The 114792-nt window shown below is 69.4% G+C and carries 99 protein-coding genes (2 of these 99 running past the window's edge); 57 read left to right on the top strand and 42 right to left on the bottom strand.

Annotated features, from left to right (window positions below; genetic code table 11):
• The 4 genes in view from GON06_RS15795 to GON06_RS15780 are tightly spaced (at most 42 nt apart) and all read right to left on the bottom strand, a layout consistent with a single transcriptional unit that may run on beyond the window.
• Positions 1–468 carry the 5' portion of a carbohydrate ABC transporter permease gene (locus GON06_RS15795; protein ID WP_157313284.1) on the bottom strand. Its footprint begins 420 nt before the window's first position, so the window shows 468 of its 888 coding nt (coding positions 1–468); the start codon lies at positions 466–468; the stop codon falls past the left edge of the window.
• Positions 465–1424: a carbohydrate ABC transporter permease gene (locus tag GON06_RS15790; protein WP_157313283.1), complete on the bottom strand. Its 960-nt coding sequence runs from the start codon at positions 1422–1424 to the stop codon at positions 465–467. The genes GON06_RS15795 and GON06_RS15790 overlap by 4 nt, the downstream gene beginning before the upstream one ends.
• A gap of 3 nt (positions 1425–1427) precedes the next feature.
• Positions 1428–2735, bottom strand: a complete 1308-nt coding sequence (locus GON06_RS15785; protein ID WP_157313282.1) for an ABC transporter substrate-binding protein — start codon at positions 2733–2735, stop codon at positions 1428–1430.
• Positions 2736–2777: 42 nt separating this feature from the next.
• On the bottom strand, positions 2778–4013 hold the full coding sequence (locus GON06_RS15780; RefSeq protein ID WP_157313281.1) for an aminotransferase class V-fold PLP-dependent enzyme: 1236 nt from the start codon (positions 4011–4013) through the stop codon (positions 2778–2780).
• A 161-nt stretch (positions 4014–4174) separates the two neighbouring features.
• On the opposite strand from GON06_RS15780, the gene GON06_RS15775 reads away from it, so the two are divergent.
• A complete protein-coding gene (locus GON06_RS15775; protein ID WP_157313280.1) occupies positions 4175–4876 on the top strand; it encodes a FadR/GntR family transcriptional regulator in 702 nt (233 codons plus the stop codon).
• Between the two features lie 147 nt (positions 4877–5023).
• Here the strand turns inward: GON06_RS15775 and GON06_RS15770 are convergent, their stop codons facing one another.
• Complete coding sequence (locus tag GON06_RS15770; protein WP_157313279.1) at positions 5024–5533, bottom strand: glycine cleavage system protein R; 510 nt, start codon at positions 5531–5533, stop codon at positions 5024–5026.
• 16 nt (positions 5534–5549) lie between these two features.
• Positions 5550–6602: a PLP-dependent cysteine synthase family protein gene (locus GON06_RS15765; protein WP_157313278.1), complete on the bottom strand. Its 1053-nt coding sequence runs from the start codon at positions 6600–6602 to the stop codon at positions 5550–5552.
• Between the two features lie 113 nt (positions 6603–6715).
• On the opposite strand from GON06_RS15765, the gene GON06_RS15760 reads away from it, so the two are divergent.
• From GON06_RS15760 to GON06_RS15735, 6 genes are all read left to right on the top strand, one after another.
• Positions 6716–7105 carry a LysR family transcriptional regulator gene (locus GON06_RS15760; protein ID WP_157313276.1) on the top strand — a complete coding sequence of 130 codons (390 nt, stop codon included), beginning with the start codon at positions 6716–6718 and terminating at the stop codon, positions 7103–7105.
• A gap of 209 nt (positions 7106–7314) precedes the next feature.
• Positions 7315–8388: an ABC transporter substrate-binding protein gene (locus GON06_RS15755; protein ID WP_157313274.1), complete on the top strand. Its 1074-nt coding sequence runs from the start codon at positions 7315–7317 to the stop codon at positions 8386–8388.
• A gap of 2 nt (positions 8389–8390) precedes the next feature.
• Complete coding sequence (locus GON06_RS15750) at positions 8391–9272, top strand: ABC transporter permease (RefSeq protein ID WP_157313272.1); 882 nt, start codon at positions 8391–8393, stop codon at positions 9270–9272.
• Positions 9248–10006 carry an ABC transporter ATP-binding protein gene (locus GON06_RS15745; RefSeq protein ID WP_157313270.1) on the top strand — a complete coding sequence of 253 codons (759 nt, stop codon included), beginning with the start codon at positions 9248–9250 and terminating at the stop codon, positions 10004–10006. The genes GON06_RS15750 and GON06_RS15745 overlap by 25 nt, the downstream gene beginning before the upstream one ends.
• A complete protein-coding gene (locus GON06_RS15740) occupies positions 10003–11340 on the top strand; it encodes an LLM class flavin-dependent oxidoreductase (RefSeq protein WP_157313268.1) in 1338 nt (445 codons plus the stop codon). The genes GON06_RS15745 and GON06_RS15740 overlap by 4 nt, the downstream gene beginning before the upstream one ends.
• 103 nt (positions 11341–11443) lie before the next feature.
• Entirely contained in the window at positions 11444–11806 is a 363-nt protein-coding gene (locus GON06_RS15735; RefSeq protein ID WP_157313266.1) for a VOC family protein, read from the top strand.
• A gap of 7 nt (positions 11807–11813) precedes the next feature.
• On the opposite strand, the gene GON06_RS15730 is transcribed toward GON06_RS15735, so the two are convergent.
• Positions 11814–12494, bottom strand: a complete 681-nt coding sequence (locus tag GON06_RS15730; RefSeq protein ID WP_157313264.1) for a FadR/GntR family transcriptional regulator — start codon at positions 12492–12494, stop codon at positions 11814–11816.
• 57 nt (positions 12495–12551) lie between these two features.
• On the opposite strand from GON06_RS15730, the gene GON06_RS15725 reads away from it, so the two are divergent.
• Positions 12552–13433, top strand: a complete 882-nt coding sequence (locus tag GON06_RS15725) for an amidohydrolase family protein (protein WP_157313262.1) — start codon at positions 12552–12554, stop codon at positions 13431–13433.
• A 26-nt stretch (positions 13434–13459) separates the two neighbouring features.
• The gene (locus tag GON06_RS15720) at positions 13460–14977 is read left to right on the top strand and encodes an arylsulfatase (RefSeq protein ID WP_157313260.1); all 1518 of its coding nucleotides are present in this window, start codon (positions 13460–13462) and stop codon (positions 14975–14977) included.
• Positions 14978–15376: 399 nt separating this feature from the next.
• Here GON06_RS15720 and GON06_RS15715 read toward each other — a convergent pair whose 3' ends face one another.
• The 3 genes from GON06_RS15715 to GON06_RS15705 form a co-directional block, all read right to left on the bottom strand.
• Entirely contained in the window at positions 15377–16216 is an 840-nt protein-coding gene (locus tag GON06_RS15715; RefSeq protein WP_157313258.1) for a hypothetical protein, read from the bottom strand.
• A gap of 617 nt (positions 16217–16833) precedes the next feature.
• Positions 16834–17601, bottom strand: coding sequence for an SDR family NAD(P)-dependent oxidoreductase (locus GON06_RS15710; protein ID WP_157313256.1), 768 nt, complete (start codon positions 17599–17601; stop codon positions 16834–16836).
• Entirely contained in the window at positions 17583–18443 is an 861-nt protein-coding gene (locus tag GON06_RS15705; protein ID WP_157313255.1) for a fumarylacetoacetate hydrolase family protein, read from the bottom strand. The genes GON06_RS15710 and GON06_RS15705 overlap by 19 nt, the downstream gene beginning before the upstream one ends.
• Positions 18444–18531: 88 nt before the next feature.
• Here GON06_RS15705 and GON06_RS15700 point away from each other — a divergent pair, with 88 nt between their 5' ends.
• Genes GON06_RS15700 through GON06_RS15690 form a run of 3 tightly spaced genes read left to right on the top strand, consistent with a single transcriptional unit; the run spans position 18532 to position 21214 of the window.
• Entirely contained in the window at positions 18532–19818 is a 1287-nt protein-coding gene (locus GON06_RS15700) for an L-fuconate dehydratase (protein ID WP_332837627.1), read from the top strand.
• On the top strand, positions 19808–20770 hold the full coding sequence (locus tag GON06_RS15695; protein ID WP_157313253.1) for an aldo/keto reductase: 963 nt from the start codon (positions 19808–19810) through the stop codon (positions 20768–20770). The genes GON06_RS15700 and GON06_RS15695 overlap by 11 nt, the downstream gene beginning before the upstream one ends.
• 24 nt (positions 20771–20794) lie before the next feature.
• Positions 20795–21214 (top strand): RbsD/FucU family protein, encoded by a 420-nt coding sequence (locus tag GON06_RS15690; RefSeq protein ID WP_157313251.1) that lies wholly within the window; start codon positions 20795–20797, stop codon positions 21212–21214.
• Between the two features lie 3 nt (positions 21215–21217).
• On the opposite strand, the gene GON06_RS15685 is transcribed toward GON06_RS15690, so the two are convergent.
• The gene (locus tag GON06_RS15685; protein WP_157313249.1) at positions 21218–22195 is read right to left on the bottom strand and encodes an acetylxylan esterase; all 978 of its coding nucleotides are present in this window, start codon (positions 22193–22195) and stop codon (positions 21218–21220) included.
• Positions 22196–22293: 98 nt separating this feature from the next.
• On the opposite strand from GON06_RS15685, the gene GON06_RS15680 reads away from it, so the two are divergent.
• The gene (locus GON06_RS15680; protein WP_157313246.1) at positions 22294–23082 is read left to right on the top strand and encodes a DeoR/GlpR family DNA-binding transcription regulator; all 789 of its coding nucleotides are present in this window, start codon (positions 22294–22296) and stop codon (positions 23080–23082) included.
• Positions 23083–23105: 23 nt separating this feature from the next.
• On the opposite strand, the gene GON06_RS15675 is transcribed toward GON06_RS15680, so the two are convergent.
• The 6 genes from GON06_RS15675 to GON06_RS15650 all read right to left on the bottom strand — a co-directional run bounded on the left by GON06_RS15675 (position 23106) and on the right by GON06_RS15650 (position 30948).
• A complete protein-coding gene (locus GON06_RS15675; RefSeq protein WP_332837624.1) occupies positions 23106–24011 on the bottom strand; it encodes a LacI family DNA-binding transcriptional regulator in 906 nt (301 codons plus the stop codon).
• A 68-nt stretch (positions 24012–24079) separates the two neighbouring features.
• Positions 24080–26332 (bottom strand): FAD-dependent oxidoreductase, encoded by a 2253-nt coding sequence (locus GON06_RS15670; protein WP_157313243.1) that lies wholly within the window; start codon positions 26330–26332, stop codon positions 24080–24082.
• Between the two features lie 67 nt (positions 26333–26399).
• Positions 26400–27800 carry a BNR-4 repeat-containing protein gene (locus GON06_RS15665; RefSeq protein ID WP_157313240.1) on the bottom strand — a complete coding sequence of 467 codons (1401 nt, stop codon included), beginning with the start codon at positions 27798–27800 and terminating at the stop codon, positions 26400–26402.
• On the bottom strand, positions 27800–29125 hold the full coding sequence (locus tag GON06_RS15660) for an ABC transporter substrate-binding protein (protein WP_157313237.1): 1326 nt from the start codon (positions 29123–29125) through the stop codon (positions 27800–27802). Before GON06_RS15660 ends, GON06_RS15665 begins: the two co-directional genes overlap by 1 nt.
• A gap of 57 nt (positions 29126–29182) precedes the next feature.
• Positions 29183–30097: a carbohydrate ABC transporter permease gene (locus tag GON06_RS15655; RefSeq protein WP_378735033.1), complete on the bottom strand. Its 915-nt coding sequence runs from the start codon at positions 30095–30097 to the stop codon at positions 29183–29185.
• Positions 30094–30948 (bottom strand): carbohydrate ABC transporter permease, encoded by an 855-nt coding sequence (locus GON06_RS15650; protein ID WP_198346728.1) that lies wholly within the window; start codon positions 30946–30948, stop codon positions 30094–30096. Before GON06_RS15650 ends, GON06_RS15655 begins: the two co-directional genes overlap by 4 nt.
• A 351-nt stretch (positions 30949–31299) precedes the next feature.
• Here GON06_RS15650 and GON06_RS15645 point away from each other — a divergent pair, with 351 nt between their 5' ends.
• The 3 genes from GON06_RS15645 to GON06_RS15635 are packed head-to-tail and all read left to right on the top strand — an operon-like array spanning position 31300 to position 36655.
• Complete coding sequence (locus GON06_RS15645) at positions 31300–35337, top strand: Ig-like domain-containing protein (RefSeq protein ID WP_157313233.1); 4038 nt, start codon at positions 31300–31302, stop codon at positions 35335–35337.
• A gap of 10 nt (positions 35338–35347) precedes the next feature.
• On the top strand, positions 35348–35965 hold the full coding sequence (locus GON06_RS15640; RefSeq protein ID WP_157313231.1) for an SGNH/GDSL hydrolase family protein: 618 nt from the start codon (positions 35348–35350) through the stop codon (positions 35963–35965).
• An 18-nt stretch (positions 35966–35983) separates the two neighbouring features.
• Positions 35984–36655, top strand: a complete 672-nt coding sequence (locus GON06_RS15635; protein WP_157313230.1) for a GntR family transcriptional regulator — start codon at positions 35984–35986, stop codon at positions 36653–36655.
• 81 nt (positions 36656–36736) lie between these two features.
• On the opposite strand, the gene GON06_RS15630 is transcribed toward GON06_RS15635, so the two are convergent.
• The 8 genes from GON06_RS15630 to GON06_RS15595 all read right to left on the bottom strand — a co-directional run bounded on the left by GON06_RS15630 (position 36737) and on the right by GON06_RS15595 (position 44815).
• Positions 36737–37042, bottom strand: a complete 306-nt coding sequence (locus GON06_RS15630) for a GIY-YIG nuclease family protein (RefSeq protein WP_157313229.1) — start codon at positions 37040–37042, stop codon at positions 36737–36739.
• Positions 37043–37239: 197 nt separating this feature from the next.
• Entirely contained in the window at positions 37240–38028 is a 789-nt protein-coding gene (locus GON06_RS15625) for an amidohydrolase family protein (protein WP_157313228.1), read from the bottom strand.
• Positions 38028–38975, bottom strand: coding sequence for an aldo/keto reductase (locus tag GON06_RS15620; RefSeq protein WP_157313227.1), 948 nt, complete (start codon positions 38973–38975; stop codon positions 38028–38030). Before GON06_RS15620 ends, GON06_RS15625 begins: the two co-directional genes overlap by 1 nt.
• The gene (locus GON06_RS15615; protein ID WP_157313226.1) at positions 38945–39745 is read right to left on the bottom strand and encodes a ribonuclease activity regulator RraA; all 801 of its coding nucleotides are present in this window, start codon (positions 39743–39745) and stop codon (positions 38945–38947) included. The genes GON06_RS15620 and GON06_RS15615 overlap by 31 nt, the downstream gene beginning before the upstream one ends.
• Positions 39742–41664 carry a hypothetical protein gene (locus GON06_RS15610; RefSeq protein ID WP_332837623.1) on the bottom strand — a complete coding sequence of 641 codons (1923 nt, stop codon included), beginning with the start codon at positions 41662–41664 and terminating at the stop codon, positions 39742–39744. The genes GON06_RS15615 and GON06_RS15610 overlap by 4 nt, the downstream gene beginning before the upstream one ends.
• Positions 41665–41668: 4 nt before the next feature.
• Positions 41669–42523, bottom strand: a complete 855-nt coding sequence (locus tag GON06_RS15605; protein WP_157313224.1) for a carbohydrate ABC transporter permease — start codon at positions 42521–42523, stop codon at positions 41669–41671.
• Positions 42523–43437, bottom strand: a complete 915-nt coding sequence (locus GON06_RS15600) for a carbohydrate ABC transporter permease (RefSeq protein WP_116241148.1) — start codon at positions 43435–43437, stop codon at positions 42523–42525. The genes GON06_RS15605 and GON06_RS15600 overlap by 1 nt, the downstream gene beginning before the upstream one ends.
• A 106-nt stretch (positions 43438–43543) precedes the next feature.
• Positions 43544–44815 carry an ABC transporter substrate-binding protein gene (locus tag GON06_RS15595; RefSeq protein WP_157313223.1) on the bottom strand — a complete coding sequence of 424 codons (1272 nt, stop codon included), beginning with the start codon at positions 44813–44815 and terminating at the stop codon, positions 43544–43546.
• A gap of 113 nt (positions 44816–44928) precedes the next feature.
• Here GON06_RS15595 and GON06_RS15590 point away from each other — a divergent pair, with 113 nt between their 5' ends.
• Positions 44929–45894 carry an EamA family transporter gene (locus tag GON06_RS15590; protein WP_332837622.1) on the top strand — a complete coding sequence of 322 codons (966 nt, stop codon included), beginning with the start codon at positions 44929–44931 and terminating at the stop codon, positions 45892–45894.
• Between the two features lie 3 nt (positions 45895–45897).
• Here GON06_RS15590 and GON06_RS15585 read toward each other — a convergent pair whose 3' ends face one another.
• On the bottom strand, positions 45898–47046 hold the full coding sequence (locus tag GON06_RS15585; protein ID WP_157313222.1) for an epoxide hydrolase family protein: 1149 nt from the start codon (positions 47044–47046) through the stop codon (positions 45898–45900).
• A 61-nt stretch (positions 47047–47107) separates the two neighbouring features.
• Between GON06_RS15585 and GON06_RS15580 the strand changes: the two genes are divergently transcribed.
• The 4 genes from GON06_RS15580 (at position 47108) to prpB (ending at position 51195) form a co-directional block, all read left to right on the top strand.
• A complete protein-coding gene (locus GON06_RS15580; protein WP_157313221.1) occupies positions 47108–48064 on the top strand; it encodes a helix-turn-helix transcriptional regulator in 957 nt (318 codons plus the stop codon).
• A gap of 70 nt (positions 48065–48134) precedes the next feature.
• On the top strand, positions 48135–48773 hold the full coding sequence (locus GON06_RS15575) for a GntR family transcriptional regulator (protein WP_157313220.1): 639 nt from the start codon (positions 48135–48137) through the stop codon (positions 48771–48773).
• On the top strand, positions 48770–50296 hold the full coding sequence (locus GON06_RS15570) for an MmgE/PrpD family protein (protein ID WP_157313219.1): 1527 nt from the start codon (positions 48770–48772) through the stop codon (positions 50294–50296). Before GON06_RS15575 ends, GON06_RS15570 begins: the two co-directional genes overlap by 4 nt.
• On the top strand, positions 50296–51195 hold the full coding sequence (prpB, locus tag GON06_RS15565) for a methylisocitrate lyase (protein ID WP_157313218.1): 900 nt from the start codon (positions 50296–50298) through the stop codon (positions 51193–51195). Before GON06_RS15570 ends, prpB begins: the two co-directional genes overlap by 1 nt.
• A 171-nt stretch (positions 51196–51366) precedes the next feature.
• On the opposite strand, the gene xylB is transcribed toward prpB, so the two are convergent.
• The 3 genes from xylB to GON06_RS15550 all read right to left on the bottom strand — a co-directional run bounded on the left by xylB (position 51367) and on the right by GON06_RS15550 (position 55159).
• Positions 51367–52761, bottom strand: coding sequence for a xylulokinase (gene xylB, locus GON06_RS15560; protein WP_157313217.1), 1395 nt, complete (start codon positions 52759–52761; stop codon positions 51367–51369).
• 132 nt (positions 52762–52893) lie between these two features.
• Positions 52894–54084, bottom strand: coding sequence for a xylose isomerase (gene xylA, locus GON06_RS15555; RefSeq protein WP_157313216.1), 1191 nt, complete (start codon positions 54082–54084; stop codon positions 52894–52896).
• A gap of 76 nt (positions 54085–54160) precedes the next feature.
• On the bottom strand, positions 54161–55159 hold the full coding sequence (locus GON06_RS15550) for a LacI family DNA-binding transcriptional regulator (protein ID WP_157313215.1): 999 nt from the start codon (positions 55157–55159) through the stop codon (positions 54161–54163).
• Positions 55160–55305: 146 nt separating this feature from the next.
• Here GON06_RS15550 and GON06_RS15545 point away from each other — a divergent pair, with 146 nt between their 5' ends.
• The 6 genes from GON06_RS15545 to GON06_RS15520 are packed head-to-tail and all read left to right on the top strand — an operon-like array spanning position 55306 to position 63412.
• A complete protein-coding gene (locus tag GON06_RS15545) occupies positions 55306–56598 on the top strand; it encodes an ABC transporter substrate-binding protein (protein WP_157313214.1) in 1293 nt (430 codons plus the stop codon).
• Positions 56599–56607: 9 nt separating this feature from the next.
• Positions 56608–57621 (top strand): carbohydrate ABC transporter permease, encoded by a 1014-nt coding sequence (locus tag GON06_RS15540; protein WP_157313213.1) that lies wholly within the window; start codon positions 56608–56610, stop codon positions 57619–57621.
• Positions 57618–58505 (top strand): carbohydrate ABC transporter permease, encoded by an 888-nt coding sequence (locus GON06_RS15535; protein ID WP_157313212.1) that lies wholly within the window; start codon positions 57618–57620, stop codon positions 58503–58505. The genes GON06_RS15540 and GON06_RS15535 overlap by 4 nt, the downstream gene beginning before the upstream one ends.
• A 35-nt stretch (positions 58506–58540) precedes the next feature.
• Positions 58541–60928, top strand: coding sequence for a glycoside hydrolase family 3 N-terminal domain-containing protein (locus GON06_RS15530; protein WP_232528511.1), 2388 nt, complete (start codon positions 58541–58543; stop codon positions 60926–60928).
• Positions 60929–60980: 52 nt separating this feature from the next.
• On the top strand, positions 60981–62135 hold the full coding sequence (locus GON06_RS15525; protein ID WP_157313210.1) for an ROK family transcriptional regulator: 1155 nt from the start codon (positions 60981–60983) through the stop codon (positions 62133–62135).
• Positions 62136–62164: 29 nt separating this feature from the next.
• Entirely contained in the window at positions 62165–63412 is a 1248-nt protein-coding gene (locus GON06_RS15520; RefSeq protein ID WP_157313209.1) for a D-arabinono-1,4-lactone oxidase, read from the top strand.
• A gap of 167 nt (positions 63413–63579) precedes the next feature.
• Here GON06_RS15520 and GON06_RS15515 read toward each other — a convergent pair whose 3' ends face one another.
• From GON06_RS15515 to GON06_RS15495, 5 genes are all read right to left on the bottom strand, one after another.
• Complete coding sequence (locus GON06_RS15515; protein ID WP_157313208.1) at positions 63580–64392, bottom strand: HpcH/HpaI aldolase/citrate lyase family protein; 813 nt, start codon at positions 64390–64392, stop codon at positions 63580–63582.
• Entirely contained in the window at positions 64389–64856 is a 468-nt protein-coding gene (locus GON06_RS15510) for a MaoC family dehydratase (protein ID WP_116241221.1), read from the bottom strand. The genes GON06_RS15515 and GON06_RS15510 overlap by 4 nt, the downstream gene beginning before the upstream one ends.
• 5 nt (positions 64857–64861) lie before the next feature.
• Entirely contained in the window at positions 64862–66010 is a 1149-nt protein-coding gene (locus GON06_RS15505) for an acyl-CoA dehydrogenase family protein (protein WP_157313207.1), read from the bottom strand.
• A gap of 18 nt (positions 66011–66028) precedes the next feature.
• A complete protein-coding gene (locus GON06_RS15500; protein ID WP_332837620.1) occupies positions 66029–67999 on the bottom strand; it encodes an ATP-binding protein in 1971 nt (656 codons plus the stop codon).
• A gap of 155 nt (positions 68000–68154) precedes the next feature.
• Positions 68155–69717, bottom strand: coding sequence for a carboxyl transferase domain-containing protein (locus tag GON06_RS15495; RefSeq protein ID WP_157313206.1), 1563 nt, complete (start codon positions 69715–69717; stop codon positions 68155–68157).
• Positions 69718–69809: 92 nt separating this feature from the next.
• Here GON06_RS15495 and GON06_RS15490 point away from each other — a divergent pair, with 92 nt between their 5' ends.
• From GON06_RS15490 to GON06_RS15410, 17 genes are all read left to right on the top strand, one after another.
• Positions 69810–70598 carry a thioesterase family protein gene (locus GON06_RS15490; protein WP_157313205.1) on the top strand — a complete coding sequence of 263 codons (789 nt, stop codon included), beginning with the start codon at positions 69810–69812 and terminating at the stop codon, positions 70596–70598.
• A gap of 283 nt (positions 70599–70881) precedes the next feature.
• A complete protein-coding gene (locus GON06_RS15485; protein ID WP_157313204.1) occupies positions 70882–72009 on the top strand; it encodes a bifunctional 2-methylcitrate synthase/citrate synthase in 1128 nt (375 codons plus the stop codon).
• 211 nt (positions 72010–72220) lie between these two features.
• Positions 72221–73228, top strand: a complete 1008-nt coding sequence (locus GON06_RS15480) for a LacI family DNA-binding transcriptional regulator (protein WP_332837619.1) — start codon at positions 72221–72223, stop codon at positions 73226–73228.
• A 177-nt stretch (positions 73229–73405) separates the two neighbouring features.
• A complete protein-coding gene (locus GON06_RS15475) occupies positions 73406–74734 on the top strand; it encodes an ABC transporter substrate-binding protein (RefSeq protein ID WP_157313203.1) in 1329 nt (442 codons plus the stop codon).
• Between the two features lie 79 nt (positions 74735–74813).
• A complete protein-coding gene (locus GON06_RS15470; protein ID WP_157313202.1) occupies positions 74814–75725 on the top strand; it encodes a carbohydrate ABC transporter permease in 912 nt (303 codons plus the stop codon).
• A 7-nt stretch (positions 75726–75732) separates the two neighbouring features.
• Positions 75733–76692: a carbohydrate ABC transporter permease gene (locus GON06_RS15465; RefSeq protein ID WP_232528510.1), complete on the top strand. Its 960-nt coding sequence runs from the start codon at positions 75733–75735 to the stop codon at positions 76690–76692.
• Positions 76693–76695: 3 nt separating this feature from the next.
• The gene (locus GON06_RS15460) at positions 76696–78006 is read left to right on the top strand and encodes an arabinan endo-1,5-alpha-L-arabinosidase (RefSeq protein WP_157313201.1); all 1311 of its coding nucleotides are present in this window, start codon (positions 76696–76698) and stop codon (positions 78004–78006) included.
• Positions 78003–78662 (top strand): DUF624 domain-containing protein, encoded by a 660-nt coding sequence (locus tag GON06_RS15455; protein WP_157313200.1) that lies wholly within the window; start codon positions 78003–78005, stop codon positions 78660–78662. Before GON06_RS15460 ends, GON06_RS15455 begins: the two co-directional genes overlap by 4 nt.
• An 81-nt stretch (positions 78663–78743) precedes the next feature.
• The gene (arfA, locus tag GON06_RS15450; RefSeq protein ID WP_332837618.1) at positions 78744–80243 is read left to right on the top strand and encodes an arabinosylfuranosidase ArfA; all 1500 of its coding nucleotides are present in this window, start codon (positions 78744–78746) and stop codon (positions 80241–80243) included.
• Positions 80240–81283, top strand: coding sequence for an arabinan endo-1,5-alpha-L-arabinosidase (locus GON06_RS15445; RefSeq protein WP_157313199.1), 1044 nt, complete (start codon positions 80240–80242; stop codon positions 81281–81283). Before arfA (GON06_RS15450) ends, GON06_RS15445 begins: the two co-directional genes overlap by 4 nt.
• A gap of 152 nt (positions 81284–81435) precedes the next feature.
• Positions 81436–82380 carry an ABC transporter permease gene (locus GON06_RS15440; RefSeq protein ID WP_157313198.1) on the top strand — a complete coding sequence of 315 codons (945 nt, stop codon included), beginning with the start codon at positions 81436–81438 and terminating at the stop codon, positions 82378–82380.
• Complete coding sequence (locus GON06_RS15435) at positions 82367–83377, top strand: carbohydrate ABC transporter permease (protein WP_198346726.1); 1011 nt, start codon at positions 82367–82369, stop codon at positions 83375–83377. Before GON06_RS15440 ends, GON06_RS15435 begins: the two co-directional genes overlap by 14 nt.
• A 75-nt stretch (positions 83378–83452) precedes the next feature.
• Positions 83453–85003, top strand: a complete 1551-nt coding sequence (locus GON06_RS15430; RefSeq protein ID WP_157313197.1) for an ABC transporter substrate-binding protein — start codon at positions 83453–83455, stop codon at positions 85001–85003.
• 70 nt (positions 85004–85073) lie between these two features.
• Positions 85074–85712, top strand: a complete 639-nt coding sequence (locus tag GON06_RS15425; RefSeq protein WP_157313196.1) for a YesL family protein — start codon at positions 85074–85076, stop codon at positions 85710–85712.
• Complete coding sequence (locus GON06_RS15420) at positions 85709–88093, top strand: glycoside hydrolase family 2 TIM barrel-domain containing protein (RefSeq protein WP_157313195.1); 2385 nt, start codon at positions 85709–85711, stop codon at positions 88091–88093. Before GON06_RS15425 ends, GON06_RS15420 begins: the two co-directional genes overlap by 4 nt.
• Positions 88090–89328, top strand: coding sequence for an ROK family transcriptional regulator (locus tag GON06_RS15415; protein WP_157313194.1), 1239 nt, complete (start codon positions 88090–88092; stop codon positions 89326–89328). The genes GON06_RS15420 and GON06_RS15415 overlap by 4 nt, the downstream gene beginning before the upstream one ends.
• Before the next feature lie 78 nt (positions 89329–89406).
• Positions 89407–90399, top strand: coding sequence for an LLM class F420-dependent oxidoreductase (locus GON06_RS15410; protein WP_157313193.1), 993 nt, complete (start codon positions 89407–89409; stop codon positions 90397–90399).
• A gap of 172 nt (positions 90400–90571) precedes the next feature.
• Here GON06_RS15410 and arfA (GON06_RS15405) read toward each other — a convergent pair whose 3' ends face one another.
• The 7 genes from arfA (GON06_RS15405) to GON06_RS15375 all read right to left on the bottom strand — a co-directional run bounded on the left by arfA (GON06_RS15405) (position 90572) and on the right by GON06_RS15375 (position 98043).
• Entirely contained in the window at positions 90572–92107 is a 1536-nt protein-coding gene (arfA, locus tag GON06_RS15405) for an arabinosylfuranosidase ArfA (RefSeq protein ID WP_157313192.1), read from the bottom strand.
• Positions 92108–92153: 46 nt separating this feature from the next.
• Positions 92154–93050 (bottom strand): carbohydrate ABC transporter permease, encoded by an 897-nt coding sequence (locus GON06_RS15400; protein WP_157313191.1) that lies wholly within the window; start codon positions 93048–93050, stop codon positions 92154–92156.
• Positions 93047–93991, bottom strand: a complete 945-nt coding sequence (locus GON06_RS15395; protein WP_157313190.1) for a carbohydrate ABC transporter permease — start codon at positions 93989–93991, stop codon at positions 93047–93049. The genes GON06_RS15400 and GON06_RS15395 overlap by 4 nt, the downstream gene beginning before the upstream one ends.
• On the bottom strand, positions 93988–95319 hold the full coding sequence (locus GON06_RS15390; protein ID WP_157313189.1) for a substrate-binding domain-containing protein: 1332 nt from the start codon (positions 95317–95319) through the stop codon (positions 93988–93990). The genes GON06_RS15395 and GON06_RS15390 overlap by 4 nt, the downstream gene beginning before the upstream one ends.
• A 95-nt stretch (positions 95320–95414) precedes the next feature.
• Entirely contained in the window at positions 95415–96458 is a 1044-nt protein-coding gene (locus tag GON06_RS15385) for a LacI family DNA-binding transcriptional regulator (RefSeq protein ID WP_198346725.1), read from the bottom strand.
• Positions 96459–96483: 25 nt separating this feature from the next.
• Positions 96484–97347, bottom strand: a complete 864-nt coding sequence (locus GON06_RS15380; RefSeq protein ID WP_157313188.1) for an NAD-dependent epimerase/dehydratase family protein — start codon at positions 97345–97347, stop codon at positions 96484–96486.
• 78 nt (positions 97348–97425) lie between these two features.
• Positions 97426–98043, bottom strand: coding sequence for a cyanamide hydratase (locus tag GON06_RS15375; RefSeq protein WP_157313187.1), 618 nt, complete (start codon positions 98041–98043; stop codon positions 97426–97428).
• A gap of 156 nt (positions 98044–98199) precedes the next feature.
• On the opposite strand from GON06_RS15375, the gene GON06_RS15370 reads away from it, so the two are divergent.
• From GON06_RS15370 to GON06_RS15345, 6 genes are all read left to right on the top strand, one after another.
• Positions 98200–99213, top strand: coding sequence for a LacI family DNA-binding transcriptional regulator (locus GON06_RS15370; protein WP_157313186.1), 1014 nt, complete (start codon positions 98200–98202; stop codon positions 99211–99213).
• Between the two features lie 160 nt (positions 99214–99373).
• Positions 99374–100081 (top strand): L-ribulose-5-phosphate 4-epimerase, encoded by a 708-nt coding sequence (locus tag GON06_RS15365; protein ID WP_157313185.1) that lies wholly within the window; start codon positions 99374–99376, stop codon positions 100079–100081.
• On the top strand, positions 100078–101658 hold the full coding sequence (locus tag GON06_RS15360; RefSeq protein WP_157313184.1) for a xylulokinase: 1581 nt from the start codon (positions 100078–100080) through the stop codon (positions 101656–101658). The genes GON06_RS15365 and GON06_RS15360 overlap by 4 nt, the downstream gene beginning before the upstream one ends.
• Before the next feature lie 14 nt (positions 101659–101672).
• The gene (gene araA / locus GON06_RS15355) at positions 101673–103196 is read left to right on the top strand and encodes an L-arabinose isomerase (RefSeq protein WP_157313183.1); all 1524 of its coding nucleotides are present in this window, start codon (positions 101673–101675) and stop codon (positions 103194–103196) included.
• Positions 103193–104125 carry an aldose 1-epimerase family protein gene (locus GON06_RS15350; protein ID WP_378734988.1) on the top strand — a complete coding sequence of 311 codons (933 nt, stop codon included), beginning with the start codon at positions 103193–103195 and terminating at the stop codon, positions 104123–104125. Before araA ends, GON06_RS15350 begins: the two co-directional genes overlap by 4 nt.
• Entirely contained in the window at positions 104122–105441 is a 1320-nt protein-coding gene (locus GON06_RS15345) for a glycoside hydrolase family 27 protein (RefSeq protein ID WP_232528509.1), read from the top strand. The genes GON06_RS15350 and GON06_RS15345 overlap by 4 nt, the downstream gene beginning before the upstream one ends.
• A gap of 83 nt (positions 105442–105524) precedes the next feature.
• On the opposite strand, the gene GON06_RS15340 is transcribed toward GON06_RS15345, so the two are convergent.
• A complete protein-coding gene (locus GON06_RS15340; RefSeq protein ID WP_157313182.1) occupies positions 105525–106340 on the bottom strand; it encodes an aldo/keto reductase in 816 nt (271 codons plus the stop codon).
• 51 nt (positions 106341–106391) lie between these two features.
• Between GON06_RS15340 and GON06_RS15335 the strand changes: the two genes are divergently transcribed.
• From GON06_RS15335 to GON06_RS15305, 7 genes are all read left to right on the top strand, one after another.
• Entirely contained in the window at positions 106392–107570 is a 1179-nt protein-coding gene (locus GON06_RS15335; RefSeq protein WP_157313181.1) for a thiolase family protein, read from the top strand.
• 348 nt (positions 107571–107918) lie between these two features.
• On the top strand, positions 107919–109016 hold the full coding sequence (locus tag GON06_RS15330) for a ScyD/ScyE family protein (RefSeq protein WP_157313180.1): 1098 nt from the start codon (positions 107919–107921) through the stop codon (positions 109014–109016).
• Positions 109017–109145: 129 nt separating this feature from the next.
• Positions 109146–110165 (top strand): MerR family transcriptional regulator, encoded by a 1020-nt coding sequence (locus GON06_RS15325; RefSeq protein ID WP_198346724.1) that lies wholly within the window; start codon positions 109146–109148, stop codon positions 110163–110165.
• Positions 110166–110440: 275 nt separating this feature from the next.
• Entirely contained in the window at positions 110441–111946 is a 1506-nt protein-coding gene (locus tag GON06_RS15320; protein ID WP_157313178.1) for a CoA-acylating methylmalonate-semialdehyde dehydrogenase, read from the top strand.
• A 2-nt stretch (positions 111947–111948) separates the two neighbouring features.
• Positions 111949–113118 (top strand): acyl-CoA dehydrogenase family protein, encoded by a 1170-nt coding sequence (locus GON06_RS15315; protein WP_378735383.1) that lies wholly within the window; start codon positions 111949–111951, stop codon positions 113116–113118.
• Positions 113115–113999 carry a 3-hydroxyisobutyrate dehydrogenase gene (gene mmsB / locus GON06_RS15310; RefSeq protein ID WP_157313176.1) on the top strand — a complete coding sequence of 295 codons (885 nt, stop codon included), beginning with the start codon at positions 113115–113117 and terminating at the stop codon, positions 113997–113999. Before GON06_RS15315 ends, mmsB begins: the two co-directional genes overlap by 4 nt.
• Before the next feature lie 188 nt (positions 114000–114187).
• Positions 114188–114792, top strand: the 5' portion of a protein-coding gene (locus GON06_RS15305; protein WP_157313175.1) for an enoyl-CoA hydratase-related protein. Its footprint extends 172 nt past the window's final position; the window shows 605 of its 777 coding nt (coding positions 1–605); it begins with the start codon at positions 114188–114190; the stop codon falls past the right edge of the window.

The following is a 114792-nucleotide window of genomic DNA, read 5'->3' as shown; positions in this document are numbered from 1 at the left end:
GGTGTCGACCAGCCCCAGGTCGGTCATCATCGAGTACAGCGGCCCCAGGGCGATGAAGGCCGGGATCATCTGCGTGAGCAGGAACGCCACGAGCACCGCACCCTTGCCGCGGAACTCGAACCGTGCCAGCACATAGGCGCTGAGCAGCGCGATCAGCGTCGCGACGGCGCCCGCCGTCAGCGCGACGATCGCCGAGTTCATCAGGAAGACACCGAAGGTGCTCTTCTCGAACAGGCTCGCGTAGTTCTGCAGCGACGGCTCGCTCGGCCAGTACTCGATCGGGAACCGGTTGATCGTGGACGGCGACTTGAACGAGGTCAGCGCGATCCAGTACAGCGGGAACAGGGTGATGATCAGCCAGAGACCCAGCCCGGTGAACCGCACCACACCGCCGACGGTGACCTTCCGCGGGCCGCGGGTCTCGCGCTTCTTCACTCCGGCCGTCGTGAGGGCCATGGTCGCGCTCATCGCTGCATCCTCCGCATCGCCATCAGGTAGAACCCGCAGAACACGAGCAGGAACGCGACGACGATCAGGCCGATGGCGCTCGCGATGCCGTAGTTGCCCTGCTGGGTGAAGTCGATCATCCAGGTCGTGACGATGTCGGTCTGGTTGGCGGGTCCGCCGCCGGTCATCGCCCAGATGATGTCGGGGAAGTTGAAGATCCAGATCACGCGCAGCAGCACCGTCAGCAGCAGCGTCATCGAGATGTACGGGATGACGATCGAGAACAGCTGACGCACCTTGCCGGCGCCGTCGATGCTCGCGGCCTCCAGCACCTCGTCTGGCACCGACTGCAGCGCGGCGAGGATCATGATCGCGAAGAAGGTGACCCCGTACCAGATGTTCGCGACGATCACGGCGGTCATCGCCAGCTTCGGGTCCGCGAGCCAGGGCAGCGGCTGCGAGATGATCCCCGCCTTCATCAGCAGGTCGTTGATCACACCGAACTCCGCGTTGAACATCCAGCGGAAGAGCATCCCGATCAGGAAGCCCGAGACCGCCCACGGGAAGAACACCAGCGCCTGATAGACGCCGCGGAACCGGAACCTCTTGCGCAGCGCCAGGGCGATCAGGAAGCCGATCACGAGCTGCGGCACGAGCGAGCCGACCACCCAGAGCACCGAGTTCCACGCGACCTTCGGGAACACCGGGTCGGTGAACACGGTGACGAAGTTGTCGAACCCGACGAACGGCGTCGAGGTGAGGTCCCACAGGTTCCAGTCGTGGAACGCCATCCTCGCGCCCTGCAGCATCGGCACGTAGGTGAACCAGCACACGAACACGATGGCGGGGGCGAGGAACGCCAGCAGCGTCAGGGCGTGCTTGGCGCGGAAGGTGCGGTGGCCGGGCGCGGGACGCCGGGGACGGGAGGCCCCGCCGGCAGTGCCGACGGAGCCCCTCTCGATGGTCTGAGCGGACAACGGTCAGCCCTTCTCCGCGGCGTACTTCTCCGTCCAGTACTCGTCCCAGGACTTCAGCAGCTCCTCGGTGGACATGTCGCCCAGCAGGACCTTCTGCACGTCCTGGTCGGACTTCTGGATCCACTCGGTCCACCAGCTCACGCCGCGCGGCTGGATGACGTTGACGTAGGTGTCGGGGTTCTCGGTCATCGTGACGTAGCTGGTCCACGGGCCGGTCTTGTAGAACTCGTCATCGGCCGCAGCGGCGATGATGGGCACCAGGCTGTTCTTCTGCGCGAAGGTCGTCGCCGGCTCCGCGGAGGACAGGTACTCGACGAGCTTGACCGCCGCGTCCTTGTGGTCGCTGGCCTGCGCCACTCCCCAGCCCGCGGTGGCGAGCGGCTGCGCGGCCTTGCCCGTCGGGCCGGTCAGCAGCGGCGCGGTGTCCCACTGGTCCTCCTTCAGCGAGGACTCCTGCACGGTCGCGATGACCTCGGGGTCCTGCAGCAGGAAGGCGGTGGAGCCGTTGGTGAAGCCGGCGACCATCTCGGGGTAGCCCCACGAGACGGCGGACGGCGGCGAGGCCTCCTTGAACAGGTCGAAGTAGGTGTCGACGGCGTCCTGCGCCTCCGGGGCGGCGAAGATCGTGGAGCCGTCCTTCATGAGGAATGCGTCGTCGGTGTTCAGGTCGTCGATGACGTACGCCTCGATCGCCGCGACGACGTTGCTGTTCGCGTTCTGGCCGCCGCGGAAGGCGTACCCGTAGACGTTCTTCGACGGATCCTGGATGGCGGAGGCCTGCTCGAGCAGGTCGTCCCAGCTCTTCGGAGGACCGTCGAATCCGGCATCCTTCACCAGGTCGGTGCGGTAGAACAGCGACAGCCCGTAGAAGCCGTACGGCACGAAGTAGTTCTTGCCGTCGGTGTCGGCGGCGGACTTCGCGTTGTCGGTGAGGGCGTCCCAGCCGTCCCAGCTCGACAGATCCTTCTTCATGTCGTAGAGCCACTTGTTGTTCGAGAACGGCCCGACGGTGAGGTCGCGGACCTCGAGCACGTCGACGCCCTTGCCGGACTGCAGCATCTGCTGGATCTTCTGGTCGGCCTGCTCGGTGGGCGGCGAGACCAGCTTGACCGTGATGTCGGGGTTCTCCTTCTCGAAGTCGTCGAGAAGACCGCGGATCAGCTCGGTGCGCGCGGGGTTGGTCAGACTCTCGACCATCTGCAGGGTGACCTTGCCGTCGGCGGACTCGCCGCCGCCGGCCGAGCAGCCGGTCAGGGCGAGGACGGCGACGGTGCCGATCCCCGCGGCCGTCGTCAGAAGCCGGTGCTTCATGATGTGCCTCTTCTCTCTCAGGGTGGTGTTTCAGGGTGCGGTTCAGGGCAGGTGCACGGGGGCTGCGGAGCGGATGCCGGCCCGCTGCAGGATCTCCGGCACGCAGCGCTCCACGAAGGCCTCGAAGTCGGACGCCTCGGTGTACAGGTGCGCGGAGAGGCGGAAGTAGCCGACGCCCTCGAAGCTGGTGAACGCCGTCTCGACGCCGACGGCGTCGATCAGTTGCATCCGCAGGTCGTCGGCCTGCTCGCGGCTGCGGCCGAGGGCGTCCGGCAGGCGGATGAGGCGCATCGAGGCGACCGGCGTCGGCAGCGGGGCGAGCGCCTCGGCGTCGGTGTACGGCTGCAACGCGTCGGCGATGAGACGGGCGCCGTGGTCGGCCATCTTCGAGATCGCGTCCCTCGCAGCGTCCCAGCCGATCTGGTCCTCGATGAAGTCGATGGATGCCGGGGTGCTGAGGTACGTGGTGGCGTCGATCGTGCCCTGCGTGTCGAAGCGGGCGGGGTAGGGCTCGGGTGCTCCCCACGAGTCGATCAGCGGCCAGAGGTCCTGACGATCGGATGCCGTGGTCACGAGCAGCGCGGATCCGCGCGGTGCGCACGGCCACTTGTGCATGTTGCCGAACCACCAGTCGCCGCCGCCCGCTGCAGCCGCGTCGGGGATGAGGCCCGGTGCGTGAGCGCCGTCCACCAGGGTGCGCACGCCCTGCCCGGCGGCGAGCTCGGCGATGCGCCGGGTCGGGAACCGGCGCGCCGTCGCGGAGGTGATCTGGTCGACGACGATCAGACGGGTGCTCGGGGTCAGCGCGTCCGCGAAGCGCTGCACGACCTCGTCGTCGTCGGCGAGCAGAGGGAGGCGCACGACCTTCACCGTCGCCCCGAAACGTCGGGCGAGGCGCTCGGCGCCCATGGTCACGGCGCCGTAGCCGTGGTCGGTGACGAGGATCTCATCACCGGGCGAGAGGGCGAGCGAGTTGTAGACCACGGTCGCCGCGGCCGAGGCGTTCGGCACGAAGACGGCGTCCTCCGGGCCGGCGCCGACGAACGGCGCGGTGCGCTCGCGCGCCTCGTGGACGCGCTCGGCGATACGGGGGAACCACTCCACCGGGCTGAGGTCGGCGCGACGACGCAGCGCGTCCTGGTGGGCGACGACGGCAGTGGGGACCGCGCCGAAGGAGCCGTGGTTGAGGTGGATGACCTCCGGATCGAGCGGCCAGGCATCGCGTGCGCGCTCGAAGGACTTCAGCCGGATCGGCGATGGCGTCGTGGCCGTGGTCATGCGTCCTCGCAAGGGTGGGGGGAAACTTGTTGCACAACTTTGCCATGTGAGACCTCGTATGTCGAGACAATGACGGGAATCGGAACTAAGTTGTCCTACAAATACGTCTCGAGTGGAGCATCCGACAGACTCACTCGGAGACACGGACCGCGGAGGAACCGATGAGCGCACTGGACACCGCCCTGCACGGGCTGCGATCGCTGATCGCGGACGGCGCGCTGCGCCCCGGCGACCGCCTGCCCAGTGAGGGCGAGCTGTGCGAGCAGCTCGGAGTGTCGCGCGGCTCGCTGCGCGAGGCGATCAGGATGCTCGCCGCCCTCGGCGTGCTCGAGACGCGGCACGGGTCGGGCAGTTATGTCGGCGAGCTCCGGGCGGCGGACCTGATCAGCAGCCTCTCGCTCACCGTCGGTCTGCTGCCGATGGCCGGAGTGCTCGAGCTCACCGAGCTGCGCCGGGCACTCGAGCCCCACGTCGCCGCGCTCGCCGCGGCGCGCATCGATCAGGCGACCGTCGAGCGACTGGACGTGCTGCTGCGCGAGCTCGAGGCCAGTGACGACTTCGAGCAGCATTCCCGCCTCGACCACGAGTTCCACATGTCGATCGCGGCCGTCGCCGGGCAGGACGCGCTGACGAGTCTGCTCGACGTGCTGCGCTCGCGATCCCGCGCCTACCGCCTCTCCGACGCCTCGGATGCGGCCGAGCTGAAGCGGAACTCGGACGTGGGGCACCGGGCGATCCTGCGGGGCCTGGCCGACGGCGACCCCGTCGCGGCATCCGCCGCCGCATCGGCGCACGTCGCCGACACGGCCTACTGGGTGCGGAAGTACTCCGACGGAGCCGAAGAGGTTGCCGCCGGCCACTGACAGCGCCGGCTCGCCGTGCTCGACGCGTGCACGTCGGCGTCCGACTTCGGATGGTCCAGACGGCCCGCGGTTCGCCGGCGCGCTGCGGTGCGGCATCCGCAACTGGGCATGCCGGTCGGGAGCCGATCGGCCGGATGCCTGCCGGGATCAGCCCAGCGAGATGTCGACCTGGATCTCGGTGGCGAGCTGTTCGAGGTCGGCGCGCAGCGCATCGATGTCGGCCGTCGCCGGAACGGTCGCCGTGACCGTCGACTCGAACAGCCGGCCGCCGGCCATGGCGGCATCCTTCGTGACCGTCGTCATGTCCTCGATGCTGAGAGCGTGCTCGGCGAGCACGCGCGAGACCTCGCGGACGATCCCGGGGCGGTCGTTGCCGAGCACGGTGAGGCTGATGCGCTGCGCGTCGGCGGATGCCGCGGCATCCGTCCCGGTGTGCACGGTGACCGCGAGCAGTCCCTCGAGCGCCTGCAGCGCGGACTGCAGGTCGGCGACGCGCTCCGGCGCGACCGACACCTCGATCACGCCGGCGAACGTGCCGGCGAGCTCGGCGAGACGGCTGTTCTCCCAGTTGCCGCCGTGCCCGTCGACGGCATCGGCCACAGCTGAGACGAGTCCGGGGCGATCCGCTCCCGCGACGGTGAGGATGAGCGTAGTCATGCCTGAAGCGTAGCCCTCAGGACCAGGCCCCGGACTCCAGGAACCGCTCCAGCTGCGCGCGGTGGGGTGCGAGGTCCCAGCCCTGCGCGGCCACCCACTCGTCGTTGTAGTAGGTCTGCGCGTAGCGCACCCCGCTGTCGCAGATCAGGGTGACGACGCTGCCCGTCTCACCGGCGTCCCGCATCCGCGAGATCAGCTGGAAGGCGCCGATGAGGTTCGTGCCGGTCGACCCGCCGGCCCAGTGCAGGGTGCGCTCGCGCAGCAGCCGGATGGCGGCGACGGATGCGGCATCCGGAACCTGGATCATCTCGTCGATCACGCTCGGCACGAACGACGCCTCCACGCGTGGCCGGCCGATGCCCTCGATCCTCGAGGGCTTGCCCGTGGCATCCGCATCGCCCTTCCACCCGGCGTAGAACGCCGAGCCCTCGGGGTCGACCACTGCCACCTTCGTCTCGTGCCGCCGGTAGCGCACGTACCGGCCGAAGGTCGCGCTGGTGCCGCCGGTGCCGGCGCCGACGACGATCCACGACGGGATGGGATGCCGCTCCTGCGACAGCTGGCTGAACACGCTCTCGGCGATGTTGTTGTTGCCCCGCCAGTCCGTCGCCCGCTCCGCGTACGTGAACTGGTCGAGGTAGTGGCCGCGGCATCCGGCGGCCAGGCGGCGCGCCTCGGGCGAGATGTCCTCGGCACGGTCGACGAGGTGGCAGCGGCCGCCGTAGAACTCGATGAGGTCGATCTTCTCCTGGCTGGTGGAGCGCGGCACGACCGTGACGAACTCGAGTCCCAGCATCCGAGCGAAGTAGGCCTCTGAGACCGCCGTCGATCCGCTGGACGACTCGACCAGCGTGGTGTTCTCGTCGATGAGACCGTTGACCAGGCCGTACAGGATCAGCGAACGGGCGAGCCGGTGCTTGAGCGAACCGGTCGGATGCACCGACTCGTCCTTCAGGTACAGATCGATGCCCCACTCGGACGGGAGGGGGAAGAGATGCAGATGCGTGTCGGCCGAGCGGTTGCCGTCGGCTTCGAGCACGCGGATGGCGGAACTGACCCATTCGCTCATGAATCGAGGCTACAGGGGGTGCCCCGGTCGGCCGGATGACGGCGTTTGACGGTGTTTGACGGCCGTATGACGACAGAGGCGACGTCCACCCGCGCGGCATCTAGCATCGCCGCATGGACGAGACGCTCGACATCCTGCTGCTGCGATCCTTCGTCGCCATCGACGACTTCGGCGGGTTCGGCCGTGCTGCCGAGGCGCTGCACCGCAGCCAGCCGACCGTCAGCCAGCACGTGCGCGTGCTGGAGAACAGGCTCGGCCACCAGCTCGTCGAGAAGGACGGCCGTGGCTCGCGGTTCACCCCGGCGGGCAGGCGGCTGCTCATCGAGGCGCGCCGCATCATCGCCGTGCACGACGACGCGGTCGGGCGCCTGACCGGACGCGAGGAGCCGGAGACCGGCGCCGCGCCCGTCCGCGAAGCCGCCGCCGCGGCGGACTTCCTGCGGTACATCGCCGAGCGGATGCCGCAGCTCATCGGCGAGTGGGATGCCGATCGCGAGACGTAACAGCGGGACACGCACCGTCACGCGGCGACCGGATGCCGGACCGCTCGGCGGGGCACGGGAGTCGTGTCCATCCGCGGAATCCTGCGGATCCCGCGGATGCGGCAGCGATCCATCCGGAACCCCGATCAGTGCGGCGCCGATCGCTATTGGACGCTGTGCGGCTCGTCCCCGCAGTCTTCCAGGCAACCCCTCACCGAAAGGAAGACGACATGACATCTCCCGGATCCGTCCGCACCTCCCGGCCTGTCACGCGGATGCCGGTCGTCGCGGCTTCGCTGGTCGCACTCGTGCTGCTCGCCGGCTGCGCTTCGACGAGTTCGGCGGCGACGGAGCACGACGCGAGCGAACCGCTTCCCACCGGGGCGCCCGCCGACGGATCGAGCCTCCGCGTCGCCGGGCGCCAGACACAGCTGCAGCTCGAGGCAGCCGGCGACGCGATTGACCCGCTCGCGTTCACCGTCGACGAGTGGGTGAACGCGCAGGCGGGTCCTGATGTGATCCAGGCTTTCCGTGCCGGAGCGCTCGACATCGCCAACAACGCGATCATCCCACCGATCCAGGCGCACGACATCGGCTTCGACGCATCGATCGTCGCTGTGCTGGAGCGTCCGTCGCCGTCGTACGTGTTCGCCACGGCGCCGGGCGTCGACCTCGACTCCTTCGAGGGCCTCCGTGGCAAGAAGATCGCGTTCTCGCAGGGTCAATCCCAGGGAGACACCGTGCTGCGCACATTGCAGACCGCAGGCATCGACGTCGACGAAGTCGACTTCGTGGAACTGCCCAGCACGCAGTTCCTCACCGCGCTGCAGAGCGGGCAGGTCGATGTCGCGCCGCTGGGCGAACCGGTGGTGACGAAGTACATCGACCAGTTCGGCAAGGACGGCGCGGTCGCGCTGCCCGCCGAGGAACCCGACCTGCTCAGCGTGCTCTGGGTGCCGAACACCGTGCTCGCCGACGCCGACAAGGTCCTCGCCGTGCGTGACTACATCCGCGCCTGGGCCCAGGGACAGGTCTGGGCGTGGGAGAACGCCGATGCCTGGAAGAAGTTCTACTTCGTGGACACCGAGGGCGTCTCCGCCGAGGACGCCGACCGCATCTGGGCACTCGCCAACAAGCCGTCATTCCCGAAGAACTGGGACGACGCCGACGCATGGGCGCAGTCGTCGGCCGATCTGCTCTCGGACGGCGGCTACATCGAGGGCTTCGACACCGAGGTCCTGTTCGACCGACGCTTCGAGGGCGATGCGGCCGCGGCCGTCGCCGACGAGTACGTGAAGGAGTGACCATGTCGACTCAACTTCTGGCAGAACGGCGCACGGAGGGCACGGAGGGCACGGTGGCGACCGGTGCCGTCGCCGACGCACCCCTCCGTCTGGTGCGGCAGACCAGACGTCGCCGTCTCGGGCGCGCACGGTCTCTACCAGGCGGACGGCTGCTCGGGCCGCTGTTCATCCTCGCCGTCTGGGAGGCGGCAGCCCTGCTCGGGCTCCTCGATCCGCGGCTGCTGAGCGGCCCGGAGACCGTCGCCGCCACCGGCTGGCGACTGATCGTCGACGGCACCCTCGCCGAGCACATCGGCGCCTCGCTGTGGCGGGCCGTTCTCGGGCTGGTGATCGGGACCGTCGCGGGTGTCTCGCTCGCCGTCGTGGCCGGACTCACCCGGCTGGGGGAATCGCTCGTCGACGGCACGGTACAGGTGAAGCGGGCCATCCCGGTGCTCGCCCTCATACCGCTGCTGATCCTCTGGCTCGGCATCGGCGAGGAGTTCAAGGTGACCATCGTCGCCCTCGGCGTGCTCATCCCCATCTACATCAACACGTACAGCGCACTGACCGGTATCGACCGCAAGCAGATCGAGCTCGCCGAATCGCTCGGCCTGAGTCGCTGGCAGTATGTGCGGTCGGTGCTCATCCCCGGCGCGCTGCCCGGGTTCTTCGTCGGGTTCCGACTGGCGGTGGTCGGGTCGTGGATGGCGTTGATCGTCGTGGAGACCATCAACGCCACCTCGGGCATCGGCTACATGATGGCCCAGGCCCAGCTCTACGCGCAGTCCGACATCATCCTCGTCGGCCTGGTCGTGTATGGAGTGTTCGGATTCGTGTCGGATGCCCTGGTGCGTCTGCTGGAGCGGAAGGTGCTGTCATGGCGACGGACGCTGGCGAGCTGAGCACGGCCGTCCGGGTGAGCGGGCTCCGACGCTCGTTCGGCGACCGTGAGGTGCTGAAGGGGATCGATCTGCGGATCGCCCGTGGCGAGTTCGTCGCGCTGATCGGCCGCAGCGGGTCGGGCAAGAGCACGCTGCTGCGGGCCGTCGCCGGCCTGGACGATTCGGTGGCCGGATCCGGGGACGTCTGGGTGCCGGAACGCGTGTCCCTGGTCTTCCAGGATTCGCGGCTGCTTCCCTGGCTGAGTGTGCTCGACAATGTCGTGCTCGGGCAGCCGGCCGCCGCACGGGAACGCGGCAGGGCCGTGCTCACCGAGGTCGGCCTGGCGGGCAGGGAGAGGGCGTGGCCGCACGAGCTCTCCGGCGGGGAGCAGCAGCGCGCGGCGCTGGCGCGCTCGCTGGTGAGCGAGCCGCAGCTGCTGCTCGCCGACGAGCCGTTCGGCGCGCTGGACGCGCTCACCCGGATCAGGATGCACGGGCTGCTGCACAGGCTGCTGCGCGTGCACCGCCCAGCGGTGCTGCTCGTCACGCACGACGTCGACGAGGCGCTGCTGCTGGCCGACCGCGTGCTGGTCATCGAGGACGGCGTGTTCTCCCTCGACGTGCGGGTCGACCTGGAGGAGCGCAATCCTGCCGACCCCGGCTTCGCGCGGCTGCGCGAGCAGCTTCTCCGCGCGCTCGGCGTGGAGACCGGCACAGCACACACCCCCATCGACAGACTTCAGGAGACCTCATGACCGCTCGACGAGCACTGCACTTCAACCTCTTCCTCCACGACACCGGACATCACGAGGCCTCGTGGCGGCTGCCGGAATCGGATCCGCACGCGCTGCTCGATCTCGCCTACCATCAGCGGCTCGCGAGGATCGCTGAGGACGCGAAGTTCGACTCGCTGTTCCTGGCCGATTCGCCGGCACTCTTCGGAGATGTCGGCCGGCGCCCGCAGGGCGGTATCGAGCCGACGGTGCTGCTGACGGCGCTGGCGGTGACGACGTCGCGGATCGGGCTGATCGCGACGGCATCCACGTCGTACAACGAGCCGTACAACCTCGCGCGGCGGCTCTCGTCGGTGGACTGGATCTCGGGCGGGCGCGCCGGATGGAACATCGTCACGACCGCCGGTGAGGCAGCCGCCCGCAACTTCGGGCTGCAGGAGCAGCCCCTGCACGCGGCCCGCTACGCCAGGGCATCCGAGTTCCTCGAGGTGGCGACCAAGCTCTGGGACTCGTGGGAGGACGGCGCGATCATCGCCGACAAGGCGTCCGGCGTGCACGCCCTCGCCGAGCGGGTGCACGCGATCGGGCACCGCGGCGAGCACTTCCAGGTGGAGGGGCCGCTGAACTCGCCGCGCAGTCCGCAGGGGTATCCGCTGCTCGTGCAGGCGGGGTCGAGCGAGTCCGGCAAGGACTTCGCCGCTCGCTGGGCCGAGGCGATCTTCACCGCTCAGCCGACGTTCGAGGAGGGGCGGGCGTTCTACGCCGACGTGAAGCGGCGAGCGGTCGCGAACGGGCGCGATCCCGAGCACCTCAAGGTGCTGCCCGGACTGGTGCCCGTGATCGGCGACACCGAGGCCGAGGCGCGTGAGATCGAGGCCGAGCTGGACCGGCTGATCGCACCCGAGTACGCCAGGGATCAGCTGGCCAAGGTGCTCGGACGCGATCCGGAGTCCCTCCCGCTCGACCGGCCCCTACCGGACGACCTGCCGAGCGAGGACGAGATCGAAGGAGCGAAGAGCCGCTTCACGCTGATCGTGGAACTGGCCAGACGCGAGAATCTGACCGTTCGCGAACTCATCGGCCGGCTCGGCGGCGGTCGAGGTCACCGCACCTTCGCGGGCACCGCGGTGCAGGTCGCCGACACGATCCAGCACTGGTTCGAGAACGGTGCGGCGGATGGATTCAACATCATGCCCGCCGTGCTGCCGTCCGGGCTCGAGGTTTTCGTCGAACAGGTGCTGCCGATCCTTCGTGAACGCAGTCTGTTCCGCAGCGAGTACACCGGGAGCACTCTGCGGGAGCACTACGGCCTGCCGCGGCCGGTCAATCAGCGGGAGCTGGCCGTCGCGAGCTGATCCGCCGAGTGGGCCCCGAGGAAGGGCGGGGCCCACTCGTGCACTCCTTGTCCGGGAGCGGCCGGAGGCGCAGACTTGCCCCGGGGGCAGAGAGGAGCCGATCATGGCACACGGAGACATCACCCACATCGACATCCCGGTCACCGACCTGACGAAGGGCGCCGCGTTCTACTCGGGGCTGTTCGGCTGGAACATCGCCGAGATGCCCGGATTCGAGGGCTACCCGATGTGGCAGGCGCCGAACGGCATCAGCGGCGGCGGGCTCGCACCACGCGACGACGGCTTCACGCAGCCGCGGTCGTACGTCGAGGTCGACTCGATCGACGACACGGTCGCCGCGGCGAAGGCTGCCGGTGGCACCGTCGCGATGGAGAAGTCGGCGATCACGGACAGCAGCTGGTGGGCGGTCATCGTCGATCCTGACGGCAACCACATCGGACTCTTCGAGGGCGTCGTCGGCGGGTGAACCGCACTCAGGCGGATGCCGCCTGACGCAGCCACTGCTCCACGCCCGCGATGTGCGCGGTGGCGAGCGAGGTGGCCAGTGCTGAGTCGTGCTGCGCGATGGCATCGGCGATCGCGCGGTGCTCGGCGAGCGTGCGTCCGGTGGCGTTCTGCTCGGTCAGGCCGCGCCAGACCCGAGCCCGGACGGTCTGGCTGCTCAGGCTCTCGATCAGGCTGGCCAGGTAGTCGTTGCCGGTGAGTCGCACGATCTCGCGGTGGAAGCGGATGTCGTGCGCGACCAGGTCGTCGAGCGAGATCGTCTCGGGGTCGACCGAGGCGACCTCGTCCTGCAGCAATGCCGCCTGCTCGGCTGAGGCGTTGCCTGCTGCGAGACCGGTGGCCTGGGACTCCAGCATCCGCCGCACGGCGAACAGCTCGAGCAGCGAGTCGTCATCGTGCAGATCGACCACGAAGGTGATGGCCTCGAGCAGCAGGTGCGGCTCGAGGCTGGTGACGTAGGTGCCGTCGCCGCGGCGCACATCGAGCACCCGGATGACCTCGAGCGCCTTGACCGCTTCGCGCATGGAATTGCGGGACAGGCCCAGCCGCTCGGCGAGCTCCTTCTCCGGTGGAAGCCGGTCGCCCGGGCCGAGCTCGCCGGAGACGATCATCGCCTTGATCTTCTCGATCGCCTCGTCAGTGACTGCCATGGCGACATCCTCGCACAGAGATCGGATGTCTGGGGCGAGGTGGGGCAGGATGGGGGCATGCGCGTCGTCGACTCCCACCTGCACCTCTGGGATCCCGAGGTCCTCACCTACCCGTGGCTGGAAGGCGAGCTGGACGCGGCCTACGCCGCGGAACAGCTCCTGGACGACCGGATCGACGACGTCGACGAGCAGGTCGCGGTCTTCGTGCAGGCCGATCCGATCGAGAAGCAGGCGATCGACGAGGTGCGCTGGGTCTCATCCATCGCCCTCGAGGTCGGTGTCGTCGCGATCGTCGCCGGCGCGCGGCTGGATCGGGGGCGCAAGACGCTGAGGCATCTCGACGAACTGGGCGCCTACGAGAACGTCGTCGGGGTGCGGCACCTGCTGCAGGGCGAGAAGGACGGATTCGCCCGCACTCCGAAGTTCATCGAGGGCGCCCGCGCCGTGGCATCCCGCGGCCTGACCTTCGACGCCTGCGTGCGCGACCACCAGATCCCCGATGTCACCGCGCTCGCCGCGGCCGTGCCGGAGCTGAGGATCGTGCTCGACCACCTCGGCAAGCCCGCGATCGGCACCGACGACGCGCCGCTGCTACCCAGCGCAGAATGGCGCCGCGACATCGCCGACCTCGCGCGCCACCCGCAGGTCCACGTCAAGCTGTCCGGTCTGCCCGCCGAAGCCGGCGGGCACTGGGACGAGGACCAACTGGAGCCGTTCCTGGATGTCGTGGCGAAGGAGTTCGGCGAAGACCGGATCATGTGGGGGAGCGACTGGCCGGTGTCCGCGATGCAGGTCTCCGACGACGACGGCGCGGACTTCTTCATGGACGGAGTGCGCGACGACTGGTGCCACACGATCGGCGACTGGGCCGCGGATCGCGGCCTCGACAGCGACAAGGTGCTCTGGTCGAACGCGCGGGCTTTCTACGGCATCCGCTGATCGGCGCTCGGAGTAGCGTCATGTCTATGTCTGCATCGCCGAACGTCGTCCTCATCTGCGTCGATCAGTGGCGGGGCGACTGCCTCTCCGCCGACGGACATCCGATCGTGCGCACGCCCTACCTCGACGCGCTCGCCGCGCGCGGCGTGCGGTTCTCGAACGCCTACTCGGCGACGCCGACGTGCGTACCGGCGCGGATGGCGCTGCTGACCGGGCTGTCGCAGGAGCACCATCGCCGTGTCGGCTACGCCGACGGGGTGGATTTCGACATCTCCGAGACGTTGCCGAAGTCGTTGTCGGCCGGCGGATATCAGACGCAGGCGATCGGCAAGATGCACTATTCGCCGGAGCGGGTGCGGATCGGGTTCGATGACGTGATCCTGCACGACGGCTACCTGCACCACTCGCGGCGGCGGGAGCGGGATGCCCGGTTCTACGACGACTACCTGACCTGGCTGCGTGCGCAGGCCGGATCATCGGCTGTCGACGACTATCTGGAGAACGGGATCAACTGCAACTCGGTGGTGGCCCGGCCGTGGGACAAGGCAGAGCGGCTGCATCCGACGAACTGGGTCGTGACCGAGGCGGAGAACTGGCTGTATCGCCGGGACCCCACCCGCCCGTTCTTCCTGTACCTGTCGTTCCACCGGCCGCATGCGCCGTACGATCCGCCGGCGTGGGCGTTCGAGCAGTACCTGGACGCACCCGCGGTCGAGCCGCCGGTGGGGGACTGGGCGGGGGAGTTCGGCCATCTGCGCAACGACGCGCTGCCCGACGCCAACGTCGCCCACTACGACGCCCGCACGGCGCACCGGGCTCGGGCCGGGTACTACGGGCACATCAGCCACATCGACGCGCAGATCAACCGGTTCCTGGAGATCCTCGCCGAGTTCGGCGTGGCCGACGACACGTACATCCTGTTCACGTCCGACCACGGCGACATGCTCGGCGACCACCATCTGTGGCGCAAGGGATATCCGTACGAGGGGTCCGCGCGGGTGCCGATGATCCTCGCCGGGCCGACGATCGACTCGCAGCAGGTGAGCGACGAGATCGTCGAGCTGCGCGACGTGATGCCCACGCTGCTGGCCTGCGCCGGGGTGCCGGTGCCGGAGGATGTCGACGGGCGCGACCTGCGGGGGGTCGTCTCGGTGCGGGATGCGGCGCCGTGGACCGGGCAGCCGGCGCCGGCCGGTGAGCGGTCCGCCGAGGCGCCCTCTGCGGTGCTGGCCGAGGACGAGCCGCACCTGCACGGCGAGCACATCGCCCTCGGACACTCGATGCAGTGGATCCGTGCGGGCCGGTGGAAGTACGTGTGGCTGTCGGGGTCGGGGGTCGAGCAGCTGTTCGACCTGGTCGTCGACCCGCACGAGCTGCGCGATCGCTCGGCGGATGCGGCCGCTGCATCCGCACTGCAGGCGTGCCGCGCGCGCCTGATCGCCGACCTGCGCGGCCGGCCGGAGGGCTTCGTCGACGGCGACGCCCTCGTGCCCGGCCGCCCGGTGCAGCCGGTGCTGGACCAGCCGCACGAGCGCGTCGCCTGAGGGGCGATGCCCGGTGCGCTCCGGTGCGCTCCGGTGCGACGGTCCGATCGCAGTTGGTCACGTTGCCGGGCACGCCCGGTGCTCAGGTGACAGTTCGTCCCACTAGCGGTCGATCAGAGCATGGCGATCTGTGACCCGGATGCCGGGGACCCGGCCATTTCGGGACAAAGCGCGACCCGCATTGGGGTGCCGCGGGATCCCTGTGGTCGACTGCGTCACGCGAGCTCGCGCGGGCTGCTCAGGTTGCAGTTCATCGCGGTTCAGGTCTCCGTCCGAAATCCAGGTCGCAGTTCGTCTCGCTCTTCGGCGGCCAGAGCGTGACCAACTGCCACCCCGGGGAGGGCAGTGCTACGAGTTCCGCAGGACGAACTGCGATCCGAAGCACGTGGCGGGCCCGGTTCAGCCCCGCAGAGCGTGACGGATGCGAGCGAGAACGACATCGGTGCGGGACGCGCTCGTGACCTCGATGACGGTCCAGCCGGCGGCGCGCAGCGCAGCGATCCGCTCAACATCGGCGGCGTACTGTCTGCTGTGCAGCACGCCGTGATACTCAATCGCGATCTTCCGGTCGGGGTAGGCGAGATCGACGCATCCGACGAATCGACCATGGTCGTCGTAGACGTCGTGGTTGAGGAGGGGCTCCGGCATGCCGGCGAAGATGATGTGCAGCCGGAGTCGTGATTCGCGGGGTGACCAGGAGTCTTCCCGAATGAGATCGAGGGCTTCGCGCAGCCGGCGGACGTGCCCCCACCGCCCGGCAGCGACGGTCGCGCGCAGCTCATCGATCGTCGTGAACGGTGAGCGCCCGGCCTCCAGCCGGCCGTACCCCGGACGGTGGACCCGGCACAGAAAGTCGCCGAGCGCGACCAGATCGATGATGTTCCACGCCCCGAGCTGTGCCCACATCGTGGGCGACGAGGCGATCTGGATGCCGCTGGTCTCGAGCGCTCGCGCGAACCGCGGATCTGCGCGATGTCCTCGGACTCCAGCCGCGCGCACGACCGCGCCATCGCCGAGGGTGCTGATGTGTACAGGCAGTGCCAGGCCATCGGCCGGTGCATCGTCACCTTCATCCGTCACCGTCCACACGAGCGGCAACGGGCCGCCTCGCAGAGCGACCGCGCTCTCGTGGCTGACGAACTGCCCGTGCCGCAGTCGCGGGGCGTACTGCCAGGCGCGAACGCGTCGCTCCGCGGCTTGGCGTGCGAACGGATCGAGGCCGCTGAGGTCGGTGTTCACCCGCTTCGCGCGGACGCCCCGGAACGGTATCTCCAGATCACGGCGATGCAGGCGGCCGCGACTCACTCCAACGGCGGCGCTGTCCTGTACGGAGAAACGCTCTCCGAGTGACGCGGGGAGAGGGTAGGGGGTTCGCATCGCCCCACAGTGGCATCGCAGAGTGACGTGAACGCGCCCATCCACAGGGCGATCTCAGAGACCGCGATGTGGAGTACCAGTCGCAATCTCTCGATCGGCTGCGTCACGGGCATCCGCGCATGCTCAGGTGGCAGTTCGTCCCGCTTTCCGGCCGACGGAGCGTGATCAACTGCGACTCGGGGAGTTGTGCCGGCGGGAATCTATGACGAACGGCGACGGGAACGACGGAACGGCGTGGCGCTGCCCCGATGCCTCCCGAACCGGGGGGCGTTCCAGTCGCAGTTGGTCACACTGCGGATGGATCGGGCGCGCTCAGGTCGCAGTTCATCACGCCCGCCGACGGCCAGAGCGTGTCGAACTGCGACTTGAGCATCGCGATGTGGCCAGAGCGCGTCGAACTGCGACCTCGACGGCAGAGGACGCGGCGCAACGACGAAGGCCGCCCTGCGCGGAGTGCGGGGCGGCCTTCGGGACGGGAATCACTCCGGACGGAGCCGCAGTGCGGCCATGCCGCCGTCGACCTCGATGAAGGTTCCGGTCGTCGAGCCGGATGCCGGCGAGACCAGGTACAGCACAGCGCCGGCGACCTCGTCGGGCGAGACCAGGCGGCCATGCGGCTGCCTGGCGTTCAGCGCGGCGCGCTCGGCGGCCGGGTCGTCGGCCGAGTCGAGCAGGCGGCCGACCCACGGGGTGTCGGCGGTGCCGGGGTTGACCGCGTTCACGCGGATGCCCTCGCGCAGGTGGTCGGCCGCCATCGCGCGGGTCAGCGCCGAGACGGCGCCCTTCGACGCGGAGTACAGTGCACGCTGCGGCAGGCCGGTGGTCGAGGCGATGGATGCGGTGTTGCAGATCGCGGCCGACGGCGACTGCCGCAGCCACGGCAGCGCGGCCGAGGTCACGCGGGCGATGCCGGTGACGTTGATCGAGAGCACGCGCGCCCACTCGTCGTCGTCGTTCGCGGAGACGTCGCCCTGCGCGCCGATGCCGGCGTTGTTGATCACGATGTCGATGCGGCCGAACCGCTCGGCGGCAGCCGCGACCGCCGAATCCACGGACGCGCGGTCCGAGACGTCGGCGGTGAAAGCGGCGAACCGCGCGTCCGCTCCCGAGGTGTCGCGATCGAGGACGGCGATCTGCGCGCCCTCCTCGTGCAGCTTCGCGGCGATGGCCGCGCCGATCCCGGATGCTCCGCCGGTGACGATCGCCACCAGTCCTTCGACCTGCCCGCTCACTTCTGCGCCTCCCATGCGACGAACTCCTGACGCTGACGGCCCAGGCCGTCGATCTCGACCTCGACGACGTCGCCGGCCTTCAGGTACGGGAACCTGCCCGACAGCGCCACGCCCTGCGGGGTGCCGGTGAGGATGAGGTCGCCGGGCTCGAGGGTGACGTACTGCGACAGGTGGTGCACGATCGTCTCGACATCGAAGATGAGGTCGGACGTGTTCGAGTCCTGCCGCGGCTCGCCGTTCACGAAGCTGCGCAGCCGCAGGTCGTGGTGGTCGATCTCGTCGGGGGTGACCAGCCACGGCCCGGTGGGGTTGAAGCCGCGCGCGATCTTGCCCTTCGACCACTGCCCGCCCGAGACCTCGAGCTGGAACGTGCGCTCCGAGACGTCGTTCGCGAGCACGAAGCCCGCGACGTGCGCCATCGACTCGGCGGGGGAGTCGAGGTACTCGGTGCGGGTGCCGATCACGACGCCCAGCTCGACCTCCCAGTCGGTCTTCTCACTGCCGCGCGGGATGGTGACGGCGTCGTCGGGGCCGACCACGGTGTTCGGGGTCTTCAGGAACAGGATGGGGATGGTGGGCGGCTCCGAGCCGGACTCGGCGGCGTGCGCGGCGTAGTTCATCCCGATGCAGATCACGGCGCTCGGCCGTGCGATCGGCGACCCGACGCGCAGCGATGCGGCATCCGTGATCTCCGTCAGCGTGCCGGCGTCCAGCGCCGCTTGTGTGCGGCCCACCGGATCTTCGGCGAGGAAGTCGCCGTTCACATCGGATGTCACCGGGCGCAGGTCGAAGGTGCGGTCGCCGTCGATGACGACGGGGATCTCGCTCCCGGCCTCTCCAAGTCGCGCGAACTTCATGGCTCTCCTGTTCCTCGTCGGCGCAGCGGTGCGCTCGTTGACAGTATAGACATCCGATGTTTACACTCCAAGTGATCGAAGGAGCCCTGTGAGCCGTATCGTCGCGCTGGAGACCAGCGACATCCGCTTCCCCACATCGCTGAGCCTGGACGGCTCTGACGCGATGAACCCCGACCCCGACTACTCCGCGGCGTACGTGATCGTGCGCACGGATGCCGGCGACGCCGGCCATGCCTTCGTGTTCACGATCGGCCGCGGCAACGACGTGCAGGTCGCGGCGATCGACGCGCTCAGCGGGCACCTGGTCGGCCGCGAGATCGAGCCGCTGCTCGACGACATGGGCGGCACCTTCCGTGAGCTCATCGGCGACTCGCAGCTGCGCTGGCTCGGCCCGGAGAAGGGCGTCATGCACATGGCGATCGGCGCGGTCATCAACGCGCTGTGGGACATCAAGTCCAAGCGCGCCGGGCTGCCGCTCTGGCAGCTGCTCGCGCGGATGACGCCGGAGGAGCTCGTCGACCTGGTCGACTTCCGCTACCTGACCAACGCGATCACCCGCGACGACGCTCTCGAGATCCTGCGCGCCGCCGTCGCAGGACGCGCCGAGCGTGAGGCCGAGCTGCTCGCCACCGGCTACCCCGGATACACCACCAGCCCCGGCTGGCTGGGCTACTCCGACGAGAAGCTCGAGCGCCTGGCGCGCGAGGCGATGGCGGACGGGTTCACCCAGATCAAGCTCAAGGTCGGCGCCGACCTGCAGGACGACATCCGCCGGTTCCGCAAGGCGCGCGAGGTGTGCGGTCCGGACTTCCCGATCGCGATCGACGCGAACCAGCGCTGGGAGGTCTCCGAGGCGATCGAATGGGTGAACGCGCTCGCCGAGTTCCACCCGGCCTGGATCGAGGAGCCCACCAGCCCGGACGACGTGCTCGGCCACGCCGAGATCGCCCGCGGTGTGGCGCCGATCCGGGTCGCCACCGGCGAGCACGCGCAGAACCGGATGATCTTCAAGCAGCTGCTGCAGGCGCAGGCCATCGAGGTCATGCAGATCGATGCGGTGCGCGTCGCCGGCGTCAACGAGAACATCGCCAACCTGCTGCTGGCCGCCAAGTTCGGTGTCAGGGTGTGCCCGCACGCCGGCGGCGTGGGCCTGTGCGAGGCGGTGCAGCACCTGTCGATGTTCGACTTCGTCGCCGTCAGCGGCACCCGCGAAGGCCGGATGATCGAGTACGTCGACCACCTGCACGAGCACTTCGTCGTTCCCACCGACATCCAGGCCGGTTCGTACCAGGCGCCGACCGCACCCGGCAACGGCATGGAGATGAAGGCCGAGAGCATCTCCGAGTACACCTGGAAGGGGCAGCATGTCGCCTGAGCCCAGGGTGGAGTTCGGCACGCTCGGGTTCGGCTGCGCCTCGATCGGCAACCTCTACAAGGCGGTCTCGGATGAGGCGGCCGAGGCCGCGCTGGAAGCCGCATGGCAGAGCGGCATCCGGTACTTCGACACCGCACCGCACTACGGGCTCGGGCTGAGCGAGCGTCGCCTCGGCGCGTTCCTGCAGACGAAGCCGCGCGACGAGTTCATCATCTCCACCAAGGTCGGGCGTCTGCTCGAGCCCAACCCCGGGTATGCGGGCGGCCGTGATCAGGAGGGCTTCGACGTCCCCGATGACCTGATCCGCCGCTTCGACCCCAGCGCGGACGGCGTCCGTCGCAGCCTGGACGATTCCCTGGAGCGCCTCGGTCTGGACAGGGTCGACGTGCTCTACCTGCACGACCCGGACGTGTACGACCTCGAGCGTGGTCTGGGAGAGGGGCTGCCTGCTCTCACCGCACTGCGCGACGAGGGCCTGGTGCGCGAGATCGGCGTCGGCGTGAACGACGCGGCTGTCGCTGCGCGCGCCGTGCGCGAGGGCGACCTCGATCTGGTGATGATCGCCGGCCGGTACACGCTGCTGGAGCAGCCCGCGCTCGACGACCTCTTCCCGGCGTGCGCGGAGCGGGACGTGCGGGTGGTGGATGCCGCGGTGTTCAACTCCGGGCTGCTCGCGACCTCGTCGCCGGCGTCGAGCGGCACCTACAACTACGGCGCCGTGCCCGCCGACGTGCTGGATCGCGCGCGCGAGCTGGCCGCCGTGTGCGCGGCGCACGGCGTCGAACTGCCCGCCGCCGCACTGCAGTTCCCGGCGCGGCATCCGGTCGTGGCGACCGTCGTGGTCGGCACGGCGAAGGCGGACTCCGTGCGGCAGAACGCCGAGCGGATGCGGGCGCCGATCCCCGACGAGCTGTGGGCGGACCTCGCCCGGCGCGGGCTCATCCCCGCCTGAAAAGGAAGAGACGAGGACGAACGGATGCTGGAAGGGATCAACCCCCTGCTCACCGGTGAGCTGCTGCTGCACCTCGACCGGATGGGGCACTCCGACTCGGTGGTGGTCGCCGACGCGCACTTCCCGGCCTGGGCGCTGGGCGAGCGCGTGATCGACCTGCCCGGCACCTCGACCCCCGAGGTCGTCGAGGCGATCCGCTCGGTGCTGCCGCTGGACGACGCCCCCGGCATCGACCTGATGGAGTCGGCGGATGCCACGGTGCTGGACGTGCAGCGCGAGCTGATGGCGGCCGCGGGCACCGACGAGACCACCACCCGCTTCGTGGAGCGCTTCGCGTACTACGACGTCGCGAGGGGCGCGTACCTGATGGTGCGCACCGGCGAGACCCGCAAGTACGGCAACGCACTGCTGCGCAAGGGCGTGGTGGGGCACCCCTCGTCCTGAGCCTCAGCCCGCGAGCGCGCGCTCCAGGTGGGCGAGCCCGCCGCGAACGGCCTCGGCGGTGACCTCCGCGAGCCCGGGGTACTCGGCGTGCCCGGCGGGCAGCACATGCAGCTCGAGGTCTGGTACGGCGTTCGCGACGGCGAACTGTCCCTGCGGCGGGACGTTCTGGTCCCACAGCGCCGCCTCGACCCGCACCGGCACCTCGAAGAACCCGGCCGTGCTCGACGCGTCGAAGGGCCGCAGCTGCTCGCGCGCCTCCGGATGCCGCAAGACCCAGGCGCGCTGGAACTCGCCGCTGCCCAGACACGGCACCGCGAGACGCTCGTCGTACTGCCCGAACGTCGGGACGACGAGCGTCGCCCCGAAGAACCGGTCGTCCCACGGCACGGCGAGGGCGCCGAGTCCGCCCCCGAAGCTCTCGCCCACGTAGTACAGCGGCAGGTCGCCGGCCAGCGTGATCAGCGCATCGGCCGCGAGCCACAGATCGCGTGCGCACAGGCCGATCACGTAGTCGTCCGGTGCGTCCAGACCGCCGAGCACATGCGCCCCGCGCTCCTCCGGTGCGCCCACACCGGCGTTCAGTGCACCGAGGCCGCGGGCGACGGGGAAGATCGCCGCAGCATCATCCGGCACCCGGCGCAGATCGACCGCGTCGCGACCGCCGTATCCGTGCCCGTGCACGATGCCGACCCTGGCCGCGAGGCCTTCGACCGGCGTGACCGACCAGGCGCGCAGCCGCACGTCGTCGATCCCGGACAGCTCGATCAGCGACACCTCGCGGGCGTCGACGATCTCCGTCGACAGCACGACGGGCCTGGCATCCACGCCGCGTGCCGCCGCTCGCCAGGACCGCCACTGCGCAGCGAGCCCGTCCTGCGCGGGCACGGGGCGCACCGCACGCAGTGTCTCGAGGGTGAAGCCGTAGCTGCCGTCGAAGGCGGCGTCCGGGAACCAGGTGTCGAAGGGCGCGGGGTAGGTCATGCGCGGAGCGGGATCCTGTCGGTGTCGAGGTGGTCTGTGTCGAGAGGGCGTGCGAAAGCGTGCATGGCAGACTGGTCACGGCACGAGAAGGAGAGCGGATGCTGGTCACAGAGCGACGCGAGCGCATCCTCGCCCTGGCGCGCGAGCGCGGCACCATCGCTCTGCCGGACCTCGCGGCCGAGCTCGGCGTCAGCGAGATGACTGTGCGCCGCGACATCGAGCTGCTCGCCGATGACGGCGCGGTGCAGAAGGTCCGAGGCGGCGTGCGTGCCGCGTCGGCCGGCATCCGCCGGGGAGCGGCGCAGGTCGCGACCGCCGAGCGCCGAGCGATCGCCGCGACGGCTGCCGCCCTCGTCGAACCGGGGATGGCCATCGGCCTCACCGGCGGGGCGGCGGGGATCGCCCTCGCCCAGGAGCTCGTGCGCGTGCCCGACCTGACGATCGTGACGAACTCGCTGCCGGTCTCGGACCTGTTCTCCCCGCCGGATCGTGCGGATGCCCCGTACACGCAGACCGTCGTGCTGACCGGCGGGGTGCGCACGCCGTCGCAGTCCCTGGTCGGTCCTGTCGCGGTGCGCGCACTGGAGAGGCTGCACTGCGACCTGGTGCTGCTCGACGCGCATGGGCTCGACGAGCAGGCCGGGCTCACCACCATGAACCTGCTCGAGGCGGAGACCTACCGGGCCTTCATGGCGGCGGCCCGTGAGGTGGTCGTGCTCGCCGATCACACCCGCTGGCAGGTGGTCGGCCTGACCACTGTCGCCGACCTCAGCGACATCGACAGGCTGGTGATCGACGACGGACTCGACGGCGAAGCCAGGGAGCGGCTCTCCGATCACATCGCGCAGGTCGAGATCGCGGAGCGGGTTCGACCAGACAGCCGCTGAGCAGCGGCGGGTTCCGGCGTCCATCAGCGTGCGGTGCTCGCCCGCTTCACCAGGCGGCTGGGGATGATCACGTGCCGGACCGGCAGGTCGGCGCCCGGGGGAGTGCTGAGCTGCCGCTCGAGCTCGGTGAACGCGGCGTCCACCAGCTGATCGTGGTCGGGGGCGACGGAACTGAGGGCCGGCACCGAGAACCGCGCCGCGCGGATGTCGTCGATGCCGATGACGGCGACGTCGTCCGGCACACGGCGGCCGCCGGCGGCGAGCGCGGCCAGTGCACCGAGCGCGACCGAGTCGTTCGAGCACACGACGCCGTCCAGATCGCCGATGCGGGCCGCCAGCTCGGACACCACGCGCTCGCCCTCGTCGGAGGTGAACGCGTCGACCTGCGCGGTCAGCGCGGGGTCGTTGCGGATGCCGGCGGCCTCGAGCGCCTCGAGATAGCCGGCGTGCCGGCGGTCCGCGGCATCCGAGGGGCGCGCGTCACGCCGCCCGACGAACGCGATCCGGCGGCAGCCGGCCGCGATCAGGTGCGCGGTGGCCGTGCGGGCGGCGGCGGAGTTGTCGATGGTGATGTGCGTGAACGGACTCACCTGGATGTGCTCACCCAGCAGCACCAGGGGGCCGGGGGAGGTGCGGCGGGTGAGGTCGGCGACCGTCAGCGACCGCGGGATGTGGATGAGGCCGTCTATGTCGGGCAGACCGCTGCCGTTGGCGACGTCGACCTCGCGGGCGTGATCGCCCTCGGTCTGCACGATCAGCACGGCGAGTCCCCTCGCCTCGGCACCGCGCACCAGCCGCGAGCTCAGTTCGGCGAAGTACGGCTCCTCCAGGTGCGGCACGGCCAGGGCGATCAGGCCGGTGCGCGTCGCCCGGGAACCGGGGACCGAGCGCATCGATGCGTCTTCGCGCTCACCGAAGGACGTGCTCACCCTGGGGCTCCTCATCGTGCGTCGCTCGCCCGCGGAAACACGGGTGCGCTTCACGTTAGCGCCATCCGTCACGCCTGCACCCGGAACGCGATCACGCGGGCCTCTGCGGCGCCATTGGTGGCCTCGACGACGAGCCGTGCCGCGCGGAACGCACCGAGGTCGGCGGGCAGCGGATGCACGCGGTGCCGGTGCCTGTTCCCCTGCACCTCGACCGCCGTCGTCCACTCCTCCGATCCTGCGGGCAGGACCTCGACGCGGTAGTCGCGCACGAGCTGCGGCATGACCTCGTCCGGGGTGCGGTGGTGGTGCAGTGTGATCAGCGAGACATCCACGTCGTCGTCGAACACCAGCCGCACCTCGCGCGCCTCGACCGGGGCGTCCCAGTCCAGACGCAGCCATTCGCCGCCGCCGGCCAGCGGCTCGGAGGCCCACATGTTCGGACCGCCGAACGGACGGTTGTAGCCGGAGACCGCTCGCTCGGGGGCGAGCGCCTCGGTCTCAGGAGCGGTGCGGAACACCGGCGCGCGACCGCGCAGCGGCTTGGTCGGCCACTTCACGAGCAGCCCCTCGTCGCTGATCTCGACGTTCTCGTCGTCGTTGTCCGCGCGATGCACGAGCGTGAGCACACCCGCGGGCAGGGGCGAGGTGAGATGCACGCTCACGACGGGGTTCGCGCGCAGCACGACGATCGCGTTCCGGGGGGTGTCGGGCGAGAACGGCGTCGGCACGCTCACCCAGCTCGCCGCGCCGGCGGGCACCTCGACGACCGAGGTGTGCTCGAGGATCTCGGGGACCACGTTCTGTCGCTTGGTGCTGGACCACACCTCGACCGTGAGCGTCGTCGCCTCTTCGGCGCCGAGCAGCAGGTCGGTCGTCTCCAGAGCCGGATGCACCGGGATGACGATGCCGAGGTCGTCGGTGAGCGCGTGCGGGACGGCGTCGCCCGCATCCGTCGCGATCGTGCGCTGCCGGCTCGACGCGGTCACGACGGCGCGCCGGGCGAGATCCTGCGGATCCTCATTGGCGACGCCGATCAGCGAGGAGTCCGAGCGCAGCAGCGCCTGGCGCAGCTCGCGCCGGTGGTTCGCGTACAGCTCGCGCGGGCTCTCGCCGTAGGCGAGGCAGAGGGATGCCGCGGTGCCTGCGGCCTCGCCCATCACGGCGCACGTCGCCATCACCCTGGCGGCGCCGAACGCGATGTGGGTGGCGGAGACGTTCCGCCCCGCCATCAGCAGGTTCGACACGTTCGCCGAGTACAGCGAGCGGAACGGGATCTCGAACACTCCGTCGGAGAAGCGCTGCACGGCGCCGGCGCCGGTGGCGTACATGCCCTCGGCCGGATGCAGGTCGATCGACCAGCCGCCGAAGCCGATGCCGTCGTCGAACTCGACCTGGTCGAGCACGTCCTGCTGCCGCAGCGTGTGGTCGCCCACGAAGCGCCGGTACTCGCGCTTGCCCGGGAGGTTGCCGATCCATTCCAGGGTGAGGTTGTCGGCGTCGAACTCACCGGAGTTCTTGATGTGGTCCCAGATGCCGAGGATCACCGAGCGCAGTTCGTCGCGGATGCGCTCGTTGTCGTCGACGATGTCCAGCTGCCCGCCCCACTCGATCCACCAGTAGTGCGCGCCGCTGTCGCCGCTGCGGATGATGCGTGTGGCCGGGATGGGGGTGGTGCTGATGTCCTTCGCCGACTCCGGCGCCACGAACTTGACCGGGTGGCCCAGATCCTTCGTGTAGAACAGCAGCGTCGAGCCGAGGAACTCGCGGATCGGCTCCTCGGGGGCCCACTCCTCGTCGAACTCGGCGCGGCCCTCCTTGCCCAGACGGTGCCGTGCGCCGACCAGACGCCCGACGAGGCCGTCGCCGGTGCAGTCCAGGAAGATCGGTGCGTGGAAGACCGTGCGGACCTCGGAGCCCATGGTCCATCCGGTCACCGAGGTGACCCGGCGGTCGTCGTCGGGACCGGTGGCGCCGGCCTCGATCACCTCGGTGTTGAGGAAGAGCTGCAGGTTCGGCTCACGACGCACGGTGTCGAGCACGACGTCGTCCCAGTACACCGGGTTGCCCTCGGGGTTGCGGTACTGGTTCTCCAGGAACATCTCGCCCATGATCCCGGTCTCGCGCGCCCAGCGCTGGTTGCCGTGCGCCGTCGCGCCGCACACCCAGACGCGCACCTCGGACGAGGAGTTGCCGCCGAGCACGGGCCGGTTGTTGATGAGGACGGTGCGCCGGCCGAGCCGCGCTGCGGCGACGGCGGCGCTCACGCCGGCAAGGCCTCCTCCGACGACGATGACGTCGGCTTCGATGGTCTGCGTGCGCATGGGGTGGTACTCCTGGGTTTCGTTCAGAGGCGGATGCCGCGCGCTGCGCGCGGCATCCGCCGGGGTGTCACTGCGCGTCGCGCAGTGCGGTGACGATGTCGGCGAGCGAGCCGCCCGTGCGCTTCTCGCCGGAGCGCGGCACCTCCGCGTAGCGGAGGGTTCCGCCGCCGGGAGTGGCTGGTGCGCTGAGGTAGAGCACATCCGTGCCCGCCCTGCCGGTGGCCGCTCGCAGCCGCTGCTGCCCGATCATCGGGTCGCCGATCGCCTCGACGGCCCACCCGGTGCGGCCCTTCGCCTGCTCGAACAGCACGACCTGGCTGCGCAGTTCACTGCCGACCTTGACCGAGATCACACCGTAGGCGCGGTTCTTCGAGCCGAACGCCGTGGCATCCATCGCGGCGACGGTGTCGACGCCCGCACCGAGAGAAGCAGAGTCGATGAGCGTCTCGCGATTCCACGCGGAGCCGTCCCAACTCGCCCACTTCAGGTCGAACAGCGTCGACCCTGCCGCGGAGTAGCGGTACGTGATGCCCTGCAGCGCGCCGTCCTGCACCGCCATCTTCGCGGTCTGGAAGGCCGGCGTGGTGCTGTCCATCGACTCGTCGGCCGTGAACGGCTGGAAGACCACGGGGCCGGGAGTGGTGGGACGGATCGGGGTCGGCAGGGCACCACCGGCGATGTCGTGGAACGACTTCGTCCCGGGGTTCCACACCGCGTACGACCCGAGGTGGCGGTACGGGCCGGCGGCCCACTTGTGCCACTCCCAGAGCACGTGCACCTGACCGCCCTCGTCGACCGTGAGGTCATCGGGGTACACCGAGTAGTTGGTCGCGGAGGCGAAGACCGTCTCCCGCGCCCAGGTCCCGGCATCCAGGTCGTAGCGGTACAGCACACCGTCGCGACGGGCAAGCGCATCGGGGCCGGTGCGCACCATCAGCCACACGTCGCCGTCCGGACCGACCGACGTGATCGGGTACGAGATCGTCGAGCCCTGGTCGGGCATCTCCGCGCTGACCTCGACCAGCGACGTGACGTCGCCGGGCACCGTGGAGCGGAAGTAGTTCCAGTCCTCGTGGTGCATCGAGGCGAACACATGGATGTCGCCGGCACCGTCGATCGCGATCGAGGGCTGGTTGTGGCCGTTGTCGTTCAGGTAGTCGGCGCACGCGCCGGTCGCGAACCGCAGGCATCCCGAGGTCCACTCCCCATCGGCGGAGCGGGCGGCCAGGTGCACCTGATGGCGGTTCGTCCCTGCCGGGACGTTGTACGCGAAGTAGGTGGTGTCGCCGACGACGGTGAGCGGGTTCCACCACCCGGACTGGTTGGAGCCGTCGACCGTCACGGGGACCGTCTCGACGACGGTCGGGTGCACGGCGGCGCTCGCCGCCGGTGCCAGGGCGGCGACAATCGCTGCCGTGAGGCCGGCCGCGGCGAGGGCGGCGGACCCGCGTCTGATCCGGGCGCCCATCAGCCGATCAGCTTCTGTGCGGCTTCGCCGGCGGCGGCCATGGCGTCCTTCGGGCTCTGCTGGCCGACCAGCACGGCCTGCACCCGCTCGGCGACGGCGGTCTCGACCTGTGCATACTCGGGGTACTGCCAGAACGGGTTGACCGTCGCGGTCGCGGTGATCTTCTCCGCGAAGCGGGACCCGAAGGCGTCGGAGGTGACGGCGTCGGAGGCCTGCGCCTCCTCGGTGACGGGCGGAAGACCGCGCACCTCGTAGTCGCCGAGCACGGCGTCCAGATCGCTGGTGGCCCACTGGCCGAAGTCCGCCGCCGTGCCGGTGGCGTCGTCGCCGGCGCCGCCGACCACGACGATCGCACCACCCCACACCAGGGCGCGCGGGGTGTCGCCCTTCTTCAGCACCGGACGCGACTCCGAGACGATCTTGTCGGCCAGTTTCGGGTCCGGGGAGTCCTTCACGACCGTGTTGCGGCCCACGGGAGCGTCGTCGTAGATCGCCGCGCGACCCTGCGAGAACAGCGAGCGGGCGTCGAAGCGGTCGACGTCCGCGGCGATCAGACCCTGGTCGTACAGCGACTTGTACCAGGTGACGGCCTCGACGCTGGCGTCGTCGCCGATGGTGACCTTGCCGTCCTTCACCAGCGGGCTGCCGAACGTCTCCATCCAGATCAGGATGTCCTTCAGCTGAGCCGCCTTGGTGGAGGCGGCGTAGGGGATGACCCCGTCGCCGAGACCCTTCAGCTTCTTCAGCGCGCCCTCGTACTCGTCGATCGTCACCGGGAACTCGTCGATGCCGGCCTTCTGGATCAGCTCGGAGTTGGTCACCAGGCCGATCGCGCCGATGGTCCAGGGGAAGCCGTACTGGATGCCGTCGTACTGCGCGGCCTCGAGGGAGGACGCCGTGTAGCCGCGGTCCTTGGTGAACGCCGAGACGTCCTGCAGCTTGCCCAGGGCGGCGAGCGAGGCGAGCCAGGCGACGTCGACGTGTGCCGCTCCCGAGAACTGCCCGCCGCGCACCTGCAGCATCAGCTGCTTGAAGTACTCGTTGTACGGGAAGGAGACCTCGGTGATGCCGACGGAGTCCTTCTTCTTGTAGCCCTCCAGCAGCGCCTTGATCGCGGGGGCGGCGGCCTCCTCGGTCAGCGACCAGCTGGAGAACTTGAAGTCGGCCGGCGTGAACTTGCCGGGGGCGAGCGCGGTGCCCGAACTCGGCGCGGCCGCACCGGAGCCGCCGGTGGGCATGCAGCCCGCGAGCGCGAGACCCGCGACGCCGAGGCCGGCGAACTGCAGCAGCTGTCGACGCGAGACGGACGGAGTGGACTGAGACATGGTTTTCTCTCTCTTCTTCGAGGGGTTCTGCGGGGATTCGTGCGGTGAGGGGAGCCGTCAGCCCTTGACGGCGCCGGCGGTCATGCCGCCGACGAGGTAGCGCTGCAGGGCGATGAACGCGATGGCCACTGGCAGCGACACCACGAGGGATGCCGCCATCAGCTCCGGCCAGGCCGTCGAGGCCTCGCCGATGAAGGTGTTCACCAGGCCGGGCGGCAGCGTCTGCTTGTCGGGGCCGGCGAGCGTGAGGGCGAAGATGAAGTCGTTCCAGCCGCGCACGAAGGCGAACAGGCCCGCGGCCACGAGTCCGGGGGCGGCCAGCGGCAGCACCACGGAGTGGATGATGCGCAGGCGCGAGGCCCCGTCGACGAGGGCGGCCTCGATGAGGTCGTCCGGGATGGTGTCGAAGAACCCCTTCAGCATCCACACGCACAACGGCAGCGTGAAGGTCGTGAACGACAGCACAAGGGCTGCGTACGTGTTCAGCAGCCCGTACGCCGAGAACACCGTGTACAGCGTGATGAGCAGCAGGGCCTGCGGGAACATCTGCGAGGCGAGCACGAAGTACATCAGGCTGCGCCGGCCGCGGTAGCGGAACTTCGAGAACGCGTAGCCCATGTAGGCCGAGACGATCACCGAGAGCACGGCCGTGATGACCGACACGATGATGCTGTTGCGCAGGTAGCCGAACAGCGCCGGATTGTTCGCCAGCGCGGCGTAGGCGTCGAAGCTGATCTCGGAGGGGAACAGCCGCGGCGGGTAGGCGAACACCTCGGTGCGCGGGGTGAGCGAGGTCGTCAGCAGCCAGTACACGGGCAGCAGTGCGAAACCGCCGAAGACGGCGACGACGATCCACGCGCTGATCGTGACGGCGCGCCGGTCGGCGCGCACGCGCGGCTTGCGCATCACCTGCGCGGGGCGTTCGGAGTCGGCGGCGTCGACAGCGGGGGACTCGGTGAGCAGCGCGGTCATCGCTTCTCTCCCTTCTCGGAGAATCGGACGTACACGACGACCAGGCCCATCAGCAGGACCATCCAGAGCAGGCCGAGGGCGCCGGCCTTGCCGAGGTCGAATCCGGTGAAGGCGGTCTCGTACACCGCGGTGGCGAAGGTCTGGGTGGATCCGGCGGGGCCGCCGCCGGTGAGCACGTAGATGATGTCGAAGTGCTGGAAGTTCCAGATGAACTCGAGCAGCAGCACCAGCCCGATGATGCCGCTCAGCTGCGGGACGGTGATCGAGAAGAAGCGGCGGATGGTGCCGGCTCCGTCGATCTCGGCAGCCTCGTGCAGCTCGGGCGGAACGGTCTGGAGCCCTGCGAGCAGCATCACCATCATCCAGGGGAAGGACTGCCAGGTCTTGGCGACGATGACAGCGATCATCGCGGTGGTCGGGTTGGCCAGCCACGCCTGCGGTTCATCGATCAGGCCGATCGACTCCAGCACGGCGTTCATCACGCCGTAGTTGGCGTTGAAGATCCACATCCACAGGAACGAGACCACGACTCCGGGGATCAGCCAGGGGATGAGCATGACGCCGCGCAGCACCTTCGCGCCGCGGATGCGGGTGTTCAGCGCGAGCGCGAGGCCGAAGCCGATCACGAACGGCGCGAGCGTGGTGCCGAGGGTGAAGACGATGGTCTGCCACAGCAGGCGGAAGAAGTCGCCGGTGAGCACGTCGACGATGTTGTCGAAGCCGACGAACTCGCGGCCGGGCTCGACGAGGCTCTGCTTGAAGAAGGCGGTGACGAGCGCCGTGATCAGCGGATAGACCACGACGGCGGCGAGGAGGGCCAGGCCCGGCGCGGTCAACAGCAGCGCGAACATCCCGTTCGAGATCCGTCGGGGGCGACGTGTTGACAGTTTATGTGAACTATCGAGAAGTTCTGTCATGACTGGGGCATCCTTGACCTTCGGGCTGACCGGGGAAGCGAGGCGCGCTGCCCTGGAGATTCCCATATTTCCTGGTAATCCGGCTGTTCGTCAACCTGAGGTTGTCACGATCAAATAACGGGAAGAGATGTGCAGAAGTGTGAAGAATTGCGAAGGTGTCGATGGATGTCGATTCCTAAGATCGATGCTTGATTAGCGATTATCGATTAGTTAGGCTTTCGACTGGTCGCCCCAGCGGCCGTACGGGTCCTCACCCGTGCCCCTCGAAGAGCAATCGGAGACGCGATGAAGCGTGCACTGGCAACTCTGGCCCTGGCGGCGATCCTCGGATCGGCGCTCGCAGCCACCGCCCCGGCATCCGCTGCGGACGGACCGGCCCTCTACGTGGCACCAGGGGGTGACGACGCCGCATCCGGCACGATCGACGCCCCGCTCGCCACGCTCGAGGGAGCACGCGACCGCATCCGGCAGCTCAAGGCGGGAGCCGGGCTGCCGGACGGCATGACCGTCTTCCTGCGCGAGGGCGAGTACCGGCGCAGCGCGTCGTTCACGCTCGGCGAGCAGGACTCCGGCACTGCCGAACATCCCATCGAGTACCGCTCCTACCCGGGCGAGCGGGCGACCCTCACCGGCGGCAGCACCCTGCCGCGTGAGGACTTCGCCAAGGTCGCGGATGCCGCGGTCACGGACCGCATCGTCGAGGCATCCGCCAGGGACGAGGTTCTCGAGATCGATCTGAAGGCGCACGGCCTCACCGACTTCGGCCAGCTCAGCCGGCACGGGTACTGGAAGGCCAATGACGTCAGTACGACGCCGCCCATGGAGCTCTACATCGCGGGGCAGGGCATGACCCTCGCCCGCTGGCCCAACGCCGACGCGGCGACCCCGACCGTGCAGATGGGTGACATCGTCGACCCGGGCCCCACCCGCAAGGACGCCGACCTGCAGGACCGCGGTGGCACGTTCACCTACGGCTACGACCGCCCGAAGTACTGGACCGCGGCGAAGGACGTCTGGCTGGACGGCATCTTCGGCTACAGCTGGGAGTGGTCGTACAACAAGATCGAGAAGATCGACACCGCGGCCAAGACCATCACGCTGCGCTACGGCGAGATGTCCGGGATCATGAAGAGCTGGTTCCCCGACTTCCACTTCGCCCAGAACCTGCTCGAGGAGCTCGATGCCCCCGGCGAGTACTACATCGACCGGGATGCCGGGAAGCTGTACCTGATCCCGAACGCCGCGTTCACCTCGGGCGAGGGCGACGTCACCGTCACCACGCTGGACGAGCCGATGCTGCGCACCGACGACACCTCCTACGTCACCTTCGACGACATCGTGATGGAGTACGGGCGCGCCACCGCCGCCGTCATCCTCGGCGGCTCGAACGTGAAGATCTCGCACGCCGACATCCGCAACTTCACCGACGGCGGCGTGCTGATCAACTCGCCCGGTCGCTACACCTACGACGGCATCCCGGTGAACCGCGGCGGCCGCGACCATGCCGTCACCGATTCGAGGCTCACGCACGTCGGCGGCATCGGCGTCGTGCTGCAGGGTGGCGACAAGAAGACTCTCGAGCCTGGGCGCAATCGGGTCGAGAACTCCGAGATCGCCGACTTCGCGTACTACCACAAGGCCTACAACCCCGGCGTGATGTTCGACGGAGTCGGCAACATCGCCAAGAACAACAAGATCCACGACGCCCCGCACCCGGGCATCATCGTCTACGGCAACGACCACCTGTTCGAGCGCAACGAGGTGTACGACGTCTGCAAGCTGTTCAACGACCTCGGCGCGGTCTACATGAACTCCGGGATGACACCGCAGCAGCGCGGGCATGTGTTCCGCGAGAACTACTTCCACGACATCGGCGTGGGCATCGCCGGCGTCGAGGGCATCTACGCCGACAACTTCACCTGGGACCTCACGATCGAGAAGAACGTGTTCGTGAACATGGGCAACTCGGCGATCAAGAGCGGCTCGGCGGACTACATCAACGCCAGCAACAACGTCTTCGTCGACGCGTACGTGCCCTATGACAACTACGAGCAGTGGATGGGCGACCAGGAGGGCAACGTCGTCGACCGGTCGTACATGCCGGAGTGGAAGAAGGTGTTCGAGGAGAACAACGACTTCGTCGGCACGCCGTACCTCGAGAAGTACCCCGAACTGGCGCACTTCTTCGAGGACAACCACTACTACCCGGACCACAGCACGTACGCGAAGAACGTGGTGTGGAACCCCAACCGCAAGCCGATCGCCGGACTGAACGACCAGGGCGCGAAGGACGGCAAGAACCTGCTGAACTACGGCACCAACCTCGTCGCGACGGCCGACCCCGGCTTCGTGGATGCTTCGAAGGGCGACTACGCACTGAAGGCGGACTCCGAGGTGTTCACGAAGATCCCAGGCTTCGAGCCGATCGCGTTCGGCGAGATCGGCGTGCAGGGGCACATCGGCCAGTCCCTGTCGCCCGAGAAGGTGGCGCTGAAGGGGATCGCGTTCGACACCGACCAGGTGCGCCTCGACGCCGGCGATCAGGTCCGCGTCCGTGCGGTGCCGCTGCCCTGGAACGCCGCGGATGCCGAGGTCACCTACACCTCCGCGGACACGGCGGTCGCGACGGTGGACGCCAAGGGCGTCGTCCTCGGCATGGGCCCGGGAACGACGACCGTGACCGCCACTGCGAAGTCCGACACCGCGAAGAAGGCGACCATCGAGGTCGTGGTCTCCGAGGGCGACGGCGTGCTGCACTTCACCGACTTCGAGTCGGGGGCGAACAGCTGGCCGACCGACCCGAACCGCAGCATCCAGGTCGACGCCACGGGCAACAAGGTGTACCGCATCGTGAACGGTGCGAACTCGCTGCTGCCCCGCGACTTCACCCAGTTCGTGCTGGACTTCGACGTCACCCCGCCTGCCGGCGACGTCGTGAAGTCCGACCTGCTGATCTACAACCGCAACCAGAACGGCGGCGGCTACATCCGCTACCGCAACGCGGCGGCCGGACCGACCTGGGACATCTTCGACAGCAACTGGCAGATCGTCGCCGAGAAGGTGCTCCCGGCCGACCAGGCGCTGCCGAACGGGAAGACCTCCCACGTGCGGATCGCCGTGCAGGACGGCAAGATCAGGATCGTCGTGAACGGCGCCGTCGTGCTGGAGGGCAAGGACCCGGCTCCGGGCGCCGCCGGCCGCGTCGGCTTCTACGTCGAGGGATACAAGTCGCTCGACCTCGACAACATCGGATTCTCGCTCTCGGGTGTGCCGGTGACCGGCATCAGCCTGGACGCCGAGACCCTCGCCCTGAACGTCGGCGAGCGGCACAGCGTGAAGGCGACGGCGGCGCCGGAGGACGCCAGCGACACGCGCGTCACCTGGAGCGTGGCGGATCCGGCGGTCGCGACGGTCGTCGACGGGCGCATCGCCGCCGTCGGCGCAGGCACCACGACGGTCACGGCGGCATCCGTCGCCGACCCGGCGCTCACCGACTCGGTGACCGTCGCCGTGGCGGACGCCGAGTACCCGGCGAAGAGGCTGGACGCCCAGCTGAAGGATGCCGCGAACTGGAGCGTCGCCGACGGCATCGCCGTCGGCGAGGACGGCGTGCGCCTGAAGGCTCAGGGCGTCTACGGCTACAAGGCCGAGCGCTTCGGCGACGAGCTGCTGCAGTTCGATGCGGACTTCGGCGCCTTCGACGGCGGATGGTACGGCTTCCAGGTGCGCTCCGACCAGACCGGGATCCCGGCATGGCAGAACTCCAACACGGGATACCTCGTCATCGTGAAGGAGGACACGTTCGAGTTCCAGAGCTGGACGCCAGGCCAGACGATGCTCGACATCATCCCGAACACCGTCATCGCCCCGAACAGCACGCACCGCATCGAGGTGGGCGCGATCGCCGAGGACGGTGGAACGCGCGTGGTGCTGCGGGTGGACGGCAAGACCGTGTGGAACGTGCTCGACACTCGGCAGAACCTGCGCATCGGTGCGGACGGGTACCTGAACCTGTACCACTACGCGAAGGAGAACACCCTCGTCGTGCGGCCGACGCCGCCGCCGGCCACCGTGTCCGGCATCCGCTGGGCGGACGAGGCGAAGCCGAAGACCGCCTACCTGGTGGGCGAGGAGCTCGACACGACCGGGATGCTGCTCGACGTCGAATGGAGCGACGGGACCGTGACGCAGCAGCCGGTGACGGCTGATATGGTCACGGGCTTCGACAGCCGCAAGGTGCGCCCGCATCAGACCCTGACCGTCACACTGGACACGGCGACGGTTGAGCTCAAGACGTCCGTGCGCAAGAAGCTGAAGAACTAGGAGGCAGACGATGGCAGCACCCCGCAGGATCGTGTTCATCGGGGATTCGATAACCGATGCCGGTCGTGACAGGAGCGACGCGGACTCACTCGGCGACGGCTACGTGTCGCTGCTCGCAGAGGAGCTCGTCGCCGGCGGCGCCTCGGTGCGCAACCTCGGCATCGCCGGCAACCGCGTTGCCGACCTCGAGGCCCGCTGGGACGCCGAGCTGATGCCGACGGCGCCCGAGCTGCTCACGGTGTACGTGGGCGTGAACGAGATGCTGCGGCGGCACGACAGCGACGACCCCACGGACACCGCCGACTACGAGGCCGCGTACCGCCGCATCCTCGACGCCGTCGTCGCCGCGCACGGGCCGCGCCTGATCCTCATGGAGCCGTTCTTCCTGCCGCTGGACGACGAGCAGCAGGCCTGGCTCGTCGACCTCGAGGAGAAGCGGCAGGTCGTGGTGCGCCTGGCCGACGAGTACGGCGCCGCGCTCGTGCCGCTGACTGCCCTGTTCGCGGCGGCGGCGGAGGGGCGCGATGCGGCCGAGCTCGCGCCGGACGGCGTGCACCCGACCCCGGAAGGATCGCGTCTGATCGCGCAGGCCTGGCGGGATGCCGCGGGCATTAGCGATAGTCGATAACGAAAGTACACTGTGAACATGACTGATGCGCTCGGGACGATGGGGCTGCAGCGGGGGCTGCTGTCGGATCAGATCTACTCGATGATCAAAGAGATGATCAAGGACTCGACCCTGGCCCCCGGCGAGCAGCTGGTGGAGTCGCAGCTGGCCCGTCAGCTGCAGGTCAGCCAGGCGCCGGTGCGCGACGCTCTGAAGCGACTGGCGCACGAGGGACTGGTGTCGCATGTGCGGCACCAGGGCAACTTCGTCGCCAGCTACTCGCAGGAGGAGGCGAGCCAGGCCAAGGTCGCCCGCGTCGAGCTCGAGGGGCTGGCCGGGAGGCTCGCCTGCGGCACCCTCGACGAGGAGCGCCGTGCCGCCCTGTCCGACCTCATCGACGCCATGCACGAGGCGGCGGACACTGCGGATCTGGCCCGTTTCCGCGAGCTCGACTTCACCTTCCACCGGACCGTGATCGAGGCGAGCGGCAACGTCTACCTGCCGAAGATGTGGGATCTGCTCGAGCCCAGCCTGCGGGTCATGCATGTGCTCGGCGATCCGAAGTTCACCGGCGACTGGCACGAGGTGGCCGACTGGCATCGCGGGCTGCTCGACGTGCTCGACGCCGGCAAGGCGGATGCCGCGGCCGACCTGTTCCGCAGCCACGCCGCCGGCACCCTGCTGGAAGAGCCCGGCTCCACAGGCTCCTGAGCGAGCGAAGCGAGACGAAGGACCCGGGCTGTTGGCAGTCCGATTCCCGGCTCCTGAGCGAGCGAAGCGAGACGAAGGACGTCAGTCACGATCCTCGGCCCGCTTCGCGTCGCGCTGTCTCCTGCTCCATCCAGGCAGCTCCTCATACTTCCCGTCGATGAGGAGCTGCTTCTTGGCCCGCGACCAGCCGTGGATCCGGCGTTCCCATCCGTACGCCTCGTCGACGCGCGCGAACTCGGCACACCACACGAGCTCGACCGGACGGCGCCGTCTCGTGTAGTCGCCGCCTTCACCGAACTCGTGTTGGGCGAGCCTGTACTCGAGATTCCCGGTGCTCCCCGTGTAGAAGCAGCCATCGGAGCACTTCAGGATGTAGACGTGAGGCATGACGGCGAAGGACGCCGTTCCAGCGTCCGGCGTTCGGAGTTCTCCACAGGGCGCGCCCTTCGTCTCGCTGCGCTCGCTCAGGGTGCGGGGTGCTTCGGGTCCTGAGCGAGGAGCGCCAGCAGCGGGCGCCGTGCTGAGCGAGCGCAGCGAGACGAAGTGACGAAGGGCGCTCGCTCAGGACCCGGGCGGGAGAGGCCTCAGGGCAGGGGGTACAGGCGCTCGGCAGTGCCGGACCAGAAGGCCGGAGTGTCGGGCATCGCGCGGGAGACGGCGTCGATGACCTCGGCGTAGGTGTGCGTGCGGGCCGACATCGGCCAGTCACTGCCGAACATCAGGCGGTCGGCGCCGAAGAGGCCCCGCGCCGTGCGGGCGAGCGCCGAGAGCTCGGCATCCGTCCGGGTCGGCGAGAGCAGCCCGGAGAACTTGGCGTGCGCGTTGCCGGCGGCGGCGAACGCCGCCAGACCCGACCGCCACGTCTCGGTGGCGGCGCCGTGTCCGAGCCCGAGGTGGCACAGCACGATCGGCGTCACCGGATGCCGGCGGGCCAGCGCGGCCGCACCCTCCAGCTGCTCCGGCCGGATGAGCAGCTCCAGCACTCGCCCTGCAGTTCCCAGCGCATCCGCAAGGTCATCCAGTCCTGGCACGTCGGACAGGTCTGCCGCGAACTGCGGGACGGCCGCGCGGATGCCGTAGAACGCGGCACCCTCGACGGCCGTGGCGCCCAGAGCCCGGCCAGGCGCGGGCTCGTACTGCAGGACCGCGCGCGTGAGCACCTCGTCCGCCGAGGTCACCGCAGTGAGCCACCGCGCCTCCTCGACGGAGTCGGCGACCTGCACGGCCATGCCGGCCGACACCCCGCGCGGCAGGGCTTCGGCACGGAACGCCTCCGGGGACGACGTCCGCGGCAGTCCGAGGTCTTCGCGGAACCAGGGGATCGGGAACGCGTCGACGTCCCAGACGTGCACGTGCGCGTCGACGATGCCCATCAGGCGGCGACCACCTCGTCGACCGCGGTCCACAGCGCATCAGGGATCGCGGCATCACGCCCGCGGACGAATGCCCGCACCTCGTCCGGCGTGCGCGCTCCGACCACGACACCGTCGGCGCCGTGCCGCAGCGGGAACTGCACGGCCGCGTCGGCGAGTGCGACGCCGTGCGCCGCACACACGTCGCGCAGCCGCAGCGCACGCGAGATCAGTGCGTCGTCGGCGCGGCGGTAGTCGAAGAACGGCGACCCCTCCGGGTCCACGAGGATCCCGGAGTTGAACACTCCAGCCGCGACGATCGAGACACCCTGCTCGGCGGCGAGCGGCATCAGTCGCTCGAGCGCGCCTCGGTCGATCAGGGTGAGCCGCCCGGCCTCCATGAGCACATCGACCGGCGCCTCCGCGGCGTAGCGCTCGAGCACAGGAAGGACGCCGTTGCCGACGCCGATCGCGCGCACGACGCCCTGCTCGCGCAGCTCGGTCATCGCGGTCAGTGCGCCCGACAGGGCGGCATCCACGTCGAGCGGATCGTGCAGATAGAGCACGTCGACACGGTCGGTGCCGAGCAGGGCGAGGCTGCTCTCAAGGCTGCGCCACACCGCGTCGCGGCTGATGTCCGCGATCGAGTCGTGGCCGATCTCGCCCGGTGCGACGGGCGAACCCGCGGCATCCACCAGCAGACGCCCGACCTTCGTGCCGATCGCAACGGTGTCGCGCGGCACGTCCCGCAGGGCGAGGCCGAGGCGGCGCTCGCTCTCACCGGAGCCGTACAGCGGCGCGGTGTCGAAGAACCGCACTCCGGCGTCCAGCGCGGCGTGCACGGTCGCGACGGCGTCCTCGTCGGCGACCGGAGTGAACAGGTTGCCGATGGGCGCGCAGCCGAGACCGAGATCGTCGCGGTGCGACGGAACGGGGGTCAGCGGGCGGAAGGCTGCAGGGAGCGCCATGCCTCGTACTCCTCGCGGGTGTCGGGGGTGAGCGGGTAGTAGTCGCTCAGCCGCGCGCCCTCGTCGAGGCGGCTGCGGCTGAACACCTCCCATTCTTCGTGGTCGCGGGCCGAGTCGACCACCCGCGGGGCCATCGCCTGCGGCACCACCACGGGCCCGTCGTCGTCGGCGATCACCAGGTCGCCGGGCATGCACAGCGCGCCGCCCACGGCGACCGGCACGTCGTACGCCCAGGGCGCCAATTCGGACTGCGATGCGTAGTGCGGGGTCGTCCCCGTGCACCACACCGGGATGCCGAGCTCGCGGATGCGCCCGGCGTCGCGGATGCGGCCGTCGACGACGATGCCCGCGCCGCCCTTGCGCATGAAGTAGCGCACCAGGATGTCGCCGAGGCATCCCGAGAACCTGCTGCCGTACGCCTGCACCACCAGCACGTCGCCCGGCTGCACCGCCTCGAGCACGTGCCACAGGGCGGTGTGCCGCTCGGCGTACTCCTGCTCGACGCCGGCGGAGGAGTCCTGCGGCAGCGCCATGTCCTCGCGCTGCGGCATGAACTGCAGCGTGAGCGCGGAGCCGACGACGCGGCTGCCCGTCGTGAGCGGCGTCGGGCCCTCGACGAACGTGCGGCGGATGCCGAGCTGATGCAGCTTCGCGCACGCCGTCGCGGACGACAGCGACGAGAAGTCCTCGACGAGGGCGGCGTCGGGGCGGGTGTACGCCGCGCCCCGCACCGGGAGGGCGAAGTCGGGGCGGATCAGTTCGGCGGTCATGCGTGTCCTTCGGTGATGAGATGCCGGGGCGTACCTGCCGCCCTGGCGAGGGTGAGGTCGAGGTCGGCCCCGTGCGCGGGCGGGAGCGTGACGACGAGGTCGTCGTCGCAGTCCGTCGTGCGCGTCACGATCGCGCCGGTGGGGGAGGCGTACGAACCGGATGCCCCGGGGTAGCCACCCGGTTCCTCGACGCGCGCGGAGACGGAGACGATGCGGTCCAGGCCGAAGCGGCCGCCGCGGATCCGCACGGTGCGCGTGTGCACCACGGAGGTGTTCACCAGTCGCAGCCCGATGTCGTCGCCGTCGAGCCGGTGCACGAGCGCGGCGACGTCCTGGGGGAGGCCCGGCCTGCCGCGATCGAGGTCCTCGTAGCGCAGTGCGGTGAAGCCGAGGCCGCCGTTGTAGAGCACCTGGGGAGCGCCGCCGACGAGTTGCGTGAGCACCTCGGTGGCGACGGGGTTCACCCGCTGCCAGAAGTGCAGATGAGCGGCATCCGGATCGCTGCCGTCGGCGAGCATCATCGCGGTGCGCCGGGCGACCTGACCGAGCGCCATCTCGAGCGCGCGCTCCGGGTACTCCGGCAGCGCGCCGGACAGGTACGCGAACCAGCCCGCCTCGTGGCCGGCCTCCTCCTTGTCGCGGAACGGCGCGACGAGGTCGGCGGATGCCGGGATGCCGTCGGCGATGCGCTGCAGGCGGGCGCGGTCGCTCTCGTCGCGGGTCCACCACCACAGCCAGACCGGCAGGTCGAGTTGCAGCGGGCCGAAGTCGAACCAGCCGTCGAGGCCGTGCCGGTACGGCACCAGCATCCCCGCCTCGTGCGCGGCGTCGCCGAACCGGGCCATCCACCCGCCGCGCAGGCTGTACGCGCTGTCCGCGACCGTGCCGGTGCGCGACTGGTCGAGCACCGTGTCGAGCATGGTGCGCACCAGGTCGAGAGCGGCGTCGTCGCGGGTGATCAGGGCGTGGTTGAGCGCGCCGATGAGCGCGCTCATGCCGACCGAGTGCAGGCCGTGCGGCCAGGCCCAGCCGTAATGGCCGCCCCACCAGTGGCCGTCCTGCAGCGAGCCGACCTCGCCGTCCGGGCCGACGTTGTCGGGCATCAGGCCGCCGTCGGCGCGCTCGCGCCAGCCGTCGACGTACCGCCGCACCCAGTCGGCGGCCTCGTCGTCGCCGTCGTACAGCCAGAGGTTGGCGGCGAGCGAGGTGGCGGCGAGGTTCACCGCGACGTCGCCGGCGGCCCTGCGCTGCATCTCGGCGGTCATCCGTGCGGCGTTCCGCGGGTCGGCGAGGTCGTCCCATTCGCGGATGCCGTCGAGACCCTGCACCGGGAGACCGTAGGGTCGCATCTCGGCGCGATCCGCCGAGTAGGGCGCCAGGCGGCGGTCCTCATCCGGGTCGTCCAGTCCGACGCGGGCGCCGAGAGCGCCGTTGTGCGGAGCGCGGATGATGTTGCGCTCGGCGTCGTAGTTGCCGTGCACGGGGTCGAGGAACAGGTCGGCGAAGCGCCGGGCCCGCTCGGCGAATGCAGGGTCGTCCGGATCGGCTGCGCAGATGCCGGCGAAGAGCAGCAGGGACTCGCCCTGATGGAACCAGTCGTAGCCGTTCTCGTACTCGTCGGTGAGCATGCCGGCCTCGGCGAGCTGGCGGGTCACGCCCTCCCAGTGCCGCTTCGCGTCGGAGAGCACTTCGTCGGGCCCGCCGAGCAGGTAGAACGCCGGCCAGTTGAAGAACGGCTCGTACAGGTCGTCCACGCCGTCCCGATCCTCGAACTCGGCGACGCCGCGCAGCCGTCCGTCCGGCAGCGTGTACCGCTCGGAGAACACGCGGCGCGCGCTCTCGATCTCGTCGAACAGCCGGCGCTGCAGCACGGCCCACGCGGGGATCGTGCGCAGCGGGGAGGCGAACTCGTCTGTCACGGGATCAGCCCTTCGTCGCCCCGGCGGCAAGGCCGCCGATGATGTGCCGCTGCATGAGGACGAAGAACACCAGGGCGGGCAGCACCGCCAGCAGCAGCGTCGGGAAGACCTGCGTGTAGTCCGTGGAGAACTGGCCGACCGCGGCGTACACGCCGGTGGTCACCGTGTAGATGCCGGAGCTCGGCCCGAGGATGATCTGCGGACTGACGAAGTCGTTCCACACCCCGATCGAGTTCAGCACGACGATGGTCGCGACCACGGGCTTCATGATCGGGAAGATGCACGACCAGAACCCCCGGATCTTCCCGGCGCCGTCCAGCGCCGCCGCCTCGTCGATCTCCCGGGGGACCGAGCGCAGATAGGCGGTGAACAGGAAGATCGTCACCGGCAGTGTCGCGGCCGTCTCGAACAGGATGAACCCCGGGATGGTGTTGATCAGGCCGAGGATGCGCAGCACGAACACGACGGGGATCAGCGTGACCTGCCCGGGGATGAACAGGCCCGAGACGAACAGCAGCAGCAGTCCGAGGTGCCACTTCGAGCCGCCGCGTGCGATCACGTAGGCCACGGGAGCCGACAGCACGATGCAGAAGATGTTCACCAGCACGACGAACAGCAGGGTCACGCCGTAGGCGGCGATGACGTTGAACTTGCTGCTGGTGATCGCGGCCCAGAGGTATTCGAAGGTGAAGCTCTGCGGTGTGATCAGCAGTGGGTTCTCGATGATGTCGGCCTGCGGCTTGAAGGCGTTGATCACCATCGTGTACATCGGGATGAGCATCCCGATCGCGATGACGCCGAGGACGATCCAGCGGATCGTCGAGACGGCGACGGAGGGGCGGTTGCGTGTCTGCTTCATCAGTCGGTGACCTTCTGCTCTGCGCGGCGGCGCACCAGGGTGACGGCCAGGCCGATCACGGCGGTGACGATGAGGAGCACCATCGACTGGGCGGCGCCGAAGCCGAGCTCGGAGTTCGCGAAGGAGTTCTTCAGGATCTGGTAGACGATCGTCTGGGTGGAGCCGGCCGGACCGCCGTCGGTGAGCGAGAGAACCACGTCGTAGACCTTGAGCAGCCCGACCAGGGTGAGCACGATGTTCACGGTGAACACCGGTGCGATCAGCGGCAGGGTGATCGAGCGGAACTGCTGCCACCGCGAGGCGCCGTCGACCGTGGCGGCCTCGTAGTACTCCGCGGGGACCGACTTGATGCCGGCGAGGAACAGGATCATGTTGAAGCCGAAGTGCGCCCACGCGATGGTGAAGATGACGCTGGCCTTGGCGAAGGTCGGATCGGTGAGGAATGGCATCGCGGGAAGGCCGATGGTGCTCAGCACGCCGTTGACCGCGCCCTGCGGTGAGAGCATCGCCGACCAGATGAAGCCGATGATCAGCGAGCTGATCACGTAGGGGTAGAAGAAGATCGTGCGCAGCAGTGTGTTCGAGCGCCCGGGGCCGGAGATCAGGGCGGCGACGGCGAGGCCGATGCCGTTGCACAGCACGGTGCCGACCACGGCGACGATGCCGGTGAAGATCGCCGCATCGATCGAGCGCGGGTTGCGGAACGCCTTGGCGTAGTTGTCCCAGCCGATGAAGTCGAAGTTCAGGCTGTAGCCGTTCCAGTTCGTGAAGCTCAGCACGGCGGCGAGGATCATCGGGATCACGAACATCGCGATGAAGACGGCCACCGCCGGTGCGGCCATGAGGAAGCCCGGCAGGCGCAGCTGCCAGGTCTGGAGCGCCGAGCGGCGCCGAGGGGCGAGGGTCGTGCTCATGGTGATGAGCTCCGATTCGGGTCGGGTGCGGAACATGTCGTCGCTGTCCTGTGCGGATGCTGCAGATGGTGCGGCCGGGGCGGAGAACCGCCCCGGCCGCAGGGCATCAGCCGGCGTTCGCCGCGAACCAGTCGTCCATGGACTTCAGCATGTCGGCGGCCTTGGTGCCGCCGATCAGCGACTGCGTCTGCGTGTTCAGCTCCTCGGAGTAGCCCGTGGGCATCGTGCGCTCGCCGTAGCCGCCGCCGGTGGGCGTGTACGCCTTGGCAGGAGTCTCGGCGCTGATCTTCTGCAGCTCCTCGCCGAGCGGGGTCATGTCGTACTCGTAGCCGTCGCGGAAGTTGCCGTCAACTGCGAGCTGTGCGGTGACGGCCTCCTTGTCGGTCACCAGGAACTCGATCAGCTGCGCTGCGGCATCCTGGCTCTTGGTGGCCTTGAGGATCGAGTACGGGCTGGCGATGTTCGCGCCCATGGCGGGCTGGTCGACGCCGTCGAATGCCGGCGCGCGGAACACGCCGATATCGGCGGAGTCTGCGGCCTTGGCCTGGGTGCCGGCGAACCAGCTGCCCATCGGGTACACCGCGCTCTTGCCGGAGAGGAAGGCCTGCTCGGCGTCTGGGTACTTGATGCCGAGCGCTTCCTTGGGGATGTAGCCCTTCGCGACCCAGTCGGCGTAGGTGTCGACGGCGTCGCCGTAGGTGTCGCTGAAGGTCACGTCGCCCGCGGACACCTCCTGGAACCACTTCGGGTTCTCGGAGATGATCGTCGGCAGGCCGAGCGCCTGCAGCGCGTGGCTGGTCATCCAGTCGCCACCGGTCTGCACCGGTGTGGTCCAGCCGGCCGCCTGCAGCTTGCCGAGGTCCTCGGTGAGCTCGTCGACAGTGGTGGGCACCTCGGTGATGCCGGCCTCTTCGAAGGCGGTCTTGTTGTAGAAGAACAGGCTCTGCAGCTGGTAGCCGATGCCGGCCATGTAGTTCTTGCCGTCGATCGAGTACTGCTCGGCGAGCGGGCCGTTCTTCGCCCACTCGTACTTCGAGAGGTCGACGAGTTCGGGGGCGAGCTTCGGGTTCGGGGCGATCGACTGCACGATGTCGGGGGCGTCACCGGCGGCGAGCAGGCGGGGGACCGCCGCCGCGACGCCCTCGGCGCCGGGGTTCTGGATGACGACGTCGATGTCCTTGTGCTCCTTCTCGAAGGGCGCGACGAGGTCGTTCCAGAACTCCTCGGTGAGGTTGGGGGTGACGTTCACGAGCACGCGCAGCGTGGTCTTCCCGTCGGCCGAGGCGGAGTCGCCGCCGGACGAGCCGCTGCAGCCGGCGAGGGCGAGGGCGGCGATTGCGGTGATGCCGACGACGGGGAGGAGAGGGCGCTTGATCATCGTTGATCCTTTCCAGGTGGGTGGGACACTGGGGACATTACACTAATCGATAATCGTTTGTGAAGAGTTCCGGCCGGATCGATGGGGAGCCCACGAGCCGATAGCGTCAAGCCGTGGCATCCCCTCGTTCCGTCGTGAGCCGGCACACGACCCTCGGCCTGACCGTCGCCGTCGCCGCCGCGTTCTCGTTCGGCATGTCCGGTGCCTGGGCGCGCGGACTCATCGACGCGGGCTGGACGCCCGGCGCCGCCGTGACGGTGCGCGTGTGGGTGGGGGCGATCGCGCTACTGATCCCCACGCTCCTCGCGCTGCGCGGGCGCTGGGGCGCCGTGCGCCGCAACGCCGGCATGATCCTCGCCTACGGCCTGCTCGCGGTCACCGCCACGCAGCTGTTCTACTTCCAGGCTGTGGCGGTGATGGATGTCGGCATCGCCTTGCTGATCGAGTACACGGCGCCCGTCGCCGTGGTGCTCTGGCTCTGGATGCGGCGCGGTGAGCGCCCCTCAGGGCGCAGCATCGTCGGCGCGGTGGTCGCGTTCATCGGGCTGGTGCTCATGCTGGACATCGTCACCGGCGCGCGCCTGGACGTCGGCGGCATCCTCTGGGCGCTCGGAGCGATGGTCGGTGCGGCCGCCTACTTCCTGCTCTCGGCGCGCAACGACACCGGCGTGCCGCCGATCGCCCTCGCCGGGCTCGGCCTGCTGATCGGCGCCGTCGGCCTCACTCTCGCGGGCCTGATCGGCGTGCTGCCGATGGCCTGGACCACCGACGACATCGCCTATCGGTTCGGCACGGTTCCGTGGTTCGTGCCGGTGCTCGCGATCGGTCTCGTCGCCGCCGCGCTCGCGTACGTTCTCGGCATCGTCTCGACTCGGATGCTCGGCTCACGGCTGGCCTCGTTCGTCGCGCTCGCCGAGGTGGTGGCGGCGATGCTGTTCGGCTGGCTGCTGCTGGGCCAGTTGCCCGACCTGCTGCAGGCGATCGGCGCGGCTCTGGTGCTCGGCGGGGTCGTCCTGGTCAAGCTCGGGGAGCCTCGGGCGCCGGAGTTCGTGGAGCCGCTGCCCGAACAGGCGGACTGACCCTCAGCCGCGCAGCGGTCCGAAGAACGCACGCATATCGTCGAGCAGCGTATCGGGCTCCTCGAGCGCGGCGAAGTGGCCGCCGCGGTCCTCGACGTCGGTCCACCGCACAATGCGGTGATGCGGCTCCTCGGCGAAGCGCAGTCCCACGTCGTGAGCGAACACGATCACGGCCGTCGGCACCCCTGAGCTGGGCTTCGGGGCATCCCAGGCCGTGGTGAGTCCGTAGGTGACCAGCGCGGCCGATCCGGCGCTCGCAGTGAACCAGTACAGCGAGGCGTTGTCGAACACGAAGCGCTCGCCGAGCACGTCGACCGCGTCCGCCTCGGCCGGGTGCGTCCAGGCCTGCAGCTTGTCGTGGATCCAGGCGAACTGGGCCACCGGGCTGTCCGCAGCCATGGCCCCGATCAGGCCGGGGCGCGTGGACTGGATGGAGATGTAGCCGAATTCGCGCTGCATGAACTCGCCGACCCGGCGCAGCCGGTCGCGCTCCACAGGCGTGAGCGCGGCGGCCGCGTCTTCGTCGAGGTCGCCGACGAAGCTGCCCAGGGAGCCGTTCACGTGCACGCCGATCACCCGCTCGGGGGCCAGTCGGCCGAGCTCGGGGGCGACCGCTGCGCCGTGGTCGCCGCCCTGGACGGCGAAGCGGTCGTATCCGAGGCGCGTCATGAGTTCGAGATAGGCGGCGGCGGTGCGCTCCGCTGTCCAGCTGTCATCTGCGAGCGGGGTCGAGAATCCGAATCCCGGATGGGAGGGGATGATCACGTCGAAGGGCATCTCGGCGTCCTCGGTGAGCGGTCCGATGAGGCCCTCGAACTCGAGGAACGAGCCGGGCCAGCCGTGCAGCAGCAGGACGGGCACGGCGCCCGGGTGCGGCGACCGCACGTGCACGGCATGGATGGTCTGGCCGTCGACGCTCGTCACGATCTGGGGCAGTGCGGCGAGGCGACGCTCGGTGGCCCGCCAGTCGTGCTCCGCCCAGCCGGCCACGAGCTCGGCGAGCACCGCCACCGGCACGCCGCGGTCCCAGCCGTCACCGGGCAGGGGGTGGGGGAGGCGTGCCGCGCGCAGCCGCGCGCGCAGATCGTCGAGCGCCTCGTCGGAGACCTCGATGCGGAAGGGGAGGACGGCGTCCGTCTGCTGTGCGTTCATGTCTCCATGCTCCGGCGCTATCCGGTCGTAATATGACCGGAGAAGCGAGAATCATGGAGTCATGACGCGCACGACCGGCCGCACTCTCGCCCTCCTCTCCCTGTTGCAGGTCCGCCGCGACTGGACCGGTGCCGAGCTCCGCGAGCGACTGGAGGTGAGCGACCGGACTCTGCGCCGCGACATCGACGATCTGCGCGAACTCGGCTACGGCATCGAGGCCACCCGCGGTCGTCACGGCGGTTACCGACTCGGCCCCGGCGCCAGCGTTCCGCCGCTGACCCTGCTCGACGACGAGTCCGTCGCCATCGCGGTCGGCCTCCGCGCCGCGGCGGCGAGTGTGGTGACAGGGATGGAGGAGGCCGCTGGTCGCGCCCTCGCCAAGCTCGAGCAGTCGCTCTCGGCCGCGGCCCGCACCCGGATCGCCGAGGTGGAGCGGGCGATGGTGCGTCTCGATCCGGCCGAGGGTGGCGGCGTCGACCTCGACGTGGTCACCGCGCTCGCCGCGGCGATCTCCGCCCGCCGCAGGCTGCGCATCGACTACACGCGGCACGACAGCGCCGAGGTGCGCCGCATCGTCGAGCCGCATCGGATCGTGCACACGGACGAGCGCTGGTATCTCGTCGCGCGCGACGCGGAGCGCGAGGAGTGGCGCACGCTGCGCGTCGATCGCATCCGCCGTCCGTTCTCGCTGCCGGAGGAGTTCGCCGAGCGGGAGGTCCCGGATGACGCGCTGCGCCGATTCACCGCGCGCAGCATCACGATCGCGCCCTACCCGTTCCGGGCGCGGGTGCGGATGCAGGCGCCGGCGGCGGTGGTGCGCCGGCGGTTCGACGCGACGATCGCGACGGTGACCGCGGACGGCGATGCGAGCTGCATCCTCGAAGCGGGGTCGCGCGATCCGGAGGAGTTCGCGATCTACCTCGGGATGTCGGGCTTCGCGTTCGAGGTCCTGGAAGGTGAGGAGGTGCGGCAGGCGGTTGCCGCGGTGGGGGAGCGGTTGCGGAACGCGGCATCCTGAACTGTATACGCTGATCGTTCGAATCGGCACTGATAGCCTGGCCAGTGACATTTATGTATACAATGAGGCCATGCGTGCAAGTGACCGGGCCTACGCGGAGCTGCTGGAGGGTATCCAGTCCGGCGCTCTGCCGTCCGGCGCGGTGCTCGGCGAGGTCGAACAGGCCGCGCGTCTCGGTGTGAGCCGCACCCCGCTGCGCGAGGCGTTGCGCCGGCTCGTCGCCGACGGCCTGGTCGTGCAGCAGTCGCCGCGCGTCACCGTGGTCGCCGACCTCGACGCCGACGACATCCGCGCCCTGTTCGAGATCCGTCGTGCGCTCGAGGAGACCACCGCGCGACTCGCCGCGGAGCGCGGCGATGCCGAGGCTTTCCGCGCCCTGGCATCCGAGTTCGCTGACGTCGACCTGTCGCGAGCCGCCGGCCGCGATGCGTACTACGCGCTGATCGCCCGGCTCGACGCCGCGCTCGACGCGGCCGTCGCGAACGACTACCTGAGCTCCGCGCTGCGCACCGTGCGCACCCACCTCGTGCGGGTGCGCCGGATGGCGCGCGACAAGCCCGAGCGGCTCGCGGCATCCGCTGCCGAGCACCTCACGATCGCCCGCGCGCTCGCCGCGCGCGACGGCGATCTCGCCGCCCATGCCACGCACGTGCACCTGCACAACGCGCTCACCAGCATCCTCGAATCGCTGTCGGAAGGAACCCCATGACCGTCACCCACCACGTCCGCGTGTACCGCTCCGAAGAGGACCTGCCCCGCGAGGAGCAGCTGGCCTGGAAGATCGCCCAGGTCGCCACCGACCCCGTCGAGGTCGACGCTGACGTCGTCGACATGATCATCAACCGCATCATCGACAACGCGTCGGTGGCCGCGGCATCCCTCACCCGCGGGCCCATCAACGCCGCCCGCGCGCAGGCGTTCAGCCACCCGGTGTCCACCGGCGGCAGCGGCTCGACCGTGTTCGGCGCCGCGCTCGACCACCGCACCAGCCCGGAGTGGGCAGCGTGGGCGAACGGCGTCGCCGTGCGCGAGCTGGACTACCACGACACCTTCCTCGCGGCGGAGTACTCGCACCCCGGCGACAACATCCCGCCGATCCTCGCGGTCGCGCAGCACGCGGGTCGGGACGGTCGTGACCTCGTCCGGGGCATCGCCACCGGCTACGAGATCCAGGTCGACCTGGTGAAGGCGATCTCGCTGCACGCGCACAAGATCGACCACGTCGCGCACCTCGGCCCGTCGGCCGCAGCCGGCATCGGCACGCTGCTCGGCCTCGACGCCGAGACCATCTACCAGGCCATCGGCCAGGCGCTGCACACCACCACAGCCACCCGGCAGAGCCGCAAGGGCGAGATCTCCACCTGGAAGGCGCACGCCCCGGCGTTCGCCGGCAAGATGGCCGTCGAGGCCGTCGACCGGGCGATGCGCGGACAGACCTCGCCGTCGCCGATCTACGAGGGCGAGGACGGCGTGATCGCCTGGATGCTCGACGGCAAGGACGCCTCCTACGACGTTCCGCTCCCGGCATCCGGCGAGGCGAAGCGCGCGATCCTCGACACGTACACGAAGGAGCACTCCGCCGAGTACCAGGCGCAGGCGCTCATCGACCTCGCGCGCAAGCTGCACGGCGAGCACCCGGAGCTCACGGACCCCGCCAACGTCGCGGCGATCGTGATCCACACCAGCCACCACACGCACAACGTGATCGGCTCGGGCGCGAACGACCCGCAGAAGTACGACCCGAGCGCCTCGCGCGAGACGCTCGACCACTCGATCCCGTACATCTTCGCCGTCGCGCTGCAGGACGGCGCCTGGCACCACGTCGACTCGTACACCCCTGAGCGCGCCGGACGTGTCGACACCGTCGCGCTGTGGCACAAGATCACCACCGCGGAGGACGCGGAGTGGACTCGCCGGTACCACTCCATCGACCCGGCCGAGAAGGCGTTCGGCGGTCGCGTGGAGATCACGCTCGCCGACGGAACCACGTTGACCGACGAGATCGCGGTCGCCGACGCGCACCCGCTGGGCGCACGGCCGTTCGCCCGCGCGAACTACGTCGCCAAGTTCCGGATGCTGGCGGAGCCGGTGCTCGAGCCGGCCGAGATCGAGCGGTTCCTCGAGCTCGTCCAGCGTCTGCCCGAGCTCACCGCGGCGGAGGTCGCGGAGCTGAGCATCATCGCCAAGCCCGGCCTGCTCGAGGCCGCCCCGGCCCCCAAGGGGCTGTTCTGATGCTGTACTCCACCACCACGCCCGCCGAGAAGCGCCGGCTGTTCCGTGAGCGGCTCGCGAGCGGCGAACTGCTGCGCTTTCCCGGTGCGTTCAACCCGCTGTCCGCGCGGCTGATCGAGCAGAAGGGCTTCGAGGGGGTCTACATCTCGGGCGCGGTGCTGTCGGCCGACCTCGGCCTGCCCGACATCGGCCTGACCACGCTCACCGAGGTCGCGGGCCGGGCGAAGCAGATCGCTCGGATGACCGACCTGCCCGCGATCGTCGACGCCGACACCGGCTTCGGCGAGCCGATGAACGTGGCCCGTACGATCCAGGAGCTCGAGGATGCGGGGCTGGCCGGCACCCACATCGAGGACCAGGTCAACCCGAAGCGCTGCGGTCACCTCGACGGCAAGTCCGTCGTCAATCAGGACACCGCGATCAAGCGCATCCGGGCGGCCGCCGACGCGCGGCGCGACCCCGACTTCCTGATCATGGCGCGCACCGACATCCGCGCCGTCGAGGGCCTGGACGCGGCGGTCGACCGCGCGAAGGCGCTGGTGGATGCCGGCGCGGACGCGATCTTCCCCGAGGCGATGCGAGACCTGTCCGAGTTCGAGGCGATGGCGAAGGCCCTGGACGTGCCGATCCTCGCCAACATGACGGAGTTTGGCAAGAGCGACCTGTTCTCAGTGGACCAGCTGCGCGACGCGGGCGTGAACCTCGTGATCTGGCCGGTCTCACTGCTGCGCATCGCGATGGGCGCGGCGGACCGCGCTCTGGACACCCTGCTCGCCGAGGGGCACCTCACGTCGAAGCTCGGCGAGATGCAGCATCGGGCCGACCTGTACGACCTGATCGACTACGAGCAGTACAACCGCTTCGACCAGGGCGTGTTCAACTTCACCGTCGAGCGCTGACCCTTCCCCTGCTCCGGTCTCACTCGTTGCGGGTGTCCTCGAGTTGGTACCCGCATCCGTTGAGACCGGAGCTGGAGGGATCTGGCCTCCCCGAGCTCCGATCTCACTCATTGCGGGTGCTGGCGATCGGGCACCCGCATCCGTTGAGACCGGAGCTGGAGGGAGCTTCGGTCAGGGCAGGCGCGCGGCGTACTGGGAACGGATGCCGGGGACGGGCGCTGCCGGCTCGGCATCCGACTCCTCCTCGCCCCAGGCGGGACGGGAGCCGGTGAGCGAGTGCGCCGCCTGCGCGGCGGCGCCGAGGGCGACGTACTCGGCGGGGGCGGGCACGACGACGGGCAGGTCGAAGACCTGCGCGGCGATCGTGCGCACCGCCGTGCTCTGCGCCGCGCCGCCGATGAGCAGGATGCGGCCCGGGGCGACCCCGTGTGTGCGGATCGCCGCGAGGCCCTCAGCCAGTCCGCAGAGCACGCCCTCGATCGCCGCCCGGGCGAGGTTCTCGCGCGTGGTGCTCGCCAGCGTCATGCCGAACAACGTCGCCGTCGCATCCGGCAGGTTGGGGGTGCGTTCGCCCTCGAACCAGGGCTGCAGCACCAGGCCGGCTGAGCCCGGCTCGGCGGCCAGCGCCAGGTCGCTGAGACCGGCGTGATCCACTCCGAGCAGCGCGGCCGTCGCATCCAGTACGCGCGCCGCGTTGAGCGTGGCGATCAGCGGAAGCCAGCCGCCCGCGGCATCGGCGAAGCCGGCGACCGTGCCGCTGACGTCGTGTACCGGGGCATCCGTGACGGCGAAAACTGTGCCGGACGTGCCGATCGACACCACCGCGTCGCCGCTGCGGGCGCCGAGGCCGAGCGCCGCACCGGCGTTGTCACCGGCGCCGGGCGCGAAGCGGATGCCGGCATCCGAGCCCGCGTGCTCGTCGGGACCGAGCACGCGCGGCAGCACGACGTCGGTCGCGTTCCTGCGCAGCGCCAGCGAGAGGATGTCGCGGTCGTAGCCGTCCGCTCCCCAGTAGCCGGTGCCGCTGGCATCCGATCGGTCCGTGACCAGCTCGTCGAGCTGCGGATCCCCTCCTGCCGGCACCGGGCCGAAGCCGCGCAACCGCCAGGTGAGCCAGTCGTGCGGCAGCGCGACGGCGGCGACCCGAGCGGCGTTCTCCGGCTCGTGGTCGGCCAGCCAGCGCAGCTTGGTGACGGTGAAGGACGCCACCGGAACCACCCCGGTGCGGGTGCTGAACTCGTCGGCGCCGAGCTCGGCGACCAGGTCGGCCGCGGCGCCGGCCGAACGGGTGTCGTTCCACAGCAGCGCGGGGCGGATCACCCGGCCCTGGGCATCGAGGGCGACCATGCCGTGCTGCTGCCCGGCGATCGAGACGGCGGCGACGTCGTCCAGCCCGCCGGCCTGGGCGAGCGCCTGCTGCAGCGCGTCCCACCACGCTTCGGGATCGACCTCGGTGCCGTCCGGGTGCGATGCCCGTCCGGAACGCGCGATCGCACCCGTCGCGGTGTCCCGCACGACCACCTTGCACGACTGCGTCGACGAATCGACTCCGATCACCAGTGCCATGCGCGGCATCCTCTCATCTTGTCTTCTCTTCGTGCCGAGACCCCGAGTTCCGCACGAGACCCCGCTCCTGAAGGTGGGGTTCGTGCGGAACTCGGGGTCTCGTGCGGATCTCGGCCCGATCTCGCCCGCGGGTCAGCGAGCGCCGAGCAGGTGCTCGGTGGCGAGCTGCTGCAGGCGCACGAAGCCGAAGCCCTTGCCGCCCAGGTAGGCGTCGGCGTCGAAGTCCTCGTACGCGCTGCGGTCGGCGAGCAGGGCGTCGTACGACTCGCCCTCGTTCAGCGTGGGCTCTGACAGCTCCGCGACCTTCGCGGCGGCGAGCGCCTCCTGCACCTCGGGGTCGGCGCGGAAGGCCGCGGCGCGCTCCTTCAGCAGCAGGTAGGTGCGCATGTTGGCGGCTGCGGAGTCCCACACCCCGGTCTCGTCCTCGGTGCGGCTGGGCTTGTAGTCGAAGTGCCGCGGTCCCTCGTAGGCCGGCGTGCCACCGGGGCCGCCGTTCTCGAGCAGGTCGACCAGCGCGAAAGCGTTGTGCAGGTCGCCGTGACCGAACACGAGGTCCTGGTCGTACTTGATGCCGCGCTGGCCGTTCAGATCGATGTGGAACAGCTTGCCGTGGTACAGCGCCTGGGCGATGCCGGCGGCGAAGTTCAGACCGGCCATCTGCTCGTGACCGACCTCGGGGTTCAGACCGACCAGCTCCGGACGCTCCAGCGAGTCGATGAACGCCAGGGCGTGACCAAGGGTGGGCAGCAGGATGTCGCCGCGCGGCTCGTTGGGCTTGGGCTCGATCGCGAAGCGGATGTCGTAGCCCTTGTCGGTCACGTAGTCGCCGAGCAGGTTCACGGCCTCGCGGTAGCGCTCCAGCGCGGCGCGGACGTCCTTGGCGGAGTCGTACTCGGCGCCCTCGCGGCCGCCCCACATCACGAACGTCTTGGCGCCCAGCTCGGCGCCGAGGTCGAGCTGGCGGAAGACCTTGCGCAGCGCGAAGCGGCGCACCTGGCGGTCGTTCGAGGTGAAGCCGCCGTCCTTGAACACCGGCGCGCTGAACAGGTTGGTGGTGACCATGGGGACGACCAGGCCGGTGTCGGCCAGTGCGCCCTTCAGACGGTCGATCTGCGTCTGACGCTCGGCTTCCGTCGAACCGAACGCGAACAGGTCGTCGTCGTGGAACGTGAGGCCGTACGCGCCGAGCTCCGCGAGCTTCTCGACGGCGTGCAAGACGTCGAGCGCGGGGCGGGTCGGACCGCCGAACGGGTCGGTGCCGTTGTAGCCGATGGTCCAGAGGCCGAACGAGAACCGGTCCGCCTTGGTGGGGGTGAGTGCCATGATGATCCGCCTTCAGCGACGTCAATGAAATGTTGTAGAGCAGAACATATCAGGCGTGAAAGAGGGATGCAACGTCTCAGTGGCGCGGGGGAGCCGTCGACTCCCGTGGCACCAGCACCGCAGGCATGCGGATGTGCTCGCGCTCGCCGCCGTCCAGCATCCGCAGCAGCAGCTGCACGGCGGCCGCCCCCATCTCGGCGAGCGGCTGACGCACGGTGGTCAACTGCGGCACGTGTGCGGCGGCCTCCGGGATGTCGTCGAAGCCGATCACGGAGAGGTCCTCCGGCACGCGCAAACCGCGCTCGCGTGCGACGCGGATCACTTCGATCGCTGAGAGGTCGTTGGCCGCGAACACCCCGGTCGGGCGGTCGTCGCGATCCAGCAGCTCGTGCGCGCCGGAGGTCGAGTCCGCCGTGCGGTACCCGCCGTCGGCGACCAGCTCGGGGTCGAAGGGGATGCCGGCGGCCTCGAGCGCCTCGCGGTAGCCCTGCTCGCGCTGCTGCGCCGAGACCAGGTCGGTGCGGCCGCGCAGATGGCCGATGCGGCGATGTCCGAGCGAGATCAGGTGCTCGGTCGCGGCGCGCGCGCCGTCGACGTTGATCACGCTCACCGTGGCGGGTCCGTCGTCGCCTGCGTGCGGGTCGATGGCGACGATCGGCACCGGTCCGTCGGCGGGAGTCGTGGTGGGGGTCACGATGATGGCGCCGTCGATGAGCGTTCCGCCCAGACGGGACAGTGAGCGGCGTTCCCAGCCCTGATGTGCGCCGGCCGAGACGCTGCCCGCGTAGGCGAGCACGTCGAACCGCGTGTCCTGCAGCTCGGAGGAGACGCCGCGCAGCAGCTGCAGGGCGAACGGCTCGAACTCCGCGACGAGCACGCCGATGACGTTGGTCTGCTGTCGGCGCATCGAGGTGGCCACCAGGGAGCTCGCGTAGCCGAGCTCGTCGACCACGCTCATCACGTGGGCCAGGGTTGCCGGAGCGACCCCGTCGCGACCGTTGATCGCCTTGGAGACCGTGGCGACCGAGACGCCGGCAGCGTGTGCCACGTCATTGATGGTGATCCGCGCGTTCATAGCGTCTATCCTAGGTTTCGAAAACGTTATCGATATCGTTTGACACGATTGCTTCGGGATGGCAGAGTTGCCGAAGTTCCCATTCGGTGCAGTCAACAACAAATACCCGTGCACTGCACGCACTCGATGATGAGGAGAGACACAGCATGAAGGTACGCAAGGCCTGGGCTGCCGCAGCAGCCGTCGCCGCGCTCGGAACACTCGGCCTGACCGCCTGTTCCGGTGGCTCCGGCGATGCCGACGCCGACGGCAAGACCACGTTGACGATGTGGCACAACTCCACCACGGGTGACGGCAAGCAGTACTGGGACGACGCCGCGGCGGCGTTCCACAAGGCGAACCCGGATGTGACGATCAAGATGACCGCCATCCAGAACGAGGACATGGACGGCAAGCTGCAGACCGCCGCCAACTCCGGTGACATGCCCGACATCTTCATGGCGCGCGGCGGCGGCAAGCTCGCGGACATGGTCAGCGCCGGCAAGGTCAGGGACCTCACCGACAAGATCGACCCCGACGTGAAGAAGGCCATGGGCGATGCACCCTTCAGCGCCCTCACCATCGACGGCAAGATCTACGGCATGCCCGGCTCCGTGCTGCCCGGTGGCATCTTCTACAGCAAGGACCTGTTCGCGCAGGCGGGCATCACCGAGACCCCGACCACGCTGGACGAACTCGCCGAGGACGTCACGAAGCTCAAGGCCGCGGGCATCCAGCCCATCGCGCTCGGTGCGAAGGATGCATGGCCCGCCGCGCACTGGTACTACTTCTTCGCGCTGCGCGCCTGTGGGCAGGACACGATCCAGAACCTCGCGACCGAGGTCGACTTCGACGACCCGTGCTGGCTGGAAGCGGCGAACAACCTCAACGACTTCGCTCAGATCGAGCCGTTCAACAAGGGCTTCCTGACCACCTCCGCTCAGGAGGGCGCGAACTCGTCGGCCGGCCTGGTCGCCAACCACAAGGCGGCGATGGAGCTCATGGGCGCCTGGAACGTGGGCATCATCGCGAGCCTCACGCCGGACCAGAAGCCGCTGGCCGACCTCGACTGGTTCCCCTTCCCCGCCGTCGACGGCGGCGAGGGCGACCCGGCCGCGATGATGGGCGGCGGCGACGGCAACTCCTGCTCCGCCGACGCGCCTCCCGCCTGCGAGGACTTCCTCAACTTCGTCTCGTCGAAGGAATGGCAGGAGAAGTACGCGGTGGCGTTCCAGACCATCCCCTCGCGCAAGGATGCGACCGACGCTGTCACCGACCCGTCGCTCAAGCCGCTGATGGAAGCCGCCAACAAGGCGCCGTACATCGCGCTGTGGCTGGACACCTCGCTCGGACAGAACGTCGGCAACGCGCTGAACACGAGCGTCGTCGAGATGCTGGCGGGCAAGGGCTCACCCGAGAAGCTGGTCGAGACGGTCAAGGCCGCCGAGGCGAGGGGCTGATCCGAGACCATGCAGGACACTCAGGCACCGGCAGTCCCGGTCTCGCCTGAGAGGAACTCCACCACCGGGGCCGGTGCACAGCCGGCCCCGGTGCGACGACCGCGGCGCGACTGGCGCAAGCGCGGTGAGATCGCGCTCCTCTCCGGCCCCGCGCTGCTCCTCTTCCTCGGCTTCGTGATCTTCCCGGTGATCATGGCCGGGTTCTACGGCTTCTTCAAGTGGAACGGCTTCGGCTGGCCGACCGAGTTCGTCGGTCTCGACAACTACGTGCTGATGTGGCAGGACGAGACCTTCCGCGCCGCCGTGTCGCACAACTTCATCATCCTCGTCCTGTCGCTGGTGATGCAGGGCCCGATCGCGATCCTGTTCGCTCTGCTGCTGAACCAGAAGATCCGGGGCCGGTCCGTCATCCGCGTGCTGATCTTCGCCCCCTACGTCATCGCCGAGGTGGTCGTCGGCACCGGCTGGAGCCTGATGCTGCAGGACGCGGGCGCCCTGAACTCGCTCCTGGGCAAGATCGGGCTCGAGTCGTGGCAGCAGTCCTGGATCGCCGACCCGTCGATCGCGATGTGGTCGCTCATGGTGATCATCACCTGGAAGTACATCGGCTTCGCGGTGATCCTCATCCTCGCGGGCATGCAGTCGATCCCCGAGGAGCTGTACGAGGCGGCGGCGATCGACGGCGCAGGCTTCTGGCGCGCGCAGTGGAGCATCACCCTGCCGCTGCTGGGCCCGACCATCCGCATCTGGGCGTTCCTGTCGATCATCGGCTCGCTGCAGCTGTTCGACCTGGTGAACATCATCTGGGGCCAGTACATCGCCGCGACTGCGGGCACGTCCACGATGGCCACCTACATGTATCAGAACGGTCACCTCGCCGGGAACTACGGCTTCGGCAACGCGGTCGCCGTGATGCTCTTCCTCATCTCGCTGGTCGTCGCCCTCATCTATCAGCGGTTCGTGCTGCGGCGCGACACCGAGGGGGCACTGACCGGAGACAGCCGAAAGGGGCGCAGGCGATGACCGACGCACTCAAGACCTCTGTGCTGATCCAGCCTGCGGGCAGGCGCACCCGGCGGAAGGAGTCGGGCGTGCGCTGGGGCCACCCCGGCGTGTACCTGCTCGCGGTCGTGCTGATCACGCTGTGCGTGACCCCGCTGCTGTACATCATCGTCGGCGGATTCCGCACGAACTCGCAGATCACGAACGATCCGTCCGCATGGCCCGATCCGTGGGTCGTCAGCAACTACACCGATGTGCTCGCCAGTGGCGAGTTCTGGACGGCGATGCTGAACTCGACGCTCTCGGCGGTCGGCACGACGGTGGGGGCCGTGGCGCTCGGCCTGATGGCCAGCTATGTGATCGCCCGCTACGACTTCGGTGGCAAGGGCGTCATGTACTCGCTGTTCGCCGCCGGGCTGATGTTCCCCGTGACCGTCGCGATCACCCCGCTGTACCTGCTGATCCGCAACCTCGGCCTGGTGAACAGTCTGGCCGGCATCATCCTGCCGCAGATCGCGTTCGCGCTGCCCACGACCATCATCATCCTCGTGCCGTTCCTGCGGGCGATCCCGAAGGAGCTCGAGGAGGCCGCGTCGATCGACGGCGCCTCCCGGCTGGGCTTCTTCTGGCGCATGGTGCTGCCGCTGAGCCTTCCCGGGGTGATCACCGTCGGGATCCTCGCCTTCATCGGCGCCTGGAACGGGTACATGCTGCCGCTGTTCATCCTCAACGACCAGAGTCTGTTCACGCTTCCGCTTGGTGTGCAGAACTTCGCCTCGCAGTACTCCGTCGACACGGCGAAGGTGCTCGCGTACACCTCGCTGTCGATGCTCCCTGCGCTGGTGTTCTTCAGCCTCTTCGAGCGTCGCATCGTCGGCGGACTGACCGGGGCGGTGAAGGGATGACGGCCTTGCCCGACACGACGACGGAGACCTCCGCCATGACTTCGCAGATCCCCGCCTTCCCGACCGCTTCGCCGCGCGTGCGCGCGCTGCTGGCCGAGATGACCCTCGAGGAGAAGGCGGCGCAGCTGGTCGGCTACTGGCTGGACCAGGGCGGCGAGGTCGTCGCTCCGATGCAGAACGAGATGGGGCGGTCCGACGGCGCCCTCGCCGAGATCACCCGGCACGGCATCGGCCACTACACCCGCGTGTACGGCACCCGCCCGGTCGACCCGGCGGAGCGTGCGGCGTGGCTGTGGCAGGAGCAGCGACGGCTGAAGGCGGAGACCCGGCTCGGTATCCCCGCGCTCGTGCACGAGGAGTGCCTGACCGGCCTCGCGGCCTGGAAGGCGGCCACGTTCCCCACGCCGCTGGCCTGGGGTGCCTCCTTCGACCCCGAGCTCGTGGCCGAGATGGGCACGCTGATCGGGGAGTCGATGCGCGCGCTCGGCATCCACCAGGGACTGGCACCCGTGCTCGACGTCGTGCGTGACCCGCGCTGGGGGCGGGTCGACGAGTGCATCGGAGAGGACCCCTATCTGGTCGGCACCGTCGGCACCGCCTACGTGCAGGGGCTGCAGTCCGCGGGCGTGCACGCCACGCTGAAGCACTTCCTGGGCTACTCGGGCTCGCGCGCCGGGCGCAACCACGCACCGGTGTCCGCAGGGCCTCGCGAGATGGCCGACGTCTTCCTGCCGCCGTTCGAGATGGCCATCCGCGACGGCGGAGTGCACAGCGTGATGAACAGCTACGCCGAGATCGATGGGGTTCCCGTCGCCTCCGACCCCGCCCTGCTGACCGGCCTGCTGCGTGAGCGGCTCGGTTTCGACGGGGTGGTGGTGGCCGACTACTTCGCGGTCGCCTTCCTCGACGTGATGCACGCCGTCGCCGCCGACCGCGGTGAGGCCGCGGCGCTGGCGCTGACCGCGGGCATCGACGTGGAGCTGCCGTCGGGCGACGCCTACCTCGCACCGCTGGTCGAGCGCGTCCGCGAAGGGCTCTTCGACGACGCGTATCTCGACCGGGCTGTGCTCCGCGTGCTCGGGCAGAAGGAGGAGCTGGGTCTGCTCGAGCCGGACGTCTTCGACGACGAGCCGCCCGCGGAGATCGACCTCGACACGCCCCGGCACCGCGCGGCGGCCCGCAGGCTGGCCGCCGAATCGCTCGTGCTGCTGGCGAACGACGGCGCACTGCCGCTGGCGGCCGGTGCGCGGCGCATCGCCCTGATCGGCCCGAACGCCGACCGGGCAGCGGCGCTGCAGGGCTGCTACTCGTTCGCGAACCACGTTCTCGCGCACCACCCGGACCACGAGCTCGGCTTCGCGATCCCGACCATCCGCGAGGCGCTGTGCGCCGCGCTGCCGGATGCCGGGATCGTGCACGTCAACGGGTGCGAGGTCGAGGGCGATGACCGCTCCGGCTTCGCGGCGGCGGTCGCCGCGGCGTCGGACTCCGAGATCGCCGTGGTGGTCGTGGGCGACCAGGCCGGACTGTTCGGTCGCGGCACGGTCGGAGAGGGCAACGACGTCGAGTCGCTCGAACTGCCCGGCGTTCAGCGGGAGCTGGTCGAGGCACTGGTCGCCACCGGCACCCCCGTCGTGATGGTCCTGGTCACCGGTCGTCCCTATGCGATCGACTGGGCGCTCGACGGCGACGGCGCCCGGCCGGCGGCCGTGCTGCAGGCGTTCTTCCCCGGCGAGGCCGGCGGTGAGGCCATCGCCGATGTGCTGACCGGCGCGACCGCGCCGTCGGGGCGGATGCCGGTGAGCCTGCCCCGCTCGTCGGGGGCGCAGCCCTACGTCTACCTGCATCCGCCGCTGGGCGGTCCGTCCGAGGTGACCTCCACCGATCCCACGCCGCTGAGGCCGTTCGGGTTCGGGCTGAGCTACACGACCTTCGCCTACGAGGCTCTCGAGGTGTCGCCTGAGGCGTCGACGGACGGCTCGTTCACGGCATCCGTCACGGTGCGCAACACCGGCGGCACGGCCGCAGCGGACGTCGTGCAGCTCTACGGGAACGACCCGGTCGCGAGTGTGACCAGGCCTGTCGCCCAGCTGCTCGGCTACGCCCGTGTCCAGCTGGAGCCGGGGGAGAGCCGTCGAGTGCGCTTCGAGGTGCCCGTCGCTCGCTTCGCGTTCAGCGACAGGGGCCTCGTGCGCATCGTCGAGCCGGGCGCGGTGCGGGTGTGGGTCGCATCGCACGCAGAGGCGAAGCCGGCGGCATCCGATCTGAGCACTGCCACCGGTGGCGCGATCTCGAACAAGCGGCCGCGCGCCGAGCGCGCGCTGCCGGGCACGGCCACGGCGTCGGCGACGGTGCTGCTCACCGGCGGTGTGCACGAGGTGACGGGAGCGGACGCCAGGCTGGTGGAGGTGTCGTTCGCGTGACGGGGCTCTTGTCACGCCGGGTCCGGGGCATCCGGATCGGTAGCCTGGGACGATGAACGAGCGGGCGACGACTGTCGAAGGGGTGCGGCGCACCAACCTCGCCGAGGTGCTGCGACTGGTGCACCATGGAGGGCCGCGTTCGCGCGCGGTCATCACCGCGGAGACGGGGCTGAACCGCTCCACCGTTTCCGACCTCGTCGCCCGGCTCGCCGCCGCCGGCCTCGTGCGCGAGCACGAACCGGACCCGACTCGGCGGGTCGGGCGCCCCTCGCCAATCGTGGCGCCGAGTCCCGACGTGGTCGCCATCGGCGTGAACCCCGAGATCGACGCGGTCGAGATCGGCGCGGTCTCCCTGGGCGGAACGATCCGTGTGCGGGAGCGCATCCCGGTCAGTGATCCGGATGTCGCGGAGGTCGTCGACATCGTCGCGCGCACCGTCGAGCGGTGGAAGAGCGAGGCCCTGCGCGGCTGCCGCATCGTCGGTGCGGGCGTTGCCGTGCCGGGCCTGGTCCGCGCGGAGGACGGTCTGGTGCGCTTCGCCCCGCACCTGCAGTGGCACGACGCCGACATCGGCGGTCCGCTGGGCGGAGCGCTGGACCTGCCGGTCGTGGTCGGCAACGACGCGAGCTACGGCACGCGCGCGGAGCGGCTGTTCGGCGCGGCGCGCGAGCGCACTGACGTGGTCTATCTCAACGGCGGCGCCAGCGGCATCGGCGGCGGACTCGTGCTGCACGGGCAGCTCATCGGCGGCGAGGGCGGCTACGCCGGCGAATGGGGCCAGACCGCCGTGAGCCTTGCGGATGCCGCGGATCGCCGGGTCGACCGCGGCGTGCTCGAGGATGAGGTCAACCGGGCGCGGCTCGTCAGCGCCGCCGGACTCACCTCTCCCGACGACGCCGAACTGGAGCGCGCGCTCACGGGCTCGGACGACGCGCTGGCCGAGGCCGCCCGGCAGCGCCGCATCCTCGTCGCGACACTGAGCAACGCCGTCAACGTGCTCAACCCGTCGATGATCGTGCTGGGCGGGTTCCTCGGCAGCCTCCGCGACATCGACCGCGAGGGCTTCGACGACGAGGTCCGCGCGCGTGCGCTCGCCCCGTCGGCCGAGCGCCTCGAACTGGCATCCGCGGCACTCGGTGCCGACCGGCTGCTGATCGGCGCCGCGGACGCCGCCCTGGAACGGCTGCTGTCCGACCCGCTCGGCTGAACGATCACCGGACCACACGAGGAGGCTTGATGGGCGAGGAACTCAACTGGGCGGGGAACGTCCGCTACAGCGGAACGGTCGCGCGCCCCGAGACCGCCGACGAGGTGCGTGCGCTCGTCACGTCCGGCGGACCGGTGCGGATGCTGGGCACCAGGCACTGCTTCAACGACATCGCCGACACCACCGGCACGCTCATCGCCCTCGACCGGATGCCCGCGGTGTGCGAGATCAGCCCGGAGCGCGACGCGGTGCGCGTCTCGGGCGGACTGCGCTACGGCGACATCGCGCCGCGGCTCGAGGCCGAGGGACTGGCCCTCGCCAACCTCGCGTCGCTGCCGCACATCTCGGTGGCCGGCGCCGTCGCCACCGGCACGCACGGCTCGGGCGATGCGATCGGGTCGCTCGCGACCGCGGTGCGCGAGCTCACCCTGCTCACCGGATCCGGAGAACTTCTGCGGCTGCGCCGCGGCGATCCGAGATTCGACGGCGCCGTCGTCGGCATCGGAGCTCTCGGTGCGGTGCTCGAGCTGGTGCTCGACGTCGAGCCGACCTACGGCATCGCGCAGCGCGTGTTCGAGCAGCCGCGCTGGGACGCGATCCTCGACGACCTCGACGCGGTGACCGGCGCTGGCACCAGCGTCAGCATCTTCACCACCTGGCAGCGCACCGACTCCGCCGACCAGCTCTGGATCAAACAGCGCGGCGCCGATGACCTCTCGGGAGATCTGGCCACGACGCTCGGCGCGGTGCCTGCCCAGGTCAAGCGGCATCCGATCCTCGGGGTCGACGCCGAGGCGTGCACTGACCAGGGCGGCGTGCCGGGGCCGTGGTTCCAGCGTCTGCCGCACTTCAAGCTCGAGTTCACCCCTTCCGCCGGCGCCGAGCTGCAGAGCGAGTACCTCGTGCCGCGACGCGACGCTGTGGCGGCGATCGAGGCCGTCCGCGGCCTCGCCGACCGCATCGCCCCGCTGCTGCTGGTGAACGAGATCCGCACGGTCGCCGCCGACGAGCTGTGGCTGAGCAGTGCGTACGGCGCCGACGTGGTGGGTCTGCACTTCACCTGGCGTCCCGAAGAGGCCGCCGTCCGTGCGCTGCTGCCCGACATCGAGGCGGCGCTGCCGGAGACGGCTCGCCCGCACTGGGGCAAGGTGTTCACGCTGGACGGCGCCGAGGTGCGTCGCCGCTACTCCCGGTGGGATGATTTCGCCGCGCTGCGCGCCGAGCTCGACCCGGACCGCCGCTTCGTGAACCCGTACCTGGAGCGCCTCGGCCGCTGACCTTCCCCTGCTCCGGTCTCACTGGTTGCGGGTGTTTCCGGGGCTGGCACCCGCAACGGTGGGGACCGGAGCATCCGGTGGGTGGCGCCTCTTCAGTTCCGGTCTCACTGGTTGTGGGTGTTTCGGGGCTGGCACCCGCAACGGTGGGGACCGGAGCAGGAGGCGCGTCAGGCGCGGCCCAGCACGGCGCGGGCGTGGCGCAGCACGGGCTCGTCGACCATGCGGCCCTCGAACGCGAACACGCCGCGTTCGCCGGATGCCGCGTCGATGACGCGGCGCGCCCAGGCGATCTCCTCGTCGGCCGGGCGGTAGGCCACCCGCACGATCTCGACCTGCGAGGGATGGATGCACGCGGTCGCCGCGAACCCGGATGCCACGGCGTCGGATGCCTCCTCGCGCAGCCCGTCGGCGTCGGCGATGTCGAGGTGCACGGCGTCGATCGCGGCCTTGCCGTGGGCGCCGGCGGCGAGCAGCACGCGGGAGCGCGCGGCGCGCGCGACATCTCGGTACTGCCCATTCGGGAATCGCGAGGAAGAGCCGCCGAGGCTGGCGACCAGATCCTCCGCGCCCCACATCAGGGCGACGACCCGGTCCACGGCAGCGATCCGCTCCGCCTCGACGACGCCGCGCGCCGTCTCGCACAGTGCGACGATGTTGTAGCCGGGCCGCAGATCGGCGATCGCGTCGGCGCTCTCCGACTTCGCGATCATCAGCGTGCGGAAGTGCGTCTCGGCGATCGCGTCGAGGTCGGCCTCGTGGTCGGCCGTCCCGATCGGGTTCACACGCACGATCACGCGGGCGGGGTCGAGCCCGTGGGCACCGGCGATCAGCGCCGCGCGCGCGGCATCCTTCGTAGCGGGGGCCACGGCGTCCTCGAGGTCGACGATCACGGCATCCGACCGCTCAGCGGCCTTCGTATACCGCTCCGGCCGATCCGCCGGGCAGAACAGCAGGGCGGGCCCGAGTCCGAAGGCGCTCATGCCGGGCTCATCTTCATCAGCGCGGTGCGCGTCGCGCGCGCGACGACGGTGCCGTCCTGGTTCACACCGGTGTGTGCGAGCACGACGATGCCCTGGCCCGGCCGCGACTTCGACTCGCGCTTCGAGACCACGGTCGTCGACACCGACAGGGTGTCGCCGGCGAAGAGCGGATGCGGGAACTCGATGTCCGAGAGTCCCAGCTGCGCGATGAGCGTGCCCTGCGTGAGGTGGCCGACCGACAGACCGACCATCGTCGACAGCGTCCACATCGAGTTCACCAGCGGACGCTCGAACTCGGTGGTCGCCGCGTACGCGGCATCCACGTGCAGCGCCTGCGGGTTCATCGTCAATGCGCTGAACAGCGTGTTGTCGGCGTCCGACACGGTGCGACCGGGCGTGTGCTGATAGGTGACGCCCTCTTCGAGTTCGTCGTAGTACAGGCCGCGCTGGGTGACGGTGCTCATGTCGGTCACGCTAGCCCGAGCGACCGGGCGATCACCAGCAGCTGCACCTCGGTGGTGCCCTCGCCGATCTCGAGGATCTTCGAGTCGCGGTAGTGCCGCGCGACCGGGTACTCGTTCATGAATCCGTTGCCGCCGAAGATCTGGGTCGCGTCGCGGGCGTTGTCCATCGCCGCGTCGCTCGCCGTCAGCTTCGCGATGGCGGCCTCCACCTTGAACGGCTCGCCGGCGGCGCACAGCCGGGCCGCGTGCTGCCAGGCGAGTCGTGCGTTGTGCACGCGGGCCTGCATGCGGGCGATCGTGAACTGCGCGTTCTGCCGGGTGGAGAGCGCCTCGCCGAAGACCGTGCGCTTCTGCGCGTAGTCGATGGATGCCTCCAGGCATCCCTGTGCGGCACCGGTGGACAGCGCGGCGATCGCGATGCGCCCCTCGTCGAGGATCTTCAGGAAGCCGGCGAATCCGCGGCCGCGTTCGCCGAGCAGGTTCTCCTCGGGCACGCGGGCGTCGGCGAAGGTCAGCGGATGCGTGTCGGAGGCGTGCCAGCCGACCTTGTCGTAGGCGGGCTCGACGGTGAATCCGGGGGTGCCGTTGGGCACGATGATCGTGGAGATCTCCTTGCGCCCGTCCGTCTCGCCGGTCACCGCCGTGACCGTCACGAACCGGGTGATGTCGGTGCCGGAGTTGGTGATGAACTGCTTGCTGCCGTTGATCACCCACTCGCCGCCGTCGAGGCGGGCGGTGGTGCGGGTCGCGCCGGCATCCGATCCCGCCTCCGGCTCGGTCAGGCCGAAGCCCGCGAGCGCCTGGCCGGCGAGCAGGTCGGGGAGGTGTGCTGCCTTCTGCGCCTCGGTGCCGAAGTGGAACACCGGCATCGCGCCGAGGCTCACACCGGCCTCGAGGGTGATCGCGATCGACTGGTCGACGCGGCCGAGCTCCTCGAGCGCGAGGCCGAGGGCGAAGTAGTCACCGCCCTGACCACCGACCTCTTCGGGGAAGGGGAGCCCGAACAGGCCCATGTCGCCCATCTGCCGGACGACGTCGAGGTTCAGGGTGTGGGTGCGGTCGGCCTCGTAGGCCTGCGGGGCGACGACCTCGTCGGCGAAGTCGCGCACCATCGCGCGGAGCTCGCGCTCCTCTTCGGTCAGTTCAAGGGACATGGTTCTCTCCTCGTGGGATCAGGATGCTTCCGGCGTGACGACGGCGAGCAGCTGATCGCGGCTCACCTGGTCGCCGACGGTGGTGTGCAGGGTGACGACGCCGTCATGGGGCGCGAGGAGCGGGTGCTCCATCTTCATCGCCTCGATGGTGATGATGCGCTGCCCGGCGGTGACGGCTTCGCCGTCGGTCGCGTGGACGACGGTGACGGCGCCCGGCATCGGCGCGCGCAGGTCGGGGCCGGTCGCGCCCGCCTCTCGTTCGCGGTTCGCCAGCCGGTGCGCGGCCGCCTCGCGGCGGCTGAGCGGGCGCAGAGCGGATGCCGCGCCGTCAGCGTGCACCCAGATCGTGCCGTCCGCGACGACGCTCGTCTCGCCGAGTGCACCACCTGTTGTCGAGTGCACGGCTTCTTCGCGTGAAGAGGGCGTGCACTCGACAGCATCCCGTGCGCTCGCGGTGCTCACCAGCTTCCCGTCGCCGGTCTCGAACCACAGGACTCGTGCCGCGGATGCGTCGCCCATCCGCCAGCCGTCACCGGCGCGCCACAGCGGTGAGGCGTGCGGCTGCGCCGGGTCCGCGACCGGCGGCACAGCGGATGCAGCGGCGCGCAGCGCGGCATCCGACGGAGCCGGGTCCTCGAAGGGCGGCATCCGGTCGATGAGTCCGGTGTCCAGGTCGCCGGCGACGACGGCGGGGTCGGCGAGCAGCGCGCGCAGGAAGGCGATGTTGCTCTCCACGCCCAGCAGCACGGTGTCCGCGAGTGCCGCGTCCAGCCGTGTGAGAGCCTCTTCGCGCGTCGCCCCGTGTGCGATGACCTTTGCGATCATCGGGTCGTAGTCGGCGGTGACGACGCTGCCGGTCTCGACCGCGGCATCCGACCTGGCATCCGGCGACGGCGTCCAGCGCAGCACCTCTCCGGTGGCGGGCAGGAACCCGCGCGCCGGCGACTCGGCATACACCCGCGCCTCGATCGCGTGACCGTCCAGATGCACGTCGCCCTGAGCGATCTCGAGCGGCCGGCCGGCCGCGATGTGCAGCTGCTGCTCGACCAGGTCGACGCCGGTGACCAGTTCGGTGACCGGATGCTCCACCTGCAGACGCGTGTTCATCTCGATGAAGAAGAACTCGCTGGTGTCGGACCCGGCGACGAGGAACTCCACAGTGCCCGCGCCCCGGTATCCGATCGAAGCCGCGGCCGCACAGGCCGCCGCTCCGATCCGTGCCCTGGTCTGCTCGTCGATGACGGGAGAGGGCGACTCCTCGATGACCTTCTGATGCCGGCGCTGCAGCGTGCACTCGCGCTCGCCGAGGTGGATCACGGTGCCCGCGGCGTCGCCGAGCACCTGCACCTCGATGTGCCGGGGACGCTCGATGAGCCGCTCCAGCAGCAGGGTGTCGTCGCCGAACGATGACCGCGCCACGCGTCTGGCTGTCGCCAGCGCGTCGTCCAGCTCGGCCGCCGACCGCACGATCCGCATGCCCTTGCCGCCGCCGCCCGCGGAGGGCTTGATCAGCAGCGGGAAGCCGGCAGCGACCGCGGCATCCGCGATCTCGGTGTCCGACATGCCCGCCGCGCTGAATCCGGGAACCGTGGGGACGTCGTGCGCGGCGACATGCGCCTTCGCGCGGATCTTGTCGCCCATCACGTCCAGCGCCCGCTCGTCGGGGCCGACGAACACGATGCCGGCCTCGGCGCAGGCGCGCCCGAACGCGGCGTTCTCGGACAGGAAGCCGTAGCCGGGGTGGATCGCCTGCGCACCTGTCGCCTTCGCCGCCTCGATGACGGCGTCGATCGACAGGTACGAGTCGGATGCCGCGGCCGGACCGATCCGCACCGCCTCGTCGGCCTCCGCGACGTGCGGGGCAGTGACGTCGGCGTCGCTGTAGACCGCGACGGAGCGGATGCCGAGGCGTCGCAGCGTGCGGATCACTCGGCGAGCGATCTCGCCGCGGTTGGCGACGAGCACGGTGTCGAACAGTTCGCTGTGCACGGGTCCTGAGCGCCCTTCGTCTCGCTTCGCTAGCTCAGGAACCGGAGGAACCGGAGGAACCGGAGGAACCGGAGCAACCGGAGCGCCCTCGGCCGTTGAGCGAGCGACGAAGGAGGGAGACGAAACGTCTTCAGCGCGGGAGTCAGTCATGGTCATCACATCCGGAAGACGCCGAAGCGCGGTTCGGGCAGGGGAGTGCGGGAGACGACGTCGAGCGCGAGGCCCAGCACGTCGCGGGTCTGCAGCGGGTCGATGACGCCGTCGTCCCAGAGCCGTGCGGTGGCGTAGTAGGGGCTGCCCTGCTCGTCGTACTTCGCGCGGATCGGCGCTTCGAAGTCGGCGCGCTCCTCGGCGGTCCAGGCTCCGCCGAGCTGCTCGTCCTTCACCGTCGACAGCACCGAGGCGGCCTGCGGCCCGCCCATCACCGAGATGCGGCTGCCCGGCCAGGTCCACAGGAAGCGCGGCGAGTACGCCCGCCCGCACATCGCGTAGTTGCCGGCGCCGAACGACCCGCCGATCACCACGGTGAGCTTCGGCACGCGCGTGGTCGCGACGGCCGTGACCATCTTCGCGCCGTCGCGGGCGATGCCGCCGGCCTCGGCGTCCTTGCCGACCATGAAACCCGAGATGTTCTGCAGGAACAGCAGCGGGATGCCGCGCTGGTCGCACAGCTCGATGAAGTGGGCGCCCTTCTGCGCGGACTCGCTGAACAGCACGCCGTTGTTGGCGAGGACGCCGACCGGATGCCCGTGGATGCGGGCGAACCCGGTGATCAGGGTCTCGCCGTAGAGCTTCTTGAACTCATGGAGCTCGCTGCCGTCGACGAGCCGGGAGATCACTTCGCGGGCGTCGTAGGGCTGGTTCACGTCGACCGGGACGACGCCGTACAGCTCGGCGGGATCGGCCACCGGCGGCACGGCCGGCAGCACCTCCCACACCGGCTCGTCGGGCATCGGGAGCGTGGCGACGATGTCGCGCACGATCTCGAGCGCGTGCTCATCGTCCTCGGCGAGGTGGTCGGCCACGCCCGAGCGACGGGCGTGCAGGTCGCCGCCGCCGAGCTCCTCGGCGGTGACGATCTCGCCGATCGCGGCCTTCACCAGGGGCGGTCCGCCGAGGAAGATCGTGCCCTGGTTCCGCACGATCACGGTCTCGTCGCTCATCGCCGGCACGTAGGCGCCGCCGGCGGTGCACGAGCCGAGCACGGCGGCGATCTGCGGGATCCCCTCGGCCGACATCCGCGCCTGGTTGTGGAAGATCCGGCCGAAGTGGTCGCGGTCGGGGAACACCTCGTCCTGCATGGGCAGGAACGCGCCGCCCGAGTCGACCAGGTAGATGCACGGCAGCCGGTTCTCCCGCGCGATCTCCTGCGCCCGCAGGTGTTTCTTCACTGTCAGCGGGAAGTACGTGCCGCCCTTGACGGTCGCGTCGTTGCAGACGACCATCACGTGCCGGCCGTGCACGAGCCCGATGCCGGCGATCACACCGGCCGCTGGAGCCTGGTCGTCGTAGAGCCCGGATGCCGCCAGAGGTGCCACTTCCAGGAACGGGCTGCCCTCGTCGAGCAGGCGGTTCACGCGGTCGCGGGGGAGCAGCTTGCCGCGCGCGACGTGTCGTTCGCGGGAGCGCTCCGGGCCGCCGAGGGCCGCGGTGGCGAGACGCTCGCGCAGGTCGTCGGCGAGAGCCTGCTGCGCGGCGTGGTTCGTGAGCTGCGTCATCGCATCCTCTGAAGTTCAGTTAGTGACCATTCACTGAGTTAGTCCAGAGTAACTGAATCAGCAGCTGCCCGCAATGGTCGTAGGCTTCCCGCATGACCGCCTATTTCGAACGCCTCAGCGAGACGGCCTTCCGTGCCACCAGAGCCACTGAAGGCGCCTGGAACGTCGCGGAGCAGCACATCGCGCCGACGTTCGGACTGCTCGCGCACCTGATCCAGCTCGAGCACGCGTCGCGTCACGAGCATCCGCTCGCCCTCGCGAAGGTGACCTACGACATCCTCGGCGTCATCCCGATCGACGTCGTCGAGGTGCAGGTGCGGGTGCTGCGGCCAGGGCGCACGATCGAGCTGATCGAGGCGACCCTGAGCCACGACGGCCGCCCGGCGGCCATCGGGCGGGCCTGGTTCCTGAAGCCGCACGAGACGGCGGATGTCGCCGGCTCCGCCCTCCCGGCGATGCCGGCGCGGGACGGCATGCCGAAGTGGGACGCCCCGGGCTGGCCCGGCGCGTTCGTGCGCACGCCCGACATCCGCCGCATCGAGGAGTTCCCCGGCCGCGCGCACGCCTGGGTGCTGCCGCTGCTGCCGCTGATCGAAGGCGAGCAGGTCAGCGCGACGGCGCGGATGCTGGGATACGTCGACCTTGCGAACGGCCTCACGCCGCGGGTGTCGCCGAGCGAGGTCGCCTTCCCGAACCTCGACCTCAGCGCGCACCTGCTGCGCGAGCCGGTCGGCGACTGGATCGGGTTCGACACCACGATGAGCATCGGTCCGGCCGGACTCGGCATCACGCACACCGTGCTGCACGACGAGGAGGGCCCGGTCGGCACCTCGGTGCAGGAGCTGACGATCCGCCCGCTGCGCGCCCCCTCCGGATCCTGAGCGCCCTTCGTCTCGTCGCTGCGCTCCTCGCTCAGGATCCTGAGCGCCCTTCGTCTCGTCGCTGCGCTCCTCGCTCAGGATCCGCGGAGCGAGAAGACAGAGGTGCCTCCATTCAGCTCCGGTCTCACTCGTTGCGGGTCCTGAGCGCGTCACACCCGCAACGAGTGAGACCGGAGCTGGGGAGGGGCCGAGCTGGGGGCAGGTGGATTTCGCGCGGACGCCCTCCCTGTGCGAGCATCCTGCTTGGGCGCAGTGCCTGCGCCGCGATGCGAAGGAGCACGGGATGGCTGACGCAGACATCAAGAAGGGCCTCGCCGGTGTGGTCGTCGACACGACCGCGATCTCGAAGGTGAACCCCGAGACCAACAGCCTGCTGTACCGCGGTTACCCGGTGCAGGAGCTCGCCGCGACTCAGCCGTTCGAGGCGGTCGCGTACCTGCTCTGGAGCGGCGAACTGCCGGATGCTGCGCAGCTGGCCGAGTTCCAGCGGCGCGAGCGCGCGCTGCGCTCCCTCGACGACCGCACCGTCGCCCTGTTCGACCTGATCCCGCTCGAGGCGCACCCGATGGATGTGGTGCGCACCGTCGTCAGCCAGCTCGGGACCTTCGACGACACCCTGAACAGGCCCGGCGGCTGGACCGACCCCGATCTCGACCTCGGGCGCGCGCTGTACCTGTTCGCGCAGCTGCCGACGATCGTCGCCGCGGTGCAGCGACGGCGCCGCGGGCTGGAGCCGATCGCACCGCGAGACGACCTGGACTACTCCGCGAACTTCCTCTGGATGACCTTCGGCGAGCTGCCCTCGGACGCCGCGGTCGACGTCTTCCGCATCTCGATGGTGCTGTACGCCGAGCACTCCTTCAACGCTTCGACCTTCACCGCCCGCGTGATCGCGTCGACCACCTCGGACCTCTACTCGGCGGTCGTCGGTGCGATCGGCGCGCTGAAGGGACCGCTGCACGGCGGTGCCAACGAGGCGGTCATGCACATCTTCGACGAGATCGGCTCGGCGGAGAACGTGGTGCCGTGGCTCGATGATGCGCTGGCCAAGAAGAAGAAGATCATGGGCTTCGGCCACAGGGTCTACAAGAACGGCGACTCGCGCGTGCCGACCATGAAGGCCGCGCTCGACCGGCTCATCGCCGAGTCCGGGCGCACCGACCTCGGCGAGCTGTACGACGCGCTCGAGAAGGAGTTCGTCGCGCGCAAGGGCATCTACCCGAACCTCGACTATCCGTCCGGTCCGGCCTACAACATCCTCGGCTTCGAGACCGAGGTGTTCACGCCGCTGTTCATCGCCGCACGTGTGACAGGCTGGACCGCGCACATCATGGAGCAGGCAGCGTCGAACGCCCTGATCCGGCCGCTGTCGGCGTACAACGGCGTCGACGAGCGGCACGTCGCGTCCTGACATCCGCCGCGGCATCCGCGCGAGCTCCCGAGTTCTGCGCGGCATCCGCGTGAGAACCCGAGCCCCGCGCGAGACCCGTGTGCGGACACGGGGTCTCGTGCGGATGTCGGGGTCTCGCCTCGTGGAGCCTCGCCGCCCGGCGCGGCCGGGGTGGGCGGATACAACGATGTAGGGTTGCTGTGTCCGCATCCGTGGTCGCCGAGGGGGAGAAGTGGCCGTCACACTGCACGACGTGGCACGGGTGTCCGGCGTCTCGATCAAGACGGTGTCGAACGTCATCAACGGGTATCCGCACATCCGTCCCGCGACCAAGGAACGAGTCGAGCAGGCCATCGCCGAGCTCGGCTATACGCCGAACCTCACTGCGCGCAGCCTGCGTTCCGGGAAGACGGATGCCATCGCGCTGGCGCTCCCCGACCTCGCGCTGTCGTACTTCGCCGAGCTCGCCGCCTCCGTGATCGAGGCCGCAGAGGCGTCTGGTCTCTCGGTGCTCGTGGAGCAGACCGGCGGCGACCGCGATCGCGAGCTGGAGTTGCTGCGCAGCCCTCGCCGCCAGCTCACCGACGGCCTGATCTTCAGCGCGCTCGGCATGGACCAGGACGACGTCGCCCGACTCGACGTGCCGTACCCGATGGTGCTGCTCGGCGAGCGCATCTTCGACGGGCCGACCGATCATGTCACCATGCGCAACGTGGAGGCCGCCCGGGCTGCCACGGAGTACCTGATCGCCTCGGGGCGCCGGCGCATCGCGATCGTCGGAGCGCACGAGGGCGAGGTGATCGGCTCGGCCGCGCTGCGCGAGCGGGGCTATCGCGAGGCGCTGGATGCGGCCGGCATCCCTTTCGACGACGACCTGATCGGCTACACGACCTTCTGGCACCGTGCCAACGGCGCCCTGGCGATGCGCGAGCTGCTCGCCCGCGGCGTGGAGTTCGACGCCGTGTTCGGGCTGAACGACACCCTCGCCCTCGGTGCGATGCGCGTGCTGCAGGAGGCCGGGCGCCGGGTTCCGGACGACATCGCCGTGATCGGCTTCGACGGGCTCGATGAGGCGGAGTACTCCATTCCGTCGCTGACCACCGTGGACCCGGGCAGGGACTGGATCGCGCGCACCGCGGTGTCGACCCTGCGCGAGCGCATCGATGGCTCCGTCGACGGCCCGGCGCGCACGCTGCTGGCCGATTTCCGCGTGCTCGAGCGCGAGTCCGCCGGGCGCTGAGCCTCTGCTGATCCGCCGCTTTCGCGGCATCCGTCCCTGCGACGTTGACAGATCCCGGCGTGCGCGACAGAATACTTCTACAACGTTTACTACAACGTTGTAGAACGCGGGCCGTCTCGACCGCTCAGGCCGAGGCACGACATCGCAGTCATGCACCCCGAGAGGACCAACAGCACAATGAAGTCACGCACCCTGACACTCGCCGGCATGGTCGGCATCGCCGCTGTCGCGGCGGCAGCGCTCACCGGCTGCTCCGGTGGCGCATCCGCGGGAGACTCCGACACGATCACCTTCATGTTCCGTGGCAGCGACGCCGAGAAGGCGGCGTACACCGACGCGATCAAGCAGTTCGAGAAGGACAACGACGTCAAGGTGAAGATCATCATGACGACGGCCGACGAGTACTCGACCAAGCTGAAGGCCGCGATCACCGGCAAGCAGATCCCCGACGTGTTCTACATCGACCCGGGCGGCGTGCAGGCCTACGTGAAGTCGGGCATCGTCAAGGACATCACGAAGGATGTCGAGAAGTCCGTCGACCTCGACAACATCTGGCAGTACGGCGTCGACAGCTATCGCTACGACGGCAAGCTGATGGGGCAGGGCTCGATCTACGCGATGCCCAAGGACATCGGCCCGTTCTCGTTCGGCTACAACAAGACGATGTTCGAGAAGGCCGGCATCCCGCTGCCCGACAAGGACAAGCCGTACACGATGGACGAGTTCGTCGAGGTCGCCAAGAAGCTCACCCAGGACACCGACGGCGACGGCAAGGCAGACCAGTGGGGCACCGGCCTGAACGTGCAGTGGAACCTGCAGCCGTTCGTGTGGTCCAACGGCGCTGACTGGCTGAACGAGGACCGCACCAAGGTGACGGTCGACACCCCCGAGTTCGCCGAGACGCTGCAGTGGTTCGCAGACCTGACGAACGTGGCCGAGGTGACCCCCAGCGCAGGCGACGCGCAGACGCTCGACACCTACCAGCGCTGGATGAAGGGCGAGATCGGCTTCTTCCCGGTCGGCCCGTGGGACGTGCCCACCTACGAGAAGCTCGACTTCGACTGGGATCTGATCCCCTACCCGGTCGGCTCCACCGGTGAGCCCGCCACCTGGACCGGCACGCTCGGCATCGCCGTCTCCGAGACGACCAAGAACCCCGACATGGCCACCGAGCTCGCCATCTACCTGTCCACCGATCGCACGGCGCAGCAGTCGCTGGTCGACGCGGGCGTGCAGATCCCGAACCTGAAGGACATGGCAGACGAGTGGGTCACCAGCAGCACCAAGAAGCCTGAGAACAAGCAGGAGTTCCTCGACATCGCCGAGGACTACGGCCGCGCGCTGCCGGCGAACACCACCTACAGCGCCGAGTGGTACGACGAGCTGTTCAAGAACATCCAGCCCGTGCTCGACGGCAAGCAGACTGCCGCGGACTACCTGAAGGACGTCCAGCCGCGCATGCAGGAGCTGCTCGACAAGGCGAACGCCGACGCCGGAATCGGCTGACCGATGATGCGGGGCCAGCCTCGTGCGGCCCCGCATCACGTCCCGACCAGCCCCGACCTCTCTCAGGAATGAGGTGACCATGTCTGCCACCACCACTGCGCCCACTCGGCGTTCGCGTCTGCACCGCCGCGAGCACCTCGTGGCCCTCGCGTTCATCGCGGCGCCCGTGATCGGCTTCCTCGTCTTCATCGGCTACCCGCTGATCTTCGCCGTCTACGCATCGTTCACGAAGTGGAACGGCCTCGGCGACCCGGTCTTCAACGGCATCGACAACTACGTCGAGATGTTCGGCGACCGGTACTTCTGGCAGGCCATGGGCAACACCGTGTTCATGATGATCGGTATCCCGATCGGCCTCATCCTGTCGCTGCTGCTCGCCCTCGCGCTCAACCGCAAGATGCGCGGCACCACCTTCTTCCGCACCGTGTACTACGTGCCGGTGATCTCGTCGCTGGCGGCGGTCGCGATCCTGTGGCAGTGGGCGTACAACGGCGACTTCGGGCTGGTCAACCAGGTGCTCGCGATCTTCGGCATCCAGGGACCGAACTGGCTGCAGGACGCAGCCTGGGCCAAGCCGGCGATCATCATCATGTCGGTCTGGAAGGGGCTCGGGTACTCGACGCTGCTGTATCTGGCGGCGCTGCAGTCCGTGCCGCGTCACCTCTACGAGGCGGCAGCGATCGACGGCGCCGGCGCATTCAAGCAGTTCTGGCACATCACGGTGCCGATGCTGAAGCCGGTCACGTTCTTCCTCGTGGTCACCAGCATCATCGGCGGTGCGCAGATCTTCATCGAGATCAACATCATGACCCCGACCGGTGGGCCCGAGTTCTCCACCGCATCCATCGTCTGGTACATCTGGCAGAAGGCGTTCAACTACCTCCAGATGGGCTACGCGACCTCCATGTCCGTCGTGCTCGGCATCCTGGTCTTCATCGTCACGGCGATCCAGTTCCAGATGAACCGTCGCTCGCAGTTCTCCATCGAGTGAGGCAGCCATGACTGAAACAGCCGCTCCGGGAACGATGACCACCGTTCTCCCCGAGGTGTCCCGCCGACGGGGTCTGCCCCGCAACCCGATCAGCAAGGGCAAGGGCACCACCTCAGCCGTCGTCGGCACTCGCTCGCGCTCGTACAAGACGATGAACATGATCATCACGATCATCCTGTCCATCGGCGGCATCGTGATGATCGCGCCGCTGCTGTGGACGTTCAGCACCTCGCTGAAGACGCGTGAGGCCGTGTTCGCGCTGCCGCCGCAGTGGATCCCGGACCCCGTGGTGTGGGACAACTACATCCGCGTCTGGTCGGCGGGCCCTCTCGCCAGCGGCATCATGAACAGCATCATCGTGTCGGTGAGCGTCACGGTGGTGGGGGCGATCACCTCCTCGCTGGCGGCCTTCGCCTTCGCGAAGCTGCGCCTGCCGTTCAAGAACCTCGTGTTCCTGTGCCTGCTGGCAGCGATCATGATCCCGTTCCCGACGATCATGATCCCGCAGTTCAAGATGTTCGGCGACGCCGGTCTGGTCGACACCCTGTGGCCGCTCATCCTGCCCGGCCTCTTCGGCAACATCGTGATGGTCTTCTTCCTGCGCCAGTACCTCGACACGATCCCCGATTCGATGATCGAGGCGGCGAAGATCGACGGCGCCGGCTACCTGCGCATCTTCTTCCAGATGATCTTCCCGGTGATCCGCCCGGCGATCGCCGCCCAGTTCATCCTGTGGTTCATGGCGGTGTGGAACGACTACCTCGCGCCGATCATCTACCTGAACTCGCCCGAGAAGCAGACCCTGCAGATCGTGATCGCCTCGTTCAACGCCACCTATGCGACGCAGACCGACTACCCGCTGATCATGGCGGCGTCGTTCATCGCGCTGATCCCGGTGCTCGTGGTGTTCCTCGTCTTCCAGCGTCAGATCATCGAATCGGTCGCGCTGAGCGGGTCGAAGGGCTGAGGGATGCAGACGGTCACGAGTGATCCCGCCACGTGGGGCGCGCGCAATGCGCACGACCCCACGGTGGTCCGCGGCGACGACGGGCTCTGGTACATGTTCTCGACGGATGCCGCGGTGGATGTCGACGCGATGCCGGTGGGGGCCCATGTGCGCACCTCATCCGACCTGGTGACATGGACCTTCCAGGGCACAGCCCTCGGCGAAGTGCCCGCGCCGGCCCGGGAGTGGTCGAACGCCGAGGGCCTGTGGGCTCCGGACGTCATCCGCTGGCGGACGGCCGACGGATCGGTCCGCTGGCACATGTACTACTCGGCATCGACCTTCGGATCGCGGACGTCGGCGATCGGCCTGGCCACCGCCGAGACGCTTTCCGGCCCGTGGACGGATCGCGGCATCGTCGTGGCCACGCAGCACGAGCGCGACGGCCACAACGCGATCGACGCAGCGATCGCCTTCGACCGCGACGGGCGCGCCTGGATGATCTACGGCTCGTTCTTCGGCGGCATCCACGCGGTCGAGCTCGACCGCTCCACCGGCATGCGCGTGCGCGATGAGAAGGGCACCCTGATCGCGCGCCGTCCCTCCGACGTCGACGGCGCGATCGAGGGGGCGTACGTCGTGTATCGCCCCGAAGAGGATCGCTTCGTGCTCTTCGTCTCCTACGACTCGCTCGTGAACACCTACAGCGTGCGCGTGGGGGCGGCGAAGGAGATCACCGGTCCGTATCTGGATGCCGCCGGCCGCGACCTGACCGACCCCGCCGCCGGTGAGGCGGAGGCCGTCGGCACCAAGGTCCTCGGCGGATATCGCTTCCCCGGCGGGACGGGTTTCATCGCGCCAGGGCACAACTCGATCTTCAGCGACGGCGACGCGACCTACATGGTGCACCACGTGCGGCTGGCGGATGCTCCGCGGCAGCACGAGGCGCAGATCCGCCGCGTGCACTGGACGGCGGGCGGCTGGCCGCTGGTGTCGCCGCACCCGTATGCGGGTGCTGCGGCCGAGACTCTGGACGCGCCGATCCCCGCATCCGGCGACTACGACGCCGTCAGGTTCGACCCGCGGGTGTCCGGGATGATCGAGGCGCAGCCGGTGAGACTGGCGACGGATGCGGTGTCCGCCGGCGCGCCCGTGGCGACGAGGCTCGCCCTTCGGCATGCACAGGGGCCGGATGCGGAAGATGCCGCGACGATCGTGCTCGACGGCGTCGTGTTCGGCGCGTACGACCCGGTGGCGAAGCGAACGGTGCTCGCGTTCGCGGGCATCGACGAATCGGGTGTGGTCTGGAGCGGATCGCAGCGGGTGCCGGCATGAGCACCTCTGCGCACACGCTGCCCGGCGCCGACGACGAGGTGCTGGGCTGGGCCGGGCGGCTCATGCAGTGGCTGCGGGTCGCGATGGCACTGGTCGTCACGAACCTGATGCTGCTGTTCGGTGCAGTCGCCGGTCTGGTGCTGCTCGGTGCGATGCCTGCCGCGGTGGCGGCCACCGCTGTCCTGCGTCGCAACGACCTGCTGCTCGGCACGGCGGAGACGGGGCTGGTGCGCACGTTCTGGCGCACGTACCGGGCCGAGTTCTGGCGAGCGAACCGCGCAGGCATCCCGTTCTGGATCGCGGGCGCGCTGCTGGCGGCCGACCTGATCCTGCTGCCTCAGTCGGCCGGCCCGCTGTCGGCGGCGCTGCTCGTCTTCACCCTCGCCCTGGCGGTGGGCTTCGTGCTCACCCTGGCCACGACCGTCACCCTGCTCTCCCGATACGACGACGGCACCGTCGCCGTCCTGCGCTACGCCGTGGTGCTGCCGGCGGCATCCCTGCCGGTGAGCGCCGCCCTCGTCGTGACCCTCGCCGCGTGGGCCGCCATCGTCATGACGCTGCCCGTGCTGCTGCCCCTCCTCGCGGCGGCCGTTCCGCTCGTCGTCATCGTGCGTCTGATGGACGCACGCCTCGACCGCATCGAGGACGCCGGCTGACCGGCATCATCCTCCCTCCGAGACCCCAGACCATCGTCCGCGCACGCTGTGCCGCGGCATGCAACACAGAAGGAAAGAACCGTGACCGAAGCACGTATCTCCGTCGACCGCGAAGCGGTCGTCGCACCCCTGAACCGCCGGATCTTCGGCTCGTTCGTCGAGCACCTCGGACGCTGTGTCTACGACGGCATCTACGAGCCCGGCCACCCCACCGCGAACGAGGACGGCTTCCGCCTCGACGTCGTCGAGCTGGTCAAGGAGCTCGGCTCCACCACCATCCGCTACCCCGGCGGCAACTTCGTCTCGGGCTTCCGCTGGGAGGACTCGGTGGGGCCGCGCGACCAGCGACCGGTGCGTCGTGACCTGGCCTGGCACTCGATCGAGACGAACCAGGTCGGCGTGGACGAGTTCTCGCGCTGGCTGAAGCTCACCGGATCCGAGCTGATGATGGCGGTGAACCTCGGCACCCGGGGGATCGAGGCCGCGCTCGACCTGCTCGAGTACAGCAACCACCCGTCCGGCACGGCGCTCAGCGACCAGCGCATCGCCAACGGCACCGTCGAGCCGCACAACATCCGCATGTGGTGCCTCGGCAACGAGATGGACGGCCCGTGGCAGACCGGCTACATGACCGCCGACGACTACGGCAAGCTCGCCGCGCGCACCGCGCAGGCGATGAAGACCGCCGACCGCGATCTGGAGCTGGTGGTGTGCGGATCCTCCGGCTCGTCGATGCCGACGTTCGGCGACTGGGAGCGTACGGTGCTCGAGCACGCGTACGAGCACGTCGACTACATCTCCTGCCATGCCTACTACCAGGAGCGCGGCGGTGACCTCGGCTCGTACCTGGCCTCGTCGCTGGACATGCAGTACTTCATCGAGACGGTCGTCGCGACCGCCGACCACGTGGGCAACAAGCTCAAGTCGAAGAAGAAGATCAAGCTCTCCTTCGACGAGTGGAACATCTGGTACCTCGACGAGCACCAGGCCTCCGACGAGGTCAACGACGAGTGGCGCGTGGCGCCCCGCCAGCTCGAGGACGTGTACTCGGTGGCGGATGCCGTGGTGCTCGGCAACCTGATGATCACGCTGCTGAAGAACCACGACCGGGTGGCCTCGGCGTCTCTCGCGCAGCTGGTCAACGTGATCGCGCCCATCATGACCGAGCCGGGCGGCGACGCCTGGCGGCAGACGACGTTCTTCCCGTTCTCGGTGACGTCGCGTCTGGCGAAGGGCGAGATCCTCAAGCCCCGCATCGACGCCGGTACCTATGAGACCAAGGTCTACGGTGAGGCGCCGCTGGTCGACTCGGTCGTGACGACGGACGGTGCTGATTCGGCCGTGTTCCTGGTGAACCGCAGCCAGACCGAGGCGATCACCGTCACGGTGAACGTCGCCGAGCTGGGCGCGCAGACGGTCACCGAGGCCGTCACCCTCTGGGACGACGACGTGTACGCGAAGAACACGCTCGCCGACCAGAACCGCGTCGGGCTGAAGGACCTCGAGGGCGTCGTGCTCCAAGGCGGCGTGCTCACGGTCACGCTGCCCCCGGTCTCGTGGTCGGCGGTGGCTCTGGCATGACGACTCCCGAATCGCGCAGACGGCCCTCCCGGGGTGCCGGAAGCGGCCGTCTGCGCGATTCGAAAGCCGGGCGGCTCGCCGCCCTTCTCGCTGCGACGACGCTGCTCGGCGGATGCGCATCCGCCCCCGAGCCCGCTTCGCTGAGCGGCGACGTCTATGTGCACGATCCGGCGTACGTGCACACCGATGACGGCGACTACGTGTACTCCACTGGCAACGGCCAGATCGCCGACGGCAACATCCAGGTCCGTCGATCCGAGGACGGGGCGGAATGGGAGTACGCCGGCGAGGTGTGGGATGAGAAGCCCGCATGGCTGTCGGAGCGGATCCCGGGCGTCGACAACCTCTGGGCTCCTGAGCTCTACGAGCACGACGGCACCTGGTACCTCTACTACGCGGCCTCCACCTTCGGCAGTAACGATTCGCTGATCGCCCTGGCGACGAACACCACGCTCGATCCCGACGATCCCGACTACGAGTGGGTCGACAGGGGCGAGGTCATCGCGTCCGCGGGTACCGACTACAACGCGATCGACCCCGGCATCGTCGAGGACGAGAACGGCGAGCCCTGGATGGCGTTCGGATCGTTCTCGTCCGGGTTGAAGATCGTCCCGCTGGAGTGGCCGAGCGGTCTTCGAGCCGATGATTCGGAGCCGGTGACCATCGCCGACAGGGGGCTGACCGAGAACGCGATCGAGGCGCCGTACATCGTTGCGCACGGCGGGAGGTTCTACCTGTTCGCCTCGCGCGGGTTCTGCTGCAAGGGTGCCGACAGCACGTACGAGATCATCGTCGGCGCCGCGGACGCCGTCACGGGGCCCTATCAGGATGCCGACGGCGGATCGCTGCTCGACGACGGCGGCACGGTGGTGCTGACCACGGACGGCGACAGGATCGGCCCGGGCGGTCAGTCTGTGTCGAACGACTCGCTGGGGTTCCACTGGTACGACGGTGCCGCCGACGGGGTTCCCACGCTGGGCCTGCTGCCGATCGTCTGGAACGACGGATGGCCGACGGTGTCCTGGCCACCCGCTGACTAGTCTTCGGGGAGCCGCCAAGAAAACCCTTGCCAGCCGAACCCCGCCCCTGCTACCTTGGCGACAGTTAAAACAAGGGTTAACTTTATCCTTGATCTCTTACTCCTGATCCTTGCGGCGTCACCGATGACGCCGCCCCCGCAGAGAGGCGGCGGATGGTACTGACAGAGGTACAGCCACGACGACGCAAGTCGTTCTGGGGGCAGGTGAAGACGAGCCGGATGCTGCTCTTCATGTGCGTTCCCGCGATCGCGTTCTTCCTGGTCTTCAACTACGCGCCGCTGCCGGGCATCTGGATCGCGTTCACCGACTTCAACTATCGCGACGGCATCTTCGGCAGTGAGTTCGTGGGGCTGCGCAACTTCGAGTTCCTCATCAAGTCGGGCATGCTCTGGGATCTCACCCGCAACACGATCCTCTACAACATCGCCTTCATCGTCCTCGGCAACGTGCTGCAGATCGCGATCGCGATCATGTTCAACGAGGTGCGGCTGAAGTTCTTCAAGAAGTTCACGCAGGGCATCATGTTCCTGCCGTACTTCATCTCCGTCGTCCTCATCGGCGTCATCGCCTTCAACATCCTGAACTACGACACCGGCGCGCTGAACACCCTCATCGAGAAGGCCGGCGGCGACCCGATCAAGATCTACAGCATGGCCGGCATCTGGCCGCTGATCATCATCATCGTGCATCTGTGGCAGAGCACCGGCTACGGGTCGATCGTCTACTTCGCCGCCATCATGGGCATCGACAAGGGCCTGTTCGAGGCGGCCGAGATCGATGGGGCGTCGGCCTGGCAGCGCATCCGCTACGTGATCCTGCCCAGCCTCAAGCCCACGTTCATCATCCTGTTCCTGTTCTCGCTGGGCGGCATCATGAGCGGCAACTTCGGGCTGTTCTGGAACCTCGTCGGCAATAACGCGGCGCTGTTCTCCACCACCGACATCATCGAGACCTCGGTGTACCGCATGGTGATGTCGCAGAACAACTTCACCACCTCCACGGCCGTCGGCCTGTACCAATCCCTGTTCGGCTTCGCCGTCGTCATGACGGCGAACTGGATCGTGCGAAGGATGAACAAGGACTATGCCCTCTTCTGATGTCACACTGACCGTGCCGGCCGCAGACATGGACGACACCGGTGCCACCAAGACGCTGATCCTGCCGAAGAAGGGCAAGGGGCTTTTCGACAGGTCCCCGAAGCCGCGGGCGATCAGGCTCTCCGCCAGCGACCGCTGGCTGCGCGGGATCTCCTACGTGTGGATCAGCGTGTTCGCGCTGTTCTGCCTGCTGCCCTTCGTGCTGATCGTGTCGGCCTCGTTCTCCAGCGAGGACGCCATCCGCAAGGACGGATTCGGACTCTGGCCGAAGGACTTCAGCCTGGACGCGTACGAGCTGATCTTCCAGTCCCCGCGGCAGATCCTCGGGGCGTACACGGTGACCGTCCTGATGACGGTCTTCGGCACTGCCATCGGGCTGTTCATCATCGCCATGACCGGGTTCGCGCTGTACCGGCAGGACTTCCCGTTCCGCAACCACATCTCGTTCTTCATCTACTTCACCACCCTTTTCTCCGCCGGCCTCGCGCCGACCTTCCTCTGGGTGGGCAAGGACCTCGGCCTGCGCGGCACGTATCTCGCGGTCTTCCTGCAGCTGCTGATGACGCCGTGGCTGATCATCCTGATGAAGAACTTCATGAAGACGGTGCCGTACGAGATCGTCGAGTCGGGCAAGATCGACGGCGCAGGGGACTTCCGCATCTTCGCGCAGTTGACGCTGCCGATGATGAAGCCCGCTCTCGCCACGATCGGCCTGTTCCTCGCGCTGGCGTACTGGAACGAGTGGTACCTGTCATCGCTCTATCTGGGCAGCACCGTCGAGTTCAAACCGCTGCAGTACTACCTGTACAACGTGATCAACACCGCGAACGCGCTGCGCAACTCCGTCGCGGGGGCGAACGTGAGCATCGCCGATCTGCCCAGCAACACCCTGAAGATGGCGAGCGCGGTCGTCGCGACCGGCCCGATCCTGCTCTTCTACCCGTTCGTGCAGAAGTACTTCGTCAGCGGCATCACGGTCGGCGCCGTCAAGGGCTGACCCCAATCCCGCATCCCGCAATCCCGCAATCCCTCATCCTGCAATCCCCCACACCACGAGCCGAAGGAGTCTCGAATGAAAACCAGAATCCTCATGTCCGCAGCACTCATCACCACCGTCGGACTTGGCGTCGGCATGCTCGCCGGCTGCACGCCGGGCGGCGGAGACGACAGCGGAGGCAACACGAAGGTCACCATGCTCGTGCTGGGCGACAAGCCCACCAACGGGCACCTCGAGGCCATGCTCGACAAGCTGAACCCGAAGCTGAAGGAGAAGACCGGCGCGACCCTCGCCTTCCACTACATCGAGTGGGCCGACTGGCAGACCCAGTACAACGTCGAGCTGCTGTCGGGCGACGACAAGGTCGACCTGATCACCACAGCCACCGACTGGCTGTACGCCTGGGAGAACGCGGAGAAGGGCGCCTTCCTGCCGCTCTCCGAGAAGATGCTCCAGGACAACGCGCCCAAGACCTGGAAGCAGGTGAACGACGACGGCGACTGGGACCTCACCAAGCTCGACGGCGAGATCCAGTTCATCCCCGAGGACAACTACACGCAGTACACGAATCACGGGTTCTTCTATCGCGGCGACTGGGCCACGGCCGCCGGGTTCGCGAACGGCGAGATCACGAGCTTCGAGGACTTCACGAAGTACTTCCAGTGGGTGAAGGACAACCAGCCTGAGGCCTACCCGTGGGACGTCGCGGGCGCCGCGAACGGCGAGGCCGCGCTCACCGGCTACCTGCAGGGGCACACCGACTGGGCCACCCTGCAGGGCGCCAGCGCCGGAAACTACATGCCGTTCCAGATCACATCCGACAACGAGGTCACCTCGTGGTACATGGAGAGCGACGAGCTGCTCGACGCCGCGAAGCTGGCGAAGAAGTGGAACGACATCGGGGTCTGGCGCGAGGACGCGGTCAACTACGACGGCGACACCCGCGAGGAGTTCTACGCCGGACGCAGCGGCGCGGACCAGCACCACACGCAGACCTACATCGGCGCGATCGTCGACAACATGACCAAGAAGCAGCCGGGCTCCGACCCGAAGATGTTCTACTGGGGCCAGGAGAACGGCAACGTCTTCAAGGACATCAAGACGCACGGCGCGATGGCGGTGAGCGCGAACTCGAAGCACCCCGAGAAGGCGCTCCAGGTGTACGACGCACTGCGCAACGACGAAGAGCTCTACGCCCTGCTGAACTTCGGCATCGAGGGCACGGACTACGTGATGACCGATGACGGCAAGCTCGGGCAGCCCGACGGCTACGACCCGTCCAAGGACAGCCTCGGCTCGAACTTCTGGGCCGGCCGCATGGATGAGTTCGAGCCGCAGCGGGTGACCGAGGCGCCGAACAAGAAGGAGATCTACGCGGCTCTCGACGAGGTCGCGAAGGACTACCCGTACTCGACCCTCATCATCGACAAGGACACGATCGACCCGACCCTGGCGGCGATGGGTGCGGTGCTGTCCGAGTACATCCCGCAGCTCGAGTACGGCAAGTTCGACGACCCGGCCAAGGCGATCGACGAGATGCGCTCGAAGCTGAAGGAAGCGGGCTACGACGACGCCCGTGACGCGATCCAGTCGAACGTCGACGACTGGGCCAAGGACCAGAAGTAGACGCCATCCCACCTGCCGGGTGGGTCCTCAGACCCACCCGGCTCACCCCACCGCCCCGACTGGAGGACCGATGCCCGGCATCTTCGCGGCCGACTCGGCGCTGATGCGCGCGCTCACGCGCGTCGCGGACGTCATGATTCTCAACATCCTGTTCATCGCCACGTCGCTGCCGATCGTCACGGTCGGCGCCTCGCTCACGGCGCTGTACGGCACCGCCATGCGCATGGCCGCGGGTACGGAGCACTCGATCAGCCGTGACTATCTCACGACGTTCCGCCGTGAGCTGCGTCAGTCCACCGTGATCACGCTGATCCTCGCCGCGGTCGGAGCGGCCTTTGCCGCCTGGTACCTCGTCGTGACGCGCCTGGTGGACGACGCCGTCGTGCAGTTCCTCCTGCTCGGCGCCTGGTACGTGCTGCTGTTCTTCGCGGTGACTTCGGTGCTCTTCGTCTTCCCCTATCTCGCTCTCTTCGACGACTCCACCCGGGTCGTGCTGCGCAATGCGCGACTGATCGGGATGCGGCATCCGCTCGCCGCCCTCGCGGCGCTGTCGATCCCGGTGCTCGCGGCTGTGGTGACCGTGTTCTACCCCCAGGCGACCGGCTACGGTCTGCTCTGGCTCCTCTTCGGATTCGGCGCGGTCGCGATGGCACAGTCCGTCGTCTTCCGCAGTGTGCTCACCCGCTACATCCCGGCGGAGGAACGATGACCCGGGTGCAGGCCCTGTCCGTGGCGCAGTGGCGCTTCATGCTCGCAGACACCGCGGAGGCATGGGCGAAGTCGTTCGACGACTCGGAGTGGCGACTGGTCGACGTGCCGCACGACTGGAGCGTCGAGCAGGAGTTCTCACCGGAGTGCTCCAGCGGCACCGGATATCTCCCTGGCGGTGTCGGCTGGTACCGCGCGCACGTGTCGATCAGCGCGCTCGGCCTCGGTGCGGACGGCCGTGTCACGCTCGTCTTCGGCGGCGTCTACAAGAACGCGGACGTCTGGGTCAACGGATACCACCTGGGCGGCCGGCCCAACGGCCACCTGCCGTTCTCGTTCGACCTCACCGAGATCATCTCGTACTCGCCGGATGACGAGCTGGTGATCAGCGTGCGCGTAGATCGCACCGAGATCGCGGATTCGCGGTGGTACAACGGCTCCGGCATCACTCGTGCCGTGCGCATCGAGGTGCGGGAACCCGTCGACGTCGCGCCGCGGAGCACGGCCTTCACCGTCGTGGAGGCGGACGACGAGAGTGCGCTCGTCCGCATCGTGCACTCCGTGGCCAGCCACCTGGCCACGGACGCGGAAGTGCATCTGCAGTACCAGCTGCGCTCCCTGAGCACCGATGCCGTCCATGAGTTCGATCGCACGCTGAGGGTCGGTGCCGACGAGGCCGCTGAGGTCGTCGTCGAGCAGCGGATCCCGCAGCCTGAGCTGTGGTCGGACTCCGACCCTCGCCTCTACCGTCTGACCACCACGCTGCGCTGGAGCACCGCCGACCGCGAGGGGCGCGGTGAGAGCTCCGAGGTCGTCGGCATCCGCGTGATCTCCTTCGACCCCGACCGCGGGTTCTTCGTCAACGGCGAGCCCCGCACGCTGAAGGGCGTCTGCCTGCACGAGGACGCCGGATGCCTGGGCGTCGCCGTCCCCGCGCAGGTGTGGCTGCGGCGGCTGCTCGCCCTCAAGGAGATCGGCTGCAATGCCGTTCGCATGGCGCACAACGTGCATGACGAGACGCTCTACGCTCTCTGCGATGCGCTCGGCCTCTTCGTGATCGACGAGGCCTTCGACGAATGGGAGAGTCCGAAGAACAAGTGGTGGCAGGGGCACAACGTGTACCCGCCCAAGCACGAGGGCTACGCGACGCACTTCCCGGACTGGTACGAGCGCGACCTGCGTGACATGATCGCGGCGAACCGGAACCATCCCTCGATCATCGCCTGGAGCATCGGCAACGAGATCGACTATCCGAACGACCCCTACGCCAGCCCGCTCTTCGAGGAGATGACCGGCAACAATGACGCGAACAAGCCGGCCCAGGAGCGCATCTACGACCCCAGCCGCCCCGACGTGCGCCGCCTCACGACGATCGCGCGCCGGCTGGGTCGGATCGTGCGGGAGGCCGATCCGACCCGTCCTGTCACGCTCGCCGCGGCGTTCCCCGAACTGTCCAGCCGCACCGGACTGCTCGACGACCTCGATCTGGTCGGTTACAACTACAAGGAGCACCTGTACCAGGACGACCATCTGCGTTTTCCCGGCAAGCCGCTGATCGGCAGCGAGAACGGCCACGGGTACGCCCAGTGGCGCGCCGTCGCGGACAACGACTTCATCTCCGGGCAGTTCCTGTGGACGGGTGTCGACTATCTCGGTGAGGCACGCGGGTGGCCGGTCCACGGCTCCGGCGCGGGGCTGCTGACTCTGGCCGGATTCGCGAAGCATGAGGCACAGCTGCGCCGCAGCTGGTGGTCGGATGAGCCGACGGCCCACCTCGTCCTGCGCCCGGCGACCACCGGGGAGACGTCGTTCTGGTCGCACCCGGTCTCGCGGCATCGGCCGGCGGACGCCGCCGAACTCGAGGTGCTGGCCTTCGCCGGTGGCGGGACGCCGCGGCTCACCGTCGACGGAGCGGAGACGCCGCTCGAGTTCGACGGCGTCGGCGGATACTGGCGCGCGGTGCTCCCGGCATCCGACGCCGTGATCGCGCTCGAGGTGCAGGACGGCGACCGCGTCGTCGCCCGCGACGAGCTGCGCCCCGCGGGGGCGCCCGCGGGGCTGGACGCCGTCGTGTGGGCCGTGCCCGACACCGCTGCCCGGCGATGCCGGGCAGCGGGCATCGACATCGACGACGTCGTGCAGATCGAGTGCGCGCTGCGGGACACCGGCGGGCAGCACGCCATGGGCGAGGCGGATGTCACGGTCGCCGTCGACGGCGGCACGCTGCTCGGCGTGGAGAACGGCGATCTCGCGGACGTCACGGCGTACGCGCTTCCGTGGCGACGCACCTTCGGCGGCCGGCTGATCGCCTACGTGCGACCTGGAGCCTCGAGGGTGCAGCTGGGCGCCGGCACTGTCCCGCCTGTTACGGTTCAGCTATGAGGGGAGCCGCGATCAGGCGGACGTCGCGAGACATCCGCAGCGATTCGATGGTCGACGTGCTGCATGCGGTGCTGTCCGCGGGGGAGACGACGCGCAACGAGATCGCGCGGAAGACCGGGTTGAGCGCCGCGACGGTCGTGACCGTCGCGGGTGAGCTGATCGACCGGGGCATCATCGTCGAGACGAAGACGACCGCAGGGCAGGTCGGCCGGCCGACGGCGATGCTGGCGATCAACGTGGAGCGGGGACGGGTCGTCGGCCTGGATGTCGCCGAGACCTACGTGCGCGGTGTCATGTTCGACACGGCGCTGAATCCGCTGGTGCAGATCGAACGCGCTCATGATGAGAACCTGCAGGACCCGGACTCCATCGTCGAGGCCATCGGTGCGGTCCTCGACGACCTGCTCGTGCAGCAGGGAGTCGGGCGCGACAGCGTCCTCGGGGTCGGCATCTCGCTGCCCGGCCTCATCCAGGAGCCCGGTGGCGTCGCGGTCGTCGTGCCGAACTGGGAGTGGCGCAGCGTCGAGCTGGAGCACCTGCGTGAGCGGGTGGGATTCCCGCTCGTCATCGACAACCCGCTGAAGGCGATGGTCGCCGCCGAGCTCTGGCTCGGTCGCGGGCGGTCGGCGTCGAGCATGGCGACCGTCAACCTGGGCACCGGCGTCGGCGCCGGGATCGTGCTGCAGGGGCAGGTGCTGCGCGGCGCGACCAACTCCGCGGGGGAGTGGGGGCATTCGCTGCTCGTGCTCGACGGGCGGCTGTGCCGCTGCGGTCGGCGGGGATGCGTCGAGGCGTACATCGGCGTGCCCGGCATCCAGGAGACGCTGCGCGAGCTCGCGCCCGATCACCCCCTGGCCGATGTGGGAAGACAGCGGGACTTCATCATGGAGCTCGCTGCAGCCGCTTCCGATGAGGGAGGTGATGGGGCTGCGCGCGAAACGGTGAATCGCACGGCCTACTTCCTGGGCTCGGCGCTCGCAGACCTCGTCGCCATCGTGAACCCCGAGGTCATCACCTTGACCGGATGGACGACGTGGGCGCTCGGCGACCTGCTCGTGCCCTCCGCAGGCCGCCGCATGCGCGAGCAGTCGCCGGGTCACGCGGGCACGTCGCTGGACCTCGAGGTGTCCGCCGTGCGCGGCAACCCCGTGGCGTCCGGCATCGCGATGATCGCGCTGGAGCGCTCGCTGGTGGATGCCGGTCTGCTGACCTCGCGGATCCCGGTCGCGCTCTGACACGAGACGTGCGACTGATCCCGGACACGCTCTCGCGGGGCGATGTGCCTGCGGATCCCGGCGGCCTAGGCTCTGATCATGCGCTTCGGTATCTTCATCCCCCAGGGCTGGCGGTTTGATCTCGTGGGCATCGAGCCCGCCGAGCAGTGGGCGGCGATGCGCTCGCTCGCGCAGGCGGCGGATGCCGGGCCGTGGGAGTCGCTGTGGGTCTACGACCACTTCCACACCACTCCGGTCGCCAGTGAGGAGGCGACGCATGAGGCCTGGACGCTGATGTCGGCGTTCGCGGCGTCGACCAGCCGCATCCGCCTCGGGCAGATGTGCACCTGCATGTCGTACCGCAACCCCGCGTACCTCGCGAAGGTGGCAGCGACCGTCGACCTCATCTCCGGCGGCCGCGCGGAGATGGGCATCGGCGGAGGCTGGTACGAGCACGAGTGGCGGGCCTACGGCTACGGCTTCCCCTCGGCCGGCGACCGGCTGCGGCGCCTCGACGAGGGCGTGCAGATCATGCGGCAGGCCTGGACCACCGGCAGCGCCACCTTGGACGGGAAGCACTTTCAGGTGGACGGCGCGATCGTCCGTCCGCTGCCGCTCCAGGACGACGGCATCCCGCTCTGGATCGCCGGCGGCGGCGAGAAGGTGACTCTGAAGATCGCGGCGAAGTACGCCTCGTACACGAACTTCGGCGGGACCCCCGAGGAGTTCAGCCGCAAGAGCGAGATCCTGCGCGCGCACACCCTCGACGTGGGCACGGACTTCGACGCGATCGTGCGGTCGACCGACTACAACACGGTCATCGGCGCGACCGAGGCCGAGGTCGAGGACCGGCTCGCGGCCATCGAGGCCCGATTGGCGCCGCATCTGGGCAGCACCCGCACCGCCGAGGCGATGAACGCCTACCGCGGCGACGCGGCGCTCTGCGTCGGAACGCCCGAGCAGATCGTGGAGCGGCTGCGAGACATGTCGTCCCGCGGCCTGGAGTACGCGATCCACTACTTCCCCGAGGCGGCCTACGACCGCTCCGGCATCGAGCTCTTCGAGCGCGAGGTCATCCCCGCGCTGCGCTGAGCGTCGGGCATCCTGCCGCGCGAGATCCCCGCGACCTCCCGGCGAGATCCCGGTGAGCTCCGCGCGACCTGCCGACATCCGCACGAGACCCACGTTCTGCACGTGGGTCTCCTGCGGCGTTCGCGGTCTCGCGAGGAGCTCGCGGATGCCAGATGCCAGATGCCGGGGCGCGTCAGCCCCGCGCGACGTCAAACTCGATGGCGCTCCAGGACAGCGCGGGCAGCGTCAGCCGCACAGCCCCGTCGTCGAGCGCCACGCCGTCCAGCTTCCGCAGCCCCACCGCATCCTGCGCGTCGAGGGTGTTCGCGGTGTGCCGGTCGCCGCCGTCGGGGATGGTCAGCACCTCGGCCGACCGCACGCCGGTGGCCCGGAGTCCGTGCAGATCGAGGTCGACCGTGGCATCCGACGTGAGCGAGCGGTTCGCGACGAACAGCGCGAGCCGGCCCGTCTGCTCGTCCCAGGTCGCGACGGCGTCGACCTCGTCGACATCGCCGTACTGCTTCGTCGCGCCCTGCGTCGACGAGACGGCGAGGCGCATGATCTGCCCGCGGGCCATCCGCGACATCCGGGCGAACGGCCAGAACGACGCCTGCCGCCAGGCCGGGCCGTCCTCCTCGGAGCGGATCGGCGCGATCACGTTCACCAGTTGCGCCTGGTTGGCGATCTTCACACGGTCGCCGTGTCGCAGCAGGCTGTGCAGGAAGGTGCCGACGACCACGGCATCCGTCACCGTGTAGGTGTCCTCGATCAGGCGCGGGTGCTCGCGCCAGCCCGCGGCGGCGACCGCGGCCTCCTCCTCGTTGTTGAACCGGTCGAAGTCCCACACATTCCACTCGTCGAACGAGATGTCCACCTGCTTGGTGTGCTTGCCGGCCGCCTTCACCGCGTCGATCGTGGCGATGACGCCGTCGATGAACGCATCCATCTCCACACCCTCGGCGAGGAAGGACGCCGCATCGCCGTCCGCCTCGCGGTAGTACGCGTGCATCGAGATGTAGTCCACCTCGTCGTAGGCGTGCGTGAGCACGGTGTGCTCCCAGGTGCCGAAGGTGGGCATGCCGCGGTTCGACGAGCCGACCGCGACCAGCTCGATCGACGGGTCGACGAGCTTCATCGCCTTCGCCGTCTCCTGCGCCAGTCGCCCGTACTCGTGCGCGGTCTTGTGCCCGATCTGCCACGGGCCGTCCAGCTCGTTGCCCAGGCACCACAGCTTGATGCCGAACGGATCCTCGGCGCCGTTGCGCCGGCGCAGGTCGGACCAGTACGTGCCGTTCGGGTGATTGGCGTACTCGACGAGCGAGCGCGCCTCCTCGACGCCGCGCGTGCCGAGGTTGATGGCCTCCATCACCTCGACCTCGGCCTCGCGCGCCCAGTCCACGAACTCGTGCAGTCCGAACGCGTTGGTCTCGATCGTGTGCCAGGCGCCGTCCATCCGCACCGGGCGGTCGGCCACCGGTCCGACGCCGTCCTCCCAGCGGTACCCGGAGACGAAGTTGCCCCCCGGGTACCGCACCACCGTCGGCCCCATCTCGCGCACCAGCTCCAGCACGTCGGTGCGGAACCCGCGCGCATCGGATGCCGGATGCCCTGGTTCGTAGATCCCGGTGTACACGCAGCGCCCCATGTGCTCGACGAACGAGCCGAAGAGCCGGCGCGGCACCTCGCCGATCGTGAAGTCGCGGTCGATCGTGATGCGGGCGTTGGTCATGAGGGGTCCTTTCGAGACGGAGGGGAGGACGGATGCCGGGGCGCGGTCACTGACCGCCGAAGCCGCTGGTCGCGACGCCCTTGACGATCTGCTTCTGGAAGATGAGGAACACGGCGATCAGCGGCAGCGCCGCCAGCACGGCCTGCGCCATCACCTGCGCGTACTGCACGCCGTACGCGCTGATCACGGTCTGCAGGCCGACCGGCAGGGTCATCAGCGTGGTGTCGTTGATGACCAGGAACGGCCAGAGGAAGTTGTTCCATGCCCCGATGAACACGAAGATCGCGACGGACGCCAGGATCGGCCGCGACAGCGGCAGCACCACCGACCAGAAGATGCGGAACCGGCTGGCGCCGTCCACCCGTGCGGCGTCCTCGAGCTCGATCGGGACCGCGTCGAAGAACTTCTTCAGGATGAACACCATCGCCGGCACCACCACCTGCGGCAGGATCAGGCCCCAGGGCGTGTCCACCAGGTTGAAGGCGAGCATCTCGTAGAACAGCGGGATGATCAGCACCTGCGGTGGCACCACGATCGACGCGATGATCACGACGAACAGCCAGCGCCGTCCCTTGAAGTCCAGGCGGGAGAACGCGTAGGCGGCGCCGGCCGAGATCGCCACGGTGATCAGGGTGATCACGGCCGAGGTCCACAGGCTGTTCCAGGCCCACACGTACACGTTGCCCTGGGACAGGACCGAGGTGAAGGCCTCGACCGTCGGTCCGCTCGGGCCGATCCAGCCGGGGTCGCCGGATGCGGCATCCGTCTCGGTCTTGAACGCCGTCGCGACCGCCCACAGGAACGGCAGCAGCCAGCCGACGGCCATCAGTGCGAGGACGACGAAGGCGATGATGCGGGATGCCCCGAACCGCCGCGTGCCTGGCTTCCGCACCCGGTCGTTGAACGCGGCGGGGGCGATCAGAGTGCTGGTCGCGGTGGTCATCGCGACTCCTTCCGACGACGCGTGATAAGCGCCTGGACGACGCCGAGGATGATGATGAGCGCGAAGAACACGTACGAGATCGCGGCGGAGTAGCCGAACCGGTAGCCGACGAACCCGGTCTCGTAGATGTACTGCACGATCGAGCGGGTGGTGTCGCTGGAGAGACCGCCGAGCATCTGATAGGCCTGATCGAACAGCTTCAGCGATGCGAGGATCTGCAGCAGCACGATCAGTGCCGTGGCCGGTCCGAGCTGGGGCAGCGTGATCGACCAGAACTGCCGCCAGGGGCCGGCGCCGTCCAGCGCCGCCGCCTCGTACTGCTGCGCGGGGATGTTCTGCATTGCGGCCAGGTAGAGCAGGAAGTTGAAGCCGATCGTCCACCACACCGTGGCGATCACGATCGCCATCAGGTTGGTGTCGGGGTTCTGCAGCCAGGCGATCGGCTGCAGGCCGAGCGCCTTCAGGATGTTGTTCGCGGCGCCGATCTGCGGGTTGAAGATCCACACCCAGATCTGCGAGATCACGGTGGAGGCCAGCAGGTACGGCATGAAGAACGACAGCCGCCACAGCCACTGCCCGGGCAGCCCGCGGTCCACCAGCACGGCCATCAGCAGGGCGATGATCACGAGCGGGATGGTGGAGAGCACCGTGAACCAGGCGGTGTTGCCCAGCGCACCCCACATCACCGGGTCGGTGAGTGCCTCGGCATAGTTCGCGCCGCCGACCAGATCGCCGCCGGCGCCGGTCAGGGACTGATTCGTGAAGCTGAGGTAGAAGCCGTGCAGGATGGGCCAGGCCATGAACAGCACGAAGGCGATGAGGAACGGGGCCAGGAACGCCCAGCTGACCAGCTGCTCATCGCGGCCGCCGGCATGGCGCCGGCGAGGAGACGCGGCGCGGCCGGTGACGATGGTCGTGGTGGTGGGTGCGGTGGCGGTCATGACCGGCTCCCTTCGGGGTCCGCCGGGTTGGGCTGGCTGAGGAAGCGGTTCACGCGCGACTCGAACCGCGCGATGGCGTCGGCGGGATCGGATCCGCTGAGCAGCGCGGGCTGCGCGGCGGCGCCGAACTCGCCCTGGAAGTTCGAGCCGGATCCGGTGAACCAGGCGGGCGGGTCGTAGACGACGTAGGTCGCGGCTTCGGCGTAGTGCGCCTGCGGCAGCAGATCCTGGTACTCGGGCGACTCGGTGATCGGCAGGTAGGCGGGGATGTGACCGGCCTTGGCCCAGTCGAACGAGCCCTTCAGCATGTCCGCGACGAATTGATAGGTCAGGTCGCGGTGCTGCTCGTTCGGCCGGGACTGGTGCGGCAGCACGAACGAGTGCGAGTCGGCGTAGGCCGCCCTGGTGCCGAAGATCGGCGGGATCGGCGCCACATCGAACGGGATGCCGGCGTCCTGCATGGTGCGCAGCTCCCACACGCCGGTGAGGAACAGCCCGCTCTTGCCGGTGGAGAACTCGGCGACGGCGGTGCCGTAGTCGCTCTGCTTCGCGGCGAGCTTCCCGTCCAGCAGGGTCTGCATGTAGGTCAGCGACTCGACCGCGACGTCCGTGTCGATGTCGGCGGTGCCGCCCTCTGGGAGCTTCATCTCGGTGCCGTGCTGCGCGTAGAGCGTGTAGAACAGGCGCCACATCTGCGCACCGTCGCCGAGGTAGCCGTACGAGAGCCCGTGACCCTCGGATGCTTCGGCGACGGCGGTCACCAGGTCGAGGAACTCCTCGGGGGTGCCCGCCTGCATGAGCTGCCCGTCGGAGTCGAGCACGCCGGCCTTCCCGCAGATGTCCGTGTTGTACATCAGCACGAACGGGTGGGCGTCGAGGGCGATGCTGAGGTGCTTGCCGTCCACCTCGCCCTTCTGCCAGATCGGCTTCGGGAAGGTCTGCTCGTCGACGCCGAGCTCGGCCAGACGGTCGAGATCCCAGGCATCCAGCAGCCCGCCCGGCGCCCAGCCGAGCACCCGGGTGGCGTGCATGATCGCGACGTCGGGGGCGCGGCCGCCGGCCGCGGCCATGGCGAGCTTCGTGTAGTACGGGGTGCCCCAGGCGAGCACGGTGGGGCGGATGCGGTAGGCGTTCTGCGCCTTGTTGACGCCGTCGAGCAGCGACGACATGATCACGCCGTCACCGCCGGAGAGCAGATGCCAGAACTGCAGCGTCTGTGTGCCGGAGGCGGTGGCGGCGGGGGAGCAGCCGGCGAGCATGGCCGCGCCGGCGGTGACGGCGGACGCGGTGAGGAACTGCCGCCGTGAGATATCCAACGGTGGGGTCATCGTCACTCCTTCGTGGACGATCGGGGGTTGCCGACATCATTACATCGATGAAATCCGTGGCGCAAGGGGGCGGACCGCTTCCCGGCGTGGCGCACTCAGGACCGCGGGTCGTAGCCTCGCGGCGCGGCATCCGTGCTCTCGCGCAGCACGAGCCGATGAGGCACCGTGATCGACTGCGCGGGACCGGAGCGATCGGCGATCCGTGCGACCAGCCGGTCGACCGCCGCGCCCGCGAAGGCCGGCAGGTCGATCGCCACCGTGGTGAGTGGCGGCGCGGTGTACCGCGACACCTCGACGTCGTCGAAGCCGGTCACGAGCACCTGCCCTGGCACGTCCACGCCGTGGCGACGCAGCACGTGCAGCGCGCCCGTCGCGAGCGAATCGGTGAACGCGATGATCGCATCGAAAGGGATGCCGCGGCTCAGCAGCAGCCCGGTCGCGGCGACACCACCGGTCATGGTCCAGTCGGGGTTGTTCACCTCGAGCCGGGGGTCGAGCGGGACGCCCGCCTCGCCGAGCGCCTGCCTCACGCCCTGCAGCCGAAGCCGGCTGGTCGCGGTCCCGAAGGTGTTCTCGTCGTCGGCGCCGAGCACGGCGATGCGCGTCGCGCCGCGGGAGAGCACGTGTCTGGTCAGCTCGGCGGCACCCGCCACGCTGTCGATGCCGACGTGGTCGGTGCTGCGGTTCTCGACCTCGCCGATCAGAACGACCGGGGGAAGGTCGGAGCCCTCGACCGAGCTGTCCTCCAGCCGGATCGGGTTCAGGATCAGCCCGTCGACCAGGTGCGCGCGAGCGCGAGAGAGGAGTTCGCGCTCCCGGCCGGGGTCGGCGCCGGTCTCCTCGATGTGCACGGCCAGGCCGCGGCGGTGCGCGGCCTCGACGATACGGTGCATGAGCTCGGACGAGAACGATGTGGCCAGGAAGGGCAGGGCGACCGCGATCACCCCGGAGCGCCCGTTGCGCAGGCCGCGTGCGCTGAGATTGGGCACGAAGTCGAGCTTGCGCATCGCCGCCTCGACCCGTTCCCGGGTGTCCTCGCGCACGGGGACGGTGCCGGTGACGACGTTGGAGACGGTCTTGGCGGACACGCCGGCCAGCGATGCGACATCCCGCATCGTCGCGCGTGCGCCTCGTGCCATGCGCCCAGCCTATTCCGGCGGACGCTTACATCGTTGAATCTGCGTCCACGTGATCGCGCCAGCTGTGCCGGGGCTCGTAACCCAGCATCCGCCGCGCCTTCGCGATCGAGAGCAGGGTCTCGTGCTCGGTCACCGGGCGGGCCAGCGGCACATCGGGGAACACCTCGGCGAGCAGCTCGGCGTTCGGACGCGACATCACCGTGTCGGCTGCGGCGATGATGAAGCTCTCGAAACCCGGGCCGGCCACCTCGAGCGCACGCTCGACCGCCTGGGCGCCGTCCCTGGCGTCGATGTAGCCCCACAGGTTCCACTTGCGTGCCAGCGCATCGGCATCGAACGACGGGAACGCCGCGTAGTCCTCGGGGATCATCACGTTCGAGAACCGCAGCGCCGTGATCGACAGGTCGGGGTTCCACCGCACCAGTTCGACCGCCATCCGCTCCTCGAGGGTCTTCACCAGCGAGTACACCGACTCGGGCCGCGGCGGGTACTCCTCGTCGACGGGGACGTACGGCGGCGGCACGTCGAACGGCAGTCCCAGCACGGTCTCGCTCGACGCGTAGACGATGCGCGTGATGCCCAGCCGTGCGGCGGCCCAGAACACGTTGAAGGTCGCCGGCATGTTGTTGTGGAAGGTGGCGACGTCGCTGCGGATGCCGGGCGCCGGGATGGCTCCGAGGTGGACGACGGCGTCGACGCCGTCGTGCCGGTCGCCGACCGCGGTGAGGGCGTCGACGACCTGGCCGTAGTCGGTCAGGTCGACCTGCACGAAGTCGGGTCCTCGCTCACCGGCGACGTCCATGCCGATGACGCGATGGCCGCTCGCGCGCAGTTCGCGGGCGACGACGGTTCCGAGCTTGCCGGATGCTCCGGTGAGGGCGATGCGCATGAGTTCACCCTGGCATGCGGCGAGCAGTGATGCATCCCGACGTTGCACCCCCGTGATCGCGGCTCAGGCGGCGAGACCTCAGCTCGCCGGGCCCCGCCGCTCCTCGAGCGGGTTCGACGCGAGCTTGTCGATCAGGCCGCCGTCGATCAGACGGCGCGCGTGACTGTGCGGCTTGCGATCTGACTGGTCTCGGACGCTCGTGCCGAACTCCGCGGCGAGTGCGAGTCGCGGGTGGGCGGCGAGCACCTCTCGGCGGAAGTCGAGCGGGATGTCGGCGTCGCGGCGGCCCGAGATGTCGAGGCCGGTCGCCGTCTCGAGCAGATAGCCCTCGAGGTCGAACGCGGGATCGACCTGCGGCCAGTTGTGCCGCACGATGACCTCGTTGATGCGCCGCCGGCGCTCGGCCGGCCACCCGGCACCCGCGGTCATCGCCTCGCCGACGAATCCTCCTGCCTCCTCGTAACCGAGCGTGTGATTGTCGAACGCCGGCGCGAGCGCGATGTCGTGCAGCAGCGCCGCGGTGTGGAGCAGTTCGTGGTCGACCCCCGCGCGGCCTTCGACGACGGCGAACGCCTCGGCCCACAGCCAGGAGCGCTGCACATGGTTGCGCAGCGCAGGGGAGTGGTGCTCGTCCACCAGTTCGCGGGCTGCACGGGCTGCCGGGGTGTCGGGGACGGCGAAGTCGGAGATGCGCATGGAGCGAGCGTAGTGAAGGCGGGACGCGTCGACCGCGCGGGAAGCGCCAATGTCCGTCGGGATGGCGCCATTTCATCGGCGTGTGCGTCCATGCGCCGGCGCGCATACCGCCGCGGTCGCCGTTCGGATGCCACGCGCGGCCATAGACTCGTCGCGATGAGCGAGACGAGGGGGGACGGCATCCGCGCCGTCGGTGTGCGAGATGTCGCCGCGCTCGCCGGGGTGTCGCGACAGACCGTGTCTCGCGTGCTCAACGAGCATCCGGATGTCGCGCCGGACACTCGCGACCGCGTGCTCGCCGCCATGGAGGAGCTCGGCTACCGCATGAACAACGCGGCCCGGGCCCTGGGCACGCGCCGCACCCGCACGATCGGCGTGCTCGCCTCGGATGCGCTGCAGTATGGCCCGTCGCGGAGCATCGCCGCGATCGAGGCCTCCGCGCGAGAGGCCGGGTACTGGGTGTCCACCGCCTACGCCGACTCCGGAGACACAGCCTCGGTGCGCGCCGCGATCGAGCACCTGCGCGCGCAGGCTGTCGACGGGCTCGTGGTGTTCGCGCCGCACGCCCGCACGCTCGACGTGCTGAAGGACCTCGACACGGGCATCCCGACCGTTGCTCTGCACACCGCGGATCGCTCCGCGCTGTCGGTGGATCAGATCGCCGGTGCCCGCCTCGCCGTCGCGGCACTGGCGGATGCCGGGCACCTGCGCATCGCACACCTCGCCGGCCCTGCGGACTGGCTCGAGGCGGAGGCCCGGGTGTCGGGCTATGCCGCGGAACTCGACGCGCGCGGGCTGGACTTCCGGATGACGCTGCGCGGCGACTGGACCGCGCGATCCGGGTACCAGGCTGCCCGGGCGGTGCAGGTGGCCGGTGTCACCGCCGTCTTCGCGGGCAACGATCAGATGGCGCTCGGGCTGATCACGGGGCTGCGGGAGAGCGGCGTCGACGTGCCGGCCGACGTCAGCGTGGTCGGTTTCGACGACACCCCGGATGCCGCGTTCTTCTGGCCTCCGCTGACGACGGTGCGACAGGACTTCGACGAGCTCGCCCGCCGGGCAGTGGCCGCGGTCGTGGGGGAGAGTGAGGCGATCGCGTCCGCGTCCGCGCCGGTCGCGCCCGTCGCGCCGGTCCTGATCTCGCGCGCTTCGGTCGCCACACCGCGCTGACCGACAGCTCCTCCTGGTTCCGGTCTCACTCGTTGCGGGTCGAACGCCCGTCGCACCCGCAACGAGTGAGACCGGAGCCGCAGAGGCATGCGATTGACGCGGCGGTGAGGGGATGTCACAATGAGCTGTGACCGGTCACAGTCGCCCAGGAGGACCAACGATGACCACATACTCCGCAGAGATCGAGCTGGCGATCGCCGACGTCCGCGCCGACGTGGCCCGCCTGCACGGCGAGCTCGTGCGCTACGGCCTGGTGGTCTGGACCGGCGGGAACGTCTCGGGCCGCGTGCCGGGCGCCGACCTCTTCGTGATCAAGCCCTCCGGCGTCAGTTACGACGACCTCGCACCCGAGAACATGATCCTCTGCGACCTCGACGGCAACGTCGTGCCCGGCAGCGCCGGCAGTGAGCGCTCGCCGTCCAGCGACACCGCGGCGCACGCCTACGTGTACCGCCACATGCCCGAGGTCGGCGGCGTCGTGCACACCCACTCCACCTTCGCGGTGGCCTGGGCTGCGCGCGGCGAGGAGATCCCCTGCGTGATCACCGCGATGGCCGACGAGTTCGGCGGACCGATCCCGATCGGCCCGTTCGCGATCATCGGCGACGACTCGATCGGCCGAGGGATCGTCCAGACTCTGCGTGGGCACCGCAGTCGTGCGGTGCTCATGCAGAACCACGGACCGTTCACGATCGGCGTGAACGCGAAGGACGCCGTCAAGGCAGCCGTCATGGTCGAGGACGTCGCCCGCACCGTGCATCACGCCCGCGAGGCCGGTCCGCTCATCCCCATCCCCCAGGAGAGCATCGACAGGCTCTACGACCGGTACCAGAACGTGTACGGCCAGAACGTGGACGCCCGCCGATGACCCTTCGTCAGAGCTCAGGGGCCGACGCGATCCGCTCCGGCCGCACCGCCCTCGGCATCGAACTCGGCTCGACCCGCATCAAGGCCTGCCTGATCGACGCGGACAGTCACGACGTGCTCGCCACAGGGTTCCACGACTGGGAGAACCGGTTCGAGGACCGTCTGTGGACCTACTCCACAGACGCCGTCTGGGCCGGCCTGCAGGAGGCGTACTCCGGCCTGGTCTCGGACGTCTACGACCGGTACGGCATCCGTCCCACGTCCTTCGGAGCGATGGGCGTCTCGGCGATGATGCACGGGTACCTCGCCTTCGACGAGTCCGGCGAACTGCTCGTCCCGTTCCGCACCTGGCGCAACACGAACACCGGACCTGCCGCCGCAGAGCTCACAGACCTGCTGGGCGTGAACATCCCGCTGCGCTGGTCGGTCGCGCACCTGCGCCAGGCACAGCTCGACGCCGAACCGCACGCCGGCTCGGTGCGCTTCCTCACCACCCTCGCCGGGTACGTGCACTGGCGGCTCACCGGCCGGCGCGTGCTGGGTGTCGGCGACGCCTCAGGCATGTTCCCGATCGACTCCGCCGCCCGCGACTACGACCGGACGCTGCTCGATCGCTTCGACGCGCACACCGGCGGCGACCTGCGCGCGCTGCTCCCCGAGGTGCTCGTCGCCGGCCAGGATGCCGGAGCGCTGACGCCGGAGGGCGCCGCGCTGCTCGACCCGAGCGGTGCGCTGCAGCCCGGCATCCGGCTCTGCCCGCCGGAGGGTGATGCCGGAACCGGCATGGTCGCGACCAACGCGGTCGCGCCGCGCACCGGCAACGTCTCGGCCGGCACCAGCATCTTCGCGATGGTCGTGCTGGAGCGTCCGCTGGCGGCCGTGCACCACGAACTCGACCTCGTCACCACCCCCGCGGGCGACGCCGTCGCGATGGTGCACTGCAACAACGGCGCCAGCGAGCTGGCGGCCTGGGCCGGCATGTTCGGGCGATTCGCTGCAGCATCCGGCTCCCCGCTCTCGAGCGACGCCGTCTTCGAGACGCTGTTCGGCGAGGCGCTGGACGGTGAGGCGGATGCCGGCGGTCTGATCGCCTACAACCACCTCGCCGGAGAGCCGATCGCCGGGCTCGACGAGGGGCGCCCGCTGTTCGTGCGCACCCCGGACAGCCGCTTCACCCTGGCCAATGTCATGCGCGCGCAGCTGTACGGGGTGTTCGGCACCCTCGCCCTCGGCATGCGCGTGCTCGCCGACGAGGGGGTCGCCCTCGACCGGATGTATGCCCACGGCGGAATGTTCCGCACCGCGGGTGTCGCCCAGCGCTTCCTCGCCGGGGCGCTGAGCGCCCCGGTCGCCGTCGGCGACACCGCGGCCGAAGGAGGGGCGTGGGGCATCGCGGTGCTCGCCGCCCACCTCGGCTCGGCGGCGTCGCTCGCCGAGTACCTCGAAGACCACGTGTTCGCCGATGCCGGCGTCCGCGTCGTCGAACCAGACCCCGCCGACGTCGCCGGCTACTCCGCCTACCTCGACCGCTACCGCGCCGGCCTCGCCATCGAGTCCGCCGCCGTCGACGCACTCTGATCCGAAGGAAGAACATGACCCGCACCCCGCTCACCACCTCGCTCGACGGCTACGAGGTCTGGTTCCTCACCGGCAGCCAGCACCTCTACGGCCCCGAGACGCTCGCGCAGGTCGCCGAGCAGTCCCAGGCCATCGCCGGGGCACTCGATGCGGCATCCGACGTGCCGGTGCGCATCGTCTGGAAGCCGGTGCTCACCGATTCCGCCGCCATCAAGCGCGTCGCCCTCGAGGCCAACGCCGACGACCGTGTCATCGGCCTGGTCGCCTGGATGCACACCTTCAGCCCCGCCAAGATGTGGATCGCCGGACTCGACGCCCTTCGCAAACCGCTCGCGCACCTGCACACGCAGGCGAACGTGGAGCTGCCCTGGGCGGACATCGACTTCGACTTCATGAACCTCAACCAGGCCGCGCACGGCGACCGCGAGTTCGGGTACATCCAGACCCGCCTCGGCGTGCCGCGCAAGACCATCGTGGGTCACCACAGCGACCCGCGTGTGCGGGCCGACCTGGCGAGCTGGCAGCGTGCCGCCGCGGGGCTCGCGGCCTCGCGCGACCTCAAGCTCGCGCGCTTCGGCGACAACATGCGCTTCGTCGCGGTCACCGAGGGCGACAAGACCGAGGCCGAGCTGCGGCTCGGCGTGCAGGTCAACACCTGGGGCGTGAACGAGCTGGCGGATGCCGTGCACGCGGCGTCCTCTGGCGACGTCGACGCCCTCGTCGCCGAGTACGAGGAGCTCTACGACGTGGTGCCCGAGCTGCGTCGCGGCGGCGACCGCCACGAGTCGCTGCGCTACGGCGCCGCGATCGAGCTCGGACTGCGGTCGTTCCTGGAGGAGGGCGGCTTCGGCGCATTCACCACCTCGTTCGAGGACCTCGGCGCGCTGCGCCAGCTGCCGGGCCTGGCCGTGCAGCGGCTGATGGCCGAGGGCTACGGATTCGGCGCCGAAGGCGACTGGAAGACCGCCATCCTGGTGCGCGTCGCCAACGTGATGGGCGCGGGGCTGCCAGGCGGCGCGAGCCTGATGGAGGACTACACCTACGACCTCACACCCGGAGACGAGCTGATCCTCGGTGCGCACATGCTCGAGGTGTCGCCGTCGCTGAGCTCGGCGAAGCCGACCCTCGAGGTGCATCCGCTCGGCATCGGCGGCAAGGAGGACCCGGTGCGTCTGGTCTTCACCGCCGACCCCGGCCCCGCCGTCGTCGTCGCGATGAGCGACCTGCGCGACCGCTTCCGCCTCACGGCGAACGTGGTCGAGAACGTCGAGCCGCGGGCAGCCCTGCCGAAGCTGCCGGTGGGACGCGCGGTCTGGAAGCCGGCCCCCGACTTCCGTACCAGTGCCGCCGCCTGGCTGACCGCCGGCGCCGCGCACCACACGGTGATGTCGAACGCGGTCGGCATCGACGTGTTCCGCGACTTCGCCGAGATGGCCGAGCTCGAGCTTCTCGTCATCGACGAGGACACCACGCTGCCCGGCTTCCAGCAGCAGGTGCGCTCGAACCAGGCTTACTACCGTCTCGCGCAGGGGCTGTGAGCGTGCCCCGGTCCGGGAAGCAGTACCGCATCGCGGCATCCGGCTACGTCGCCGAGATCGCGAGCGTCGGTGCGTCGCTGCGCACTCTCACCTATGAAGGGCGCGATCTGGTCGTGCCCTTCGACACCGACGAGGTGCGGCCGGCGTACCGCGGCGCGACCCTCGCGCCGTGGCCGAACCGCATCGTCGACGGCGCATATTCGTTCGAGGGCGCCCTACACCAGCTCCCGCTGACCGAGCCCGAGCGCGGGCAGGCGCTGCACGGGCTGGTGGTCTGGTCGGATTTCGACGAGCGCGTCGCAGAGGACGACCGGGTCGTGCTCGCCACGACGATCGTGCCGCAGACGGGCTACCCGTTCGCCGTCGAGGTCGAGGTGGAGTACCGCGTCGACGAGCACGGGCTCACCCAGCGGGTGACCGGCCGCAACGCGGGATCGGATGCCGCGCCCTGGGGCACCGGTCCGCATCCGTATCTGGTCGCGGGCCCTTCGACAGGCTCAGGAACCGGTCCCGTCGACGACTGGACCCTGCTGCTGCCGGCCGCCGAGGTGCTGACCGTGACCGACGACCGGCTCAGCCCGGTCGCCGTGGAGTCCGTCGATGCGCACCCGCAGTGGGACTTCCGCGTCGCCCGCCCCATCGGCGACACGTTCATCGACCACGCCTTCACCGCCCTCGAGGGAGCGGACGGGCACGTCTCCGTCGAGCTGCACGCCTCCGAGGGTGGCGTGGCCATCACGTGGGACGAGGGATGCCCGTGGGTGCAGGTGCACACCGCAGACACCCCGGCCGTGGCAGAGACGCATCGGCTCGGACTCGCCGTCGAGCCGATGACCTGCCCGCCGGACGCGTTCAACTCGGGCACCGACCTCGTCATGCTGCAGCCCGGCGCCGAGCACGCCGTCTCCTGGCGGATCCACGCGCTATGACCACCGCACAGAATCCCGCGCGCCGCGAGGGCCCGCCGATGGGCTGGAACAGCTGGGACTGCTACGGCACCACCGTCACCGAGGCCGAGGTGCTCGCGAACGCGGAGTTCCTCGCCGAGCACCTGCTGCCGTTCGGCTGGGACACCGTCGTGATCGACATCGCCTGGTCGGATCCCACGGCACGCGCGCACGGCTACAACGCGGATGCGCCGCTGCACCTGGACGACTGGGGCCGGCTGATGCCCGACCCGGTCCGGTTCCCGAGCGCCGCCGGGGGCGCAGGCTTCGGCCCGCTCGCGGAGCGCATCCACGCGATGGGCCTGCGCTTCGGCATCCACACCATGCGCGGCATCCCGCGGCGCGCGGTCGCGCAGAACCTGCCGATCCTCGGCACGGATGCCACGGCTGCGGATGTCGCCGACGAGACCAACGTGTGCGAGTGGAACCCCGACATGCTGGGCCTCGACCACGGGCATCCCGCCGCTCAGGCGTACTACGACTCCACGCTCGCGCTGTACGCGCAGTGGGGTGTCGACTTCATCAAGGCGGACGACATGCTCTGGCCGTTCCAGAGCGCCGACATCGAGGCCTACGCGGCCGCGATCCGGGCATCCGGGCGTGACATCGAGCTGAGCCTGTCGCCCGGCCGCGATCTGTCGCTGGAGCGACTGCCGCAGCTGCGCGAGAACGCGACGATGTGGCGCATCTGCGACGATCTCTGGGACCGCTGGGACGACGTCGAGGCGAACTTCGCCCGGTTCGCGCGCTGGGCGCCGTTCGCAGGCGAGGCCGGCTGGCCGGACGGCGACATGCTGCCGCTCGGGCGCATCGGCATCCGCGCCGAGCGCGGCGAGCCGCGCGACGACCTGCTCACGCCGGACGAGCGCATCGCGCTGCTGACCCTGTGGGTCATCGCGCGCTCGCCGCTGATGATCGGCGGCGACCTGCCCACCAGTGATCCGGCGACGGTCGCACTGTTCCGGAACGCCGAGGTGCTCTCGGCGCTGCGGTCGACGGGCAGTCGCGAGGTCTTCCGCGAGGGGGCTCTGGTGCTGTGGACGGCCGACGGAGCCGACGGCGAGCGTCTCGCTGCCGCGTTCAACCTCGGCGAGGCCCCGCTGGACGCGGTGCTGGACACGGGGAACCTCGGCTTCGCGGCATCCGGGTCTGTCACTGAACTGTGGTCGGGGCAGGAGGTCGACCTCGAACCGGTCGACGTGCAGAGCAACGCTGCGCGCGGGGTCGCGCCGGGCAGCGCCGCGCTGCGCGTGCCGCTGCCCCCGCACGGCGCCGCGCTGCTGCGCCAGCGTCCGTAAACGCCCCTCAGATCGCGATTCGTCCCGGTCTGCGGGCGCCGGAACGTGACGAAGTGCGACCCAAGCGGACGTCTACACGCCGGTCAGAGCATCTCCAGCGGCACCGGATGCCGGGGCGCCGGGAAGACCCTGTCGATCTCGGCGAGCACGTCGGCGGGCAGCACGACCCCGAGCGCCGCCGCGTTCTCCCGTGCGTGCGCCACGGAACCGGCCTTCGGGATCGCGAGCACTTCGCCCGAGCGCACCACCCAGGCGAGCACGAGCTGCGCGGGCGTCAGACCGACGGATGCCGCGAGCTCCGCGAGTGCAGGATGGTCGAGCAGCCGCGCCTGCTCGAGCGGCGAGTACGCCATCGCCGGGATGCCGAGCTCGTGCAGCAGCGGGAGCAGATCGACCTCGGGGCCGCGGCGGATCGGGTTGTAGAGCACCTGATCGGTCGCCGCGCCCGCGGGCAGCTCGGCGAGGTCTTCCGGATCGAGATTGCTCACGCCCCACGACAGGATGTCGCCGTCGGCGACCAGCCGCTCGAAGGCCTCGACTGTCTCGTCGAAGGGCACGCCGCCGCGCCAGTGCAGCAGGTAGAGGTCGAGGCGGTCGGTGCCCAGGCGCGCGAGGCTGCCGTGTGCGGCGCGGCGCACGCCTGCGGCATCCGCGTTGTAGGGGAGCACCTTGCTGACGAGGAACACCTCGTCGCGCCACCCCTCGATGGCCTCGCCGACGAGGTCCTCCGAGCGGCCGTCGCCGTACATCTCCGCCGTGTCGACGACGCGGAGTCCGGCATCCAGCCCTGCGCGGATCGCGGCGATCTCGTCGTCGCGCCGCGCCGGCTCGTCGCCCACGAACCACGTGCCGATGCCGATCTCGGGAACGACCGCCCCGCGCGGGAACCGAATGCTCATGCCTCCACGGTACGACGCGCCCGCCGCCCCGGCGCGGGTGAGAATGGAGTCATGAGCAGCGAAGCCGTCCTCGTCGATGTCGTCCGCACCCCGGTGGGGCGCGGCAAGCCCGGGGGAGCACTGTCGGGGGTGCATCCGGTCGATCTCGCGGCGGGAGTGCTCACTGCGATCCTGGAGCGCAACGGCCTGGAGTCCGCGCAGCTGGACGACGTGCTGCTCGGCTGCGTGAGCCAGGTCGGCGACCAGGCGATGAACATCGCGCGGCAGGCCGTGCTCGCCGCCGGCTTCGACGAGACAATCCCCGCGACGACGATCGACCGGCAGTGCGGGTCGAGCCAGCAGGCCGTGCACTTCGCCGCGCAGGGGATCGCCGCCGGCGCCTACGACGTGGTCCTCGTCGGCGGCGTCGAGTCGATGAGCCGGGTGCCGCTCGGCTCTTCTGCGGCAGGCGGTTCGCCGATGTCGCCGCGTCTGCGCGCGCGCTACCCGCAGGGGCTGGTGAACCAGGGCGTCAGTGCCGAGCTGATCGCGCAGCGCTGGAACCTCAGCCGTGACGACCTGGACGCGTTCGCCGCCGAGTCTCACGCCCGCGCCGCGGCCGCCTGGCACGACGGCTTCTTCGCCGGAACGACCGTCCCGGTCGCCGAGGCGCCGGATGCCGCGACGGACGAGACCGTCCGCGAGGGCACCACCGTCGAGCGGCTGGCCGGCCTGCCGGCATCCTTCCGCACGGACGAGCTGGCCGCACGCTTCCCCGAGATCGACTGGAAGATCACGCCGGGCAACTCGTCGCCGCTCACCGACGGGGCATCCGCTGCCCTCATCATGAGCGCGGAGAAGGCGGATGCTCTGGGGCTGCGCCCGCGGGCGCGGTTCCGCGCCTTCGACGTCATCGGCGACGACCCGCTGATGATGCTCACCGGGCCGATCCCCGCCACTCGGCGCGTGCTCGAGAAGGCGGGGCTGGCCGTCTCCGACCTCGACGCCTACGAGGTGAACGAGGCGTTCGCGTCGGTGCCGCTCGCGTGGGCGGCGGAGCTCGGCGCCGACCCCGCGCGGCTGAACCCCCGCGGTGGGGCGATCGCCCTCGGGCACGCGCTCGGCTCGTCCGGGACGCGCCTGCTCGGCACGCTCGTCGACCACCTCGAGGCGACCGGTGGCCGGTACGGTCTGCAGACGATGTGCGAGGGCGGCGGGATGGCGAACGCGCTGGTGCTCGAGCGACTCTGAACGGCGCACTCTGCTCCTGACGCGAGATCCGACCGACCTCCCGACTTCCGCACGAGACCCATGTTCATGCACGGGGTCTCGTGTGGAAGTCGGGAGGTCGCGCAGGTCTCGGGAGAAGCTTGCGGCCAAGGTCGCGCAGATTCAAACGCAGAGCCTCGAGCGGCAGTCGACCCCCAGAAGCTCTGGGGGGTCCTCGAGAACCCGTTGCGCGAGCCGTCGCCGCGGCGCAGAATGACGGCGTGGACCGTCACTGGGGGCGATTCACGGCTTCCGGGCATCTCGGGGGAGATCCGCCCGGCTGAGCACGGCGCGGGCAGGGGTGCCTGCGCCGGGAATGGGGAGTCGTCCATGCGTGCAACTCGTGTACTCGCCGCGACGGGGGCCGCCGCGGCCCTGGTCCTGACCATGCCGACGCTCGCGTCGGCGGCATCCGATCCGCCCACGCCCGAGGTGTGGTCGACGCAGCTCGCCGCACCGTTCAGCCTCGAGATCGACGGACCACGGGTGCTCGTCGCCGACGGCGGCACCGGGATGCTCGGTCAGCTGCAGCCGGACGGCGCGATCGCGCCGATCGTCACCGGTGTCGACGGCCTGTCCGGCGTGGCCGTCCGCGGCAAGTGGCTGGCGTACACGTCGACGCACACGCAGCTGCCGGAGTTCGTCAACACCGCCAGCGGACTGAACATCCGCACGCCGAAGGGAGTCCGCATCTACGCCGACACGCATGCGTGGGAGGTCGCGAACAACCCCGACCAGATCAACACCTATGGTCCCGAGAGTGAGGACCCGTGCGTGCTGGGCGTGCTCGGGCCGCAGTACGAGGGCATGGTCGACTCGCACGCGTACAGCGTCGCGAGCTGGGACGGCAAGTGGGTCGTGGCGGATGCCGGAGCCAACGCGCTGTTCCAGGTCGACGACTCCGGTCATGTCAGCACGCTCGCGGTGCTGCCGCCGCAGCCCGCGAAGATCACGGAGGAGGCCGTCGCCGAGCTCGGCATGCCGGACTGCCTGATCGGCACGACCTACGACTTCGAACCGGTTCCGACCGACGTCGAGGTCGGGTCGGACGGGATGCTGTACGTGACGACGCTGCCCGGTGGACCCGAGAGCGCCGCACTCGGCGCCCGCGGAGCGCTCTGGCGCGTCGACCCGGCGACCGGTGACAGCGAATGGCTCGCCGGCGGGTTCCTCGGCGCGACGAACCTCGCCCTCGGCAAGGATGGACAGATCTACGTCACCGAACTGTTCGGCGGCAGGATCACCGAGGTGACCGACGCGCACACCACGCGCACGTATGCCGAGCTGCCCGGAGTGGTCTCCGTCGAGACCGCGCCGAACGGCACGGTGTGGGCGGCGACGATGGGCAACGAGGACCCGCCCGCACCCGGCACGATCGTGAGCATCTCGAACGGCAACGTGAAGGTGCAGGCCAACATCAGGCACTGACCGGATCCATCATCAGCAGAGCCCCCGCCGGAATTCTCCGGCGGGGGCTTTGACCTTGCCCCGGGGGCAGGGACGACCCTTGTGCGGTCGGCGAGATCCGCCGATGCGACGAGAGGGATGATGGAGCGCATGGAGCTCATGTCCATCGGAGACTTCGCCAGGGCCGCGGGCCTCACACCCAAGGCGCTGCGCATCTACGACGACCTCGATCTGCTGCCTCCCGCCGAGGTCGACGACCGCACCGGGTACCGGTTCTACGCGACGGAGCAGCTGGGTCACGCCCGGCTGATCGCCGCGCTGCGCCGGGTCGGGATGCCGCTCGAGCGCATCCGTGTGGCACTCGACCTGCCACCGGCCGCGATCGCCGCGGAGGTCACCTCGTTCTGGCGTCAGACCGAGGCGGATGTGCGCTCCCGGCGGACCCAGGTGTCCGCTCTCGTCGCCGACCTTCGAGCGAAGGAGAGCATCATGACCACGAATCGAGCACCGCGCACACGCGTCGCCCATGCGCTCGGCAGAGGAGAGCGTGACGAGCAGCTGGATGCCGTCCACGTCGGCGACGGGCTGTGGGCTGTCGCCGACGGCTTCCACGGGACGCCGTCGGTGGCCGAGGAATTCGTCCGGCGGCTCGCATCCGAGCCACTGCCGATCGGCGCGGAGCGGTGGGACTCCCTGGCGGCGGAGTGCGCCGCCGACCTCGCCGACGACGGACGCGGAAGCACTTTCACGGCCATCGCACTGAACGGTGACGTCGCCACGATCGCCCACCTCGGCGACTCGCGGGCCTGGCTGATGCGTGACGGTGTGCTGCGCCAGCTCACGACTGATCACACCGAGGTCTCCGCACTTGTGGAGGACGGTCGGCTCTCCGAGGAGGAGGCACGCCTGCATCCTCGCCGCGCGGTGCTGAACCGCGCTCTCGCGGCGGGCCTGCTGACCGACCCGGATGTCGTCGGTGTCACCGTGCAGCGCGGTGACCGGCTGGTGCTGACCACCGACGGCGTTCATGCGCTGTTCCCGGCCGAGCGGCTCGGACAGCTCCTGGCAGAGGAGGACGCGGATGCCGCAGCGGCCGCGGTGACCGCTGCGGTGCGGGATGCGGGAGAGCCGGACAACCACGCACTCGTGCTGATCGACGTCGAGGGCTGATCGCCGCCCGAACAGAGGAGACCCCCGCCGACCCGATTCGGCGGGGGTCTTCGCGGTCGAAACGGACCGCAGCGGGAGCCGAGCTCACCGCGACGCGAAATCGACGCCCTTCCGGTCTGAGTCGTTCGCGTCCTTCAGTTCTACGTGTCGCAGGTTACGGGCCGGTGAACGGGGGAGGTCAGGCATGAAAGCGATACTAGGAAGCCCTACTATCTCCCCGGAAACCCGAGTATGGTGGTCACTGTGCCAAAGAGGGCACAGAGGAGCGTCGCACAATGACTCGTACAATCCCGCATTTCGTGGGCGGATCGCATTTCGAGCCCCAAGAGGGACGGTTCGCCGACGTGTTCGACCCCAGCACGGGGGCGGTGCAGGCCCGCGTGCCCCTGGCCTCCGCGGCCGAGGTGCAGCAGGTCATCGCGAACGCCGCCGCCGCGCAGCCGGCGTGGGCCGCGACCAACGCGCAGAAGCGCGCCCGGGTGATGATGCGATTCGTCGACCTGGTGCATCAGAACATGGACGAGCTGGCACGGCTGCTCTCCAGCGAGCACGGCAAGACCTTCGACGACGCGAAGGGCGACATCATCCGCGGCCTCGAGGTGATCGAGTTCTGCATCGGGGCCCCGCACATGCTCAAGGGCGAGTACTCAACCGAGGCCGGTACCGGCATCGACGTGTACTCGATGCGCCAGCCGCTCGGCGTGGTCGCGGGAATCACCCCGTTCAACTTCCCGGCGATGATCCCGCTCTGGAAGGCCGGACCCGCCATTGCGAGCGGCAACGCCTTCGTGCTGAAGCCCTCCGAGCGCGACCCCTCGGTGCCGGTGCGCCTGGCCGAGCTGTTCATGGAGGCCGGTCTTCCCGCCGGCATCCTCAACGTCGTGCACGGTGACAAGGAGGCGGTGGACACGATCCTCACCGACCCGCGCATCGAGGCCGTCGGCTTCGTGGGCTCCACGCCGATCGCCGAGTACATCTACTCGACCGCGGCGGCCAACGGCAAGCGCGCACAGTGCTTCGGCGGCGCGAAGAACCACCTCATCGTCATGCCCGACGCCGATCTCGACCAGGCCGCCGACGCGCTGATCGGCGCCGGCTACGGCTCGGCCGGAGAGCGCTGCATGGCGATCTCGGTCGCCGTGCCGGTCGGCGAGGAGACCGCCGACGCGCTGGTCGCCAAGCTCGCCGAGCGGCTCGCCGACCTGAAGGTCGGCCCCGGCCTCGAGCCGGGCGTCGATTACGGCCCGCTGGTCTCGGCCGCCGCGAAGGCTCGCGTCGAGGGGCTCATCCAGGAGGGGGCGGATGCCGGAGCGACGCTGGTCGCCGACGGCCGCGGCCTCGTGATCGACGGGTACGAGTCCGGCTTCTACCTCGGACCCACCCTGTTCGACCACGTCACCACTGACATGTCGATCTACCAGCAGGAGATCTTCGGGCCGGTGCTCTCCGTGGTCCGCGCCGCGGACTACGAGGAGGCGCTGGCCCTGGCATCCGACAACCCGTACGGCAACGGCGTGGGCATCTTCACCCGCGACGGCGACGCCGCTCGCGACTTCGCCGCCCGCGTGAACGTGGGCATGGTCGGCGTGAACATCCCGATCCCGGTGCCGATCGCCTACTTCACCTTCGGTGGCTGGAAGGCCTCCGGCTTCGGCGACCTCAACCAGCACGGCGCCGACGGGTTCCGCTTCTACACGAAGACCAAGACCGTGACCAGCCGCTGGCCGTCCGGCATCAAGGACGGCGCGAGCTTCGTGATCCCGACGGGAGACCACCGATGACCATGGTGACGACGACCGCAGAAGAGCGCGACGCCATCCTCGGCGCCGTCCGCGACTTCGCCGAGACCGAGCTGGCGCCGCACGCGATCGAGCGCGACGAGAAGCATCTGTTCCCGCGCGACACCCTGCACCGGGCCGGAGAGCTGGGCCTCGGCGGTATCTACGTACGCGAGGAGTTCGGCGGCACCGAGCTGTCGCGCGTCGACACCGTCGCGATCTTCGAGGAACTCGCCAAGGGCGACCCGACCATCGCGTCGTACATCTCCATCCACAACATGGTGGCCTGGATGATCGACACCTACGGCACCGAGGCGCAGCGCGCGGAGTGGCTGCCGCAGCTGACCGCGATGGAGACGTTCGGCTCGTACTGCCTCACCGAGCCCGGTGCGGGATCGGACGCCGCGGCGATCGCCACCAGCGCCGTCCGCGACGGCGATGATTTCCTGCTCACCGGAGTGAAGCAGTTCATCTCAGGTGCCGGCGAGGCCGGCGTGTACGTCGTCATGGCGCGCACCGGAGCCGCAGGCGCCGGTGGCATCAGCGCGTTCGTCGTGCCCGCCACGGCGGAGGGGATCTCCTTCGGCGCGCCGGAGAAGAAGATGGGATGGCACGCGCAGCCCACGCGCCAGGTGATCCTGGACGGCGTGCGGGTGCCGGCATCCGCCATGCTCGGCGACGAGGGCCGCGGGTTCGCGATCGCGATGTCGGCGCTGAACGGCGGCCGGCTGAACATCGCAGCCTGCTCGCTCGGCGGTGCGCAGTGGGCGCTGGAGAAGGCCGTGCAGTACGTGCACGAGCGCGAGGCGTTCGGCGAGCCGCTCGCGGAGAAGCAGTCGATCCTGTTCGCGGTCGCCGACATGCGCACCGATCTGCAGGCCGCGCGGCTGATGGTGCGCGACGGCGCGCAGGCCGTCGACGAGAAGGCGCCGGATGCCACGATGCGCTGCGCGATGGCCAAGCGCTTCGCGACGGATGCCGGGTTCGACGTCGCCAACAGGGCCCTTCAGCTGCACGGTGGCTACGGGTACCTTCAGGACTACGGGATCGAGAAGGTCGTCCGTGATCTGCGGGTGCACCAGATCCTGGAAGGGACGAACGAGATCATGAGACTCATCGTCGGACGCGAGATGCTGCGCCCCGCCGGATCCACGTCGATGCGGAGCGGATCATGACCCGCATCGCGTTCCTCGGACTCGGGCACATGGGCCTGCCGATGGCCGTCAACCTGGTGAAGGCCGGTCACGACGTGATCGGCTACGACCCCGTCCCCGCAGCGGTCGATGCCGCATCGGCGGCGGGCGTGCCGATCGCCTCGTTCGGCATCGACGCGGTCGCCGGCGCAGAAGTCGTCATCACCATGTTCCCCGCCGGGAAGCACGTGATCGCCGCCTATGAGGACGGTCTGCTGGCCGCCGCCGACCCGGGCACCCTGTTCATCGAGTCGTCCACGATCGCCGTCGACGAGGCGCGCACCGCGCACGCGCTGGCGATCGAGGCCGGTCACCGCAACATCGACGCCCCGGTCTCGGGCGGCGTGGTCGGCGCCGAGAACGGCACCCTCGCCTTCATGGTGGGTGGCTCCGACGATGACTTCGCCGCAGCGCTGCCGCTGCTCGAGGTGATGGGCAAGCGCATCGTGCACTGCGGTGGCCCTGGCCTCGGTCAGGCCGCGAAGGTGTGCAACAACATGGTCCTCGCGGTGTCGCAGATCGCGGTCGCCGAGGCGTTCGTGCTGGGGGAGCGGCTGGGGCTCGAGCACCAGGCGCTGTTCGACGTCGTGTCGCAGGCATCGGGCCAGTGCTGGTCGCTCACGACCAACTGCCCCGTGCCGGGTCCGGTGCCGACCAGCCCGGCGAACCGCGACTACCAGCCCGGCTTCGCGGGCGCGCTGATGGCGAAGGACCTCGGCCTCGCGCTGCAGGCGATCGAGCAGACCACGACGGATGCGCAGATGGGCCGGCTCGCGCAGCGCATCTACGCGGAGTTCGCTGCGGGTGAGGGCGCGCACCGCGACTTCTCGGGCATCATCACCGACATCCGCGACGCTTCCTGACACCGGACTCAGGCGCGAGCGCCGACAGCGCGGTCAGCGGTCGCTGAGCCGGATCGCGCGGCGGCGCACCGTGCGCACGAGGCGTGGTCATCGGTCCCACTGTGGCCCGATGCTCCACAGGCGCGCGATGCCATCCCGAGCACCTGGGATACTGGAGTGACCGCGATGAAGCGGTGGAGGGAGCATCCATGACCGAGTACGAGACGATCCTCGTGGACCAGCGAGGACGGGTGGGCTGGATCACCCTCAACAGGCCGCAGGCGCTGAACGCACTGAACAGCCGGGTGGCCGAGGAGGTCACGGCGGCCGCTGTCGCCTTCGACGCGGACGCCGGGATCGGCGCGATCGTCGTCACCGGATCAGAGAAGGCCTTCGCTGCGGGCGCCGACATCAAGGAGATGGAAGGCATGACCTCCGCCGACATGGTCGGCACGGATCACTTCGGCGTCTGGCGCGACTTCGCCGCGGTGCGCACCCCCGTCATCGCCGCGGTCTCCGGCTACGCACTGGGCGGCGGCTGCGAGCTGGCGATGATGTGCGACATCATCCTCGCCGGCGACAACGCCGTGTTCGGGCAGCCCGAGATCAACCTCGGCGTCATCCCGGGCATGGGCGGCACGCAGCGCCTGATCCGCGCGGTCGGCTACTACAAGGCCGCCGAGCTCGTGCTCTCAGGCCGGCTCGTGAAGGCCGATGAGGCCGAGCGCATCGGCCTGGTCTCGCGCGTCGTGCCGGCATCCGGCCTGCTCGACGAGGCGACGAAGCTCGCGACCACGATCGCGTCGAAGTCCCT

It is taken from the genome of Microbacterium sp. MAH-37, from assembly GCF_009758255.1.
Taxonomy (GTDB): domain Bacteria; phylum Actinomycetota; class Actinomycetes; order Actinomycetales; family Microbacteriaceae; genus Microbacterium.
This window is presented reverse-complemented; position numbering and strand designations above follow the sequence as displayed.

What these genes read in the sequence shown, in the direction of transcription:
- GON06_RS15390 (WP_157313189.1), bottom strand. Translation starts at nt 95,319, where the DNA reads ATGACCCCACCGTTGGATATCTCACGGCGGCAGTTCCTCACCGCGTCC.
- GON06_RS15640 (WP_157313231.1), top strand. Translation starts at nt 35,348, where the DNA reads ATGGCAGCACCCCGCAGGATCGTGTTCATCGGGGATTCGATAACCGAT.
- GON06_RS15665 (WP_157313240.1), bottom strand. Translation starts at nt 27,800, where the DNA reads ATGGGCGCCCGGATCAGACGCGGGTCCGCCGCCCTCGCCGCGGCCGGC.
- GON06_RS15395 (WP_157313190.1), bottom strand. Translation starts at nt 93,991, where the DNA reads ATGACCGCCACCGCACCCACCACCACGACCATCGTCACCGGCCGCGCC.
- GON06_RS15760 (WP_157313276.1), top strand. Translation starts at nt 6,716, where the DNA reads ATGGACGAGACGCTCGACATCCTGCTGCTGCGATCCTTCGTCGCCATC.
- GON06_RS15735 (WP_157313266.1), top strand. Translation starts at nt 11,444, where the DNA reads ATGGCACACGGAGACATCACCCACATCGACATCCCGGTCACCGACCTG.
- GON06_RS15655 (WP_378735033.1), bottom strand. Translation starts at nt 30,097, where the DNA reads ATGACCGCGCTGCTCACCGAGTCCCCCGCTGTCGACGCCGCCGACTCC.
- GON06_RS15600 (WP_116241148.1), bottom strand. Translation starts at nt 43,437, where the DNA reads ATGAGCACGACCCTCGCCCCTCGGCGCCGCTCGGCGCTCCAGACCTGG.
- GON06_RS15720 (WP_157313260.1), top strand. Translation starts at nt 13,460, where the DNA reads ATGTCTGCATCGCCGAACGTCGTCCTCATCTGCGTCGATCAGTGGCGG.
- GON06_RS15530 (WP_232528511.1), top strand. Translation starts at nt 58,541, where the DNA reads ATGACTTCGCAGATCCCCGCCTTCCCGACCGCTTCGCCGCGCGTGCGC.
- GON06_RS15695 (WP_157313253.1), top strand. Translation starts at nt 19,808, where the DNA reads ATGTCGCCTGAGCCCAGGGTGGAGTTCGGCACGCTCGGGTTCGGCTGC.
- GON06_RS15520 (WP_157313209.1), top strand. Translation starts at nt 62,165, where the DNA reads ATGGGCGAGGAACTCAACTGGGCGGGGAACGTCCGCTACAGCGGAACG.
- GON06_RS15410 (WP_157313193.1), top strand. Translation starts at nt 89,407, where the DNA reads ATGCGCTTCGGTATCTTCATCCCCCAGGGCTGGCGGTTTGATCTCGTG.
- GON06_RS15455 (WP_157313200.1), top strand. Translation starts at nt 78,003, where the DNA reads ATGAGCACCTCTGCGCACACGCTGCCCGGCGCCGACGACGAGGTGCTG.
- GON06_RS15325 (WP_198346724.1), top strand. Translation starts at nt 109,146, where the DNA reads ATGGAGCTCATGTCCATCGGAGACTTCGCCAGGGCCGCGGGCCTCACA.
- GON06_RS15360 (WP_157313184.1), top strand. Translation starts at nt 100,078, where the DNA reads ATGACCCTTCGTCAGAGCTCAGGGGCCGACGCGATCCGCTCCGGCCGC.
- GON06_RS15465 (WP_232528510.1), top strand. Translation starts at nt 75,733, where the DNA reads ATGACTGAAACAGCCGCTCCGGGAACGATGACCACCGTTCTCCCCGAG.
- GON06_RS15550 (WP_157313215.1), bottom strand. Translation starts at nt 55,159, where the DNA reads ATGAACGCGCGGATCACCATCAATGACGTGGCACACGCTGCCGGCGTC.
- GON06_RS15490 (WP_157313205.1), top strand. Translation starts at nt 69,810, where the DNA reads ATGACCGCCTATTTCGAACGCCTCAGCGAGACGGCCTTCCGTGCCACC.
- xylA (WP_157313216.1), bottom strand. Translation starts at nt 54,084, where the DNA reads ATGGCACTCACCCCCACCAAGGCGGACCGGTTCTCGTTCGGCCTCTGG.
- prpB (WP_157313218.1), top strand. Translation starts at nt 50,296, where the DNA reads ATGCTGTACTCCACCACCACGCCCGCCGAGAAGCGCCGGCTGTTCCGT.
- GON06_RS15430 (WP_157313197.1), top strand. Translation starts at nt 83,453, where the DNA reads ATGAAAACCAGAATCCTCATGTCCGCAGCACTCATCACCACCGTCGGA.
- GON06_RS15740 (WP_157313268.1), top strand. Translation starts at nt 10,003, where the DNA reads ATGACCGCTCGACGAGCACTGCACTTCAACCTCTTCCTCCACGACACC.
- GON06_RS15570 (WP_157313219.1), top strand. Translation starts at nt 48,770, where the DNA reads ATGACCGTCACCCACCACGTCCGCGTGTACCGCTCCGAAGAGGACCTG.
- GON06_RS15625 (WP_157313228.1), bottom strand. Translation starts at nt 38,028, where the DNA reads ATGGGCATCGTCGACGCGCACGTGCACGTCTGGGACGTCGACGCGTTC.
- GON06_RS15755 (WP_157313274.1), top strand. Translation starts at nt 7,315, where the DNA reads ATGACATCTCCCGGATCCGTCCGCACCTCCCGGCCTGTCACGCGGATG.
- GON06_RS15685 (WP_157313249.1), bottom strand. Translation starts at nt 22,195, where the DNA reads ATGACCTACCCCGCGCCCTTCGACACCTGGTTCCCGGACGCCGCCTTC.
- GON06_RS15540 (WP_157313213.1), top strand. Translation starts at nt 56,608, where the DNA reads ATGCAGGACACTCAGGCACCGGCAGTCCCGGTCTCGCCTGAGAGGAAC.
- GON06_RS15750 (WP_157313272.1), top strand. Translation starts at nt 8,391, where the DNA reads ATGTCGACTCAACTTCTGGCAGAACGGCGCACGGAGGGCACGGAGGGC.
- GON06_RS15385 (WP_198346725.1), bottom strand. Translation starts at nt 96,458, where the DNA reads ATGGCACGAGGCGCACGCGCGACGATGCGGGATGTCGCATCGCTGGCC.
- GON06_RS15745 (WP_157313270.1), top strand. Translation starts at nt 9,248, where the DNA reads ATGGCGACGGACGCTGGCGAGCTGAGCACGGCCGTCCGGGTGAGCGGG.
- araA (WP_157313183.1), top strand. Translation starts at nt 101,673, where the DNA reads ATGACCCGCACCCCGCTCACCACCTCGCTCGACGGCTACGAGGTCTGG.
- GON06_RS15705 (WP_157313255.1), bottom strand. Translation starts at nt 18,443, where the DNA reads ATGAAGTTCGCGCGACTTGGAGAGGCCGGGAGCGAGATCCCCGTCGTC.
- GON06_RS15425 (WP_157313196.1), top strand. Translation starts at nt 85,074, where the DNA reads ATGCCCGGCATCTTCGCGGCCGACTCGGCGCTGATGCGCGCGCTCACG.
- GON06_RS15670 (WP_157313243.1), bottom strand. Translation starts at nt 26,332, where the DNA reads ATGCGCACGCAGACCATCGAAGCCGACGTCATCGTCGTCGGAGGAGGC.
- GON06_RS15470 (WP_157313202.1), top strand. Translation starts at nt 74,814, where the DNA reads ATGTCTGCCACCACCACTGCGCCCACTCGGCGTTCGCGTCTGCACCGC.
- GON06_RS15515 (WP_157313208.1), bottom strand. Translation starts at nt 64,392, where the DNA reads ATGAGCGCCTTCGGACTCGGGCCCGCCCTGCTGTTCTGCCCGGCGGAT.
- GON06_RS15445 (WP_157313199.1), top strand. Translation starts at nt 80,240, where the DNA reads ATGACGACTCCCGAATCGCGCAGACGGCCCTCCCGGGGTGCCGGAAGC.
- GON06_RS15605 (WP_157313224.1), bottom strand. Translation starts at nt 42,523, where the DNA reads ATGAAGCAGACACGCAACCGCCCCTCCGTCGCCGTCTCGACGATCCGC.
- mmsB (WP_157313176.1), top strand. Translation starts at nt 113,115, where the DNA reads ATGACCCGCATCGCGTTCCTCGGACTCGGGCACATGGGCCTGCCGATG.
- GON06_RS15435 (WP_198346726.1), top strand. Translation starts at nt 82,367, where the DNA reads ATGCCCTCTTCTGATGTCACACTGACCGTGCCGGCCGCAGACATGGAC.
- GON06_RS15400 (WP_157313191.1), bottom strand. Translation starts at nt 93,050, where the DNA reads ATGACCACCGCGACCAGCACTCTGATCGCCCCCGCCGCGTTCAACGAC.
- GON06_RS15370 (WP_157313186.1), top strand. Translation starts at nt 98,200, where the DNA reads ATGAGCGAGACGAGGGGGGACGGCATCCGCGCCGTCGGTGTGCGAGAT.
- GON06_RS15780 (WP_157313281.1), bottom strand. Translation starts at nt 4,013, where the DNA reads ATGACCACGGCCACGACGCCATCGCCGATCCGGCTGAAGTCCTTCGAG.
- GON06_RS15420 (WP_157313195.1), top strand. Translation starts at nt 85,709, where the DNA reads ATGACCCGGGTGCAGGCCCTGTCCGTGGCGCAGTGGCGCTTCATGCTC.
- GON06_RS15635 (WP_157313230.1), top strand. Translation starts at nt 35,984, where the DNA reads ATGACTGATGCGCTCGGGACGATGGGGCTGCAGCGGGGGCTGCTGTCG.
- GON06_RS15595 (WP_157313223.1), bottom strand. Translation starts at nt 44,815, where the DNA reads ATGATCAAGCGCCCTCTCCTCCCCGTCGTCGGCATCACCGCAATCGCC.
- GON06_RS15575 (WP_157313220.1), top strand. Translation starts at nt 48,135, where the DNA reads ATGCGTGCAAGTGACCGGGCCTACGCGGAGCTGCTGGAGGGTATCCAG.
- GON06_RS15315 (WP_378735383.1), top strand. Translation starts at nt 111,949, where the DNA reads ATGGTGACGACGACCGCAGAAGAGCGCGACGCCATCCTCGGCGCCGTC.
- GON06_RS15690 (WP_157313251.1), top strand. Translation starts at nt 20,795, where the DNA reads ATGCTGGAAGGGATCAACCCCCTGCTCACCGGTGAGCTGCTGCTGCAC.
- GON06_RS15495 (WP_157313206.1), bottom strand. Translation starts at nt 69,717, where the DNA reads ATGACGCAGCTCACGAACCACGCCGCGCAGCAGGCTCTCGCCGACGAC.
- GON06_RS15330 (WP_157313180.1), top strand. Translation starts at nt 107,919, where the DNA reads ATGCGTGCAACTCGTGTACTCGCCGCGACGGGGGCCGCCGCGGCCCTG.
- GON06_RS15680 (WP_157313246.1), top strand. Translation starts at nt 22,294, where the DNA reads ATGCTGGTCACAGAGCGACGCGAGCGCATCCTCGCCCTGGCGCGCGAG.
- GON06_RS15375 (WP_157313187.1), bottom strand. Translation starts at nt 98,043, where the DNA reads ATGCGCATCTCCGACTTCGCCGTCCCCGACACCCCGGCAGCCCGTGCA.
- GON06_RS15505 (WP_157313207.1), bottom strand. Translation starts at nt 66,010, where the DNA reads ATGTCCCTTGAACTGACCGAAGAGGAGCGCGAGCTCCGCGCGATGGTG.
- GON06_RS15335 (WP_157313181.1), top strand. Translation starts at nt 106,392, where the DNA reads ATGAGCAGCGAAGCCGTCCTCGTCGATGTCGTCCGCACCCCGGTGGGG.
- GON06_RS15510 (WP_116241221.1), bottom strand. Translation starts at nt 64,856, where the DNA reads ATGAGCACCGTCACCCAGCGCGGCCTGTACTACGACGAACTCGAAGAG.
- GON06_RS15725 (WP_157313262.1), top strand. Translation starts at nt 12,552, where the DNA reads ATGCGCGTCGTCGACTCCCACCTGCACCTCTGGGATCCCGAGGTCCTC.
- GON06_RS15630 (WP_157313229.1), bottom strand. Translation starts at nt 37,042, where the DNA reads ATGCCTCACGTCTACATCCTGAAGTGCTCCGATGGCTGCTTCTACACG.
- GON06_RS15440 (WP_157313198.1), top strand. Translation starts at nt 81,436, where the DNA reads ATGGTACTGACAGAGGTACAGCCACGACGACGCAAGTCGTTCTGGGGG.
- GON06_RS15340 (WP_157313182.1), bottom strand. Translation starts at nt 106,340, where the DNA reads ATGAGCATTCGGTTCCCGCGCGGGGCGGTCGTTCCCGAGATCGGCATC.
- GON06_RS15380 (WP_157313188.1), bottom strand. Translation starts at nt 97,347, where the DNA reads ATGCGCATCGCCCTCACCGGAGCATCCGGCAAGCTCGGAACCGTCGTC.
- GON06_RS15645 (WP_157313233.1), top strand. Translation starts at nt 31,300, where the DNA reads ATGAAGCGTGCACTGGCAACTCTGGCCCTGGCGGCGATCCTCGGATCG.
- GON06_RS15525 (WP_157313210.1), top strand. Translation starts at nt 60,981, where the DNA reads ATGAACGAGCGGGCGACGACTGTCGAAGGGGTGCGGCGCACCAACCTC.
- GON06_RS15415 (WP_157313194.1), top strand. Translation starts at nt 88,090, where the DNA reads ATGAGGGGAGCCGCGATCAGGCGGACGTCGCGAGACATCCGCAGCGAT.
- GON06_RS15320 (WP_157313178.1), top strand. Translation starts at nt 110,441, where the DNA reads ATGACTCGTACAATCCCGCATTTCGTGGGCGGATCGCATTTCGAGCCC.
- GON06_RS15535 (WP_157313212.1), top strand. Translation starts at nt 57,618, where the DNA reads ATGACCGACGCACTCAAGACCTCTGTGCTGATCCAGCCTGCGGGCAGG.
- GON06_RS15785 (WP_157313282.1), bottom strand. Translation starts at nt 2,735, where the DNA reads ATGAAGCACCGGCTTCTGACGACGGCCGCGGGGATCGGCACCGTCGCC.
- GON06_RS15775 (WP_157313280.1), top strand. Translation starts at nt 4,175, where the DNA reads ATGAGCGCACTGGACACCGCCCTGCACGGGCTGCGATCGCTGATCGCG.
- GON06_RS15580 (WP_157313221.1), top strand. Translation starts at nt 47,108, where the DNA reads ATGACGCGCACGACCGGCCGCACTCTCGCCCTCCTCTCCCTGTTGCAG.
- GON06_RS15650 (WP_198346728.1), bottom strand. Translation starts at nt 30,948, where the DNA reads ATGTTCGCGCTGCTGTTGACCGCGCCGGGCCTGGCCCTCCTCGCCGCC.
- GON06_RS15615 (WP_157313226.1), bottom strand. Translation starts at nt 39,745, where the DNA reads ATGACCGCCGAACTGATCCGCCCCGACTTCGCCCTCCCGGTGCGGGGC.
- GON06_RS15545 (WP_157313214.1), top strand. Translation starts at nt 55,306, where the DNA reads ATGAAGGTACGCAAGGCCTGGGCTGCCGCAGCAGCCGTCGCCGCGCTC.
- GON06_RS15620 (WP_157313227.1), bottom strand. Translation starts at nt 38,975, where the DNA reads ATGGCGCTCCCTGCAGCCTTCCGCCCGCTGACCCCCGTTCCGTCGCAC.
- GON06_RS15710 (WP_157313256.1), bottom strand. Translation starts at nt 17,601, where the DNA reads ATGGGAGGCGCAGAAGTGAGCGGGCAGGTCGAAGGACTGGTGGCGATC.
- GON06_RS15485 (WP_157313204.1), top strand. Translation starts at nt 70,882, where the DNA reads ATGGCTGACGCAGACATCAAGAAGGGCCTCGCCGGTGTGGTCGTCGAC.
- GON06_RS15765 (WP_157313278.1), bottom strand. Translation starts at nt 6,602, where the DNA reads ATGAGCGAATGGGTCAGTTCCGCCATCCGCGTGCTCGAAGCCGACGGC.
- GON06_RS15730 (WP_157313264.1), bottom strand. Translation starts at nt 12,494, where the DNA reads ATGGCAGTCACTGACGAGGCGATCGAGAAGATCAAGGCGATGATCGTC.
- GON06_RS15585 (WP_157313222.1), bottom strand. Translation starts at nt 47,046, where the DNA reads ATGAACGCACAGCAGACGGACGCCGTCCTCCCCTTCCGCATCGAGGTC.
- GON06_RS15660 (WP_157313237.1), bottom strand. Translation starts at nt 29,125, where the DNA reads ATGTCTCAGTCCACTCCGTCCGTCTCGCGTCGACAGCTGCTGCAGTTC.
- GON06_RS15365 (WP_157313185.1), top strand. Translation starts at nt 99,374, where the DNA reads ATGACCACATACTCCGCAGAGATCGAGCTGGCGATCGCCGACGTCCGC.
- GON06_RS15460 (WP_157313201.1), top strand. Translation starts at nt 76,696, where the DNA reads ATGCAGACGGTCACGAGTGATCCCGCCACGTGGGGCGCGCGCAATGCG.
- arfA (WP_157313192.1), bottom strand. Translation starts at nt 92,107, where the DNA reads ATGACCAACGCCCGCATCACGATCGACCGCGACTTCACGATCGGCGAG.
- GON06_RS15345 (WP_232528509.1), top strand. Translation starts at nt 104,122, where the DNA reads ATGACCACCGCACAGAATCCCGCGCGCCGCGAGGGCCCGCCGATGGGC.
- GON06_RS15475 (WP_157313203.1), top strand. Translation starts at nt 73,406, where the DNA reads ATGAAGTCACGCACCCTGACACTCGCCGGCATGGTCGGCATCGCCGCT.
- xylB (WP_157313217.1), bottom strand. Translation starts at nt 52,761, where the DNA reads ATGGCACTGGTGATCGGAGTCGATTCGTCGACGCAGTCGTGCAAGGTG.
- GON06_RS15770 (WP_157313279.1), bottom strand. Translation starts at nt 5,533, where the DNA reads ATGACTACGCTCATCCTCACCGTCGCGGGAGCGGATCGCCCCGGACTC.